Raw genomic sequence first — 111005 nt, forward strand, 5'->3', positions numbered from 1 at the left:
GATCGGCGTGGTCGTGCTCAGGCGCACGCGGCCCGACCTGCCGCGCGGTTTCCGCGCGCCGCTGGTGCCGGTGCTGCCGATCCTGTCGGTGCTGGCCTGCCTCTACCTCATGCTCAATCTGCCGGTGGAGACGTGGCTGAGGTTCCTGATCTGGATGGCCATCGGCGTCATCGTCTACTTCGTGTACGGCTACCGCCACAGCCGGACCGCGACCCCCTCGGTCAAGAGCGACGGCTGAGGGGCGGGCGCGAACCCGCCCCCCGGCGTCGTGTCAGAGGTCGAAGACCGCTCCTGTCGCGGCCTTCACCAGGCAGGCGTTGCCGAAGACCTTGCCCCAGCGCACCGGTTTGCCGTCCCATTGGCCCTTGGCCGCGACGGCGTGCGGCTCGGCCTCGCGGGTGCATACGGCGTCCGGCGAGACGTTGAGCTGCCCCGGGTCCCCGTTGACCTTCTCCAGCAGCTCACAGGCCGCCTGCGCGTCCGGGTGAGTGCCGCCGGCGGGCTCGCAGTGCAGCCGGACCTTCTTGGTCTCTCCGCCCTTCACCGCGACGACGAGCGTGAGGTGGTCCTTCGGCCGCGCGGCCACGGCAGGTGACGAGGTGCCCAGCATGACGAGGCCGCAGAGCGCGAGGGCGCCTAGTGCTCGGATCATGGTTACTCTCCGTTCGTAGGAACGTTACGCAACGCTACGACGGAGCCGGGTGAGGGTTAAGGAGGCCCGCCGGGCGAGCCCCCAAAAAGGATCAGACAGGCACCGAGGCGATGCCCGGAGCGAGGAAGCGCGGCCGGGCGATGCCCGTCCTGTCCAGGTACGGGGTGATCCCGCCCAGATGGAACGGCCAGCCCGCCCCGAGGATCATGCACAGGTCGATGTCCTGCGGCGCGGCGACCACGCCCTCGTCCAGCATGATCCGGATCTCGGCGGCCAGGGCCGCCAGCACGCGGTCGCGTACCTGCTCGGCGGTGGACGGCGACGTGCCGCCGGAGAAGATCGCCACCGCCTCCGGGTCGAGCGTGAAGTCGGGGCGGTACACGCCCGGCTTGCCCGCCGCGACCAGCTTGGCCATGTTCTCCGAGACGCCGAACCGGTCGGGGAAGGCCTCGTGCAGCGTCTCGGCCACGTGCAGCCCGACGGCCGGGCCGACCAGCTGCAGCAGCGCGAACGGTGTCATCGGCAGCCCGAGCCCGTCCAGCGCGTGCTCGGCCACCTCCAGCGGCGTGCCCTCGTCCACGGCCGACACGACCTCGCCCATGAAGCAGGTCAGCAGCCGGTTGACCACGAACGCGGGCGCGTCCTTGACCAGCACCGACGACTTCTTCAGCGACTTGCCCACCGCGAACGCCGTGGCCAGCGTGGCGTCGTCCGTCGCGGCGCCGCGGATGATCTCCAGCAGCGGCATGACGGCCACCGGGTTGAAGAAGTGGAACCCGACCAGCCGCTCAGGGTGCTCCAGATCGGCGCCCATCGCGGTCAGGGAGAGCGAGGAGGTGTTCGTGGCCAGCACGCACTCCGCCGAGACCACGGCCTCCACCTCGGCGAACACCTGCTTCTTGACCGCCAGGTCCTCGAACACGGCCTCGATCACGAAGTCGGCGTCGGCGAAGGCGTCCTTGGTCAGCGAGCCGGTCACCAGGGCCTTGAGCCGGTTGGCCTGGTCACTGGAGATACGGCCCTTGCCGAGGAGCTTGCCGACCTCGGCGTGCACGTACCCGACGCCCTTGTCGAGCCTGGCCTGGTCGAGGTCGGTCAGCACGACCGGCACCTCCAGGCGGCGTGCGAACAGCAGCGCCATCTGCGAGGCCATCAGCCCCGCGCCCACCACGCCGACCTTGGTGACCTTGCGGGCCAGCGACCGGTCGGGCGCGCCCGCGGGCCGCTTGGCGCGGCGCTGCACCAGGTCGAACGCGTAGAGCCCGGCCCGCAGCTCGTCACCCGTCAGCAGGTCGGCCAGCGCCTCGTCCTCGGCGGCGAAGCCCTCGTCACGGGAGGCCGTGCGGGCCTGGCCGATCAGGTCGAGCGCGCGGTAGGGGGCGGGGGAGGCGCCGCGCAGCTTCATGTCCACCAGGAAGCGCGCGTCGCCGACCGTCTTGTCCCAGTCCTCGTCGTCGTGGGCGGGCCGCTCCACGGCCACCTCGCCGTTGACCACGCGGGCGGCCCAGCGCAGCGACTCCTCCAGGAAGTCGGCGGGCTCGAACATCGCGTCCGCGACACCCAGCTCGTACGCCTCCTTGCCCTTGACCATGCGGTTCTGGGAGAGCGGGTTCTCGATGATCAGCTTGATCGCGTTCGCCGGGCCGATCAGGCGGGGGAGCAGCTGCGTGCCGCCCCAGCCGGGCACCAGGCCGAGGAAGCACTCCGGCAGCGCCACCGCGGGCACGCCGGAGGAGATCGTCCGGTATGTGCAGTGCAGCGCCACCTCGAGGCCGCCGCCCATCGCGGCGCCGTTCACGAACGCGAACGACGGGATCGGCAGCTCGCCCAGCCTGCGGAAGACGTAATGACCCAGCGCGCCGATGGCGAGGGCCTCCTCGCGCGTGGTCAGGGCGGCCGCGCCCTTGAGGTCGGCGCCGACGGCGAAGATGAACGGCTTGCCCGTCACGCCCACCGCGGCCAGGTCGGTGCGCTCGGCGATCTCCGACAGCGCGCCGTTGAGCGCGAACAGCCCGCGCGGGCCGAACGTGTTGGGCTTGGTGTGGTCGAAGCCGTTGTCCAGCGTGATCAGCGCCATCGTGCCCGCGCCGTAGGGCAGCTGCACGTCGCGCACCAGCGCCTTGGTGACGACTTCGTCGCCGCTGCGCTCGCTCAGCAGGCCCCGCCAGGTCTCGATGCTCCCAGGCCCGACTTCGTCGCTCCTGCGAGCAGAGTCGCTGTGCCTACTTGTTCGCTCGCTCATGCCAGGTTCTCCCAGATCACAGTGCCGCCCATGCCCATGCCGACGCACATGGTGGTGATGCCGTACCGCACGTCGGGACGCTCGCCGAACTGCCGCGCGAGCTGCGTCATCAGCCGCACGCCCGACGAGGCCAGCGGGTGGCCGTAGGCGATCGCGCCGCCGTACTGGTTCACGCGGGGGTCGTCGTCGGCGATGCCGAAGTGGTCGAGGAAGGCCAGCACCTGTACGGCGAACGCCTCGTTGATCTCGAACAGTCCGATCTCCGAGATGTCCAGGCCCGCCAGCCGGAGCGCCCGCTCCGTGGACGGGATCGGCCCCACCCCCATGACCTCGGGGTCCACGCCGGCGAACGCGTAGGAGACCAGCCGCATCTTCGCGCCCAGCCCCAGCTCGTCGGCCACCTCCTTGGCCGCCACGACGCACCCGGTGGCGCCGTCGTTGATGCCGGAGGAGTTGCCCGCCGTGACGTTGCCGTGCGGCCGGAACGGCGTCTTGAGCGCGCTCAGGCCCTCCAGCGTGGTGCCCGGCCGCGGCGCCTCGTCCTCGGCCGCCAGGCCCCAGCCCTGCTCGGCCGTCCTGATCGCGGTCGGCACCAGGTCGGGCTGGATCTTGCCGTCGGCGTACGCCTTGGCCGCCCGCTCCTGCGACAGCACCGCGTACGCGTCCGCCCGCCCCTTCGTGATCGCCGGGTAGCGGTCGTGCAGGTTCTCCGCCGTCATGCCCATGACCAGCGCGCTCGGGTCGACCAGCTTCTCCGACAGGAACCGCGGGTTCGGGTCGACGCCCTCGCCCATCGGGTGGCGGCCCATGTGCTCGACGCCGCCCGCGATGGCCACGTCGTACGCGCCGAACGCGATGCCGCCCGCGACCGTGGTGACCGCGGTCATCGCGCCCGCGCACATGCGGTCGATGGCGTAGCCGGGCACGCTCTTGGGCAGCCCGGCCAGCACCGCGGCCGCCCGGCCGATGGTCAGGCCCTGGTCGCCGATCTGCGTGGTCGCGGCGATGGCGACCTCGTCCACGCGCTCGGGTGGCAGGTGGGGGTTGCGCCTGATGAGCTCGCGGATGACGCGGACGACCAGGTCGTCGGCGCGGGTCTCCGCGTACAGTCCCTTCGGCCCCGACTTGCCGAAAGGCGTGCGCACGCCGTCGACGAACACGACGTCACGAGAGGAAGGCACGGATTCGCTCCTCGTTGGAGAGTGGGTTCCGTGCCTATGCTACTCGCCAGTAACTACTCCGCAGACGAGGGCGGCGGTCAGCAGTGCGTAAATGACGGCCGTGCCCGGCTCCCAGAGATGGGCGCGGGCTCCGACCAGGGCCGCGACCGCCACGGCCGCGCCCGTCCAGAGCGCCGCGCCCTCTCGCGGGCGCGCGCCGTGGCCGGGGTCCCATGGATCGCCAGGTGATCCGCCCGACCGCGCGGCACGCGCCAGCATCCCCACTGCGTCACGTGCCCACCAGATGACGAACAACACCCCCGCCGCGAGACTCACCACCGCCAGCGCCTCGGCGGCCCAGCGCAGGGAGTCGGCGAAGGCGTACAGGGCGGCCTCGTGGAAGAAGTGCGGCTCCGTCCAGCCGAGCAGCAACGTGACCGCCCAGCCGCAGGCCACGGCCAGCCTGCTGAGCGGCCGCGTCCGTGCCGAGGGGGTGACGGCGTAGAGCTCACGCTCTCTCAGGCGGACGAGCCGGGCGTGGGCGCCCCAGACGTACTGGGTGGCCACGAGCACGGGGACGGCCGTCATGAAGATCGCCAGTGACAGCACGGCCAGCGGCAGCGTCTGCTCGTCGGTCTGCGCCCGGTCGGCCAGCAACTGGGCGGTGGTCAGCAGCGCGATGGCGGCGGAGAGTGCGACGAAGGCCCGGCGGCGGGCGGTCCTGGCCGTGGCCCGCAGCTCGGCCAGTCTCTGAGCGCCTGGAGGGGGCGCCGTCTCGGTCAACAGCATGGATGTCATGATGACCTCACTCCGCGTAGCGACGCCTCGCATTCGCACGCTTTGGATGGAGCCCTCGCTGGCACGGAAGAGTGGCAGCGCAGTGGGTTGCCGTGGTCGGCCGGATGGCGCGACATTCCCTTGGGGGGCACGTTTTCTCAGTACACTGCGCGTCACCGGAGGGGGGCGTGTGAGGGAGAGCGCGAAAAGAGCGGGGGATGCTCCATCTCGGCGGCGGGGCCGCGGGCCGGGCCGGCGACGGCGGGTCCCCGTGCTGGGGTGGGTCGGCATCGGGCTGACGTTCGTGCTGGTGGCCGTCTCGCTCGGGGCGTACGCGTATTACCGGCGCATCGAGGGCGGGATCGACCGCGAGGTGATCGACGTCGGAGCGAGCCGCCCGCCGGAGACCGGCGCGCTCAACGTCCTGCTCGTCGGCTCCGACTCCCGCGAGGGCGACAACAAGAAGTACGGCCCGCACCTCAAGGAGATCGGCGAGCGCACCGACACGATCATGCTGCTGCACATCTCCCCCAACCGGGACAAGGCCACCATGATCAGCTTCCCGCGCGACTCCATGGTGATGATCCCCGAGTGCCGGAGCCGTACCGGCGCCGTGCTTCCCGGTAGCCTGCGGCAGATCAACGCCGCCTTCAACGAAGGCGGCATCAACTGCACGATCAAAACCCTCGAGTCGCTCACCAACATCAAGATCAACCACTTCGTGAAGGTCGACTTCACCGGCTTCAAGGGCATCATCGACGCCATCGGCGGCATTGAGATCTGCCTGCCGAAGGCCGTCAACGACCCCAAGTCCAAGCTGGTGCTCGGCCCGGGCAAGCACGTGGTCAACGGTGAGCAGGCGCTGGGCTACGTGCGCACCCGCTACGCCCTGGGCGACGGCAGCGACCTGAGCAGGATCCAGCGGCAGCAGGTCTTCCTCACCAAGGTGCTCGAGGCGGTCACCAGCGGCGGCCTGCTCACCAACCCGGTGAAACTCAACGCGTTCCTGGAGGCGGCCGCCGCGGCCGTCACCGTGGACAGCGGGCTGACGCTGGACCGGATGCTGGACATCGCCAACAGCGTCAAGGGCCTGACGGCCAAGGAGCTCAAGGGCATCACCGTGCCCACCGAGCCCTATCCGCCGGACAAGAACCGCGTCCAGTTCAGCGAGCCGGCCGCGCGCGACTTCTTCGAGAGCGTACGGAACGACGTCGAGGTCACCGCGACCCCCACGCCGGGCAAGGCCGCCGCCGTCAAGGTCGAGAACAAGCAGGTACGCGTCCAGGTGCTCAACGGCACGGGGGAGCAGGGCAAGGCGGTCCAGGTGGCCGACCAGCTGGCGGCGCAGGGGTTCGTGATCACGGAGGTCGGCAACGCCGCCGTGACCGACACCACCGTCATCCGGTACGCCAAGAAGGACACCGCGGACGGGCCCGGCTACGCGGACGCGGTGGCGGCGCGGCTGTCGAAGGAGAAGAAGACGCCGGTGGCGGGCAAGGTCCGGCCGGTCAACACGCAGCCGTACACGTCCCAGGCGGGCGTCAAGGTGCCGGATGGGCCGATCGTCCAGCTCGTCATCGGCAAGGACTGGCCCGGGGTGCGCGTGGTCTCGGCGATCCCTGACTCGCTCAAGGACAAGGTCGTCGACTCCACCACCAACCCGTGCCTGTGACGCCCGGCCCCGGGCCGGGCGGTGACGTTTCCGGTTCGTCCGGCGCCGATCCGTAGCGCTCATCCGGGCTTCTGCGCGCCTTCAGATGCAGGCCGCAGCACTGTCATAGCCCAAAGTGACGAATGTTACAGAGAGTGTTTTTAGGGAAACATGTGAAATTTCCGGACAACGTGAGGTTTAGTCTGCTAGGAAAGGGCGCGGTCCGCATTCGTACTAGAGAGGTTCCATCGTGGCGCGCGACGAGAACGACAGGCCTTACGAGGATGGGCAGGGGAGGTCGTTAAACCCTGAGATGACGGGTGACGTGCTTTCCCCACGGTGGAGCACCGAGGACACCGACGAGCAGCCCGCCATCCAGGTCGTCGGCAACGAGACCTACATCCTCCCGCTCGACAAGAGCGAGCCGCAGCTCATCGAGGGCCGCGACGTGCTCGACGACGGTCCCCACGACGTGCTCGGCGGCTCCGGCGGCTCGCACGACCTGTACGGCGGCCCCAGCGGCGCGCACGACGTGCTCGGCGACCCCCACGCGAGCGGCGCCCAGGACGTGCTCGGCGACCCCCATGCGAGCGGCACCCGCGATCTGCTCGGCGACCCTCACGCGAGCGGCACCCGCGACCTGCTGAGCGAGCCGAGCGGCTCGCACGGCGTCGAGGACAAGGACGAGAACCCGTACCTCCCGCTCGACCGGAGCTACGAGTCGGGCCTCGACGACGATCGCGACGACGACCGGCCCAAGCGCGGCTTCCTCGGCTCGGGCTGGACCGACGACTCGGACGAGGGGCGCTCGCGCGGCGGCCGTTCCGGTGGCGGCGAGGGCCGTGGCCGTTCCGGCGACGGTGAGGGCGAGGTGCGCCGCCGTACCAGGAAGCTCCTGGTGGCGGCCGCCGCGGTGGTGCTGGTCGGGGTGGGCGCGGGCTTCCTGCTCACCGGCAACTCCTCCGACGACCCCTGCAAGGCCGGCCAGTGCGCCAGCGCGGGCGAGGTGACCTCTCCGACGGAGACCGCGGCCCCCGAGGACACGGCCGCGGAGGAGGAGGACACCGCCGAGCCCACCGATTCGGACAGCCCTGAGCCGACCGACACCCAGGCCGCGCGGCCGTCCACCCCGCCGACGCAGCGGACGCGGCACACGCGCGAGCCTTCGGCCCGCCCGACGAACACGCGACAGCCCACGCAGCGGGCGAGCACCAGGCCCACCCGGGCCCCGCAGACCCAGGCGCCGGACAACGGCGACAACACCGTCTCCAACCCGGCCGGCGGCAACGACGACACGGTGGAGACCAAGGCGCCGGAGTCCAAGAACACCGAGGCTCCTCCCGCCACCCAGGCGCCCCAGACCCAGGCGCCCGCGCCCACGCCCACGAAGGAGAGCAAAGGCATCCTCGACATCCTGTTCCCCTGGGCCTGAGCACCGTAGGGTGCTCCCCGGGGGATGCGGACCCAGGTACTGGTCTGGCAGACTTGGAAACCGCTTTCCGGGGAGGTCTCGTGGTCACGCTTGAAGACGTCGCCAGGCAGGCGGGCGTCTCGCTCGCGACCGCCTCGCGGGTGCTCAACGGCAGCACCCGCCAGGTGGGCGCGGCCCTGCGGGCGCGCGTCGAGCAGGCCGCCGACGAGCTGGGCTATCGCGCCAACATCGCCGCCCAGACGCTGGCCCGCGGGGCGAGCAACGTCATCGGCATCGTCGTGCACGACCTGACCGACCCCTACTTCGCGGCCCTGGCCGACGGGGCGATGCGGGCGGCCACCACCGAGGGCCTGCTGGTCATGGTGGGCACCACGCATCGCGACCCCGAGCAGGAGATCGCCTACGTCGCCACGCTGAACGCCCAGCGCGTGCGAGCGGTGCTGCTGGTCGGCTCGCGCGTCGCCGACCCGGCCGTCACGGGGCGGCTCCGCGACGAGCTGGCCCGATACCAGGCGGGCGGCGGCCGTGCCGCCTGCGTGGGCCAGGACCTCCTCGGCGTCGACACGGTCGCGCCCGCCAACAGGCAGGGCGCGGCCGAGCTCGCCCGCGCGCTGGCAGGGCTCGGGCACACGCGGTTCGCGGTGCTGGCCGGGCCGCCGCACCTCGTCACGGCGGCCGACCGGTGCGCCGGCTTCACCGAGGCGCTGGAGGAGCTGGGGCTGCCTGCGCCGCAGGTGATCAACGGGCCGTTCGACCGCGACGGCGGCTACGCCGCGGCCCAGCAGGTCGTGGACGCGACCTGCGTGTTCGCGGTCAACGACGTGATGGCGGTCGGGGCGCTGGCGGCCTACAGGGAGCGCGGGGTGAGGGTGCCCGAGGACGTCTCGGTGGCCGGGTTCGACGACATCGTCACGCTGCGCGATCACGTGCCCGCGCTGACGACCGTGCGGCTGCCGTTGAAGGACATGGGGGCGCGGGCGCTGGAGCTGGCGCTGGGCGAGGAGGACACGGTCGTGGTCGAGCAGGTGGCCGGTGAGGTCGTGCTGCGGGAGAGCGTACGGAGGCTGGCGTGAAGCTGGCGGTCAGCACGCTGGGCATGCCCGGCGAGGGGCTCGACAGGGCCATCGAGATCGCGACCGGAGGCGGCTGCCAGGGCCTCGAGCTGCGCCTGCACCCGGACACCGGGGTGCACGGCGGTCTCGACGCCGCCGGGCGGCGCTCGGTGCGGGAGCGGGTGGAGCGGGCAGGTCTCGAAATTTCGGCGCTCGCTGGATATGTCGGCATTTGTGAGCCGGGGGAGGACGAACCGGTCGTCGAGGCGCTGATCGCCGACCTTCAGCTCGCCGCCGACCTGGGTGCGCCCGGCGTGCGGGTGTTCCCGCGCGGCGACGACCCGGCCGTCGGCGCCCGCAGGCTCAAGGCCGTCTCCGGTACGGCCTCCGCGCTCGGCACACGCGTCCTCGTCGAGACGCACGACCGCATGGCCACCGGCGCGGCGGTGGCCGGGCTGCTGGCCGAGGCGGGCTGCCCCGAGACCACCGGCGCGATCTGGGACCTGCTGCACCCGTGGCGCCACGGCGAGTCGCCGGCCGACACGCTGGCCGCGCTGGGCCCGTACCTCTCCTACGTCCAGGTGAAGGACGCCGTCTCGGCCGAGGACACCACGCCGGTGCCCATGTGGACGGGGTCGGTGCCGCTGGAGGAGTCGGGCGAGCTGCTGCGGGCGGCCGGTTACGACGGGTGGGTCTCCCTGGAGTGGGAGCGCACGTGGTATCCGCAGGTCGCACCGGTCGAGGAGATCCTGCCGGGCGCGGCTGACTGGGTGCGGCGTTTCGCCCTTTAGAAGACTTTCGCCGCTTAGATAGGGGGATGCCCCTTTCTAAGCGGAACAAGGTGCTCGTCGTCGGCATGGACGGCCTGCGGTTCGACCGGCTGCGCGCCCTGGGCGCGCCCGTGCTGGACGGGCTGATGTCCTCCGGCGCGTACGGCACCAGCAAGCTCCCCTACGGTGAGGCGGGAACGCCGCGTACGGAGTCGCCCGGCGAGGTCGTGCCCAAGAGCCCGGAGCCGGGCGGGCGGGTCATCGCGTCGCGTACCGACTCGGGTCCCGGCTGGTCGTCGATCGCCACCGGGGTCTGGCCGGACAAGCACGGCGTGGTGGACAACGCCTTCACCAACCCCAATTTCACGAAATTTCCGGACTTCCTGACTCGCGCGAAGAATGTCCGGCCGGAGCTGACCACCGCCGCGTTCTTCTCCTGGACGGCGCTCGACGAGTACGGCGCCTTCAGCCGGGCGATCGACCACCGGTTCGTCGTCGACGGGTACGGCATGGGCATCTGGGCCGCCGCCGACGAACAGGTCGCCGAGGCCGCCGAGCGGCACCTGGCCGATGCCGACGCGGACGCCGTCTTCGTGTACCTGGGCGACACCGACGAGGTGGCCCACGACCTCGGCCCCCATTGCGAGGAGTACTTCACCGCGCTCCAGACCCAGGACGCCTACCTGGGCCGCCTGCTCGACGCCGTCCGCGGCCGGTCCACGTACCCGGGCGAGCGATGGACGGTGCTGGTCACGACCGACCACGGGCACGTGGACGAGGGCGGGCACGGGGGGACGTCGGACGAGGAGCGCACGGTGTTCGTGATCGCGAACCGGTTGGGGGAGGACCTGGGCGGCCGCTCGCTCGCCGGGCCCCGGCTGGTGGACGTGGGGCCGACGGCGTTGGGCGTGCTGGGCATAGCGGCCGATCCGGCGTGGGATCTGGACGGAACGGATCTTTTCATCAACTGTTGAATTTCTGCCGGGAAAGGGTGAGACTGGGTGACAGGACGCTGAAGGGCAGAGGAGCACCCGATGAACACGGCACTGGACTTCGCCGAGATCGACGCGGGGATGCTGGCCGAGGTGGGCGGCAAGGCCGCGAACCTCGGCGAGCTGACCAGGGCCGGCCTGCCGGTCCCACCGGGGTGGGTGCTGACCACGGAGGCGTACCGGCAGGTGGCGCAGGGCCTCGAGACGAGCGGCGACGACCTCGCCGAGCGGGCCAGGCGGCACCTCCTGGAGGCGCCGGTGCCGCCGGCCGTCCACGAGGCGATCGTGAAGTCCTACGCCGAGCTGGGCGACGACGTGCCCGTCGCGGTCCGCTCCTCGGCCACGGCCGAGGACCTGCCGTTCGCCAGCTTCGCCGGCCAGCAGGACACCTTCCTCAACGTGGTCGGCGCCGAGGCCGTGGTGGACGCCGTACGTCGCTGCTGGGCCTCGCTCTGGACCGACCGAGCGGTCGCCTACCGGGAGTCCAACGGCATCGACCACGCCACGGTGCGGCTCGCGGTGGTCGTCCAGGCGATGGTGGACTCGCAGGTGGCGGGCGTGATGTTCACCGCCGACCCGGTGACGGGGCGGCGGCGTCAGGCCGTCATCGACGCGAACCCCGGGCTCGGCGAGGCCGTCGTCTCCGGCGCCGTGAACCCCGACCGCTTCGTCGTGTACGGCGGCGAGATCCTCGAACGCCACGCCGGCGACAAGCGCCTGACCATCCGCTCGCTCCCCGGCGGCGGCACCGAACGCGTCGAGACCCCCCACGAGGGGCTCTGCCTGACCGACGACCAGGTGCGCGCGCTGGCCGACCTGGGCGCCCGCGTCGAGGACCACTACGGCGCCCCTCAGGACACCGAGTGGGCCATCGACGAGCACGGCAGGATCTGGCTCACCCAGGCCAGGCCGATCACCACGCTCTATCCGCTGCCTGAGCAGAGCAGGCCCGGCCTGCGGGTGTACTTCTCGGTCAACGTCGTCCAGGGCGTCATGGGGCCCTTCACTCCGATGGGGGTGTCGGCGTTCCGGCTGCTCAGCGCCGGAGCGGCGAAGGTGTTCGGCTACGGACCCGCCGACCGGCTCGACGGCGCGGCGTTCGTCGCCGTGTCGGGCGGGCGCATGTGGCTCGACCTGACCACGGCCGTCCGCAGCCGCTTCGGCCGCGCCCTGCTGCCGCGCGTGCTCACGCTGGGCGAGGCCCGCGCGGTCCCCCTCATCGAGCAGCTCATGCAGGATCCGCGGCTCTCGCCGGAGTACACCTCACCCCGCCCGGTCCTGCGCGCCGTACGCAGGTTCGCGCGCGGCATCCACGCCCCCTCCCGGGTCCTGATCGCGCTGACCAGTCCTCGCAAGGCTCTCGAGTACACCGCCCGCCTCGGCGCGGAGCTGGACCGGCGCCTCGTGCCGCCCGCGTCCGCCACCCCCGAGCAGCGCCTGGACCACGCCGAACGCCTGCTCGCCGGCACCTTCCCGGCCATCCTCTCGATCATGCCGATCGTGATCACCGGCTACGGCCTGTTCGCCCTGGCCTCCAAGCTCTCCGGCGTGCCGCTCAACGACATGCAGGACATCCTGCGCAGCGTCCCCCACAACCCGACCACGGAGATGGACCTGGAGCTGTGGGACCTGGCCACCCGCGTCGAGCCGGAGCCGTTCAGGGAGCGGCCGGTGGCCGAGCTGGTCCGCCTCTACCAGGCCGGAGGGCTTCCTCCGGTCGCCCAGCGGGAGATCGCCGCGTTCCTGGACAAGTACGGCCACCGGGGGGTCGCGGAGATCGACATGGGCGTGCCGCGCTGGTCCGAGGAGCCCGCGCACATCCTCGGCGTGCTGGCCAACTACCTGCGGATGGAGGGCGGCGCCGACCTCGCCCCCTCCGCGCTGTTCGCCAAGGGCGCCGAGGAGGCGCGCTCGGCCATCGCCCACGTGGTGTCCGCGGCCGGGCGCAAGGCCCGGTGGCGGGCCTCGGTGGTGCGCTTCGGGCTGCGGCGTACGCGGGAGTTCGCGGGGCTGCGCGAGCTGCCCAAGTTCTACCTGGTCAAGACCCTCGCCGGGCTGCGGCGGAGCCTGCTGGTGGTCGGGGAGCGCCTGGTGGAGCTCGGCGTCCTGGACGCGGCGCGCGACGTGTTCTTCCTGACGTTGCGGGAGGCCAGGGCCGCCCTCGGCGGAGGGGACCTGCGCGCGGTCGTGGAGGAGCGGCGGGCGGCGTACGAGCAGGAGTCGCGCCGCAGGCACGTGCCCAGGATGCTGCTGTCCGACGGCACCGAGCCCGAGGCGCTCGCGTCCGCGGCCGCTGCTTCCACCACTGGCGGCGCGCTGACGGGTACGGCCGCCTCGGCGGGCACCGTCACGGGCGTGGCCAGGGTGGTGCTCGACCCCATCGGCGCCCACCTGGAGCCGGGCGAGATCCTGGTCTGCCCCTCGACGGACCCCGGCTGGACGCCGCTGTTCCTGACGGCGGGCGGCCTGGTGATGGAGATGGGCGGCGCCATGTCGCACGGCGCGGTGGTGGCCAGGGAGTACGGCATCCCGGCCGTCGTCGGCGTCCCCGACGCCACCCACCGCATCACCACGGGCCAGGAGATCGAGGTGAACGGGGCGGCGGGCACGGTGACGCCGCTGTGACGCCGCTGTGACGCCGCTGTGACCACGGGCGGCGGCGCGGATCACCTGTGCCGCCGCTCCCAGGAGGTCACGGCAGGAGCACCACGTCCTCGTACCGCGCCTTCATCGTGGCCACCACCTCGTCGGGGTCGGCGGCCCAGATGTCGGCGTTGAAGATCTCCACCTCGACGTCGCCGGCGTAGCCGGCCTCGAGGACCGCCCGCGTGATCGGCCGGAAGTCGATCACGCCGTCGCCCATCATGCCCCGCCCGAGCAGGATGTCCTGCGGCAGCGGGTGCAGGTAGTCGCACACCTGGTAGGAGGCGATCCGGCGGCCGGCCCGCGCGATGTCCTCGAACACCCGCGGGTCCCACCACACGTGGAACGTGTCGACCACCACGCCGACCTGCTCCTCCGGATACGCCAGGCTCAGATCGAGCGCCTGGCCCAGCGTGGACAGGACCGCCCGGTCGGGGCAGTAGATCGGGTGCAGCGGCTCCAGGGCCAGCTTGACCCCGCGCTCCCCGGCGTAGGGCGCCAGCTCCGCCAGCGCCTCCGCCACCCGCTCGCGCGCCCCGGCCACGTCACGCGAGAAACCGCTCGCGGGCAGGGGCTCCCCCGGCTTCACGCCGGGCAGGCCGCCGACCACCATCACCAGGCACGCCGCCGACAGCTCGGCCGCCTCGTCGACGGCCCGCCGGTTCTCGTCCAGCGCCTGCGCGAACGCACGGCGTCCCTCCTCGCCCGGCAGCCCGCCGGCCGTGAGGAAGCCGCCCCGGCACAGCGACGACACCCGCAGCCCGGCCTCGCGCACCAGCTTCACGCTCTCCGCGAGGCCCTGCTCGGCGACCTTCTCCCGCCACAGCCCGACCGCCTCCAGGCCGTGCCGTACGCACCCGTCCACGGCCTCGGCCACGGACCAGCGCCTCGTCGTCCACTGATTCAGGGAGAGGGTCATAGGACCGCCTTCGGCGGTCCTATGACCCAGCGTGCTGTGTCCATGGTTCCCTCGCTTCGCTCGCTCACAGCCCGTTCACCGCCAGCAGCGCCTTCATCCGGCGTACGGCCAGCTCCTGGTCCGCCAGCAGCCCGGCCTGGTCGGCGAGGCGGAACACCTCCGACAGGTGGAGCAGCGAGCGCGCCGACTGAGCGCCGTTCACCATGGCGAACGCGTCCTGGTGGCCGTTCAGCCAGGCCAGGAAGACGATGCCGGTCTTGTAGTTGTACGTCGGCGCCTCGAAGATCTTCCGCGACAGCGGGACGGTCGGGGCGAAGATCTCGTCATAGCGGTCCAGGTCGCCGGCGTCTAGCGCGTGCAGGGCCGCCGCCGCGGCCGGGGCGATGGCGTCGAAGATGCCCAGCAGCGCGTGCGAACCCGACTTGATCAGCGACGGGTAGTTGAAGTCGTCGCCGGTGTACAGCTTGACGCCCTCGGGGAGCGCGGCGCGCAGCCCTACCTCGTGCTCCTCGTCCAGCAACGACACCTTCACGCCGTCCACCAGCGCGGCGTGGGCGTGGATCAGCTCCAGGAACGACTCCGTCGCCGCCGCCACGTCCCGCGAACCCCAGTAGCCGGCCAGCTGCGGGTCGAACATCTCGCCCAGCCAGTGCAGGATCACGGGCCGGTCGGCCAGGCCGAACAGCTTGCCGTACACCTGGTGGTAGTCCTCCGGGCCCGTCGCCACCCTGGCGAGCTGGCGGGAGGCCATGACGATCACACCGGCGCCGGCCGACTGGACAGTCTCGATCTGCTCGGCGTACGCGGCGGTGATCGTGTTCAGGTCGGCGGCCTGGGGCGCGTGGTCGGTGCCCGCGCCGCACGCGACCAGCGTCGCCGGGTCGCCGTACGGGCGGGCCTCGGCGGCGCTGCGCCGGATGAGCTCCTTGGTCGCCGCCCAGTCCAGGCCCATGTTGCGCTGCGCGGTGTCCATGGCGTCCGCGACGCGCAGGCCGTGCGACCACAGGTGACGGCGGAAGCGCAGGGTGGCTTCCCAGTCCACGGCGGCGGGGGAGCCGGGCGTGTTGTCACCGAGCGGGTCGGCCACCACGTGGGCGGCGGCGTACACGATGCGGCCGGCGGGCGCCTTGTCCGGCACCGGCCACGTCACGGGCTCGCGCAGCTCGTAGGCGCCGATCCCCGGCAGGTCGATCGTCGTCACAGCTGCGGCACCTCGATCCTGCGGCCCTCGGCGTTCGAGCGCAGCCCCAGCTCGGCGAGCTGCACGCCGCGGGCGCCCGAGGCGAAGTCGTTGGGGAAGGGCGCGTCCTCCACCACGTGCCGGACGAACGCCTCCCACTGCACCTTGAACCCGTTGTCGAACTCGGCGTTGTCGGGCACCTCCTGCCACCCGTCGCGGAAACGGGCGGTGGCGGGCAGGTCGGGGTTCCAGACGGGCTTGGGCGTGGCGGAGCGGTGCTGCACCCGGCAGTTGCGCAGCCCGGCGACGGCGCTGCCGTGCGTGCCGTCCACCTGGAACTCGACCAGCTCGTCGCGGTTCACGCGAACCGTCCAGGACGAGTTGATCTGCGCGACGATGCCGCCTTCGAGCTCGAAGATCCCGTACGCGGCGTCGTCCGCGGTCGCCTGGTACGTGTTGCCCTGCTCGTCCACCCGCGAGGGGACGTGCGTCACGGCGCGGGCGTAGACGGACTCGACGCGGCCGAACAGGTTCTCCATCACGTAGTGCCAGTGCGGGAACATGTCGAGCACGATGCCGCCGCCGTCCTCGGCCCGGTAGTTCCACGACGGGCGCTGCGCCTCCTGCCAGTCGCCCTCGAACACCCAGTAGCCGAACTCACCGCGCACCGACAGGATCCGGCCGAAGAAGCCGCCGTCGATCAGCCGCTTGAGCTTGAGGAGGCCGGGCAGGAACAGCTTGTCCTGCACGACGCCGTTCTTCACACCCTTGGCCGTGGCCGCCTCGGCCAGCGCCATGGCCTCCTGCGTCGACTCGGCCGTGGGCTTCTCGGCGTAGATGTGCTTGCCTGCCTCGATGGCCTTCAGCACGGCCTTGACGCGGGCGCTGGTGACCTGCGCGTCGAAGTAGATCAGGTTGTCGTCGTCGGCCAGGGCGGAGTCCAGGTCTGTGGTGAAATCCGAAATCCCATGCTTCGCAACGATATCTGCCAATTTGTCGGCATTTCTTCCGACAAGTACGGGCTTGAGCTTCACCCTGTTGCCGTCCGAGAGCGTGACGCCGCCCTGCTCGTTGATGGCCAGGACGGAACGGACCAGGTGCTGGCGGTAGCCCATCCGTCCGGTGACGCCGTTCATCACGACGCCGATGGTGCGCACGCTCATTGAGGATCCCTTCAGGACATACATGGGGAAAGCGCTTTCCCGAACCGTACGGCCGCCCCGCCGACGACGTCAAGTAGCGTCTTGAATTCCCTGTAGGCCCCTGAAGGAATCAGGGAGCCCGGCAGGCGTAGCCTGGCGAATGCCCGCGCCCGCGCTCAGTCGCCCGCATGGCGGCTGCCCCCTCTGGCGGCGCGTCAGCTGGTGCCCGGCGCGAACGCGCACGGTGCCCAGCCCGGCGACGCGCTTGTTCGCGCTGCGACGCCGGGCCGGGCAGCGGCCAGAGGTTACTGGTCGCCGCCGCGGTTTTCCAGGCGGGCCAGGGCCTTGGTGATCGGGTGGGCCGTCAGGGAGAGCTGCCACTCCCGGGCGCCGAGCTCGCGCAGCCGGGCGGTGACGGTCTCCTCGGTGATCTCCGCGGGCGGCTCCCACGTGAGCCGTCGTACGGCGTCCGGCTGCAGCAGGTTCTCCGTGGGCATGTGGTGCTGCTCGGCCAGCCCCGCCACCACCGCGCGGGCGGCCGCCAGGCGTTTGGCGGCGGCCGGGTCGCGGTCGGCCCAGCGGTTGGGCGGTGGCGGCCCGTCGCCGGGGGTGCTCGGCGTGGGGAGCTGGCCGTCGGGCAGCTGGCGGGCGCGGGTCACCGCGGCGAGCCAGTCGCTCATGTGCCGGCGCGCGCTGCGCCCGGTGAATGCCGATATTTCGGTCAAGGCCTTCTTGGTACGGGGTCCCTCCAGCGCGGCCGTCACGATGGCCGCATCGGGCAGCACCCGTCCGGGCGCCAGGTCGGCCTCCCGGGCGATCCTGTCGCGCATGGTCCACAGCTCCCGCACGATCGCCAGCGCCCGCACGTTGCGCACCTTGTGGATGCCCGAGGTACGGCGCCAGGGATCGGACCGGGGGACGGGCGGCGGCGTGTTGAGCACGGCGGCGAACTCCTCGCGCGCCCACTCCAGTTTCCCGCTCTCCGCCAGCTCCTGATGGAGCGCGTCCCGCAGCTCGACCAGCACCTCCACGTCGAGCGCCGCGTACCGCAGCCAGTCTTCGGGCAGCGGCCTGGTGGACCAGTCGGCGGCCGAGTGGCCCTTCTCCAGTCGCAGCCCGAGCACGGTCTCGACCATGGTGCCAAGGCCGACCCGTTCGTAGCCGAGCAGCCGCCCCGCCAGCTCGGTGTCGAACATCGTGCGCGGCCTGAACCCCACCTCCAAGAGGCACGGCAGGTCCTGGGAGGCGGCGTGCAGGACGACCTCGGCGTCGGCCACGGCCGCGTCGAGGTCGGACAGGTCGGGACAGCCGATCGGGTCGATCAACGCGGTGCCCGCCCCGGCCCGGCGCAGCTGCACGAGGTAGGCGCGGTTGCCGTAGCGGTAGCCCGAGGCGCGCTCGGCGTCCACCGCGACGGGACCGGTGCCCGCCGCGAATCGCGAAACGATTTCAGCCAGCCCGGCCGCGTCCGCGATGACCGGCGGGATGCCCTCGCGCGGCTCGAGCAGCGGTTCGACGGTGCGTTCTTCTGTCATGAGCTCACCGACCTCATGACGCTGGTGCTGTCTTTACTGGTGCCCTCACTTCGTACGGTCACTCTCCGGATTCATCGCGGCGGCGGGGAAGGGCGGCCACGTCGGGCGGGAGCGGCGGGATCCCCGCCGCCAGGCACATGAGGTCGCACCAGGCGGCGACGTGGCCGGAGAGATCCTCCTGCGCGGGTGACCAGGACGCCCGCAACTCGAGCTCGGTCGTGACCGGGTCTTCGGCTTTGTTGCCGAACCCCTCGGACACGGCTCTTGTCACGGTACCGCCAGCGGCGGAGTAGTCGGCTTGGTGGGCGTCCAGAGCCTCGGTCAGCCAGCTCCAGGCGACCGGTCCGAGCAGCGGATCGGAGGTGATCTCCGGCTCCATGTCGGCCCTGACGTAGGCCACCAGCCGGAACGGGCCCTCCCACCCGCGCTGGCCGTCAGGGTCGTAGAGCAGGATCAGCCGGCCGACCGCGAGCTCGTCGTCGTCGCGGTAGACGGACGCGCCGATGGCGGCCGAGTAGGGGGCCAGCCGCTGCGGCGCGGGGAGGTCTTCGAGCTCGATCTCCGGCCTGACCTCGGCCTGCCGCATGCTCTCCGCGGCGCGCGTGAACACCGCTGGAGGAGGAGGCGGGTCACCGAGTGTCATAGCGGAAGCGTAGGTCGAAGACGGACGGAAGGGGACCACGGGGGTGCTCATCCTTCGTGATCAAGCCGCTGCCGTAACCAGCTGGCGATTCGGTCGGAGGGTTTCGGCCGTGCCGAAGATGATCGCGTGACCGCAGTCGACGCAGGCCCACTCGGGGCAGTGGCCGGGCTCGTGGCCGTCGAGGCACGGCGGTTGCTCGAACGGCCGCTCGCCTGCACAGGAAGGGCAGCGCTCACTGCGGCGCTCTGGGGAACTCCACAACGCGGTCATCGCACGAGTCATCGAGCCGTGGCCTTTCTTCGGGTCGTGGCTCCGACGTTGGCACGAGCTGCTGACAATTCCCCGCAACGCGCTCGGCGTGTCCCGAAAGTGGTCCCTGAATCGGTGCCGCGCGGTGGGTTGGTGAACATTTGGCCCACTCGAAACCGGCTCTCTGGCCGGACATGGGGTGTGTTCGACCCGAGTGCGGCGCCGATGCCGAGCAGACCGGTAAACCTTCATCTGGCTATCTGATCATGCTTTGGGGTGTCCAATCGAGGTTTTTCTGACACGTCGCTCCCGTGTCATGACCGACGCCCGTACATGGCACCCTTGTGGGGTGAACCTCGCCGACTCCGCTTTCCTGCGTGCGTGCCGCCGCCAGCCCGTCCCGCACACCCCGGTCTGGTACATGCGCCAGGCCGGTCGGTCGCTGCCCGAGTACCTGCGGATTCGCGAAGGCGTGCCGATGCTCACGGCCTGCTCGACGCCGGACATGATCGTCGAGATCACCATGCAGCCGGTGCGCCGATACGGCGTGGACGCGGCGATCTTCTTCAGCGACATCGTGGTGCCGCTCAAGGCCATCGGCGTCGATCTCGACATCAAGCCGGGCGTCGGTCCGGTGGTGGCCGACCCGATCCGCGACGCCAGGGGTCTTGAGGCGCTGCGGCCGATCGAGCCGGACGACGTGCCGTACGTCACCGAGGCCATCCAGGCGCTGACCGGCGAGCTGGGCGGCACGCCGCTGATCGGCTTCGCCGGGGCTCCGTTCACGCTCGGCTCGTACCTGATCGAGGGCGGCCCGTCCAAGAACCACGACCACACCAAGGCCATGATGTACGGCGAGCCGAAGCTGTGGCACGCGCTCATGGAACGGCTCTCCACGATCGTCCTCGAGCACCTGCGCATCCAGATCGCCGCCGGGGCCTCGGCCGTGCAGCTCTTCGACTCCTGGGTGGGGGCGGTGGCGCCGGCCGACTACCGGGAGTTCATCCTGCCCCACACCCGCCGCATCTTCGAGGGCCTGCCGGACGTGCCGCGCATCCACTTCGGCGTCGGCACGGGCGAGCTGCTCGGCGTGCTCGGCGAGGCGGGGGCCGACGTGGTGGGCGTCGACTGGCGGGTGCCGCTCGACGAGGCGGCCCGCCGGGTCGGCCCCGGCAAGGCGCTGCAGGGCAACCTCGACCCGGCCGTGCTGCTGGCGCCGTGGGAGGTCGTCGAGCGCAAGGCGCGCGAGGTGCTGCGCCAGGGGCGGGCGGCCGAGGGGCACGTGTTCAACCTGGGGCACGGCGTGCTGCCCTCGACCGATCCCGACCAGCTCAGGCGCCTCACCGACCTCGTGCACGAGGCCGGCCGACAGTCCTGATCACGCCGCCTCCGGCCCCGGCTCGCTGTGTCCCGGCCCCTGTGGGGGTACCGGGCCGCTGTGTCCCGGCCCCTGCGGGGGTACCGGGCCGCTGTGCACCGGCCCCTGCGGAGGTACCGGACCGCCGTGCATCGGCCCCTGCGGGGGCATGGGGGCCCGGGGGCGCCTGGAGCGGCGACGCCGTGCCAGATAGATCATCAGCGCGATCAGCGGCACCAAGACGGCCAGCCACGGCAGCACCGCGCCGAGCACCGTCACCGCGACCTTCGTGAACGACACCAGCGCGGTCCAGCCCGCCTTGAGGCCGCCGAAGAACCCCGCGGGCTCGTCGGAGGGATCCTCGACGACGGCCACCGGCCCGACCAGCCGGAGCGTCAGCGTCGCCATGGCCACCTGCGTGGCCAGCTGCTTCTGCTGCGCCTGCAGCGACTCCAGGTCGGCCTCGCGTGCGGAGATCTCCCGCTCGACCTGCAGCACCTGGCCGATGGTGCCGGCCTTCTTCAGCAGCGTACGCAGCGAGTCCAGCGACTGCTGCGCCGACTTCAGCCGGCTCTCGACGTCGGCCACCTGCATGGTGACGTCCTGGGTGCCCTGGTTCATGGACAGCTGCTTGCCCAGCTCCTTGCCGAGCCGGCCCAGCACCTCGGTGTACCTGGCCGGCGGGATCTTGAACTCCAGCGTGGCTGTGTCCTCGGTGTCGTTGGCCGAGTTGCTCTCCTCCTTGGACAGGTAGCCGCCCGCCGACGTCACGATCTGCTTGGCCTGCTGGGCGGCGGCGGTGACCTGCTTGGCCCGCACCGTCAGGTCGCCGGTGTAGATCACCTGGCGATCCTGCTGCTGGGTCAGCTTGACGTCCGAGACGAGGCCGTCCTTGCTCTGCTGCGGTCGCTGCTGCTTGGCGAGGCTCTCGGCCTGGTCGGCGGCCGGTGCGGGCGCGGTGCCCGAGCCGGCTTCGCTGGACATCGTCCTGGAGCTGCCACCGCAGCCCGTCAGGAGCAGGGCCGAACAGGCGGCCGTGAGTGCGACTCCGTACCGGATTCTCCTCATGCCCATAAGACGGTCACCGGAAAGCCCCGGTTTGGTAGGAGGAATCACGGTCCGGTCACCGTCTGACAACGCTGCCCCGCGCAGCTGAGCACTGTGCTGAGGCGGTAGCGTCAGGAGGCGTGGAAGGGAATCGGGCGCACGTGGTCGTCATCGGCGGAGGGATCTCCGGTCTCGCCGCCGCGTGGTATCTCCGCCAGAGCGCGGGCGAGCGGGTCAAGGTCACCGTGCTCGAGGGCGGGCCGCGGATCGGCGGCAAGCTGTACGCCTCCGAGGTCGCCGGGGTGAACGTGGACGCGGGCGCGGAGGCCATGCTGGCCAGGCGGCCCGAGGGCAAGGAGCTGGCCAGGGGGGTCGGGCTCGGCGACGACCTGGTCTTCCCCGGCACCACGAGCTCGGCCGTCTACAGCAGGGGCGAGCTGCGCCCGATGCCGAAGGGCCAGGTCATGGGCGTGCCCTCCGACCTGACCGAGCTGGCCAAGTCGGGCATCGTCTCGCCCGGCGGCCTGCTGCGCGTGCCGCTCGACCAGATCCTGCCGCCGACCCTCGTACGCACCGACGTGTCCGTGGCCGCCTACGTCCGCGCCAGGATGGGTGGCGAGATCGTCGAACGGCTGGTCGAGCCGCTGCTCGGCGGTGTCTACGCGGGCCGTTCCGACATGCTCTCGCTGGAGGCCACCATGCCGCGCGTGGCGGCGGTGGCCCGCTCCGAGCGCTCGCTGCTGACCGGGGCCAGGCAGCTCGTCGAGGAGGCGCCGAAGGACGCGGGCCCAGTCTTCACCTCGCTGAAGGGTGGGCTCGGCGGCCTGCCCGAGGCGGTCGCCAAGGCGTCGGGTGCGGACATCAGGACCGGCGTCACCGTACGCGAGCTGCACAGGGACGGCGACGGCTGGCGACTGGTCACCGGCCCCGTCCCCAAGCCCGAGGTCGTCCGGGCGGACGCGGTGATCGTGGCCACGCCGGGGGCCGCCGCCGGCAGGCTGCTCAAGGCCGAGGTGCCCAAGGCGGCGAGCGAGCTGGCCAAGATCGAGTACGCCAGCATGGCCATCGTCACGCTCGCCTACCCGATCGGCGCCTTCCCCCAGCCGCCCACCTCCAGCGGCTACCTGGTGCCGCCCGTCGAGGGCCGGCCGGTCAAGGCGGTCACGTTCAGCTCGATCAAGTGGCCGCACCTGACGAAGGACATGGTGATCCTGCGCTGCTCGATCGGCAGGGTCGGCGAGGAGCACCTGCTCCAGCGGGACGACGTCGAGCTGGTGTCGCTGGCCACGGCCGAGATGGCCGACGTGATGGGCGTGAGCGGCCTGCCGATCGACACCAGGGTCACGCGCTGGGGCGGGTCGCTGCCGCAGTACAACGTGGGCCACCTCGACCGGGTGGCCAGGGTGCACGCCGCCGTGGCCGTGGAGCCGGGGCTGGCCGTCTGCGGCGCCGCCTACGACGGCGTCGGCATTCCCGCCTGCGTCAGCACGGCCCGTACGGCCGCCGCCCGGATTCTGGACCACCTGTCCCAGCGAGGAGAATAGGCGCTATGACAGACGCTGCTCCGCGGCCCAAGGCCCGCGATCTCAACCAGGTGATCCGTTACACGATGTGGTCGGTCTTCCAGGTCACCGAGCCGTGTCCCGTCGAGCGCGACGGCCTGGCGGGCGAGGTCGAGGAGCTGCTCGAGCAGGCCGCCGGCAAGGGCGTCGTGACCAGGGGGGTCTACGACGTGGCCGGGTTGCGGGCCGACGCCGACTACATGTTCTGGTGGCACGCGGCCACGCCCGAGGACCTGCAGGACGTCTACGCCCGCTTCCGCCGCACCGAGCTGGGCCGGCACAGCAGGCCCGTCTGGTCGGCGATGGCGCTGCACCGGCCGGCGGAGTTCAACAAGTCGCACATCCCCGCCTTCCTCGCCGAGGAGGAGCCGCGCGCATACGTGAGCGTCTATCCGTTCGTGCGCTCCTACGAGTGGTATCTGCTGGACGACTCCGAGCGCCGGGCCATGCTGGCCGAGCACGGCCGGATGGCGCGCGACTACCCCGACGTGCGGGCCAACACGGTGGCGTGCTTCTCGCTCAACGACTACGAGTGGATGCTGGCGTTCGAGGCCGACGAGCTGCACCGGATCGTCGACCTGATGCGCACGCTGCGGGGCGCGCAGGCCCGCCGGCACACGCGTGTCGAGATCCCGTTCTACACGGGCGCGCGCAAGCCGGTGCGTGAGCTGGTGGCGTCCCTGCCTTAGGCCCTGCCCCAGCCGTACGGCACCTCGACCTGGGGACTCAGGGGAAAAGAGCCAGACCCAAGTTGGCGATCCAACGGACTTGATCTATCCCCTTTGTCACAATCAGGGAAATCCTTCGTCCGTACGGGCGTGCTTGCGGTGGCACGTTCCAGGCGGCGGGGAGGGCGGGGTGATGGGCGGATCGGGCAGGCGGGGGAGCAGGCGGAAGCCCACCGGTCGGCATGCGGCGGAGCGCTCGCCGAATGCGGCTGAGAGCTCGCCGCAGGGGGCGGGGCGTTCGCGGCATGCGCGGCGCCGCACCGGAAGGCTGCGGTGGGCTGTCGGAGCGGTGGCGCTGGCCGGAGGCGTCGCCGTGGTGCTCGGCGCGAACGGGACGTTCAGCGGGCCGCTGACCGCTGCCTCCGCCCAGCAGCCGCGCGTGGCCTCCGGGCCGCCAGGCCAGGCCGAGCGGCAGAACGGGTCCTCGGCGCTGTCCGGCAGGGCCGAGTCGGGCTCGGGGGCGAGCGCGCAGGCCAGGGTGAGCGAGCTGCCGAAGTCGCAGCCGCCCAAGGCCGCCACGAGCGCGGCGACCTCCGGCGCGGTGGAGCCTGGGCAGGTGCAGGGGAGTGTCAGCCCGCAGGACCTGTCGGCGGGCGGCCCCGACTCCGCCGACGTGGACGATTACAAGGCGGACGGGCCGTCGCGGCACACCGATCAGCAGGCGGCGGAGTACTTCCGTACGCACTGGGGGCCGGACGACGCGGCGCTGAAGCGCCTCAAGGACATCCGCACCATCGGCGGATATTTGCGCATTTATACGGATTTGCCGGAGACGGCGGGCAATTCATCCCACGCGCTGACGCTGTGCAAGCGCGGCCTGGAGTACCTGCGCTCCCTCGGGGTGGCCCGCCCGGTCGTGTTCGTCCAGGCCGAGTTCGGCGAGAACGGGAACCCCGTGCTCGCCAACATCCTCGGCCCCTCCGACACCAGCTGCCGGGTCACCCACCCCGAGCCCGATTGACCCCGTTATCGCACCCGTACCCGCGTCTTCGCGCACAGCTCGCACCGTTGCGTGACGACTCGCCCGATAGTCTCAATCGTCACCCAGCGGTGGCGAAGATGGACAAAGCGCACACGAATCTCCTACCCGAGGCAGGGGATCGGTACGCGCTGTCGTTAACCGATCACCCCTTGGGTTCAAGCCTAAGGGAGATCGAGTTGATGCAGTAACGGTCGTCGGTCGGCGTCGGGTACCCCTCGCCGTGGAAGACGTGACCCAGATGGGAGTCGCACCGCGCGCACCGCACCTCGGTGCGGACCATGCCGTGGCTGCGGTCCTCGATCAGCCGCACCGTGTCGGAGTCGGCGGGCGCGAAGAAGCTCGGCCACCCGCAGTGCGACTCGAACTTCGTGTCCGACCGGAACAGCTCGGCCCCGCAGGCGCGGCACGAGTAGACGCCCTCGGTCTTGGTGTCGACGTACTCGCCCGTGAAGGGGCGCTCGGTCCCGGCCTCCCTGAGGACGTGGAACTCCTCAGGCGAGAGCTGAACCCGCCACTCGGCCTCGCTCTTGACCACCTTTTCCATGACTCCAGCGTACGAGATCTGGCAAAAAGAGATCTCCGAAGGGTGAAGCATCCGTTCTGGGGTGAATTCGCGTCTTTGTAGGCAAGGGGGTGTCATCGCCTCCTGCCAAGGGGTGAGATCATCCGCAGATCCCGGCGAGCGGCACAGCCCACGCCCGTGCTGGAGCCGCCGGGGGTCGCAACGGCCGGCCGGGTGGCGCGCCAGCGCCCGGAACGGCGGCGGCTGATCTAGCGGTCCGTCCCGTCGAGCCCTCGGTCCCGCCACCGAGGAGGCTCCGGGACGGGCCCACCTCGCGAGGGAGCGCCGTTGCCTGGACTGAGGAGCGTCGGGAGCATAGCGACCAGAGCGACGAGGAAAGGCAACGGCTCCTCGGCGACCGAGCCCGCCTCCACGGAGTGGAGGCCATAAGCATGGCGACATCATAAGCTCGGGCTATGGCATCGCCCTTCATAGAGCTCGAGGTGGGGGAGCGGACCGTCAAGGTCACCAACCCCGACAAGGTGTACTTTCCTGGGATCGGCGCCACCAAGCGGGAGCTGGTCGAATATTACGTGAGCGTCGGCGAGGGCGCGCTGCGGGCGCTCAAGGACCGGCCCACCAACCTCAAACGCCACCCCGACGGCGTGCAGACGGAGGCGATCTACCAGAAGCGGATGCCGCCCAAGCACCCCGACTGGCTCCAGCCCGTGACGGTGACCTTCCCGAGCGGCCGTACGGCGCAGTCCCTGCGGGTCACGGAGGTGGCGGCCATCGCCTACGCCGCGAACCTCGGCACCATCGACTTCCACCCCTGGCAGGTGCGGGCCTCGGACGTCGAGCACCCCGACGAGCTCCGCGTCGACCTGGACCCGCAGCCGGGCCTGGACTTCGACGCGGCGCGCAAGGCGGCCCTGCTCACGAGGGAGGTTCTGGGCGAGTTCGGGATGACCGGGTTCGTGAAGACGTCCGGCAACCGCGGCGTCCACATCGCCGTGCGCATCGAGCCGCGCTGGGACTTCATCCAGGTACGCCACGCCGGCATCGCCCTGGCCAGGGCCGTCGAGGAACGGGATCCGGCGCTGGTGACCACGGCGTGGTGGAAGGAGGAGCGTGGCGAGCGGGTGTTCATCGACTTCAACCAGAACGCCCGGGACCGCACGGTGGCCAGCGCCTACTCCGTCAGGGCGCAGCCGCACGCCCCCGTCTCGACCCCGCTGACCTGGGACGAGCTGGCGGACGCCGACCCGCGCGACTTCGACATCCGTACGGTTCCTGCGCGGTTCGCCGAGGTGGGCGACGTGCACGCGGCCATCGACGACGCGGCGTACTCGATCGAGCCGCTGGTGGAGCTCTACGCCAAGGACGACCGGGGCGACATGCCGTACCCGCCGAACTATCCCAAGATGCCGGGCGAGCCGATGCGCGTGCAGCCGAGCCGGGCGCGGAACGCCGACTAGCGCACGAGATGGTGGGGGGCGAGCTCGCGGGTCTCGCCCCTCTTGAGGTAGACCACCCGGTCGGCCAGGCCGTTCTGCTCGATGTGGTGGCGGAAGTCGTCCAGCGGCGAGCTGAAGGCGGCGTAGTCGTCGTAGTGCACCGGCACGACCGCGTGCGGGTTCATCAGGTCCACCCACGAGGCACCCTGTTCGCCGTCCATCGTGACGAGCACGAGGCCGAGCAGCCGGGTGCCGCCCAGGTGCACCAGCGCCAGGTCGATGTCGGGGAAGCGGCGCGGGATCGCGTCGAGGCGGCGGTCGAGCAGCGTGTCGCCGCTGACGTGGATGCGCAGCTCCACGCGTTCGTCCGGGTTGCAGAACTCCAGCATCGTGCCGATCACGGGCGGCAACAGCGCCTCGGCGGGGCCCGGCGCGTGCTTGGCGGGCAGCGCGGTGATCCGTACCGAGCCGTGCGGGCCGCGGAGCTCGTGTGTGCGCCACTCCTCCAGCCCCACAGTCCGGCGGAAGCCGCGGCGGCGCAGGCGGCGGGCGGCCGCGGTGGTCGTGATGACCGGGGTGTCCCGGTCCAGGCCTTTCCTGGTGACACGGTCCCAGTGGTCACCGTGCAGGTGCGACAGCACCACCGCGTCGATCGGCGGCAGGTCCTCGATCTCCAGAGCGGGATCGGTGAGGCGGCGGGTGGACAGGCCGTAGCCCAGGTACGCCCGCTGGCCCTGATGCAGGAAGTTGGGATCGGTCAGCAGCGTGAGGCCGTTGTAGCGGATCAGCGTCGTCGCGTTGCCGACGAACTGCAGGCTCCCTTTCACTTTCGCTCACCCCGGGTACGGAGGGCGCTGGCCTGGAGGCACGCCGCCGCCCTTGCCGCCGCCCTTGCCGCCCTTGTCCATGCCATGCGGGCGGGCGGAGCGCTTGGCTCCCTGCTTGGTCTGGGGCGTGAGGTGGGCGGACTTGAACTCGGTGGGCGATTTACCTGATCTGCGAATCTCGGGTTGCTGTGGGTTGCTCATGGTATTTGTCCCCCTTTATGCCGTTATTTCCTGCCACGTTGGGGTGGGGTTAAACCCTCCGTGTCTGGACAATTTCACTTCGGTATCATTACTTGACTCGTTATCTAATAATTCGCAAAGCTCTCTTGTGCATCGGGGGCGACAAACGAGTCTGGAGCCTTCTCATGGCAAGAGCACGTCTCGCGGCGGCGGTGCCCATTTTCGTGGCCGCCTTCGCGGTCGGAGGGGTGAGCCTGGCGGCGCCCCCCGCGTACGCCTCCACCGGCCCTGACCTGCCGGTCGAGCTGCCCACCTGCCTCCTTCCGCTGCCGCTGCTCTGCGACGAGCAGCACGAGCCCGCGCCCGAGGAGTCCTGGAGCCCGCCTCCCTCGGTCGAGCCGGGACCGGAGGACACCTGGCCGGGGCCGGACGAGCGCGAGGAAGAGCCGTGGCGGCCCGCGGGCGAGGACGAGCACCGGGTGCCGAGGGGGCACCCGGAGACCGGTGGCGGCGGTCTCGCGCCGGACGACCCGGTGTGGCCGTTCGCGCTGGGCGGTGTGGCCCTGATGACGGGCGCGGGGCTGGCCGGGTTCGCGGTACGGCGCCGCAAGGGTGTCGTCTGAGCAGCGGCTGCTCCGGACCGGGGCAGCCGTCGTCTCGCTGGCGGGGTTGCTGCTGATCGGGCTCGGGATCAGCGGCATCTTCAGCGACGAGCCCGAGCCGGGTCCGGTCGCGGCCACGAACCCCGTGCCGTCGGTCCCGGGCGTGCCGTCCGGCAAGGTGGCCGCGCCCATGAGGGCCGCCAAGCCCACGGCCGTCTACATCCCGTCCATCGGCGTGGCCGCCCCGCTGATGGAGCTGGGCCTGGACGCGCAGGGCGCCATCGAGAACCCGCCGTTCGACCCGCCGAACCAGGCGGGCTGGTACCGCTACGGCCCCGTACCCGGCCAGCGCGGCGCCGCCGTGATCACCGGTCACCTGGACACCAGGAGCGGCCCCGCCGTCTTCGCCAACCTCAAGAACGTCAAGCGCGGCGACCAGGTCCAGGTGATGCGCGCCGACCGCTCGGTGGCGGTGTTCGTCGTCGACAAGGTCGAGCACGCGCCGAAGCGGAGCTTCCCGGTCAGGAAGGTCTACGCCAAGCTCACCTATCCGGGGCTGCGGCTGGTGACCTGCGGCGGGACGTTCGACCGGCAGGTGCACAGCTACGTCGACAACACGATCGTGTACGCCCACCTCGCGGCGCCGTACTACCCCAAGAGCTGATCACGGGTCGCGGGGAAGGCCGAGCGCCCGTTCGGCGATGATGTTGAGCTGGACCTCCGTGGTGCCGCCGCCGATGGTGAACGCCCGGGTGGCGAGGATCGTACGGTTCCAGCGGCGGTTCCTCGGCGCCAGGGACCAGCAGAACTCCGAGATCGCCTGGGCGTGGCGCATGCCGAGCAGCTTGCGCACGCTGGGGGCGGTCACCGGATCGGCCCCGGCCAGCTGCGAGAGCGTGATGCGCAGGCCGAGCGCGGAGATGGCCTGGCCCTCGGCCCACAGGCGGCCCGCCTGCTCGCGCTGCGACTGGCGGAGCGGCGGCAGTTCGGCGATGAACTCGGCCATGTCGGTGTGCTGCGAGCCCGGCCCCCAGGAGTCGCCGAGCGCGACGCGTTCGTGGGAGAGCGTGTCACGGGCCACCCGCCAGCCCTCGTCCACCGCACCGACGACCAGGTCGTCCGGTACGAAGACGTCGTCGAGGAAGACCTCGTTGAACACCTCGTCTCCGTTGATCTCCTTGAGCGGTCTGACGGTGACTCCCTGGGACGTCATGTCCACCAGGAAGTATGTGATGCCGTTATGTTTCGATTTTTCGGGAGAAGTCCGGGCGAGGCAGATGCCCCAATGGGCGTACTGTGCAAGAGACGTCCAGATCTTCTGCCCCGTCAGCGACCAGCCGCCCTCCACCCGCGTGGCCTTCGTCGCCAGCCCGGCCAGGTCGGAGCCCGCACCGGGCTCGCTGAACAGCTGGCACCACACGATCTCACCGGTGAACGTCTTCGGCAGGAAGCGTTCCTGCTGCTCGGGCGTGCCGTACCGGACGATGGAGGGAACCGCCCAGGCCGCGATGCCCAGGTTCGGCCGCTTCAGGTCGCGGAACTCCTGGTGAATGATCACCTGCTCCAGCGGCGACGCGGCCCTGCCCCACGGTCTGGGCAGGTACGGCATGATCCACCCGTCCGCCGCGAACCTCCTCAGCCTGGCCGCCGGCTCCTCGGCCCGCAGCGACCCGGCCTCCGCCCTGATGGCGTCCCTGACGGCGGCGGCCTCCTCGGGCAGATCCGGCTCCATCGCCCGCCGGGTCCCCGCCACCGCCAGCCTCGCCGTCTCCTCGGCCCACGGCCCCGGGTCCCCGGCCAGCATCCGGTCGGACAGGGCCCTGCGGTAGTAGCGGTGCGCGTCGTGCTCAAAGGTGTATCCGATGCCGCCGAGCACCTGGATCGCGTCCGCCGTACCTCGCACCGCCGCCTCGGGCCCCAGCACCGCGGCCACCGCCGCCGCCAGCCTGACCTCGTCGTACGACGCGGCGCCGTCCATCGCTCCGGCGCCGTCCATCGCTCTGGCGGCGTCCCACACGGCGGCGCGGGCCTGCTCGAGCGCCACGAAGGCGGCGGCCACCCGGTGCTTGACCCCCTGGAACTGCCCGATCGGCCGCCCGAACTGCTCGCGTTCCTTGGCGTACTCGGCCGCCGTCGCCACGGCCCACGCCGCCACGCCGCACGCGTCGGCGCCGAGCAGCACGGCGGCGAGCTCCCGTGCCGGCACCTCGCCCAGCACCCGGTCGGCGGGGATGTCGCGCGTGGTGACGGAGCAGAGCGCCCGGTCGAGGTCCACGCTGTCGGCGGGCTCGGCGACGACGTCGGCGCGATCGAGCACCGCCCACCGGGCGCCGTCGACGGGCACGAGAAAGAGGTCGGCGTCCGGCGCCCCCAGGGCGAGGGCACCGTCCGGATCTCCGGCCAGCACGACGGCGGCGGTCGCGGACCCGCCGGTGAGCCCGGCGATCAGCCCTTTCCTGCCGTCGGCCAGACCGGTCGAGTCTCCCGGCCAGGCGAGGACGGCCGAGGTGAGGACGGTCGGCAGGTACGGCCCGTGGACGCGCCGCTCGCCCAGCGCCTCGAGCGCGACGCACAGCTCCAGCAGCCCGTACCCCTGCCCGCCGCACTCCTCAGGCAGATGCAGCCCCAGAATCCCCTGTCCGGCGAGGGCCGCGTGGCCGGGCGCACGCCGCCCGGCAAGTCCGTGTACGGAGGCGGCCAGCGCCCGGTGCTCCTCGGTCAGCCCGATACCCATACGTCAGAACGTAGAAGATGATTCGTTCATAAACCATTGGCCGCTCGCGGCACGTGGAGCGCAGGGACGCGTTCCGCTGCGTCGGATGCGGGCTGGACGTGCCGATGGTCGCGCCGGGCACCGCCCACCGCAACCACTGCCCGCACTGCTTGACGAGCGTCTTCGGCTCTCTGTGTTTACAGGAGTAAAACGGACATCAGCGTGGCCTCGCCGCTTGCCGACCGAGGCCGGAAGCGCAGCGCGGCCAGCTGCTCCGGGTTCTGCAGCAGTGCGAAGGTGCCCAGTGCCAGCATGTTCGTGGTGGTGTCGAGTCCGGCCGCGAGCAGGGTCAGGGCGACACCCTTCAGCTCCTCGTCGGTCAGGTCACTGTCGGTCAGATCGCTGAGCACGTCGTCGGTGGGGTTGGCGCGTTTGGCGACCACCAGCTCCGCGAGGTAGTTCTGGGTCGCGGTGTAGGCCGCGATCAGGTCATCGTCGCTGGTCTCCCCGTTCATGAACTTGTCGACGTGCCCCTGGAAGGAGCCCCGCTCGTCGTACGGCACGCCCAGCAGCTCGCAGATCATGACGGCGGGGATGGGCTTGGCGAACGCGGTCACCAGGTCCGTCGGCGGCCCGGCCTTCTCCATCGCGTCCAGGTGCTCGGCGGTGACCTGCTCGACGCGCTCACTGAGCAGCCGCATCCGCCGGACGGTGAACTTGCCCACCAGCGGCTTCCGATAGCGGCTGTGCCGCGGATCGTCCATCAGCAGGAACTCGCCGGGCGCAGCCGGCGGGATCTCCATGCCGGTGACGTCGATCGTCGGGTGGCGCATGATCTCCTTGCGGGTGCTGAACCGCGGGTCGGCCAGGACCGACCTGACCAGGTCGTATCCGGTGATCGTTCGGGCGAGTCGAATGGCCGCCTCCGGGTTTCATCAAGGAGACGCCCCTGTTCACGGCGCTCGACTCGGTCGGCACGGATGCCCCTCCGAGCAAGGCGGACACCAAGAGGATCCTGGAGCCACTGCCCGAGTCGATGTACGCCCTGGCGGTGGTCGATTTCGCCAAGCCGTTGGGGGAGAGCGAGTTCTCGGCATTCGTTCAGCGGCACACTGCTGTTCCCCCGGAGGCGGCGATCTATGACGGGCGGATCGGCGGGACCCCGGTTAGCTGGCGCTTGGACACCCCGCTGCCCGACGCGCCGCAAGGCGACGTCCCGCAACTCGCCCCCGGCGAACTGCCCCGGAACGGGCTGGCCGGGTTCCGCCGCTGGGTGGGAGACCTGCGCGACCATGACGCCGCCAACCTGGACAAGTTCGGACTCGGTCTCAAGCTGCTGCGCAAGTCGGCCGCTGACGGCATGGCGTACGCCTACGTCACCCAGCACGCCCGCGTCCGCGACCTCCGGGCCCTGATCGACGACCCCCAGGTCCGCGCGATCAGGGTGGCCGACGTCGCCTACGATCTCACCGGCATGGGCTGATCTCGGAAATGCCCTGATCCTCAGTGGAAGTCGGTGATGCGGAGCACCGCCATCATGTCCTGAGCCCGGGAGCCGCCGGTCGAGAAGGAGGCTTCGGCGCCGACCCAGCCACGGAAGGCTCCCGAGTCGTCGATGATCTGCATGAGCGGCTTGACGTGGGAGTTGCCGGTGTAGCAGAACTCCTTACGCTCCATCGCCAGGCAGGTGCACCAGTGCCACAGCGTGTCGCGGCGGTCGGAGTTGGAGATCTTCGTGAGGTAGTACTGGATGGAGCTGATGTTGGCGCGCGTTCCGCCGCCGTAGTTCGGGCAGCCGCCCTCCTTCTGGCACGCGCTGTTCGAGGACGGCTGCAGGTAGGTCAGACACGTGGTGGTGGTGGAGCAGGCGCGGAAGGCGGAGAGGCCGAAGGGCTGGTTGCCGGCGGTGGTGATCTTGCCGCCCGCCCAGCTTGTCAGGTCCTGCCTGAGCGAGCCGGGGAAGGCCTTCACCGAGCTCATCGCGCGCCGGGTGCCGACCGCGGCGTTGCTGCCGTAGCCGTACCCGTGAGTGGCCAGCGTGCTGGACTTGAGGTCCAGACGGGCCAGCTTGCCGTCGGGGGAAGACCGCACGTACCACTGCTCCGTCCACGTCTGGGCGATCTTCCACCGGATGGTCAGCACGTTCCCTGACACGGTGTACGTCCCGGTGCGGCTCTCGTCAGGTGCGCCGGTGAAGCCACCGGCGGTGAGCACCTCGCACATGCGGGGGCGCGACTGGGCGCCGCCGGCCTTGGTGGTGCAGCCGGAGTCGGGGACGAGGCCGGTGCGCTGCCTGGCCACGGGGTGACGCTGCCACCACAGGTAGAGGGCGGCGCTCACCGTGCCGTTCGCGGCGAAGCGGTAGCTGCCCAGCCGTACCCAGTTCTCATTGGAGGCGGCCTTGAGATGACCCTGCGACACGACGTAGGTGGCCTTGCCGCCCGGCAGCTGCGCGGCGGCGGCTGGTCCGGAAGGCGCGACGATGATCGCGAGAACGAAGGAGAGGACTGCCACTGCAGCACGCATAGAGAGACTCCCGAGGCTTACGGGCTTGGCCGATCGTCCACGGGCCACCATATTCGGTCTGCACCGGAAACGTCACCGAAACGGCCGCCTGGCCACCATCTTCAGTCCTGAGGCGCAGGGGCGGGAGAGCGCTTCGCGGTGTCGGCCGCGCCTCCGTGCCCGGGGGCGCGGGCTGCCCAGCCATGTTCGAGCAGGTCGAAGGCCGCTCGTGCGGCCTCGCGCGGGTCGGCGTGCCGGCGGGCCAGGTCGACGGCTTCGAGAGTGAACCGGGCCAGCGCGGCGCAGGTGAGATCGTCCGCCGGGGCTCCGGTCGCCTCGGCGATGGCGTGCGCGAGGGCGGTCTCGTGGCGCAGCCACATGCGGCGGGCGTACTCGCGCAGGGCGGGGGTCTCCTCGACCAGGCGGGTGACGGCGGCGGCCCGCTCGTCCGCGTCAACCTTGCCCCTCCACTCCAGGATGTGTTCCCGCAGGGCCGCGGGGATCGACCGGCCGAGGGCGCGGTCGCGCACCGCGGCGACCAGCGCGGCCTCGAGGTCCCTTTCCGGGGACACGGTCATCGACGTGGAATCTGCGCGACACCACCTCAACGAGCGAATCCGGAGCGTCCAGACGCCCGGTTGACCTCAGGAGTCGAGCACGGCGGCGACGGCTTCGATCTCGACGAGCTGGTCGTTGTACCCGAGCACGGTGACGCCCATCAAGGTGCTCGGAACGTCATGCTCACCGAACGAGTCCCGGACCACCTTCCAGGCGGTCCCCAGGTCCTCCTGCCGGGTGGACGCGACGAGAACCCTCGTGCTGATGACATCCTGCAGCGACGCGCCGGCGGCGGCGAGAGCTTCCCGCATGTTCTCGACGGCCTTCGCCGCCTGACCCGCATAGTCGCCGATCGCGGCCGTCGACCCGTCCGCGTTCAGCGGACACGCGCCGGCGAGGAAGATGAGCCGCGACTCGGCGGGCGCCGTGGCCGCGTAGGCGTACTCGGCGACGTCGGAGAGGGAGGCGGAGCGGATCAACGTGATGGCGCGGGGCACGGTCGTTCAGGTCCTTCCGGGGTCTTTCGCAGCATGCCTGAAGCAACCATCCTGGCAGGGGCGTTCTCGTTCCCGCCTCCCCTTTTCCGCTGACCGGCTGTCAAGCTGCTGCTTCGGGGGGCGCCGTGCGCTACGCCCCCCGTCTCTCCAGCAGACGATCGAGTCTGACCGCCAAGTCGATCATGTCGCACCGCAGCGCCTCGCATCGCCTGAGCATCTTGCTCCGGGCCGAGGCGAACTGCTCGTCCGTCTGCCGCCGAAGACCGGCCAATTCGTCCCGCAGGGCCGCGAAGTCCTGGTTCAGCCCGATGTGCAGGTCGGCGACGTCGGCCCGCACCTCGGCGATGGCGACTTCCAGCGTGGTGGCGCCTTCCCCGAGGGTGCTCTCCTGCGCCGGGAAGTGACCGTAGAGCACGTTGGGAGGGGCGGAGGCCGCGTCATCGGAACGCATCACTGCTTCGAGGGCTGCCAGACGGTGTCTCAATTCGCGAATCGCCGCCTCTATATCCATCTCCCCCCGGCCTTTGCGCTAGTCGGAAGGGCCCACGTCCTGACGACCGGGTCCCACTGCCAGTGAGTACATGGTGGCAAACCGATTCAAGATCGTGGCGATCGGCGGCTTGGGTGGGGTGTGGTTTCCCTCCTCCCAGGGTGACAAAAATCGCCGCGCAGGATGAGTTTCTGCACTTCGAGGCGGTGGCCGCCGACGCGAGGACGGTGGTCAGGCCGCGATCTGTCAGTCGCGGTCGTTAGGCTCGCGGCGTGATGAAGGAGTTCGATCTCGATCTCGGCGACAGTCGTACGCTGCACGTTTACGACACCGGCCAGCAGGACGCGCCCCATCCGCTGACCGTCTTCTGGCACCACGGCACGCCGAACATCGGGACGCCGCCCGAGCCGCTCTTCCCCGTCTCAGAACCACTCGGCATCCGATGGGTGTCCTACGACCGGCCCGGTTACGGCGGCTCCACCCCCTCGACGGGGAGAAACCTGGTGTCGGCGGCCGGCTACGTGTCCCGGGTCGCCGACGCGCTGGGCATCGATCGGTTCGCGGTGATGGGCCACTCCGGCGGCGGTTCACATGCCCTGGCCTGCGGCGCCCTGCTCCAGGAGCGCGTGCTGGCCGTCGTCAGCGTGTCCGGCCTGGCCCCGTACGGTGCTGAGGGCCTTGACTGGTTCGCGGGCATGTACGCCTCCGGCCAGGCATCACTGCGCGCAGCCGTCCAGGGCCGCGCGGCCAAGGAGCGGCACGAGGCGTCGGCCGGGTACGACCCGGAGATGTTCACCTCAGCCGATCACGCCGCGCTGGGAGGCGAGTGGTCGTGGTTCGGCAGCGTCGTCGGCCCGGCGCAGGAGGGCGGCCAGGGCGGGGCGATCGACGACGACCTCGCGTACGTGAACCCGTGGGGATGCGACCCCGCGCGGATCACGGCGCCGACGCTGCTCATGCACGGCGACCAGGACCGCGTCGTGCCCAGCTCGCACGGCACGTGGCTGGCCCGGCACTGCCCTGCAGCTCAGATCAAGATGTTTCCCGACGGCCACATCTCGGTCCTCCGCTCTGGAGCAGAAGCCCTGGACTGGCTCCACGAGAACGCCCGATAGCAGGCCGGTGGAAACCACTGCCCAGGGTTCGGCCGACGTGGCCCATGTCGGCCGCTGGGTCAGCGGTGTCGCCGGTACCACAGCTCTACGATCCCGTTGGTGGAGGCGGTGCTGGAGACCAGGTCGAGCCGCATGAGCTCGACGCCGCACTTTTGCTGGCCCGGATGCCCGAGCCGATGCGGCCGGGCCGGTCGAACGCGTTACGGATGGCCTCCTCCCAGCTGCCGCACCAGCGCTTGATGGACATCGATGCGCGGATGGAGACGGCGGCCGCCCGGCCGGTGATCGTGCCGTCCGAAACCCCGCCCACCAGATCGACGCGCTGAAGGTCACCCGGCTGGACCGGCTGTCGCGCTCAGTCCTGCACCTGGTCGCCCTCGGGGCGGTCCTGCGCGAACGTGGGGGGCCTGCGCGTGATCGAGCAGGGAATCGACGTCGGCACGATAGAGGGCCGTGCGATGACCGGCATGCTGCCGGTCCCGGCCGAGCCGCGGCGCGAGCTGATCGTGGCCAACACCATGGACGGCCTGGCCTCCGCCCGTGCCCGCGGCCGGCCGAACAGGAGGTTCGCTGTCATCTCGATGGAGATGCCGGGACGGGTGTCGGGCTTGCGGGCCAGGGCTTCGGCCGCTGCGTACTGCACGGTGTAACGCGGGTCGAGGCCGTCCGGCTCGGTGCCGCAGGCGATGGACACCCTGCGCGACGAACAGCTCGCGAGCCGCCTCGACGAGCTTTTCACGGGTGCGGCGTGAGCGCTCGGCCCCCTTTTCCGGCCGCTTGACGCTGTCCATATTGCGAGTGTATCTCTAGAGAAGGTCACTAGAGTTCAACTTTAAATTCTTGGAGGAGACGATGGACCAGCCCAGCACCACCCAGACGCCGGAACCGGACCTGACCTCAACGCAGCGCGACCAGGAGGAGGAGTCCGTCCACCGCGCACTGGAGAGCTACTACCGCGCCGGCAAGCCGCCGTGGGACACCGGCGTGACGCCGCCCGAGCTGGTCGCCCTGGTAGAGGGGCACGAGGCGATGCCGCCCGGCCGCGCCCTCGAACTCGGCTGCGGCACGGGGACCAACGCCATCTACCTCGCACGGCACGGCTGGGAGGTGGCGGCCGTCGACCTGATCGACCGCGCCGTCGACCAGGCCAGAAAGAAGGCTGCGGCGGCGGGAGTGGCGGTACGGCTGCTGCACGGAGACGCCACCCGCCTCGACGAGTTGGACGTGCCGGGCCCCTTCGACCTGTTCTTCGACCTGAGCTGCTACTGCGGGGTCCCGCTGCACCGCCGCGACGCCTACGCCGCCGGGCTTACCCACCGCGCCGCTCCCGGGGCACGGTTGCTGATGTTCGGGTACGGCCCCGAGCCGCTCGGCAATCCGACCCCCGAGGTCGCGTCGTGGGCGGCGGGCGTCACTGCCGACGAGCTCCGCGCCAGGTTCCCCGGCTGGGAACTACTCGACGTCACACCGGGCACCAACTCGGTGCCGACCTTCTGGTTCACGCTGGGCCGCGACGCCTAGCAATCTCCGGTCGCGGGTTTCCGTAGGTTTGTAGCGAGTTTCGCGCCGCCCGAGCAAGTCGAGCTTGGGCGGCGTAGCGGTCGAGTGCCGTGATGGCCCTGAGCGCGGGGCTTCTGGACATCCTCGCGCTGACGTGGCCGTTCTTTTTCCTGTGGAGGTCGCGCTTCCCTTGCACGTCACTCAATGTCCTAGGCGGCCTGCTGGCCGCTGCCGCGCCGCTTGGCACGGTGCTCGGTGGCGCCCTGCCTCTCGCTCTGGAGCCTCGGCCTCGCCGTGAGGCCCTTCCATCACGGGATCGGCCGCCTTCGTCACGAGTCGCCGAACACCATGCGATGCCCGTTGGCGGTGTCCATGTACTCGCGTACCCGGTGGATCAGCCCGTCCCGCAGCTCGAAGACGAAGCAGTAGTCGTTGCGGTAGGCGTTGCCGTTGGCGAGCGTCGCCTGCATGGTCTCCTCCACCACGACCACGTCGCCGGCGGCGTGGAACCCCCGGAAATCCACCGTCACATCGGCGACGAACAGGCGCGGGAAGTCCACGGTGAGGAAGTGGACGATGGCGTCCCTGCCCACTATGTGGTGCGAGCCGCCGAGCGCCACGGCGGTCGCGTTCCCGGGCGGGGCCAGCCACTCCGCGTCCTTGGTGAAGAACATCGCGATCAAGTCCTTGTCCCGGGTCGAGAACGATCGCCATGCCTGCTTCACCAGCGTGCGGTTCTGCTCAGAAGTCATGCGGGGGAGTGTGGCATCGTCCGGAGCAGAAGACCGGCCGGATTCGGCCAAGATCGCCGGGCGGTGTACTGTACCGCCCTCATACGGACAGGAGACCGCAATGGCCGTCGGCATCGACAAGATCGCGTGGATCCATCTGGAGGATGGCAAGATCCTCAGCACCCGATCGCACGGCAAGGACGTGTACTACCTCCCCGGCGGCAAACGCGAGCCCGGTGAGAGTGACCTCGACACTCTCGTCCGGGAGATCGACGAGGAGCTGTCCGTCGCCATCGTCCCCGCCACTGCCGCCCACCTGGGGACGTATCAGGCTCAGGCGCACGGTCACCCCGTGGGTGTCGTCGTGCAGATGGCCTGTTACACCGCCGACCACCTCGGGACGCCGACGCCCAGTAACGAGATCGAAGAGATCGTCTGGCTGACCTATGCCGATCGCCACCGCGTGTCGGACGTGGACCAGATCGTCTTCGACGAACTGCACCAGACAGGCCGGCTCCACTGACTCGACGCGTGAACGGTAAGGGAGGGGCGAAAGCGTCTCAGGAAGGCGTCCGAGCGGAGCGAGGTCGAATGCGCCGCTCAGTCGCCGAATTCCAGGTGGAGGGCCTGGGTGAAGTCGGAGACCGCCTCCTCGTGGCGGTCCAGCTCCTGAAGGATCTCCCCGCGCACCCGGAACGCCCAAATGTATTCGGGGTCCAGCTCGATCGCCCGGTTCAGATCGTTCAGGGCCGCCTCGTTGTCGCCCAGCTCGCTCAGCACCGCTCCCCGGCTGCCGTAGGCGCGGTCGTTCTCCGGGTCCAGCTCCAAAGCGCGGCTGAGGTCGGTCAGCGCGTCCTCGTACCGGTCTGTCATGCGCAGCGCCTCGCCCCTCCGGCTCAGCGCGCGTACGTAGTCCGGGTTCACCTCCAGCGCCTTCGTGTAGTCGTCGATGGCCTCGGCGTAAAGGTGCATACGCTGGTACAGGTCGCCGCGGGCCGCCCAGGAATAGGGCAGCTCCTCGTTCAGGGCGATGATTTTCCCGTGCGCCTCCAGGGCCTCGTCCAGGCGGTCCAGGTCCACCAGGGCGTCGGCCTTCGCCTCCAGGATCCACAGGGAGTCGGGGGCGAGGGTGAGGGCGTGCTCGAAGTCCGCCATGGCGTCCTCCAGGCGTCCCATCGCGGCGTACGTCTGGCCGCGCGAGCCCAGGGCGTACGCGCTGTCCGGCTCCAGCCTGAGTGCCTCGTCGAAATCCACCAGCGCGGCCTCGTAGCGTTCGATGACGCGGTGGCTCTCGCCGCGCAGCCGCCAGGCCCGGGCGTTGTCGGGCACCAGTGCGATCGACTCCGTCAGATCCGCGATCGCGGCGTCGTGTCTCGACAGGGCGATGTACGACTCGGCGCGGCTGCGGAGCACCGACGCACGGGACTGGGCGGCTGCCTCCGAGACGCCCGGCTGGTCCTTGATCCCCTCGCTCATGAGGGGTAAATCTATCTGACTAAATCTGGATTATGGCTGCCTTTTCGCGGGTGTACTCGAGGACCGAATCGTGCCCGTACCCGCTGTCCTTGACGCCGCCGAACGGCAGCCCGGGCGGCATCTGGCGGAACGTGTTCACCCACACCGTGCCGCTCTGGAGATCGCGCACGAACCGGTGCGCCCGGCCCAGGTCGCGCGTCCAGACGCCCGCCGCCAGGCCGTAGCGGGAGTCGTTCGCGATCTCCAGCGCCTCCTCGTCGGAGGAGAACGGCATGGCCACGGCCACCGGGCCGAAGATCTCCTCCTGGCAGATCCGGAGCGAGTTGTCCATGGTCGTGTACAGGGTGGGGGCGACCCAGTAGCCGTCCGGGAGGCCGGGCACCACGTCGGCGCCCGTCCGGCCGCCGAAGACCAGGCTCGCCCCCTCCTTCTCCGCCAGCTCGAGGTACGACCGCACCTGCTCGTACTGCGCCGACGACACGATCGGGCCCATGGTCGTCCGCAGGTCCAGGGGGTCGTTCAGGATCAGGCCCGCGCAGACGCGCTCGATGCGGCCCAGCATCTCGTCCCAGATCGACCGGTGAATGAGGATGCGGGAGCCCGCCACGCACACCTGTCCGGCGTTGCCGGTGTAGATCGAGTTCACGGTAACGCCCTGGGTGGCCGCGTCCAGGTCGGCGTCGGGAAAGACGATGTTGGGGGACTTGCCCCCGAGCTCGAACGTCAGCGGCTTGAGCGCGTCCGCCGACGCCCGGGTGATCGTCTGGCCGGTGGCCGTCGAGCCGGTGAGGCTGATCCTGGCCACGTCGCGGTGCCGTACGAGCGCGTCCCCGACCTCCTCGCCGAGGCCGCTGACGATGTTGAGCACGCCGGGCGGGAACACCTCCGCCAGCAGCTCGCCCAGCCGCAGCACCGACGCGCTCGCCTGCTCGGCCGGTTTGACGATCACCGTGTTCCCGGCCGCCAGCGCGTACGCCGCCTTGGCGGAGAACGTCGAGATGGGGGAGTTCCACGGGATGATGCAGACCGCCACCCCGTACGGCTCCCGCCGCGTCAGCCCGAGCGTGTCGGGACCCAGGACGACCGTGTCGCCCTTGGCCGCGTCCAGGCACTGCCCGGCGGCCAGCTGCCACAGGTACGCCATCCCCGGCAGGTCCCTCTTCAGCGTGTCGCGCAGGATCCGGCCGTTGTCGCGCGTCTCCAGCCTCGCCAGCTCCTCGGCGTTCCTGGCGAACACTTCCGACACCTTGCGCAGGTAGCCCGCTCTGGCCAGGGCGGGCAGCGCCGACCAGGCGGGGAAGGCGCGGCGGGCCGCCGCCACGGCCGCCTCGGCGTCGCGCGGTCCGCAGGCCGGGATCCGCGCCCACGCCTCCCCGGTGGCCGGATTGATCGAGTCGAGGGTTCTGCCGTCGCTTGCGGGGACCAGCTCGCCGCCGATGAGATTGCGATAGTCAGGCACGTTCCCAAGCATACGCTTGCTTGCGCCTCCCGAACACCTAAGGTCACGTAAAGTACGCGAACAGGTACGCATGGCTACCAAGGCGGCCGGGGAAGACGCTTCGCATGGCACCTCGACTGTTGGGCCGGCTGGCCTATGGCTCCCGCTATGACCGCGTTCCGTGGAACCAGCGCGTCTACGTCCGCCCGGGGGAGCTGCTGGTACGCGAGGCCCAGTGGCGCTGGCTGACCAGGCGCGCTCCGGTCATGCGCCTGGCCGACTACCAGCAGCTCAGGCCGCTGAAGGCGATCGAGGAGTTCCTGAGCTGCATGATGTGCGGGGACTCCCGCCAGCAGCTGCTCTTCTCGCCCGGCGGCAACGGATGGCGCTACCACGTCGTCCGCTGCCCAGCCTGCGGCTTTCTCTACCGCAACCCGGGCATCCGTCCCGAGCGCCTCGGCGACCTGTACGCCATCGGCTACAACACCTTCCTGACCGGCAAGTACGCCGCCAACCGGCAGCGCCGCTACGAGCTGACCATGCAGGCGTTCTCGCCGGTGTTCGACGAGGGCAAGGAGCGGCGGCTGCTCGACTTCGGCTCCGGGATCGGGCTCTTCCTCGAACTGGCCGAGCAGCGTGGGTTCGACGCCTGCGGGGTGGACCTGTCGCCCGAGTCCGTCGCCCAGGCCAACGACCGGCTGAGCAGCGTGCCTACATACCTCGGCGCGCCCGAGGACGTGCCGGAGATCGCCGCGGGCGGGTTCGACGTGATCACGCTCTGGTCGGTGCTGGCGCACCTGCCCAGGCCGCTGGACGACTTCGCGGCGTTCAGGCGGCTGCTGGCGCCCGGCGGGGTGCTGCTCATCCTGACCGTGAACGCGCGATCGACGCAGCTCAAGGCGTACGGGCCGGCGTGGAACGGATTCACCAAGAACCATCTGATGTTCTACTCGTCGCAGACCGTTCGCACGCTGCTGGGCCGTACCGGCTTCGCGGGCGTCGCCTTCGCCCCCCATTACGGCGACACGGTCGAGGCGGGCACGAGCCGCCTGCCCGGCGACCTGGTGCGCAGGCTGCGCCGCAACGTGGAGCTGAGCGACGGCGGGAACATGATGCGGGTCCTCGCCTTCGCCGACGAGGAGGCCATCGGCCGCTGGGGCGGCGGCCCGCTGACGGTCCACCGCCTGAGCGCCTAGACCCGGCCGAGTACACCTAGAGCTCGGGAACGCCCAGGTCCGGGGCGGGGCCGGCGCCGACCTGCTTGCCGAGCGCGGGGTCGAGCTGCTCGATCAGCCGCTGCACCAGCGCCGCCCGCCGCACCCGCTCACGCCCCAGCTCCCGCGGCACCGCCCCGAGGTGCGAGCCGGAGGGGTAGATGTTGGGCGCGTTGCGCAGCCCCATCTTCAGGTAGACCGGCGCGGCGGCCCGGACGATCTCCACTGCCTCGTAGAACCGTACGAACCCGCCCTGGTCGTCCGGCACCTCCAGGTAGAGGTCGATCGGCAGCCTGGTAGCGGCCCGGATCTCGGCCAGGTGCGGCACGGTCAGATCGGTGCCCACGTTCACGGTGGTCGCGCCGAGCCGCTCGAAGACCGCCGCGGTCGGGCCGTTGGTGAGCGGTATCAGCACGGACGTCTTCAGCACCAGGTTGGCGGGGAGCGTGCCGTCCTCCTTCAGCGCGCGCAGCACCTCGAGCGTGCCGACGTCGCCGACGAGGAGGCTGCGGATGCCCAGCGAGCAGGCCCGCAGCGCGTCCGCCACGCACGCCGCCACCATCGCGTTGCCCCGCGCGGCCGCGCCGACGGCCTGGGTCAGCTTGGCCTGGCCGCCGGTGTCCCAGGCGGCCCGCGGCCCGAGGAACAGGTTGATCTCGATGCCCCGCTCGGCCCCGATCCGCGCCATGTCGGAGATCTCGGCGTCCGTCAGCATCATCACGCCGCTGCCCTGCGACGTCCTGGCGATCGGCACGCCCAGCCGATCGGCCTCGGCGACCACCGACTCGAGCACGGCCGGCCCTTCGACGCTGGGGATCTCGAACCGGTACGGTGCCCCGTCCGCGAACCGCGACTCCACGGCGGAGGCGGTCCCGGCCACCGGATGCCCGAGCCGGGCCATCAGGGCGTGCAGGTCGGCAAGGTTCGTCATCGGGAAGGCTCCTCATCATAGACCACTTCTGCGCGCCCGAGCGTAGTGCGCCGGAACTTCGCGGCAGGGAACCGCCCACCAAGGTGAAAGGGCGCTCAGAAGCCGGTCGAGAGAGCGATGTGCCGCCACTGGTCCAGCTCGCGCCGGACGAGATCAAGCTTGCCCTCCACACGTTCGACCGCGTCCGCGCCGAGTTGCAGGCGCAGCGGAGGCTCGGCTGCCTCCGCGACGTCCACGATGGCGGCGGCGGCCTTCGCCGGATCGCCCGGCTGACGGCCGTCGTTGGCGGCCAGCGCCGCGCGGGTCGGGCCCGCGCCGGCGTCATAATCCGAGATGGAGGCGGGCTGGACTTCCAGGCTTGCGCTATTGAGGAAGTCCGTGCGGAAGCCGCCCGGCTCGACGATGACGACCCGCACACCGAGTGGTGCCAGTTCGCCGTGCAGCGCTTCGGAAATGCCCTCGAGGGCGAACTTCGTCGCGCCGTACAGGCCCGTGCCCGGGGCCGTCGCGAACCCGGCCACCGAACCGATGTTCAGCACGCACCCGGACCGTTGGGCGCGCAGCGTGGGCAGCGTCGCGCGCAACGTGTTCAGCACGCCGAAGACGTTGACCTCGAACAGGTCGCGTACCGCCTTGTCGGACACCTCCTCGACCGCACCCACCAGCCCGTATCCGGCATTGTTCACCACGACGTCGATCCGGCCGAACTCGGCCAGTCCAGCATCGACGGCGGCCTGGAGCTGCTCCTGAGAAGTGACATCCGTGGTCACGGCCAGCAGCCCGGCAGGCTTGTCCGGATATGTCGTGAGCACCGCCTCCGCGTTCCGAGCCGTGGCAATGACACTGTGCCCCCGTGACAGCGCTTCGCGCACGATCTCCGCTCCGAGACCCCGCGACGCTCCGGTGACGAACCAGACACTCATGATCTTTCCCCAGTCCGTTCGATCGGCTACGTCTGGACGCTACAAGCTAGAGTCGGCTCTAGATCAAGCAGGGTGTGAGGGGAGTCGCTCGTGGATCTGAGCATCGGCGAGGTGTCCAAGCGGAGCGGGCTGAGTGTCCACGCGCTGCGCTTCTACGAGAAGGAGGGGTTGTTCGCCAACTCCATACGCCGCACGCCGAACGGGCGGCGGATCTACCACGAGGAAGACCTCGAGTGGCTGGCGAGCTGTGCCAGGCTGCGCTCATCGGGGATGTCGCTGGCGGCGATCCGGCAGTACGTCGAGCTGACCCGGCAGGGGGCCGGCAACGAGCACGACCGCCTGGCGTTGCTGCGCGATCATGAGCAGCAGGTCGAGGCGCAGATTCGTGAGCTGCAGGAATGCTTGGACCTGATCAGATACAAGGTCGAGGTCTACGCGGAGTATGTCGCCCGCGGCCAGGCCGACGAGCTCTGGAATCCCTCCCATCCGGACGCCGAACGGACTGTTCCCGAGCCATGCCGTGATGCGCCTCGCGCGCCGGCTGAGCTCCCGGCCACCGGCTTCCTGCCGCCCCTGCGGGAGCACGGACAGGCAGATCGGCAGGTCTAGGATCGAGCCATGCAGCTGGCCCCTGGAGTCCATGTCGCCATCACCGACCGCCACGGAGGCGTCAGCGTCCCGCCGTACGGGTCGCGCAATCTCGGCGGCCTGGTCGGGGACGACCCGGAGGCCGTGCGGGCCAACCGGGCGGGCGTGGCGGCCGAGCTGGGCGTGCGGGGCATCGTGTTCATGCGCCAGGTCCACGGCGCCGACGTCGCCTACGTGAGCGAGCCGTTCGGGGACGATCCGCCGGCGCTCGACGGGGTGTTCACCACCGAGCCGGGCCTGGCGCTGGCCTCGCTCGGCGCCGACTGCCCGGCGGTGCTGGTGGCCGATCCGGTGGCGCGCATGGTCGGCGCGGCGCACTCCGGCCGCCCGGGCACCGAGGCGGGCATCGCGAGCGCCCTGGTGGCGGCCATGGCGGCCAAGGGCGCCGAGCCGGGGCGGATGGTCGCGCTGATCGGGCCGGGCGCGTGCGGCCGCTGCTACGAGGTGCCCGCCGAGCTGCGCGAACGGGTGGCCGCCCGTGTCCCCGAGACGTGGTCCACGACGTCGTGGGACACGCCCGCGCTCGACCTGCGGGCCGGGATCGAGGCCCAGCTCCGCGCGGCCGGGTTGCCGGACGTACGCCATGACGCCCGCTGCACGATCGAGTCGGAGGAGCTGTACTCGCACCGCCGAGAGCAGCCGGGCGGCCGCTTCGCCGGGATCATCTGGCTCGCCCGCTGACGTCGGGACCTACGTGCGCGGTCTATCGGGCCAGGATGTCGTCGAGGTCGTAGCTGACGGGCCGTTCGAGCTGCTCGTACGTGCATGACTCAGGGGTGCGGTCGGGCCGCCACCGCCGCCACTGGGCGGTGTGCCGGAAGCGGTCGCCTTCCATCTGGTCGTAGGCCACCTCGATCACCAGCTCCGGCCTGAGAGGGATGAACGACAGGTCCTTCTTGGCGTTCCATCGCGACACCGCGCCCGGCACCCGCTGCCCGCCGCGCGAGGGGCCGGTGGCGGGCTGGCCGATGTTGGCCGCCGCCTGCTCGGCCCAGTGGCCCCAGGGGTGCTCGCTCAGCTCCGCGATGTACGGCCTGATCTCCTCCACCAGCTCGGCCCTGCGCGCCATGGGGAACGAGGCCGCCACCCCCACATGGTGCAGCCGGCCGTCGTCGCCGTAGAGGCCGAGCAGCAGCGACCCCACGATCGGGCCCGACTTGTGCTCGCGGTAGCCGCAGATCACCACGTCGGCCGTGCGCTCGTGCTTGACCTTGAACATGGTGCGCTTGTCGGGGACGTACGGCTGGTCGCCCGGCTTGACGATGATGCCGTCGAGCCCCGCGCCCTCGAACGTCTCGAACCACTCGGCGGCCTGCTCGTCGCTGGTCGTGACCGGGGTCAGCCGGATGGACTCCCCCTTTTCCGGAAATATCCGCTCAAGGCGCGCCCGCCGCTCCGAGAACGGCTCCTCCATCAGCGACTCGTCGCCCAACGCGAGCAGGTCGAACGCGATGAACTGGGCCGGAGTCTGCTCCGACAGCAACGTCACCCGCGAGGCGGCCGGATGGATGCGCTGCTGCAGCGCGTCGAAGTCGAGCTGCGACCCCCTGGGCAGCACGATCTCGCCGTCCACCACGCACCTGTCCGGCAGCTCGGCCCTGACCGCCTCGACCAGCTCGGGGAAGTAGCGTGTGAACGGCCGCTCGTTACGGCTGCCCAGGTAGACCTCGTCGCCGTCGCGGAACACGATGCAGCGGAAGCCGTCCCACTTCGGCTCGTAGAACAGCGTGCCGTTCTGCTTGGGCATGGCCTTGACCGGCTTGGCCAGCATGGGCGGCACGGGAGGGCGCACCGGCAGGTTGGGCACCGGCTCCGGCTCTGGTTCAACGGGCGCCGGCTCTTCGACAGGCTCGGTCTGGTCAGTCGGCTCGCTCATCGCTCTGCTCCCTCGTGTATTTGCAGAAGAGGACCCCCTCCTCTTCCAGGACCTGGCTGAGGCCCAGTGTGACCTGCGCGGGCTCACCGTTGACGATGCGCGCCGCGCCGCCGCCGACCAGCAGCGGACTGATCGACAGGCAGAGCTCGTCGACCAGGTCGTCCGCCGAGAGCTGGGCGTTGACCCTGGGGCCGCCCTCGCACAGGATCCTGGTCAGGCCGCGCTCGTGCAGCGCGGCCACGGCCCGCCGCATGTCGACGCCCTCCTCTCCGGCGACGACGACGTCGGAGCCCCTGGCCGCCGCCTTGCGCCGCTCGCCCGGGGCGGCCTCGCAGGTGATCACGATCGTCCTGCTGGGGGCGTCGGCGAACCGCTCGAGGTCGAAGTCGAGGCTGCGGCTGATGACCGCGATGGGCGGCACGTCGGCTCGGCCCGCGCGGATCGCGGCCCACGTGTCGCGCGGCTTGATCGGGCCGTAGCCCTCCTTGCGCACGGTGGCGGCCCCCGCGACGACGACGTCGGCCAGGCCGCGCAGGATCTGGAAGATCTGCTTGTCGCCGCTGCTGGACAGACCGCCCGATCGGCCCTTCAACCACGCCGCGCCGTCGGCGCTGGCCACCATGTTGAGCCGCAGCCACGGCCGGCCCTCGGGGTAGGCGTACGCCTGAACGATGTCCGGGTTGTCCTTTATGTCGGGATAGATGCGCCGCACTCCTCTACCTTGGCACACCCCACCGACAACCCACGCCCACGACCCTTCCCGGCCGGTCGGCCCCGACGGTGGGCATCATCATGCACCCGAGACGCCGAACGGGTTGTCGATCGCGTACCGCCAGCGCCCGTCCTCGCCGCGCCGGGCGACGTCGGTGGCGGTGCCCTCGATGTGGACGTGCTGGCCGTCGGCGTCCGTCCCGTCGATCGTCCAGTCCACGACCAGCAGCGCGAGGTCCCCGGTCGTGTAGACGTGCCGCGGGCGGACGCTGACCGGCACCCCGAGGCCGGCGAACGCGGCGTTGGCGGCCTGGGCCTCCGCGCCGGTCAGCGGCATGCCCGGCTCGGGCACGAACACCGCCCCGCTCTCGTACACCTCGGCCAGTGCTGCCAGGTCGCCGCTGTTGAACCGCTCGGCGAACACCGCCGGCACGTCCTCCGGCCGCTCCGCAAGCTCCCGCATTGTCCGTCCACGTCCTTCCGCAAGGTAGAAACACCTGAGACGAGGAACGCTAGGAGGCGCCATCGTGGCTCACCAAACGGTTGGTCATGCGGTCCGGCCCGGCCTGCCCGACGACCCGTCGGCCGCCGTCACCGAACCCGACCCGGCATGCCCGGTGGAGATCACCCTTGCCGTGCTGCGCGGCCGCTGGACGACCTTGGTGGTACGCGAGCTCCTGCGGGGCGAATGTACGTTCACCGAGCTCCGGGAGGCGCTGCCCGCGCTGTCGGACAAGGTCCTGTCGGACCGGCTGGCGCAGCTGACGCAGGCCGGTGTCCTCATCCGGCACCGCCGGCCCGGCTGGCCGCCGCGCACCCGCTACCAGCTGACCCCGAAGGGGCGCGGCCTCGGGCCCGTGCTGCAGGCCCTGTGGGACTGGGGGGCGGAACACCACCCACCCTCGCCGGAGCGACCCTGAAAGCACTTCCCGGCCCGGGACTCCCGAAGCTCCGGCGACACTCCTGCTGGGTCCTGTGATCTTTGGAGGTCGCCGGTGAGGGATTCCACGCCGAGGTCACTGGCCTCGCGTTTCCGCCGCCGCGCATCGGGCTTAGCGTCTTCGACTCTCTGTGTTTATTGAGTAAAACGGACATCAGCGTGGCCTCGTCGCTTGCCGGCCGAGGCCGGGCAGCGATCCGGTGGAAGCCGATGTCGCGTCCGTCCGGCGAGCCGGGCGGACCGTGGTTGAGAGCCGCGTTGTCGGGGCCTGACTTCGCATTCCTGGATGGAGTGCGGCTCTTGGGCCACCGCCCCGCCGGACACTGTCCCGTTGGTGCGGACACCAATGGGGGCGGGGACCGGGCACCAGTCAGGCACCCGGCTGTGACTGAATATTACCGTCCGCTTACCCTCGGTCGCAATGGATCGACTGAGAGAAAAACGAACAACAGTTCCACTGGCAACCACGGGCCCGCAAAGCGAGCGCCAGCAGCAGGTCATAACCTGCATGGGTGCAGCGCATCCTCGTAGTGGGTATCAGCGGGGCGGGTAAGTCGACCATGGCGCGGGCCTTGAGCAGCCGGCTCGCGGTGCCCTATCACGAGATGGACGCCCTGTACTTCGCCGGTCCTGGCTGGGCCGTGAACGAGCGGTTTCCCGCTCAGGTCGCAGAGATCGCCGGTTCGCCGGCCTGGGTCTTCGACTCGTTCGGCTATCCGGCGGTCCGTGATTTGCTGTGGGAGCGTGCTGACACCGTCGTATGGCTGGACTACCCACGGCGGGTCATCATGCCTCGGATCCTGCGGCGGTCACTGCGCAGGACACTTCTCCGCGAGTCGATCTTCAACGGGAACCGCGAGTCAGTGGCGGAATGGTTCCGGCGGGATCATCCCGCATGGTGGGCGTGGTCCCAGCACGCGGCGCGGCGAGCGGACATACAGCGGCGCGTCCATGATCCGCGCTTCGCCCCTTTGAACGTGATCCGCCTCACCGCTGTGCGATCGTCGGCGTCGTGGCTTGGTTCCGTCGGGCATCGGTGACGATCAAGCTACGGGTGCCGGCCTCGGGCGGGGCGGTCGGTCTCGGGAAGGGTGGTTTCAGGACATATAGCGCTTTTGTGTATTACGAGGACGTACGGGCGTTCATGTGCTTACCGTGACGGCAGGGATGGGGAGGGAGGCCCAGTGGGTCTGGTCACCGCTGCCGCATGGACCGTCGCCGCGCTCGCCGGGGTGTACCTGCTCTACTTCTGGCTGGCCGGAGGCGGCCTGCGCCGGGCCAAGGTGACCCGGTTCCCGGCCGCCCTCGTGTTCGCCCACCCGGCGCTGGCCGTGTCGGCGCTGGTGTGCTGGATCGCCGGGCTGGTCACGGGGAGCCGGGTGCTCGCGTGGGTGGCGTTCGGGGGATTGGCGGCGGCGGCGCTGCTGGGGTTCGCGATGTTCACGCGGTGGCTCGGGGCCGGGCGGCACAAGGTGAGCGGCCGGGGGTTCCCGGTGCTGGCGGTGGCGTTGCACGGGCTGGCGGGAGTGGCGACGTTCGCGCTGGTGCTCCTCACCGCCAGCGCGCCCCGCCTCTTCTGAGCTGGACCCGTTGTGGGACGCCGCCGCCTATCGGGCGTTGCCCGGCGTGCGGCGGGGCTGGCGGAGGACCTGGAGGGACCGGGACGTGACGGCCACCACGTCGCCCGCCTGCCAGCCCTCGTCCGCGAACGCCTCCTCCATCGTGTCGTGGCTGGTGTCGAGCACGGGCACCCAGCCCGTGCCGCACTCCTCGCCCGGCAGCGTGAACGGCATGTTCTCGTGGTGCGCGTTGATGAGCAGCAGGAACGAGTCGTCCACGATCCGCTCGCCCCTCGGCCCCGGCTCGGTGATGGCCTCGCCGTTCAGGTAGACCATGAGCGACTTGGCGTACCCGATGTGCCAGTCGCCCGCCGTCATCTCCTTGCCGCCCGGGGTGAGCCAGACCAGGTCGCGCTTGCCGTCCTCGGGATGGCGGCCGTGGAAGAAGCGGCGGCGCTGGAAGACCGGGTGCTCGCGGCGCAGCTTCGACAGCGCCCTGACGAACTCGAGCAGCTCCTGCTCGGTGCGCACCATCGACCAGTCGACCCAGGCCAGTTCGTTGTCCTGGCAGTAGGCGTTGTTGTTGCCGCGCTGGGTGCGCCCGAGCTCGTCGCCGTGGGAGAGCATGGGCACGCCCTGCGACAGGAACAGGGTGGCCAGGAAGTTGCGCCGCTGGCGGCGGCGGAGCTGGACGATCTCGGGGTCCTCGACGGGGCCCTCCGCGCCGCAATTCCAGGAGCGGTTGTCGTTGGTGCCGTCGCGGTTGTCCTCGCCGTTGGCCTCGTTGTGCTTGTGGTCGTACGAGACCAGGTCGGCGAGGGTGAACCCGTCGTGGCAGGTCACGAAGTTGATCGAGGCGACCGGGCGGCGGCCGGAGGACTCGTAGAGGTCGGCGGAGCCGGTCAGCCGGGAGGCGAACTCGGGGAGGGCGGAATGCGTGCCTCTCCAGAAATCTCGCACGATGTCGCGGTATTTCCCGTTCCACTCCGTCCACAAGGGCGGGAAATTTCCGACCTGGTAGCCGCCGGGACCCACGTCCCACGGCTCGGCGATCAGCTTGACCTGCGAGATCACCGGGTCCTGCTGGATCAGGTCGAAGAACGCGCTCAGCCGGTCGACATCGTGCAGCTCTCTGGCCAGCGCCGACGCCAGGTCGAACCGGAACCCGTCGACGTGCATGTCGAGCACCCAGTAACGCAGCGAGTCCATGATCAGCTGCAGCGCGTGCGGCGAGCGCACGTTGAGGGAGTTGCCGCAGCCGGTGTAGTCGAGGTAGTAGCGCCGGTCACCGTCGTGCAGCCGGTAGTAGGCGGCGTTGTCGATCCCCCTGAACCCCAGCGTGGGCCCCATGTGGTCGCCCTCGGCCGTGTGGTTGTAGACCACGTCGAGGATGACCTCGATGCCCGCCTCGTGCAGCGCCCGCACCATCGCCTTGAACTCCAGCACCTGCTGCCCCCGCGTCCCCGCGCTGGAGTAGCTCCCGTGGGGCGCCAGGTAGGCCATGGTGTTGTAGCCCCAGTAGTTGGTCAGCCCGCGGGCCACCAGGAAGTGCTCGGGGATGTAGTGGTGCACCGGCATCAGCTCGACCGCCGTCACCCCGAGCGACAGCAGATGCTCGATGACCGCGGGGTGCCCCATGCCCGCGTACGTGCCGCGCTGGTCGGACGGCACGTCGGGGTGGCGCATGGTGAGCCCGCGCACGTGGGCCTCGTAGATCACGGTCTGGTGGTACGGGATGCGCGGCGGCCGGTCGTTGCCCCACTCGAAGAACGGGTTGATGACCACGTTCTTCGGCATGTAGGGAGCGCTGTCCTCGGTGTTCCGCCTGGTGGGGTCGGTGAAGTAATAGGGGAACAGCGCCTGGTTCCAGGTCAGCTCGCCGTCGATGGCCTTGGCGTAGGGGTCGAGGAGCAGCTTGGCGGGGTTGCTCCGGTGACCTTGGGACGGCTCGTACGGCCCGTGGACGCGGAAGCCGTACCGCTGCCCCGGCTGGATGCCCGGCAGATAACCATGCCAGACGAACCCGTCGACCTCGGGCAGATCGACCCGCTCCTCGGTGCCGTCATCGTGAAAAAGGCACAGCTCGACCCGCTCGGCGACCTCCGAGAACACCGAAAAGCTGGTGCCCACGCCATCCCAGGTAGCGCCGAGGGGATAGGGCTCGCCCGGCCAGACCTCACGCATGTGACCGTATTGTCGCATGCGAACGTGCTCTTGGTCTCTCAATAACCCGATCGCCCTTCGTACAGGGGGGTACCCCAGCGTGCTGCAGAGGGCGCCCCCCGGCGTGTCGGCAAGCGTCGGACAATCAGAGCAGCTCAGCCTCAAGCGTGATCGTGGTGCCCGCCAGGGCCTTGCTGACCGGACAGTTGGCCTTGGCCGTCTCGGCGGCCTCCTGGAACTGCTCGGCCGAGATGCCCGGCACGTGCCCCTTCACCGTGAGCACGATGCCCGTGATGCCCTCGCCCGGCTGGAACGTCACGTCGGCGCTCGTCTCCAGCGACTCCGGCGGGGTGCCGGCGCCGGCCAGCCCGTGCGAGAGCGCCATCGAGAAGCAGGACGAGTGGGCGGCGGCGATGAGCTCCTCGGGGGAGGTCTTGCCATTGGCCTCCTGGGACCTGGACGCCCAGGTGACCTCGAACGTGCCCACGCCGGACGTGTTCAGCGAGACCGTGCCCGAGCCGTTGATCAGGGCGCCCTTCCACTCGGTGGTGGCGGTGCGGGTGGTGGCCATGCGTTTGCTCCCTCCGTGGTGGTCCTCCGACCTTATCGCGAGCGGTCAAAGTGCGGTCCGCCGGTCATCCGCCTCTACTTTTCCGGCGAATAATGACATGCTCGGGTCGCGGCGCACCCGCCGCCTTGGTCCGGATTACACGGGAGTGTGGTGCCAGTGGAGGCACCGTACGACGACCGCCTGTTGCACCGGCGGGTGGTCGGCGGCGACGAGTCCGCGCTGGGCGAGGTCTACGATCGGCTCTCCCCGCTGATCTTCGGTCTCGCCCTGCGGGTCACCAGGGACCGGGTGATCGCCGAGGACATCACTCAGGAGGTCTTTCTGGTCTTCTGGGAGCGGCCGCTCGCCTACGACCCCGAGCGTGGCACCTTACGCGCGTGGCTGGCGACGATCGCCCACCGCCGGGCGGTCGACCATGTACGCGCCGAGGAACGCCGGCGGGTGTCCGCGCTGGGGCCGAGGCTGTTCGAGCGCGAACCCGCGAGACTGGAGGACACCGTGCTCGCCGCCGACGAGGCCGAGCGGGTGCGGCAGGCGGTGACGTCACTGCCCGACGGCCTCCGGGAGGCGGTGGAGCTCGCCTATTTCGGCGGCAGGACCTACCGGCAGGTAGGAGAGGAACTGGGCGTGCCCGAGGGCACGGCCAAATCGCGCATCCGGCTGGCGCTGAGACGCCTGGCGGACGCGCTTGCGGAGGAAGAGGTGTAATGGACCCCGTCGAGCGCCTCTACCTGGACGCGATGATGGAGGACCCGGGGGTGCCGGCCCGCTCGCTGCGACCCCAGCTCCTGGCCGGGGCCAGGGCCCGGCGCAGGCCCGCGGCTCCCACCGCGCCCTGGGCGGAGCCGTACGCGGGCCGGGTGGCCGCGATGGACGCGCTGCTCGCCTCGGCCGAGGACGACGACTGGTCGCGCGTGATCGTCGAGGGCTGGACCCTCCAGGAACTGGTCGCCCACCTGGCCGCCAAGGACGGCCTGCTGGCCGCCTCCGTGGGGGCTCCCGTGCTGGGCCCGCCCATGGGGGCGACGGACTCGCTGGGACGTACGGGCGACGTGCAGGCGTACGAGCGCGCCCGCAGCCCCGAGCAGACGAGAAGGGACTGGCGGGCCCAGGCCGACGCCCTCTGCCGCCACCTGGCGGACCTGCCGCCCACGACCCCCGCGACGCTGGACGGCATGGAGGTGCCGGTACGTGACCAGATCCTGGCGAGATGCCTGGAGACCTGGATCCACACCGCCGACGCCGCACAGACCGCCCGGATCCGCCTGCCCGACCCCGTCGCGGACCACATCCGCCCGACCGCCGACCTGTGCGCCCGCCTGCTGCCCTGGACGATGCTCCTGTCGGGCCTGGACGGCTCCGGCCGTACCCTCCGCCTCACCCTGACCGGCGACGGCGGGGGCGAGTGGCAGGTGCCGCTGGGGGTCGAGGACGCCGGGCCCGGGACGCCGGACGCGCACATCACGGCGGACGTGGTCGCGTTCTGCTTCCTGCTGGGCGGCAGGGGAGACCCGGCCGAGTTCCCCGCCGAGCTGGCCGGCGACCTCTCGCTGGCCAGGGACGTCCTCACCACGGCGCCCGCGCTTTCCGGCCCCTGATTCCGATGATTTCCCGGGCGTCCGCCGGTCTGTCCTTGTGAGAATGGGAGTCGGACCGACACAGGGAGTCACGATGAGCGGTGGGCTGTCCCAGGCCGGACTCAGGCGCATGCGCAAGGCGCTCGACGGCACTGTCACGCGCGGTGAGGCGCCGGGGCTGGTGGCGCTCGTGCATCGGCACGGGGAGACGTACGTGACCGAGCACGGCACGACGGAGGTCGGCGGCAGCGCGCCCATGCGGCGGGACACCCTGTTCCGCCTCGCGTCGATGGGCAAGCCGATCACGGCCGTGGCCGCGATGATCCTCGTCGAGGAGTGCCGGCTGCGGCTGGACGACCCGGTGGACGACCTGATCCCCGAGCTGGCCGGGCGGCGCGTGCTGCGGCGGATCGACGGGCCGGTCGACGACACCGTGCCGGCCGAGCGCCCGATCACCCTGCGCGACCTGCTGACCTCCCGCCTCGGCCTGGGAGCGATCATCGCGCCTCCCGGCAGCTACCCCATCCAGCGGGCGATCGACGAGGCGGGGCTCGGGGTCGGGGTGGACGGGCCGGCGGTCGAGCCCGACGAGTGGATCAAGCGGCTCGCCACGCTGCCGCTGGTCCACCAGCCGGGAGCCGTGTGGATGTACCACACCTCGATGGACGTGCTCGGCGTGCTGATCGCGCGTGCCGCGGGGCAGCCGTTCGACGGGTTCCTGCGTGAGCGGGTCTTCGAGCCGCTCGGCATGCGGGACACCGGCTTCCACCTGCCGGCCGCCAAGCTCGGCCGGCTGGCGGGGTCCTACGCCCTCGACCCCGCCACGGGCAAGCTGGTGCGCAGGAACGGCCCCCGAGAGGGGGCCTGGGACCGCCCACCGGCCTTCCCGTCCGGCGGCGGCGCCCCGGGCCTGCTCTCGACCGCCGACGACTACCTGGCCTTCTGCCGCATGCTGCTCGACAAGGGCCGGTACGACGGCGGCCGGCTCCTGTCGCGGGCGTCGGTCGAGCTCATGACCACCGACCACCTCACGCCGGAGAACAAGGCGGGCAGCGAGATCTTCTTCGGCAGGGGCGCCGGCTGGGGGTTCGGGATCGGGACCAACGGCCACCGGGAGGACCTCGCCATCCGGCCGGGACGGTACGGCTGGGACGGCGGCCTGGGCACCTCGATGGCCGTCGATCCCACCGAGGGCGTGGTGGGCATCCTGCTCACCCAGCGGGCCCTGGGCGGGTCGCGGCTGCCGCGCGCGTTCGTGGACTTCTGGACGACGGCGTACGCGGCGCTCGACGACTGAGGGCCACGCGCGATCCGGCCGGGGGAGCCCGGCAGGACTTGACGCGTTGTTTGGCTTCGAGGAGGTAGCCGAGAATAGGCGCGTGGGTACGCCTTTGACGCCGTGACCCGGCACCACGCGTTTCGCACAGAGGAAAGGGGGTCCCCGTGGATGACGAGGCGACGGGGCTGGCGGGGTTGCTGTACGAGTTCGGGCTGCTCAAGCGCTACAAGAGGACCGGGTGGCTGGTCGCGGGCGTACGCGATCCGGAGAGCATCGCCGATCACTCCTTCCGCGCGGCCGTCATCGCCGGCATGATCGCCAAGCTCGAGGGCGGCAACCCGGAGCGGGCCGCGTTCATGAGCCTCTTCCACGACACGCAGGAGACCCGCATCACCGACATCCCCTACATCGGCAAGCGTTACCTCAAGGCGGCCCGCAACGAGGACGTCACCGCCGACCAGGTGCGGGGTGTGTCCGAAGAAGTGGCGGACATGGTGGCCGACGCGGTGGGGGAGTACGAGGAGAAGGCCAGCCTCGAAGCCGTCTGCGCCCGGGACGCCGACAAACTGGACTGCCTGCTCCAGGCGGTCGAATACCGGGAGCAGGGGCACCAGAACGTCCAGGGCTGGATCGACAGCTCGCTGGCCGCGATCACGACCCCGACCGGCAAGCGCCTCGCCGAGGAGGCCCTGCGCACGGGCACCCTGGAATGGGTGACCCGCGTGCTCAACGGCGACTGAGCCTCCGCCCGGCCGCCCTGGCCCCTCGATCGCGGGGCAGGGCGGCGGCAGGTGATGCGGTCAGTCGGTGGCCGGTTGGGTGACGAGGTCCCTGGCGTACTCGTCGTCGCTCTCCGCCAGCACCCGCTCGACCCCCCGCGAGGCCCGGTCGTCGCCTCGGGTCAGGAGCCCGCGCGTGGCCTCGGCCACGGTGCGGAGGTCCGGGTCGGCGAGCCGGGCGGCCAGCGCATCCCGGATCTGCGGCGTGTCGGCCGAGAGCCCGGCGAGACCGGCGGTGGCCCAGTCACGGACCTCGGCGTCCTCGTCCTCCGTCATCTCGATCAGCAGCGCCAGCCCCTCCTCGTGGTCCGGCGGCAGCACGTCGGCCAGCGCGATCGCGTCCGTCATCGTGCGCTTGTGCCCGGGACGCCCGATGACGTCCAGCACGTACGGCAGCGCCCTCGGGTCGCCCTGGTGGCCGAGCGCCGCCAGCACCGACCGGAGCACCTGCGGGTTGCCCTCCGTGGTGACCATCTTCTGCAGCAGCGGCAGAGTCGTCTCGAGGTACGGCTTGTCCCCCTCCGCGAACCCGAACTGGGCGATCGCGTCCACCCCGAACTCCCGCTCCCTGGCGTCCTCGCTCGCGCACAGCCGGGTCAGCGCCTCGTACGTCTCCTCGTCGGCGCGCTTGCCCAGCGTGTCGGCCACGACCCACCAGGTCTCGGCGTCCTCGTCGACGTCGCGGTGCGCCACGGCCCGTGCCACGAGCTGGTCCACCGGCGTGTACGTGCCCTCCGCCTCCTCCAGCAGGGTCGCGATGGCGGCGTGGCCGCGCTGGGCCTGCACCTGCTCGGTCTCGGAGCCGTCGGCCGAGTGCCCGGCCACCGTGACCAGCTCGGTGCCGTCCTTGGCGTACTGGCGGCCCACGACGTACTCCCAGCCCTCCTGCTGGATCTGGTCGAGCAGCGCGCTCTCCAGGTGCACGCCCACCCAGGAAGTGGCGATGTCGAGCGGCGTGTCGCCGTCGCCGTCGTACTTGCCGGCGTCGGCACCGGCCTCCAGCAGCACCTGGACCACACCCAGCGCGCCGCGCCTGGCGGCCAGCGAGAGCGGGGTGTCACCGTCGTCGTTGGCCCCGTCGACCTCGGCCCCCGCCTCGATCAGCGCCTTGGCGGTGGCCGCGTGGCCGTTGGCGGCGGCCCAGAGCAGCGCCGTCCAGCCGCCGGACTCCCGGCCGTTCACGTCGGCGCCGGCCGTCAGCAGCACGTCGGCCACCTCGACGCGGTCCCACGCGGCGGCCGCGCAGAGCGGCAGTCCCTCGTCGCTCGCACTGTTGGGATCGGCGCCGCCGGCCAGCAGCTTGCCCACGGTCTCCGAGTCGCCGTTCAACGCCGCGCGGTAGAGCTGTTCCTCATGCATGACAGGGACCCTAGCTTGGTCCGGCCGCGCCCCGGACCAAGCCAGGGCCCCGTGTCATCGGTTGGTACGCGCCAAAGCCCCGTCTGGGTTCAAACACCTACAAGGGATGACGTGTTTTCCTCCCCTGGGAGGAGCGTCAATATCTAGCAAACGCGATATGTTGCGATTATGACTGATCCCGGGGAGCTCCGCGCGTCGGACGCCGAGCGCGAGGCCGTCGTCGAGCAGCTCCGTGTCGCCTCGGTCGAGGGCAGGCTCACGCTCGCCGAGCTGACCGACCGCACGGAGGCCGCCTACTCCGCGACCACGCACGCGGAGCTGGCCCTTCTCACCCAGGACCTGCCGTCAGGAGCCATGCCGGCGCCCGCCCCCGTGCACCACGAGGGCAGGAAGCGCCGGTGGTTCGTGGGTGTCATGGGCGACGCCAAGCGCCGCGGCACCTGGCGGATCGACCAGGAGCTCGGCGCGGTGGCCGTGATGGGCGACGTGGTGCTCGACCTGCGCGAGGCGGAGGTGCGCACCGACATGGTGGACATCACCGCCGTCTCCGTCATGGGGGACGTGAAGATCATCGTGCCCGACGGCGTCAACGTGGACCTCGACGGCGTGGCCATCATGGGCGACAAGAAGGTGGACGTCCTGGAGGCGGCCCCCGGCATGAACGTCCCCGTGGTGCGCGTGCACGCGTACGCGGTGATGGGCGACGTCAAGGTGATCGGCGACTCGCGGGCGCAGCCGCTGCAGCGCGGGTTCGCGGCCTGGCGCGAGCACTGGCGGCGCCTGCACGGCGAGGACTGGCGCGCCCTCGGCAGGCAGATGCGCCAGGACGGCCGCGAGCTCGGACGGCAGCTCCGCGAGGAGCGTCGCAACCTCAGAAGGGGTTACTGAGCGGGCTCAGCCGACCAGCGACACCGGCTGCCGCAGCTGCGTCCGCTCCTGGGCCTGCTCGTAACGTTCCAGGAGCACGTCCACCAGTTCAGGCGCCGGGCCGAGCACGTCGGACACCACCGCGGCGCCCGCTTCCAGGGTGCTCCGCCGTACCTTGTCCGCGAAGTAGCCGGGCGCCAGCAGGTACGGCGCGACAGCCACCCTCGGGGCGCCCGCCCGCCTGAGCGCGGCGACCGCCTCGGCGGGGGAGGGACCGGCGGCCGAGGCGTAGGCGGCCGACACGGTCCACCAGCCGGAACGCCGCCACGCGCGCGCCAGGTCCGTGATCACCGCGTTGGCCCGGGCGTCGCTCGAACCCGCCGACACCAGCACCACCGCGGTGTCCGGATCGCCGGGCGGCACGCCGGCCTCGGCCAGGCGCCGCTCCAGCGCCGTCAGCAGCAGCGGGTGGGGCCCCAGCGTGGCGCCGTAGTGCACCCGCAGCCGTGGCTCGCGCGCCCGGACGTCGTTCAGCGCCGCCGGCAGGTCCACCCGGCTGTGGTAGGCCTCCGTGAGCAGCAGCGGCAGCACGACCGCCTCCTGCAGGCCGCTCAGGGCCTGCGCGAGCGTGGGAGCGCAGTGATCGAGGTACGCCACGCGCACGTCCAGCGGCACCTGGTCGAGCAGCGCGGCCACGGTGGCGGCGGCACGCGGATCTCGCGACCCGTGCGCCACCGCCACCAGTGGCACGCGGCCGGGGGCCCTCCCGCCTGCCAACGGGACAGGTCCCCTGCTGGGGATCACAGGTGAATGCCGCATTCGACCTTCCCCAGGCCCGCCCAGCGTCCGCTGCGCGGATCCTCGCCCTCCGCGACCTGCCGCGTGCACGGCGCGCAGCCGATCGAGGGGTAGTTGTCGTAGTGCAACGGGTTGATCAGCACCCCGTTGTCGGCGATGTAGTTGTCGACGTCCTCCTGGGTCCAGGCCGCGATCGGGTTGACCTTGACCATCTGCCGCTTGGCGTCCCACTCGACGACCTTGGAGCCGGCGCGGCTGGGCGACTCGTCGCGGCGGATGCCGGAGATCCACGCCAGGTACGGCTCCAGCGCCCGGTTGAGCGGCTCCACCTTGCGCAGGTAGCAGCACAGGTCGGGGTTGCGGCCGAACAGGCGCGGGCCGAGGTCGCGTTCCTGCTCCTCGACCGTCCGCGACGGCTTGATGTCGATCACGTTGACGTCATAGACCTGGCGCACCGCGTCACGCGTGCCGATCGTCTCGGCGAAGTGGTAACCGGTGTCGATGAACAGCACGTCCACGCCGGGCTTGACCCGGCTCACCAGGTCGATCAGCAGGGCGTCGCTCATCGAGGAGGTCAGGCACAGCCGGTCGCCGAACGTCGCCGCCGCCCAGCGGATGATCTCGCGGGCGGGCGCGCCCTCCAGGAAGGTCGCGGCGGACTCGACGATGTCCTGCAGGTCGAGGGCGCCCCGCTGCTGTTTCAGGCCGACCTCGATGTCCACCAGCGTCATATCTTCACTCCGATCCCAAGAAACTTGAGCTTGAAGGCGCGGGCGCAGGAGCGGCAGTACCAGCCGCCGTCCCCTTCATAAGGTTCGAGGTCCTCGTCGCCGCAGTAGGGGCAGTGGAAGGGGACCGCTCGCTCGCTCATTTGAGGTCCGCCTCGTCGGCCCGCTGCACCCAGTCGGCGAACGACTCGCCTTCCTTCTTCTGGGTGTCGTAGTTGCGTACGACGCGCTCCACGTAGTCGGGCAGCGCCTTGGCGGTGGTCTTGAGGCCGCGGACCTTGCGCCCGAAGCCGGCGTTGACGCCGAGGGAGCCGCCCAGGTGGATCTGGAAGCCCTCGACCTGGTCGCCGTTCTCGTCCACCACGAGCTGGCCCTTCAGGCCGATGTCGGCGACCTGGATGCGGGCGCAGGAGTTGGGGCAGCCGTTGACGTTGATGGTCAGCGGCTCGTCGAACGTGGGCAGCCGGCGCTCGAGCTCGTCGATCAGGTCGGCGGCCGCGGCCTTGGTCTCGACGATGGCCAGCTTGCAGTACTCGATGCCGGTGCAGGCCATCGTCTGGCGGCGGAACGTGGACGGCTTGACCTGCAGGTCGTTGGCCTCCAGCTCGGCCACGATCGAGTCGACCTGCTCGGGCGCGACGTCGAGGACGACCATCTTCTGCTCGACCGTCGTGCGGACCCGGCCGGAGCCGTGCCGCTCGGCGATGTCGGCGATCACGTGCAGCTTGTCGCCGTCGAGCCGGCCCACCTTGGGGGCGAAGCCGACGTAGAAGTTGCCGTCCTTCTGCGGGAAGACGCCGACGTGGTCGCGGCGGCTGCCACGCGGCTGCTCGGGGGCGGGCCCGTCGGGCAGCGCCGCCTTGAGGTACTCCTGCTCGAGAACCTCGCGGAACTTCTCGACTCCCCAGTCATTGACCAGGAACTTGATGCGGGCGCGGTGCCGCAGCCGCCGGTAGCCGTAGTCGCGGAAGATGCCGACGACGCCCTCGTAGACGTCGCCCACCTGCTCCGGCCGGACGAACACGCCGAGCCGCTTGCCCAGCATCGGGTTGGTCGACAGGCCGCCGCCGACCCACAGGTCGTAGCCGGTCTCGCCCTGCTCGTTCACCACGCCGACGAACGCCACGTCGTTGATCTCGTGCACCGTGCAGTGCGCCGGGCAGCCGCTCAGCGCCGACTTGAACTTCCTCGGCAGGTTGGAGTACGCCGGGTTGCCCACGATCCGGTCCTGCAGCTCGCGGATCGCCGGGGTCGCGTCGAGCACCTCGTCGGCGTCGATCCCGGCCAGCGGGCAGCCAAGGATGACGCGCGGGGTGTCGCCGCAGGCCTCGGTGGTGGACAGGCCCACGGCCTCCAGGCGCTCCCAGATGTCCGGCACCGACTCGATCTCGATCCAGTGCAGCTGGATGTTCTGGCGGTCGGTCAGGTCGGCGGTGCCGCGGCCGTACTCGTTGGAGATGTTCGCGATCGTGCGCAGCTGGGCGAGGTCGAGCTGGCCGCCGTCGATCCGCACGCGGAGCATGAAGTAGCGGTCGTCGAGCTCCTCCGGCTCCAGGATGGCGGTCTTGCCGCCGTCGATGCCGGGCTTGCGCTGGGTGTAGAGGCCGTACCAGCGCATGCGGCCGCGCAGGTCGGCCGGGTCGATCGAGTCGAAGCCCCGCTTGGAGTAGATGTCGATGATGCGCTGGCGGACGTTGAGGCCGTCGTCGTTCTTCTTGTTCTCTTCGTTCTTGTTGAGCGGCTCACGGTAACCGAGAGCCCACTGACCTTCGCCGCGCGGGCGTTTGTGGTGCCGGCTGGCAGGAGTGCGGCTGGCAGGGGTGCTCATTGCGCGTCCTTCGGATCTTGGGCGCGCGCAGGTTTCCTCCTGCCTCGTCATCGAGGGCAGGGGTGGAGAGGAGGGTGCGACGCGCTCAGCGGTGAAAAAGGATGGGGTTACATGCGGGCGTCGCAACAGATGGCACTGCGGACACGCTGGAGATCGACGTGGCGTCGACCGACGAGCATGGGGTCCGCTGGCATACCTATGAAGATACTCGGGCCGTCCCGTATGTCCAAGACAGGGTCCAGAGTGTGGGACTGTCCAGTACCGTGCCGCGCGTGTTTCCTGGCACGGGAACGCCGGTAGAGTGCCGGGCATGCCCGAAGCCGCGCCATCCCCCGTGACCGCCGAAGACCTCGACGAGGCCGTCCGGCTGGCCGTCGCCACCCTGCGGCAGGCGCCCGAGAGCGCCTGGGACGGCAAGGCCGGCTCACTGGAGTGGACGTGCTGGGAGACGGTCGAGCACCTCGCGGACGACCTGTTCGCCTACGCCGCCCAGCTCGGGCTCAGGACGCCGCCGCTGGACACCTACGTCCCGTTCGTTCTGGAACGCCGCAGGCCGGAGGGCCCCGGTAACACCATCCAAGCCGAGCGCGAGGCCGGCCCCACCGGGCTGCTGCAGGTGCTGGAGGCGTGCGGCGCGCTGTTGTCCGCGATGGTACGCACGACGCCGCCGCAGGTCCTCGCGCACCACGGCTTCGGCGCGGCCGACGCGGAGGGCTCGGCCGCGATGGGCATCGTGGAGACGCTCGTGCACACCTACGACCTGGCCGAGGGCCTCGGTCTCGCCTGGGCTCCACCGGCGGGCATGTGCGCGCGGGTGCTGGCCCGGCTCTTTCCCGACGCCCCGCGTGACACGGATCCGTGGACGGCCCTGCTGTGGGCCACCGGGCGAGCCGAGCTTCCCGGCCGTCCGCGCCTCACTGAATGGCGCTGGTACAGCGCGCCGCGGCCGTAGGGGTCACGGCCGCGCGCCTCAGACGATGAGGTCGTCGAACTCGCCGTCCTTGGCCCCGAGGACGAACGCGGTGATCTCCGCCTGCGTGTAGACCAGCGCGGGACCTTCGGGAAAACGTGAGTTACGCATGGCTATCTCCCCTGTGGGCAAGTTCGCGACTTCGACGCAGTTGCCGTTGGGGTTGCTCCGCTTGCTCTTGCGCCAGACGACGGGAAGGCGGCCGGCGGGCGTTCCGTTCCGGAACTCATGCATGGGGGCAGCTCCTCACGATGTTACGGATGCACGTGCATCCGCGTTTGCGAGGAGACAATACGGTAACGCGTGGATCTCCATATAGCGGATGACCAAAAATCCCTGTATGGGGTGGCTCACAGGAAACGGCAGCTCATCGGGAAAGCAGGCCTTCCAGGAAGCGCTTGGTCTCCTTCGGCTCCTCAGCCTGGATGCTGAGCCGGTCCATGACCTCCATGTAGTGGTCGGAGTCGGCGGGCTTGTCCAAGTAGAGGGCGCTGGTCAGCTGCTCCATGTAGACGACGTCGGGCAGCTCGGGCTCGGGGAAGCGCAGGATGCTGAACGGTCCGCCCGCCGCCGCGTGGCCGCCGCGGTCGAACGGCATGATCTGGACGGTGACGTTGCGCTCCGCCGTGAGGTCGAGGAGATGGGCGATCTGCTCGCGCATGATCTCGGGGCCGCCCAGCGTGCGGCGCACCACGGCCTCGTCGATCACGGCCCAGACCGTGAGCCCGCTCTCCAGCCGCCTCTGTCGCGTGGTGCGCACCGCCACGCGCCGGTCGAGCTCGGCTTTCGGGGCCCTCTCATGGGCCAGCTCGATGACCGCCCTGGCATAGGCGGGCGTCTGGAGCAGGCCGGGCACGAACTGGTTCTCGTACGTGCGCATGCTGGACGCCGCGCCCTCGAGCCCGATGTAGACCTCGAACCAGGCCGGCAGCACGTCGCCGTACTTGTGCCACCAGCCGGGGGCGTTGGCCTGCTTGGCCAGGGCGAGCAGCGGGTCGCGCTCGGCGGGATCGGTGACGCCGTACAGGGTGAGCAGGTCGGCCACGTCCCGCTGCTTGAAGCTGACCTGACCGAGCTCGAGCCGGCTGATCTTCGCGTGAGATGCGCGAATCGAGTATCCGGCGTCCTCGCGCGAGATACCCTTCTCCGTGCGGAGCCTGCGCAGTTGCGTTCCGAGCAGGATCCGCAGCACCGTCGGGCTTCCCGGCGAATGGCTGAGAAGTTTTCCCTCCGCGCGCTCTGCGCTCACCGCACCGCTCCTAGATCATCTGCACGTGCAGATGCGATCAGCATCCGTAAACGACGAAAAGTCTTGCATCGGTAAGCACTCCCCGTAAAGATGGGCATTGGATCACCAGACCGCGCTTCGGGGGCCAGAATGACGACTTTCGACGCTCGGCCGCAAGCCGCCATCGGTTCCCGGCCACCAGGTTGGCTCTTCTCCATCCTCGTGGAGGGGCGTGCCTGGGAGTGCGACGCGGTGTTTCCCTTCCATCAGCGCGTCGCGCTGGAGCCGGCCTGTGTGGCGACGGCCCGGCGGTTCGTCGATCAGACACTGGCCGCGTGGGGCGCGCTGGGGCTGGCCTTTGACGCTCAGCTCGTCGTGTCGGAGCTGGTGACCAACGCGATGCGGCACGGCGGCGGGGCGGCGCAGCTCCGGCTCCTGTCGCACGGGCCCGAGCTGGCATGCGTGGTGACCGACCACAGCCGCACGGTGCCCGTGGCCACGGCGCCTGACGTGTTCTCGGAGTTCGGGCGGGGGCTGCGGCTGGTGGACGCCCTCTGCACCGCCTGGGGCTGGCTGTCCCCGGGCGACGCCCGCAAGCTGGTCTGGGCCGTACTCGCCGGCTGACGCCGTCTCCCTCATCTGCTCGCCTTGTCCAGGAGTCCGAGTACGTCGGCGTCGCTGAGCTGGTCGAAGTGCTCGTACCACTGGCCGACCGCCCTGAAGTCGACCGGCGTGCGCAGCACGACCACCTCGTCGGCCTCCTGCCGCAGGGAGCCGACGGTCTCGCGGGCGCCCACCGGCACGGCCAGCGTCACCTTGGCGGGCTCGGCCGCGCGCACCGCCCTGAGCGCGGCCCGTGCGGTGCCGCCGGTGGCCAGGCCGTCGTCCACCACGATCACCTCTCGCCCTTCGAGCGGGGGCAGCGGCCGGTCGCCGCGGTAGGCGTGTACTCTGCGGGCCAGCTCGTGCCGCTCCCTCTCGACCACGTCTGCGACGGACTCGGGCGTCATGCCCAGGCGGCGCAGCATCGTGTGGTCGAACACCGGTTCACCGCCCTCGGCTATCGCCCCCACGCCCAGCTCAGGGGTGGGCGGATAGCCGATCTTCCTGGTCACGAGGACCTCGAGGGGGACGTCGAGCCGCCGCGCGATGGGCTCGGCCACCGCGACGCCACCGCGCGGCAGGGCGAGCACGACGGGGTCGTGCGCGTCCTTCAGCCGCTCGGCGAGCAGCTTCCCCGCCTCGGCCCGGTCTCGGAAGCGCTCCATGACCTGTGACTACCCGCTCACACGCGCTCCTCGCCTCTTCCCTCTGGCCCGGGCTTCGGGGGTGTGGCGCGGGCGCACACATGGACCACCCCACATCGCGGCACCCGCCGTCGCACCCGCCGTCGCGTCATCGGGCCGGGCGGAGGGCGTCAGGGGCGGTTGCGGCCCGAGCGGCGCATTTCCTTGGTGATGAACTTCCACCGGCTCAGCTGCTCCTTGCGCAGCCGCGCGTCCGTCCGGGAGGCCATCCACGCCGCCTCCCGCTGCAGCTTGCGCCAGCTCTCCAGCCGCCGCTCCGGCAGTTCCCCGCTCTCCAGGGCGGCCAGCACCGCGCACCCGGGCTCGCTCGAGTGCCCGCAGTCGCCGAAGTGGCACCGCGACGCCAGCGCCTCGATGTCGGAGAAGACCAGATCGACCCCGTCGCCGATGTCGTAGAGGCCGATGCGCCGGATCCCGGGCGTGTCGATGATCAGCCCGCCCGCGGGCAGCGGGATGAGCTCCCGGTGCACCGTGGTGTGCCGGCCGCGCCCGTCGGCGGCGCGTACCTGCTGGGTCTCCATGAGGGGGTCGCCGGCGAGCGCGTTGACCAGAGTGGACTTGCCGGCGCCCGACGGGCCGAGGATGACGGCCGTACGGGAGCCGCCGAGGTAGTCGGCGACCAGCGGCACCCCGTCCCCGTGCAGGGACGAGACCGCGTGCACGTCGACGCCCGGCGCGGCCACCCGGACGTCGTCGAGGAGCTCGTCGAGGCCGTTCTCGAACAGGTCGGACTTGGTGACGAGCACGACGGGCGTGCCGCCGGACTCCCAGGCCAGCGCGACGAGGCGCTCGATGCGGCCGAGGTCGGCGAAGTCCGTGGAGTGCATGGACGGCTCGGCCACGAAGACGAGGTCGACGTTCGCGGCGAGCACCTGGCCCTGGCCGTCGCCCGACAGGCCGCCCACCGAGTCGCGGCTCACGCCGCCCCGGATGAACGCGGTCGTCCGCGGCAGAACCTCGTCGAGCTCGTACCGGCCCTCGGGCAGCCATCGCAGCGCGGCCCAGTCGCCGACGCAGGGCAGCGCGACCGGGTCGGCGGCCGACGCCCTGCGGACGCGGGCGCCGTACTTGACGTGATGCTGACCGTCCGCCGCGATCACCTCGGCGGCGCCGCGGTCGACGCGGGCCACGCGGGCGGGGACGGTGTCAGCGGGCAGCTCGGCGGCGCGCAGGTCGGTCCAGCCGAGCAGAGAAAGATCGTAAGACAACGGAGTGGAACCCTTTGGTCGAGAAGGAGCCGGGCGGCTCAGCGGAGCCCCCGGAAGTGAATGGACGGCACGGTGAACAGGACAACCCGCATGGTCCTCACCTCCTCGATCAGTTCTGGCAGCGACTCTACGCACCCTGTCCGCGAGGACGCAATCGGATTAAGTATCGCGATTTGTTGAACCGCGCCAGGGCGGCTGGCCGTACCACCTGCCGACGGACGCGAGAAAGGGGAATGATGCACACCAGCACGTATCCCCCGCCCTCGGCCGAGGGAGCCGCCCCCATGGGCAAGCCGGGCTTTCGACACTGGATCCGCCGCGTGCGGCCGGATGACGGGGTGCCAAATGACGAGGCGGCAGTGTCCGCGCTCTACCGGGAATATCACAGGCCGCTCCTGGCCTTCGTGATCAGGCTGACGGCGGGCGATCGGCAGTGGGCGGAAGACGTGGTGCAGGAGACCATGATCCGGGCCTGGCGCAGTGCGGAGCAGCTCGATCCCGAGTCGGTCTCGCTGATGCCCTGGCTGGCGACGGTCGCCAGACGTATCGTGATCGATGACCGGCGGCGCCGGGACGCCCGCCCTCAGGAGTCGGGCGACGGGCCGCTGGAGAGCCTGCCCGTGCCTGACGAGATGGAGGGACTGCTGCACCAGGTGGTCGTGTCAGAGGCGCTGAAGGCGTTGTCACCGGCACATCGCGAGATCCTCAACGAGACGATCTTGCGGGACCGGTCCGTGAACGACGCCGCCGAGGCGCTCGGCATCCCGGTCGGCACCGTGAAATCCCGGGTCTACTACGCCGTTCGCGCGCTGCGGATCGCACTGGAGGAGAGGGGGGTGACGGCGTGACTTCGAGAGTCGAGCACACGGACGTGGGCGCGTACGCGCTCGGCCTGCTGGAGGAGGACGACAGGCAGGCCTTCGAGGCCCACCTCCTCGGCTGCGCGCCCTGCCGCTCCGAGCTGTCCGATCTGTCCGGCATGGCGAGCGTGCTGAGCGGGATCGGCCCGGTGGAGGAGTACGACGTGCCGTCCCCCGAGCCGGTGATCGACCTGCTCCAGCGCAAGAAGGCGGCCGACCGGCGGACGCGCAGGGGGACGTTCGTGATCGGGATGGCGGCGGCGGTCACGCTGGTGGCCGGCGGCCTGACGGTCGGCACGCAGCTCAACGGGGAGGCCGCGCCGCAGATCGCGCAGGGCCACGCCAACCATCTGGGGCCCGCCGAGCAGTTCTACGCCGACGGCGTCCCCATCGAGGGGAAGGGCGTCGACGGGGTGACCGGCGGGCTGGTGGTCGAGTCCAAGGCCTGGGGCACGCACGCGGCGCTCAAGCTGGCCGGGGTGAAAGGGCCGCTCGAGTGCGAGCTGGTCTCGGTCGGCAAGTCGGGCGAGCGGCGGGTCATGACCGGGTGGTCCGTACCTCCAGCCGGGTACGGAGTGCCGGGTTCGCCCGATCCGCTCTACATGCACGGCGGCAGCGCGACGCCGCTGAAGGACATCGACCACTTCGAGGTGGTCACCTCGACAGGTAAGAAGCTGCTCACCGTCAACGTCTGACCGACAGGCGTGCCGAGCCCTCCCGCCGCTGGTGGGAGGGCTTTTTCCTGCCTCCGCCCTTGTGTGTAAATTTACGGATTCCTGGGTTGAACCTCCGTGGGTTCCGGCCGCGTACTGCCTGCCGTACCGACCGGAATATCCAACCGTTTAAGAGGTTTAGCCATGTTCGTCCGAAAGCTCGGGATTCCTAGCACACTGCTCGCCGCCGCCCTGCTCGTCGCTCCCGCGCCTGCTCACGCCTCCGGTGACGACGTCTATCTCGCGGCCGGCCTGCGCGGCGCGAACGAGGTGGGGGTCAAGGGTGACGCCGACGGCCGCTCGACGGTCGTGCTCAGGATCAGCGGGAACGAGGTCACGTACGCGATCCGCTGGAACAAGATCGACACGCCGACCGCCGGCCACGTCCACCTGGGCGCCAAGGGTGCGAACGGCGACGTCAAGCTCGAGTTCTTCACCAAGCCGCTGCCCGCGACCGTGCTCGGCGTCACCGGCACCGTCAAGGCCGACAACGAGCTCGTCACGTCGCTCATCGACAACCCCGGCGGCTTCTATGCCAACCTGCACGACGCCGAACATCCCAAGGGCGCCGTACGCGGCCAGTTCCACCGGCTGAACAAGCCGATCGACCTCAACGGCGTCCTGCAGGGCAGCAACCAGGCCACGCTCTCCGCGCGCGCCGACGGGGCGCAGGAGGTGCCGGAGAACGACGGCAAGAAGCGCGGCGACCAGGACGGCCAGGCCGTCTGGTGGCTGCGCCCGAACGGCTCGTCCGTCGCCTACACCGCCTTCTGGTCGGGCCTCGGCCAGGTGACCAACGGCCACCTGCACAAGGGCGTGACCGGCAGGAACGGCCCCGTGGTCGCGGACCTGTTCGCGGGCGCGCTGCCCGAGAACGTGACCGGCGTCGCCGGTGAGACGCCGCTCGCCGCCGCGGTGGTCAGGCGCATCGCCGCGCACCCCGACCGCTACTACTCGAACCTGCACACGCTCGACTTCGACGGCGGCGCCGTACGCGGCCAGCTGTCCGACCGGCCGTTCACCCACCCGCGCGCGCTCACCGCCGAGGTGCTGCGCGGCGCGCAGATCTACTCCTGCACGGCACAGCCGTCGGGCGGGTACGCCTTCACCCAGCTCGGCGTGTCAGCCAGGCTGCGGCGCGGGATCGACCACTCCTTCGTGACGCCCGCCGCCGGCCCGCCGCAGTGGATCGCTCCGGACGGCAGCGCGGTGCGCGGCTCGGTCGTCACCAAGACGCCCAACGGCGACGGCAACATCCCCGAACTCGTGCTCGACGCCACCCAGGCGGGCAAGGAGAGCGGGCTGCTCGCGCACGCCACGCAGATCCTGCGCCTCAACACCACGGGCGGCGTCGCGCCGACCGGCTCCTGCTCGCCCGGCTCGGAGGCCAAGGTCCCGTACGGGGCCGACTACCTCTTCCTCGGCTGAGGCTCCCGATCCTCTGGCTTCCGGCCTCCCGAACGGGGACGATTCGGTCCCGTCCCCCCGGCAGGCCCTCCCGGGTCGGCCCCGGTCCACGTCCCCCGGGCCGCCGGCCGGCCACCGCGAGCGAGGCACTCCGGCCCGCCCCGCTCGCCCAGAACGCCCCGCCGCACCCGGAGCCCGTGCGGCGGGGCGTTCCTGTGCGCCCGGAGCCCGCGTGGCGCGGCGTTCCCCTGGCCCACCCGGCGCCGCCGTACGGGAGATTTACAGGCCCGGGGCCGGGAACTGGGCCGTGAGCTCGCTGACCTCGCGGTGGACGCGAGCGATGACGTCCTCGGCGTCGCCCTTGGCGAGGGCGCCGACGACCTCGTCCATCCAGGCGCCGATCTGCCGCATCTCCGCCTCGCCCATCCCGCGGGAGGTGACGGACGGCGTGCCGATGCGGATGCCGGACGGGTCGAAGGGCTTGCGCGGGTCGAACGGGACCGTGTTGTAGTTGGTCTCCAGACCGGCCCGGTCGAGCGCCTTGGCGGCGGGCTTGCCCGCGACCCCCTTGGAGGTCAGGTCGATGAGGATCAGGTGGTTGTCGGTGCCACCGGAGACCAGGTCGAAGCCGCGGCTGTTGAGCTCTTCGGCCAGCGCCTTGGCGTTGGCGACCACCTGGTGGGCGTAGGCCTTGAACTCCGGCTGCGCGGCCTCGTGCAGCGCGACCGCGATGGCCGCGGTGGTGTGGTTGTGCGGGCCGCCCTGCAGACCGGGGAAGACCGCCTTGTTGAGCGCGGTGGCCTTCTCGTCGTCATTGGCCATGAGCATCGCGCCGCGCGGGCCGCGCAGCGTCTTGTGCGTGGTGGTGGAGATGACGTCGGCGTGGCCGACGGGCGAGGGGTGCGCGCCGCCCGCGACCAGGCCCGCGATGTGGGCGATGTCGGCCGCCAGGATCGCGCCGACCTCGCGGGCGATCTCGGCGAAGGCCGGGAAGTCGATGGTGCGCGGGATCGCCGTGCCGCCGCAGAAGATCACCTTGGGCCGGTGCTCCAGGGCGAGCTCGCGGACCTGGTCCATGTCGACGCGGCCGGTCTCCTTGCGCACGTTGTAGGAGACGGGCTTGAACCACTTGCCGGTGATCGACACGGGCGAGCCGTGGGTCAGGTGGCCGCCGGAGGGCAGGTTCATGCCCATGAAGGTGTCGCCCGGCTGCATGAAGGCCAGGTAGATGGCGAGGTTGGCGGGCGAGCCGGAGTAGGGCTGGACGTTGGCGTGGTTGACGCCGAACAGCGACTTGGCCCGCTCGATGGCCAGGACCTCGATCTGGTCGATGACCTGCTGGCCCTCGTAGTAACGCTTGTTCGCGTAGCCTTCGGAGTACTTGTTCGTCAGGACGGTGCCGGTGGCCTCCAGCACGGCCTTGGACACGTAGTTCTCTGACGGGATGAGCTTGACGGTGTCGGCCTGACGCCGCTCCTCCGCTTTGACGAGCTCGGCGATCTGCGGGTCGACGCTAGCGAGAGAACTCATGACTCTCCTGTCATCATTGACGATGTGCGAAGACCCAGGCGCACGGCCTCCGCTCCTTTCGCTCCCTGGTGGTCGATCCCACCCAATGCGCCAGTCGCGTCACGTCCTAGACGATAGCGGATGCGCTAGCGGCTTTTTCCTCCGCTGAGCAGCCGTGTCACGACGAGGAGACGGCCACGTTCCTGACGATTTTGTCGGCGTCTGCCGATAGCGTGGTCGTGTCGTTACCCAACGTGGGAGGTGGATGTGCGCAGATCGTTCAAGTTCTTGCTGCGCCCCACCAGCAAGCAGGCCGTGGCGCTCGCCGCGTGTCTGGAGGATCACCGCCAGCTGTACAACGCCGCGCTGGAGCATCGCCGTACTGCCTACGCTAGGGCGGCCGTGACTGTCCGGTACGGCGATCAATCGGCGGAGTTAAAGGAGATCCGCGCCGAGGACTCTGACGGTCAGGGCCGATGGTCGTTTTCGTCTCAGCAAGCCACTCTGCGCCGTCTGGACAAGGCGTTCGCCGCGTTCTTCCGCCGCGTCAAGAGGGGGGATAAGCCGGGATATCCGCGTTTCAAGGGCCGGGGCTGGTTTCACACCGTGGAGTGGCCACGGGATGGCGACGGCTGCCGATGGGACTCCCAGCCTGAGCATCCCACGGCTACGTTCGTGCGTCTTCAGGGCATGGGGCACGTGCGCGTCAACCAGCATCGGCCGGTCAAGGGCCGGGTGAAGACAATCAGCGTGAAGCGGGAGGGCAACCGCTGGTACGTCGTCCTGTCGTGCGAAGATGTGCCCGCCCAGCCACTGCCCACCACCGGTGTGGTTGTCGGTCTCGATATGGGAGTGGCATCGCTGGTCGCCACCAGCGACGGCGAGTGCGTCGCCAACCCGCGCCATCTGGCTGCGACCGCCGACATGCTGGCCGCCGCACACCGGGAGCTGTCTCGGACGAAGCGCGGATCCAAGCGCCGTCGTAAGGCCGTGGTGCGGGTGGCTGCACTGCACGCCAAGGTGCGTCGCCAGCGTCTGGACAACGCGCACAAGGTCGCCCTCGCGTTGGTGCGCGCCTACGACGTCATCGTGCACGAGGACCTGCGGATCACGAACATGACCCGGCGCACAGCACCCAAGCCGGACGGCGCGGGCGGCTACCTGCCCAACGGCGCCGCGGCCAAATCCGGGCTGAACAAGTCGATTCTGGACGCGGGTTGGGGGGTGTTCCTGCAGGTCCTCGCGCACAAGGCTGAAAGCGCCGGTCGAGAGCTGATCGCAGTGGATCCCCGCAACACCTCGCGCACCTGTGCCTGCTGCGGGCACGAAGCGAAGGAGAACCGTCTCACCCAAGCCGCCTTCCGATGTACGGCCTGCGGTCATACTGCACATGCCGATGTCAATGCGGCGGTCAACATCCTCAGGGCAGGGCTTGCCCTTCGCGATGTCGCGGAAGCGGCCTAGCGAGAAGCCACTCCCTTCAGGGAGCGGAGGAGTCACATCGGGATGACTCTATTTGGTACGGCTCACACCCGGCCAGAGCCGGTCGACCTCGGCGTTCAGGATCGCCCCGATGAGCACGGCCAGCGCGGTGATGTAGAGCCAGAGCAGCAGGGCGATGGGAGCGGCCAGCGAGCCGTAGACGGAGACGGGGGAGAACCACGCGGCCAGCACGGCCCGCAGCACCGCCGCGCACGCGATCCACAGGATCAGCGCCAGGATCGCGCCGGGCAGCTCCCGGTACCACTTCGTCCGCACCGGCACGCTGACGTGGTAGAGCACGGTCAGGAACAGCACCGAGCCGATGATCACTACCGGCCAGTAGAGGATGTCGATGAGGCCGCCGTACTGGCCCGGCAGGGCGTCCTTGAGCAGGGTCGGGCCGATGACGAGGATCGGCATGACGATGACGCCGATGATCAGGCCGACGATGTAGAGGCCGAAGGACATCAGCCTGGTGCGGATGATGCCGCGCTCCTCGCCCAGCCCGTAGGCCACGGAGATGAGGTCCACGTAGACGTAGAGCGCCCTGGAGCCGGACCAGAGCGACAGCAGGAAGCCCAGCGAGATGATCGACACCTTGCCCGCGTCGTCGCTGAGCACGTCGGTGATGAGAGGGTTGATCACCTTGTTGACGGCCTCGTCGGTGAACAGCAGCCCCGCCTGCTCGATCACCCACGTCTTGACCTGCCCGACCACGGTGGAGCCCAGCCAGGTGCCGAGCTTGGCCAGCACACCGATCAGGCCCAGCACGAACGGCGGCAGCGACAGCAGCGCGAAGAACGCCGCCTCGCCGGCCAGACCGGTCACCCGGTAGGCGACGCCCGCGTTCGTGGCCGCGCGGACGATCGCCCACGACTTCGTGTCGAGCACCCAGCTCAGCCGAGCACGCGCGTTTGAGACGAGTCCCCTTTTCGGCCGGGAAGGCGCATCGGTGGACGTCATGGCACCCAACGGTATTCGCAGTGACTCTTCGGCACAGCTTACGTCGGGGAACTGCCCTAGTCGTTATCGACGATGCGCGCACCCAGCGGGAGCAGGGAGACCGGGATGAGTTTGAGGTTCGCGACGCCCATCGGGATGCCGATGATCGACAGGAACAGCGGGATCGAGGTGACGACGTGACCGATGGCCAGCCAGATGCCGGCGACCACGCACCAGATGATGTTGCCGAGCAAGGAGAACGCGCCCGCGTGCGGATCGCGCACCACGGTCCTGCCGAAGGGCCAGAGCGCGTACGCGGCGATCCTGAACGACGCGATGCCGAACGGGATCGTGACGATCAGGATGCAGCAGATGATCCCGGCCACCGCGTATCCGATGGCCAGCCAGAGCCCCGCGAAGACCAGCCAGATGACGTTCAGGATTGTGCGCATGTTCACAGCATGTCATCGGGTGCGTGGCAGGCGTCATCCGGCAACTCCCTGACTTCACCCTGACCTGGGCAGCCTGCCCTTCCCAGGGGGCCCGGCGAACGCCTGGGCGATCTCCATCCAGGCCCGCGCGGGCCCGCCCGTCAGCTCGAGCGCGGTGTCGGACAGGTGGACGCGCTGGGTGACGGCCAGGCAGAAGTCGAGGACCGGGCCGCGTACGACGCTGTCCGCATCGTCCGGCCCAGCCGTCCACAGGGTTGCGCCGGGCATGGTCAGCTCGGCGCGTACGGGGTCGGCGGGCACGGGGAGGCCGCGTACGGCGAAGCTGTAGGGGCGGGCGCGGAACCCCATCATGGCCACGTGCCGCAGCCGGGCCGTGGGCTCCCTGACGACGCCGAGCGCGTCGGCCACGTCCTGGCCGTGCGCCCACGTCTCCATCAGCCGCGCGGTCACGAACGACGCGGCCGACATCGCGGGCCCGAACCACGGCACCCGTTCGCGGGCGTCCAGCGTGGCGAAGACCTCCAGGCTCCGGGAGCGCGCCGTCCGGAACCACTCGCGCAGCTCGTCCGGCGGCATCCCGCGGGACTCGAGGGCGACGTCGTCCACGGACCGGAAGTCCTTCAGCGACGCCTCATACGCGTCGGGGTCGGTGGCCGCCAGCACGGCGGCGCCGTCGAACCAGGCCAGATGGCTCACCTGGTCGCGGATCGCCCACCCCTCGGCGGGCGTGGGCCGCTCCCAGTCCTCGTCCCGCAGGGGCTGGAGCAGTGCTTCGAAGGACGCGGTCTCGGCGCGCAGATCGTCGAGCAACTCGGCCATGAGGTCCACGCGCGCCAGCGTAACCCGAACAACGTTCTAGGAGAATAATGCAGGCGTGATCTGCGAAAGCTGCAAGGAGAAACGTCACGAGGACTGCCGTGGCGGCTCCTGGTGCGACTGCCAGCACCAGACGGACGCGCGCACAGAGCCGGACGGGGCAGAGGCAGAGGCAGCGACAGAGGTGGAGACAGAGATGCCGGAGCCGACGGTGAACTGGCTCCGGCAGGGCTAGCGCGGTTCAGCGCCGGGTGCTCAAGCGTCCTCGGCCGGGCCGCACGACCAGGACTGGTTCACCACTGTGACCACGTCGTCGCCATACGCGTCGGGGTCCCATCCGTCCCGCACGAACAGTTGCGCCACCAGGTCGGCCGCCGTCGCCCCCTCGATGTCCTCCTGTGCCTGCTCGGCGAGGAGGCGGGCCACGGCGCCGGAGTCGTTGACCCGGATGCGGTAGTGCGCCTCCACGTCCACGGTGGCGGTGTCGTACTGCTCGCCCTCGGGAGCCTCCTCCTCGAGGTCCTCCTCCAGGGCGCTGAGCGGGTTGCCCCACCCGGTCCGGTCGAGGCAGAGCGTCCCGTACTCGAGCGCTGCCGTGCGCAGGGCGTTCACCGCCTGGATCACGCGGGGGGCATCGTCAGGGGAGGTCTCCAGGACCCGGGCGTGCTCCGCGATCGCCGCGCCCAGCCTGGCGGCCTTCTCCGATAGTTCGTTCGCCACGGTTGTCGGGTCTTCCTTGCCTTGGTGGTGTGGGCTGTCATTTTTCCAGCTCTAGGGCTTCCCGTTCTTCTTGGCACCCTTCCACGAATAGTGCCGCGTGTGGCTGATCTCGCCGTCCTTGTTGTAGTAGTCGACGTGCACATGGTCGCCGCTCGAGCACTCTCCGCGGAACCTGGCGCGTCCGCCGTCCTTCGCGTCCTGTTTGGCCTCGCCGACCGCCTGCTCCCGGCTCTCCCACCTCTTGGTCCCCGAGTTCGTCTTGTTGGCGGCGTTCCCTTTCCGGAGGAAGCCCATGTGGGCGATGAGCCCGCCCTTGGGGCCGTCAGGACCGCGCAGCTGCGGGCCGCGGGGGGTGCTGAGCCGGGGGAGGTCGTCGAGGACGTCGCGGAATCTGCCGGTGGAGCCGTGGGCGAGAGCGGGTCGCAGGACGCGTCCGACACCTTCGGCCGCCTGGTGCTTGGCCTTGGTGACGAGGAGCCGGCCGCGGATCAGCTCCGCCAGGGCGGCTGGGGCGGCGGTGGGTCCGCCCATGAGCATGGCGCGGGCCATGCGGGCGGAGGTGTGGACGGCGCCGGCGGCGACGGCGACCTTGAGGCCGGTGGTGAGCCAGGCGGCGTTCTCGAGCACCTGGGGGACGTACTGGACGGCCGCGGTGGCGCGTCCCATGACTTCGCTGACTCCGGCGGGGGCGTTCCAGAGTCCTTGGAGCCGCGTGGCGGACTCGCCTCTGTAGACCTCGCCGGTGGCCTGGACGGAGGCCTGCGCGGCCTGTCCCGACGCGTGGGAGCCGGCCAGTACGGTGGCCCACGCGTCGCGGTCGGCCAGGATCTCATCCACCCGGACGTTGGGCCAGTGGACGCCCATCATCTCCAGGATGGCGTCGACCTCGGGGGGAACGGTCACGTCCATGGGCGAAGGCTCAGATCGGGTAGGCGCCGTACAGCATCGCCGACGCTTCGACGTTCGCGGCTTCGGCATCGGCCATGTGGCGGTTGACGGTGTCGAGGCCGTCACCGGTGTCGTTGATGACCTGGGACACACCGGCGAGTGCCTCGAGCCCGTAGACGCCGCACTGGCCGTATTCCGCGTGGAACGCGGCGAACAGGCCGGTGTCGTCGCCCCAGGAGAGGCAGCCGTAGCCGCGCTCTCTGAGCCGCCGGAGCGCGGCGGCGTAGTCCTCGCTGTGGGCGCGCATCATCATCGCGTGCTGGGCGACCTGCGTCTTGGAGATCTCGACCCCCGAACTCATGCCGCGTTACCTTAGCGTAACGATCAACAAAACTCACCGGAAATGGCACATTATCGATCTACCCCTTCCGTGGCTAAGCTGACCCAGCGATCAGCCCTTGACGCGTGGAGGCCGGACATGTCGATGAGACCTTCGCCACAGGACGATGTGGAGCACGCGGAGCGCATCCTGAGGCAGGGCCGTGAGACGATGCGGCGCCTGCAGGAGGCGCGCTCCGCCATCAGCGCGGTCACCGGCGTGGCACAGAGCCCCGACGGCCTGATCAGGGCCTCGGCGGACGGCCGGGGCGAGATCACGGCGCTCCGCCTCGACCCGCGCGTGATGCGGTTGGATCACGAGGCGCTGAGCAAGCGGGTGACGGCGGTGCTGCGGGAGGCTCAGACGGACGCCGAGTCTCAGGCCAAGGAGATCGTGGACGGCGCGCTCGCCGACACCGAGCAGACCATGCCGGCGCCGCTGGACGAGAACTTCATCAACGAGCGGGTCGAGCAGATCGCCCGCAACCTTCTCTAGCCGGAAGCGAGTGTGTCCGGCCGTCGCGGGCATCGGTCACGAGGCCCGCGACGAGCGGCGTGGGGACTTCCGGTTCCCCGGGGAAGTTGTGACGCCTGATCAGGCAGTTGCCCCGACCGGGTTCGCCAGAGCCTGGACATGGAGGGCCAGGCTCTGGTTCATCGGGACAACTGCTTGATCACGCGATGATGGTGACGCTGCCGGGTGTGTCAGGCGGCGGAGATGCCGGCGCTGGCCGCGCGGCGCATGCGACGACGACGCTCGGAGGCGCGCTCGTCTTCGTTGAGACCGCCCCACGTGCCGTACTTCTCGGGACGGGACAGCGCGTAGTCAAGGCACTCGTTGCGGACAGGGCACTGGGCGCAGATCGCCTTGGCCTTCCGCTCACGTACGTCACGCTCGGGCTGCCGCTCCCCGTCGGGGCCGAAGAAGAGCACGAGGTCCTCACCCCGGCACGCGGCATCATCCTGCCAACCCCAGCTGGGGCGCGGGCGGGCGAGCTGCCGACGTACCTGAGACATGAGAAAACCACCTTCGTGAGAGGTATTTCGATAATTGAGCCGCATTGGACGCTTTTGGCGTCACTGTTCCAACGCAAGGTAGGGCCGCGATGTTCCCTGTTCAGGCAAGAGCGGGCGTGGCGTACCGCACAGGCGTGAGCCTGTCCAGCGAAACCAGCCGGTAGGTGGTGATCGTCTCGGCGCAAGCCGTACCACACGGCGCTGTGAACGCCGATGGCTCAACCACAACCTGGAACCGGACGTCGCCGCAGCGCACAATGGCTTCGGTGACGTCACCGTCCGACCTGGAGGATTCCACGGCCACCGCGCCGACGGCGCACTCTCCCGTATGGGCTCGGGCGAAGTGCTCCACGGCTTGCAATGGCTCAGGGATGCCTGCGCGTCCCCGGTAGCGGTCGAGAATGATCTCGCCCGACCGGTACGCGTTAGCCGCTGCCAGTGCAGCAGCCTGAGACATGCTGCCGTAGAAAATTCCGTGTGGCAAGCACACGAGGTTGGCGGCGTAGCGATCGCCGCCAACGTGTGACGTTTCCCACACTCTGTCCGGCAGCGAATCGGCCAGCGACCGAGCGAGGGGTAGTCCAATGCGGGCGCAGCACGCATTGCGCTTGGCGTGCGTGCAGACCAGAAATACCGGCTCGACTTCAAGTATGCAGGACTCCGGGACCACTCCCGCCACGAACGAGTCCAGGTCAAGATCGTCAGGACCTGCGACGACACCGCTCGCCAACCAGGGGCGCTCTCCAGCCGCGTACGCCAATAGCACACGGATGCCCTGCTCCCCCGGGCGGGTCCGCCTCCCCGGGCGGCGGATCAGCTGGGGTCTGATACCGCGTTCGAGCGCCCGGCGGACGAGTTCGGAGATTCTTTCAGGAAGTTCGAAGCTTTCCAGGTGTGACGGCCAGGCGCCGGTGTACTCGACGAGCAGCCAGAGCCTGGCTCCCACGGTGGCGCTGGCCAAAGTGGGAAACCCTCCGGTGTGGCACCCCGTCGGATGCTCGCAGCCCCTCGCCAACGCCCGATCCCCCTCCCCGATCCGAATTAGGTAAGACTAACCTAACGGATCGGAGGGGTCAGAGGCGGCCCATTCGGTCCAGAGCCGCCCGTGCCGCTGCCAGCGCGCGGTCCCTGTCCTGCTTGACCAGGCCGATCCTGGTCCTCCTGTCCAGCAGGTCGCCCTCGTCGAGCGCGCCCTCGTGCTGGACTGACCAGATCAGCTCGCCCTCGGTGACGCCGAGCCCGGCCTCCTCCGGGTGCGCCTTGACGAGCTCGTGCACGGCCTCGGCCTCGCTGCCGTACCGCTCGGCCAGCTGGTGCGGCACCCCCGACGGCCGCGCTCCCGCCCCGACGAGCGGGATCTTCCTCGTACGGCACCGCCCGGCCGGCAGCTTCGCGGTCGAGACCGCTCGATCCACCGCGTCCTCGGCCATGCGCCGATATGTCGTCAGCTTGCCCCCCACGACCGTGACGACCCCGTCGTGCGACAGGACCGCGTGCCTACGGGAGATGTCCGCCGTGCGGCCGTCGGCCGCCAGAAGGGGCCTGAGGCCCGCGTACGCGCCCGCGACCGCCTCTCTGGTCACCCGAGTCTCAAGAACGCCGTTCAGCACCTCCAGGAGCGTTCTGACGTCCTCCTCGGGTGCTTCGGGAACGTCGGGCACGGGCCCGTCCACCGGTTCGTCCGTCAGGCCGACGTGGACGCGGCCGTCGCGCTGGGGGAGTACGAGCGCGAATCGGCTGGTCTCTCCGGGAATGGGCACGTGCATGCCGGCGATCAGCCCGGGGAGCGTGCCGGGCGCCAGCACGAGGTGGGTGCCTCTGGACGGCCGCAGCTTGACCTCGGGGTCCAGCGTGCCCGCCCACACCCCGGCCGCGTTGATCACCGTCGTGGCGCGGACGTCGAACTCCTCGCCGGTCAGCTCGTCGCGTACCAGCGCGCCCCGGTCTGTCAGCCGCAGCGCGCGGCAGCGGGTCAGCACGCGGGCGCCCTGCGCGGCGGCCGTCCGGGCGATGGCCACCACCAGGCGGGCGTCGTCGAGCAGCCGGCCGTCCCACGACAGCAGCGCGCCGCGCAGGCCGTCGTCGTCGAGCACGGGCGCCAGCGTGCGGGTGCGGGCCGCGCTCAGCCGCGTGGGCCCCGGCAGCAGCCGGCGCGGCGTGCGCGCGGCGGCCCGCAGGCTGTCGCCGAGCCGGTAGCCGCTCATCACCAGCGCCGCCTGCTGCCGCGAGACCGCCTTCGTGAGCGGCAGCAGGTACGGGTGCGCCGCGACCAGGTGCGGAGCCGTCGTGCGGAGCAGGATGCCGCGCTCGACCGCGCTCTCGTAGGCCACGTCCACCTGCCCCTTGGCCAGGTAGCGCAGGCCGCCGTGGATCATCTTGGAGCTCCACCTGGACGTCCCGAAAGCCAGGTCGTGCGCGTCGATCGCCGCTACGCTCAACCCCCGGGACGCGGCGTCGAGCGCGGCGCCCGCGCCGGTCGCGCCGAGCCCCACCACCAGCACGTCCAGCCGTTCCTCCGCGACCTGGCGGAGCTCGCGGGAGCGTCTGCGGGCGTTCAGCGAGCTGTCCAAGGTGCGCCTCCACGCGAGCTGTCCGAAGTGCCTCCACCCGGGCTACCCAAGGTAGGCCTCCAGCATGGCGGCGAGCTCGTCGTCGAGCTCGTCCAGGGTCAAGGGGTCGAGCATCGTGGGCGCCGACAGCAGGAACGACTGCGCCACCAGCAGCACCGCCCGCGCCTTGCGCGGGTCGCCGACCGCCCGCTCCAGGACGCCGAGCGCGGCCTCCTGGCTCGCGCCCCGCCGGTCGGTCAGGTACGGCATGAGCAGCTCGGGATCGGCCTCCACGATCTTGCGCCACAACGGGTGCGCGCGCAGCCCGCGGACCCCGGCGACGACCGCGCGCACCGGGTCGGCCAGGTCGAGCCCCTCGACCACCCGCACCCACTCCCTGGTCATCAGGTCCGCGACCAGCGTGCGCACGTCGGGCCAGCGGCGGTAGATCGTCATCCGCGACACCCCGGCCCTGCGTGCCACGTCCGTGAGGGTCGTCCTCCGCACCCCGTACGCCAGCACGCAGTCGCGCGCCGCGTCCAGCACGCCGTCATTGTGACGATTCGACGTCATGTGTCACAGTGTAAGGAGCGAACCCGACGCAGCGAGCGGAGTGGAGGCCTGACGGAGGAAGGACTCCGCGAAGCGAGTGAGGAGTGGTGAGCGACCAATGACACGCATGACTGGAGAGCCGATGCTGTGGTCCGGCTGGGGCGACCCCGCCAAGGCGCGCGAGCTGCCCGAGCAGGTCCGCCGGCTGTTGCGCGACTTCCTCGGCGTGCGCGCGCCGGACACTCCCGCCGTCGCCCTGGAGTCGGTGCGCCTGCCGCCGGTCGCCCTGCCCGGGCCGCTGCTCGGCGCGCTGGCCGAGGTCGTCGGCTCCGCCCACGTGCTGACCTCCCACGAGGCCCGCGTACGCCACACCCGCGGCAAGTCCACCCCCGACCTGCTGCGGATGCGCGCGGGGGACGGCTCCGACGCCCCCGACGCGGTGGTGCTGCCCGGCTCGCACGACGAGGTGGCCGAGCTGCTGCGGCTCTGCTCCGCCGAACGCGTCGCCGTGGTGCCCTTCGGCGGCGGCACCTCCGTGGTCGGCGGGCTCGCGGCGGCCCGCTCCGGCTTCGCCGGGGCGATCGCGCTCGACCTGGGGCGGCTCGACCGGCTGCGCGCCGTGGACCTGGAGTCGCTCGTGGCCACGTTCGAGCCGGGCGTACGGGCGCCCGAGGCCGAGCGGCTGCTCGCCGGACACGGGCTGACGCTGGGGCACTTCCCCCAGTCCTTCGAGTACGCCACGCTCGGCGGCTTCGCGGCGGCCCGCTCCAGCGGCCAGGCCTCGGCCGGGTACGGGCGCTTCGACGACATGGTCGTCGGCCTTACGGTGGCCACGCCGTCCGGCACCCTGGACCTCGGGCGCGCCCCCAAGTCGGCGGCCGGGCCCGATCTGCGGCAGCTCGTGCTCGGCTCCGAGGGCGCCTTCGGCGTGATCACGTCGCTCAGGCTGCGCGTGCGGCGAGCTCCGGCCGAGCGCCGGTACGAAGGATGGCGGTTCGGGACGTTCGCGGAGGGATCGGCGGCCTTGCGCGCGCTCGCCCAGGAAGGGCCGCTCCCCACCGTGCTGCGGCTGTCGGACGAGACCGAGACCATGATCGGCCTGGCCAAGCCGGACGCGATCGGCTCCGGCGGCTCGGGCTGCCTGCTGATCGCGGGCTACGAAGGCGCTTTCGTGGCGGAGTGGCGGGCGGCGGCTTCGGCCGTCCTGGAGCGGGCGGGCGGCGAGCCGCTGGGCGCGGAGCCGGGCGAGGCGTGGGAACACGGCCGCTTCTCCGCCCCGTACCTGCGTGACTCGCTGCTCGCCGCCGGGGCCACGGTCGAGACGCTGGAGACCGCCGGGTTCTGGGCGAACCTGCCGCGGCTCTACGACGCGGTCCGGCTGGCCCTGGCGGGCGCGCTCGGCTCACCGCTGGTCATGTGTCACATCTCCCACGTGTACGAGACCGGCGCGTCGCTCTACTTCACCGTCGTCACCGCGCAGGAGGGCGACCCCGTGGCGCAGTGGGAGCGGGCCAAGGTGGCGGCGAACGCGGCCATCGTCGAGGCGGGGGGCACGATCACGCACCACCACGGGGTCGGACGCGAGCACCGGGACGCCTACGCGGCCGAGCTGGGGCCCGTGGGGGTGAGCGTGCTGCAGGCGGTCAAGCACCGGCTCGACCCGGCCGGGATACTCAACCCCGGCGTCCTCGTCCCGCCGGACGGCGCCTGACGGGCACCCGCGCTCCTGCGCACTTCGGCCGTGCTCCTTTCAGGAGGTCGCGAGAGGGGCGAGGGCGCGGCAGGGCCACGGCCGCCCGCGACGGCGCGGGTTCAGGGAGCCTCGGGCGGGGAGATCCGGTCGGCCTCCGCCATCGTGGCCGCGGCCTCGCTGTAGCGGTGCAGGGCCTCGTACACCTCGGCCAGGTGCATCAGGGAGGTCACCAGCGGCGCGCCGCCCATCGCGCGGGTGAGCGCGGCCGCCTCCTGCGCCATGGGCAGCGCCTCCACGGCCTTGCCCCGCTTCAGCAGCAGCCTCGCCGTCAAGCGCAGGCTGCGGGCCAGCAGCGCCGTGTGCTCGGGGAACTCCGTGGCCAGCGCCCTGCTGCGCGCCACGGCCTGGCGGGCCCTGCGGAGCGCCGCGCCGCCCCACCGGGAGCCGGTTTGCGCATATGCCAGCAGACCTTCAATAGCCTCCGCGTCGGAGGTGCCTCTCCGGGTCGCGTCGTCCGGGCTGTTACGGGTCATGGGCGCCTCCCCTCGGCGGTCCCAACCGCTTGCTTGGGGGGTGAGGCTACACCATTGCGAACCTTCTGTGTTCCTTGCGGTACGGAGCGTTCATGGTGCGTCATCTGAAGATCGCGGTAAAGATGAGGACATGGTGGAAGTCGCGGCTGAACGTGGAAAGCACCTTTCGTCACGGGTGTCGGAGCGGGGCGCGGGGTGGGCCTGTACGCAGACGGGGACGTTCGCCCAGCTCAGACCCAATGGTCAGGGATTTACCTGGTTGAATGTGGCGACCTTGTGGCGCTCGCGCAACGACATCCTCGCCTCGTTGTTCGGGGATCCGTCGGGTGAGGTTCGGGCGCGCTGGGTGGCGGCCCAGGAAGCGCGCGGGATTGACCCGGAATTTCGCATCAAGCTATCCGTTGGGGGAAATTTCAGTTTTCTTCTGCTCGGTGATACAGGAGAGGGAGATGCGTCGCAGTATGCCGTTGTTCCGGGGATGCTGAAACTGGGGGAGGACACGGCATTCGCCGTCATAGCCAGTGATGTGATCTATCCGACCGGATCGGGAAACGAGTACTGCGACAAGTTCTTCCGTCCGTACAAGGACTACGACGCCCCGATCTACGCCGTCCCCGGCAACCACGACTGGTACGACGGGCTCGGCGGGTTCATGCGGGTCTTCTGCGACGCGCCGCCGCTCAAGCCGAAGCCCGACCGCGGGCTGCGCGGGCTGCTGTGGCGCAAGCCGGAGACGGTCGACGAGGAGCGGCTGGCCAAGGCGCGCGAGCTCAGGGGCAAGCCCGCCCAGCAGGCCACGCAGCCGGCGCCGTACTGGGCGATCGAGACCGACAGCCTGGTGATCGTCGGCGTCGACACCGGCATCAAGAACGTCATCGACAAGGGGCAGACCGCGTGGCTGCGGCGCGTCTCGCTCGATCCGCGGCCGAAGATCCTCGTGACGGGCAAGCCCATCTACGTCGGCAACGCCTACAAGCCGTCGCCGCTGGAGGAAGGCGGCACGATCGACGACATCGTGCGCGACCCGGCGCACCGGTACGTCGCGGCCATCGGCGGAGACGTGCACAACTACCAGCGCTATCCGGTCAAGGTGGGCGACCGGGTGATCCAGTACATCGTGTCCGGCGGCGGCGGCGCGTTCATGCACGCCACGCACACCATCGGCCGGGTCGACGTCGCGGGCGTGGACGAGGACGCGTTCAAGTGCTACCCGCTGCGCGGCGACTCGCTGTCCTTCTACAGCCAGCTGTACGCGCGCCGCCTGCGGATGAAGTGGATCTACCTGACGCCCTCCGAGGCCCTGTGCATCATGTCGGACCAGATCAAGAACCGGCCGGTCAGGGCCCCCGAGGGACCGGTGACGATCACCAGCAGGATGCGGTGGGCGGCGCGGCTGCTCGGGGCCTGGCCGTGGCCGTTCCGGCTGCCGGTGGACAAGGTGTTCCACCGCTACCTGTCGGAGCTCTCCGACTGGGACACACCGCCGTTCTTCAAGCAGCTCCTGCACATTTCGGTCACCCCTGAGGAGCTGACCCTGCGCTGCTTCGCCGCGACCGGGTGCCTGCCGCAGGAGCTCGATCCGCCGCTCGAGGACGAGGTGCGCATCACATTGTCGTAGGCGTTTGGCACCCTTGACCACGTGTATGTCGTGGTCGCCGGAGAGACGGTGCTTCCGGTCGGCGGCTCGGCACGCCGTACCGCCGACCTGGCGGGGGCCGTGCGCGAGCTGGAGGCGGCCGAGCACCCGCGGTGGGTGTGGGCCGATGGCCGGGAGGTCTATCCCGGGCTGCTGAGCGCGGGCGTGCGGGTCTCCCGCTGCCATGATCTCGCGCTCACCGAAGGGCTGCTGCTCGCGTACGAGGGCCGCTACGGCGAGCCCCGCTCGGCCGCGGCAGCCCACGCCAGGCTGTACGGGCTGCCGGTGCCCGAGGACCAGCCGAGCGCGCCCGACACGCTGTTCGCGCCCGAGCCGCTCTCGGCCGAGGCGGTGGCCGAGGTGCTGGCCGACCAGCTGCGGCGGATCGAGGCCCTGCCGGAGCCCGGCAGGTTCAGGCTGCTGGTGGCGGCCGAGTCGGCCGGGGCGCTCATCGCGGCCGAGATGTCGTACGACGGCATGCCCTGGCGGCGCGACGTGCACGACGCGCTGCTGACCGACCTCCTGGGCCCGCGGCCCGTGCACGGCATGCGGCCGGCCAAGCTGCAGGCACTGGCCGACGAGGTGGCCGCGGCCTTCGGCCATCCGGTCAATCCGGACTCAGTGCAGCAGCTCGTCAAGGCGTTCAAGGGGGCCGGGGTGGCGCTGAAGACCACCCGGTCGTGGGAGCTCAAGCAGATCGACCACCCCGCCGTGGCGCCGCTGCTGGCGTACAAGGAGCTGGCCCGCCTGTTCAGCTTCCACGGGTGGGTGTGGGCCGACCAGTGGGTGCGGGGCGGCCGGTTCCGCCCCGAGTACGTGGTGGGCGGCGTCGTGTCCGGGCGGTGGGCGACCAGCGGCGGCGGGGCGCTGCAGATCCCCAAGGTGATGCGGCGGGTGGTGGTGGCCGACGACGGGTGGGTGCTGATCGTCGCCGACGCCGCCCAGCTCGAGCCGCGGGTGCTGGCCGCGATGGCCGGCGACGTGGGGCTGGCCAGGGCCGCGGGGGAGATCGACCTGTATGCGGCGCTGGCGCAGTCGTTCGGGGGCGAGCGGGCCAACGCCAAGATCGCCATGCTGTCCGCCATGTACGGCGGCACCAGCGGCGACGCGCCCAAGCTGCTGGCGGTGATGCGGCAGCGCTTCCCCAAGGCGTACCAGTTCGTGGAGGACGCGGCCAAGGCGGGGGAGGAGGGGCGGCTCGTGCGCTCGTGGCTCGGGCGCACCAGCCCGCCGCCCTCGTCCCGATGGAGGGAGCTGGTGTCGGGGCCCGAGGGCAGCCGGGCGGCCCGCGACCGAGGGCGGTTCACGCGCAACTTCGTGGTGCAGGGCACCGCGGCCGAGTGGGCCCTGGCGCTGATGGCGGTGCTGCGCGGGCTGCTGCCCGAGCCGGCCCGGATGGTGTTCTTCCAGCACGACGAGGTGATGGTGCACTGCCCGATCTCGCAGGCCGAGGAGGTGATCGCCGCCGTCGCCTCGGCCGCCTCGGAGGCCACCCGGCTGCTGTTCGGGGCGACACCGGTGCGCTTCCCGATGGAGGCCGTGGCGGTCTCGTCGTACGCCGACGCCAAGTGACGAGGGCTGCGGGCGGGGCGTGCGACCCTTCGCCACGGCCCGCGTCGCCCCACAGGGTGAGGCTCTTCTCGGGCTCTTGAACGGTGTCAGGACAAGATCTCGTGCAGCCAGGCGCGTTCGGCGCGGCTGGTGGCGCGCGCGATGACGAGCATGCCGCGACGGTACGGGTCGTCCACCTCCCGGGAGCGCAGAGGACGGTCACCGTCGTAGAAGAAGCCGGCGGGCTGTTCCAGGAACCGCAGTCGGCGGCGCAGCACGGCGTGCTGGTCGGCGACGTCGGGAAGCAGGGAGAGGAAGGCCAGGACGGTGAAGTATCGGGTGCCGTCGGTGATGTCGTTCTCGGCCGGTTCCTTCAGCCGGCGCAGCAGGTCATCCCGGCCGTGGTCGGTCAGGTTGAGCACGTGGCGCTGGGCGGCGGAGGCGCCCGGCTCGGTGCGGCGTTCCAGGAGGCCGGCTTTGACCAGGCGGTTGATCGCCGGATAGAGGCTGCCGTCGCTGACCGGGCGGGTGTGTCCGGACAACGCCGCGACCCGCCGCCGCAGTTCGTATCCGTGCAGCGGCCCGTCGGCCAGGAACCCCAGGATCGCCAGCTCGAGCATGCTGCTATCGTGGCACATCGAAACGAGGTATGTCGAATCGATATAGGGAGTGGGATGTCCTACACCGAGGAATGGGTGACCGCGCGCGCCCAGGCTGCCTACGAACAAGGGCAGGCGTCGTTCACGATCCGCCCCGAACGCTCGGCACTGCTGGTCATCGACATGCAGGATGAGTTCGTCGAGCCCGGCTGGAGCCCGTATTGGGTGCCCGCCGCCACCCGCATGGCACCCCGGCTGCGCCGCCTCATCGACCACTGCCGCGACGTCGGCGTCCCGGTGATCTGGACGATCTTCGACGACACCCACCTCGGCCTGGACCGCCCGCACGCCCTGCGCTACCTGCCGAACGGCGACACCGACTGGCGCCGGCCCGGCCCCGCCACGGTCTGGAATCAGATGGGCTACCGCGACGAGGAGGTCCTGATCCGCAAACCCTCCTACGGCGCCTTCTACGACACCGCGCTCGACACCATTCTGCGCAACCTCGGCCGCGACACCGTGATCGTGTCCGGCACGCTGACCAACTACTGCTGCGGCACCACGGCGCGGCAGGCCTACGAGCGCGGGTACCGGGTCGTGTTCGGCGCCGACGTCACCGCCACCGACGACGAGTCCCGGCAGGAACCCGAACTCGCGGTCCTGCGCAAGGGCTTTGCGCTGGTGCTGGACGCCGAGGAGATCACGGACCGCCTGACCGGAGCGGATCCCGCCACCAGTGGCCGGCAGCGGCGGTGAACCCGCATCCATCCGCTGCGGCCGGCGGACAGTGAGGGCCCAGGGTGTTTGGCGGTTCAGGCGTCGGTGGTGCGCCAGATGACGGTGAGCCAGACGCCGGCGAGGGTGACCATGACCCCCACGACCAGGCCGAGCACGCCGTACCCGAGCACCCCCACGATGGCGCCCGCGACGATCGTGCCCGTGGCGCCGCAGACGTTCATCAGCAGGTCGGAAAGCCCCTGGACGGCCGGGCGGCCGTCGAGCGGGACGGACTCGGTGACCAGGGCGGAGCCCGCCACCAGGCCGCACGACCAGCCGAGCCCCAGCAGCACCAGCGCGGTCGTCACCTGCCACACCCGGTGGCCGGCCGTGCCGGCGAGGGTGGCGGCGGCCAGCAGGAGGGCCATGCCGAGCACCAGGACGGGCACCTTGCCGGCCTTGTCGGCCAGCCAGCCCACCACCGGCGACAGCACGTACATGCCCGCGATGTGCAGGCTGATCACGAGGCCGATGACGTCCAGGTTCGAGCCGTCGTGATGGAGCTTGACCGGGGTCATGGACATGACCGACACCATCGCCGTGTGGCTGACCGCGATCATGACGAGGGCGCGGCGGGCGTTCGGGGTCGTGCGGAGGGTCTGCCAGGCGGTGCGGATCGTGCCCTTGGGGGCGCGGCCGGTGCGCTGGGCGCCGGTGAGTGAGCGGGCCAGCTTGAGCGGATCGGGGCGCAGGAAGACGAAGATGACGGTCAGGGCCAGCGCGAACGCCAGCGCCGCGAACGCGAAAGGCCCCGCCTGCTGCACCAGGCCCAGTCGCATGCCGATCTGGTCGGCGGGCTTGGCGAGGTTCGGGCCGGCGACGGAGCCGATCGTGGAGGCCCAGACGACCAGGGACAGGTGCCTGGCCGAGCGGCCCTGCGGCGACAGGTCCGTGGCCGAGTAGCGCGCCGCCAGGCTGCCCGCGCTCCCGCCGCCCACCAGCACGAGCCCCGCGAGGAGCAGCGGCCACGCATGCAGGCTGATCGCCAGGACCGAGATCGCGCAGCCCGCGAGCGCCGACAGGTACGCCACCGACAGTCCCGCGCGGCGGCCACCCCGGCCCGCCGCCTTGGCGGTCGGCAGGGCCAGCAGCGCCGCGCCGAGCACGGTGGCCGTGCCCGCGAAGCCGCTGATCACCGTGGACCCCGACAGCTCGTCCACGACCACCGAGCTGAGCGCGAGCCCGACGGCGACCCCCACCCCACCCACGATCTGCGTCGCCGACAGGACAGCCAGGGTACGGCGCTGGACGCTCTGAATTCGGTCAGCGGACGAGACCGCTGGTGTTGTGGGGGCACTGGTCACGTGTGAAGTCTCGCATAACCCCCCACATCACCCAAAAGGCCGAAATGTCAGAGAATGGTGACCGAATCCCCCTGAGCAATGCGCCCCGGCGTGTCCGGGATCAGGTTGATGCCGAACCACACCTTCCCGTCCCACTTGCGATGCCGGGAGAGCGTTCGGATGGGCTCCTTCCCCTTCGTGTACGTGGCCGTGTCGATCGTCGTCAGCACGCACCGGTCGCACCCCTTGCTGACCCGGAAGTTGACCGCGCCGATGCGTACCCGCTCCCACTTGTCCTCGGCGAACGGCGTGTCCACCCCGTCGACCACCACGTTCGGCCGGAACCGGTGCATGGGCAGCGGCTCGGGCGCCTCCTCGCCGCGCTCCAGCGCGGTCTCCACGATCCAGTCGTTGAGCCGCGCGAGCGAGGCGCTGGACGTGAGCAGCAGCGGGTAGCCGTCGGCCAGGCTCACGCGGTCGCCGGGCCGTCCGTACTCGGGGTTGACCGGACGGCGGGTCGGGTCGTCGAGCCACTTGAGCCTGAGTGGCCGCCCCACCAGCCCGGACAGCCAGCGTGCCGCGTCGTCGCCGCAGTCGGTGACCTCCACGGGCGTGCGCGCCACCGTGACCGTGGACATCGACTCGGCCGGCGTGACCCGCAGCGGGTCCGCGTGCGGGCCGGTCAGCGTGAGCCCGTCGCCGTCGAGCCGGGCGACGACGGCCAGCAGGCGGGGCTCCTCACGGGCGGTGAGGACGTCGCCGCGCTCGTCGGTGACGAGGTAGCGGCGGTCGCCGGCCAGCCCCCACGGCTGGACCTCGGCCTCGCGGACCTCGTGCCCTGCGGTGGACTTGACGGGGTAAAAGTGGATGCTCGCCAGCTTCATACGCGAGAAAGTACCTCACTGGTCTCCGCGGCCGTGGAGCGGTGCAGTGCTGCCGAGAGGGCCACGGTCGCGAGCGAGAGCACGCCGATGGCGGCGCCGATCCAGGCGACGGACGGGTAGCCGAGCCCCGCCTCGATGGCCAGCCCGCCGAGCCAGGGGCCGACGGTGATGCCGACGTTGAAGGAGGAGACGTTCACCGCGGCGGCCAGCGTCGGGGCGTCCTTGGCCAGCGAGAAGACGCGGGTGTTCAGCGCGGGGTTGGTGCCGAAGCCGAACGCGCCGAGCAGGAAGATCAGCGCGATGGCCGGCACGGTGGCCGACGCGCCCAGGGCCAGCGCCACCGAGGTGACGACGAGGCCGGTCACGCCGACGTACAGGGTGGGGAACGGGCGGGCGTCGGCGATCCTGCCGCCGATGGTGATCCCGATCAGCGAGCCGACGCCGTAGAGCGCCAGGACCGCGGGCACCCAGGCCGGTGCCAGGCCCGTGGTGCCGACCAGCAGCACGCTGAGGTAGCTGAAGGAGGCCAGCAGGGCTCCCGTGGTCAGCGCGGTGGTCCCGTACGAGAGCCAGAGCCGGGGGCTCCCCATGGAGCGCAGCTCGTCGGAGACGCGCGGCGCGGCACCGGAGGGGCGGCCGCCTGGGATGGTGGCGAGCACGCCCAGACCGGCCAGGGCCGACAGCGCCGCGACGGCCCAGAAGGACGCGCGCCAGCCGAGGTGCTGGCCGATGACCGTGCCCAGGGACAGGCCGATGATGGTGGCGACCGTCAGCCCGCCGGCGAGCACGCTCATCGCCTTGCCGCGGGCGTTGGCGGGCACCAGGCCGACCGCGGTGCTCGCGGCCACGGCCCAGAACCCGGCGTACACGAAGGCGCCCACGACGCGGGTGGCGAAGACCACGCCGTAGCTGGACGTCAGGGCGCCCACGATGTGGGACAGCACGAAGACCACCATGAACGTCAGCAGCGCCGTCCGTCGGGGCCAGCGCAGCGTGGCGACGGCCAGCACCGGAGCCCCCACCAGCATCCCCAGGGCGAACGCCGAGATCAGCAGCCCGGCGCCGGGCACGGACACGTGCAGGTCCGCGGCCATCTCGGGCAGCAGCCCGGCCAGCATGAGCTCAGAGGTGCCCTGAGCGAAGATCGCCAGGCCCAGGATGTAGACGGCCAACGGCATGGTCTCACTCCTTTTTAGATTGATCAGTTCAAAACGAGGGCGCGAAAAAGTCAGAAGACGCTCAGCGCGGTTTTCGCGATCGACTCGAGCCCGTCCCGGTCCGTCCCGCCCCGGGCGGCCACGCGCAGGCCGCTGACGGTGGCGATGACGAACTGCGCCAGAGCGAGCGGGTCCTTGCCCGGGTCGATCTCGCCCCGGGCGCGGCCGGCCTCGAGCGCGGCCCGCAGCATCTCCCGCCGCCTGTCGCTGTCGCGCCGCAGCAGCTCGGCGATCTCCGGGTTGCGCGGGGCGAGCTCTGTCATCGAGTTGACCACCAGGCAGCCGGACGGCTCGCCGGGGTCTGGGTCGACGGCCCACCACAGGATGGTCCGGATCTTCTCCTTGACCGGCAGGCCGGACTCCAGCAGGTCGGCGAGCGCGGCGTTGTGCTCGTCCATGTAGTGGCGCAGCGCCTTCTCGAACAGGTCGTGCTTGCTCGCGAAGGTGTTGTAGATGCTGCTGCGGCCGAGGCCGGTGGCCGTGCACAGGTCCTGGGTCGAGGTGGCCTCGTAGCCCGCGGTCCAGAACGCGCGCATGGCCGCCTCGACGGCGCGCTTCTCCTCGAACTTCCTCGGTCGCCCCATGCTCCGCACGTTAGCACGTTTTGGAACGAACGGTGCAATACGTCAGCTCGCCTGCCGGAACGTGTCCAGGAACACCTGGCGGGCCTCCGCCTGGTCGTCCCACTTGAGCTCGGGCATGTCGAACGTGATCGTGAACGCGTCCTTGTCGTCGATCGTGACGTACCTGGTCAGCGCGTGCATGGGGACGCCGTTGGAGGTCGTGTAGGTGTACTCCCAGTCGGCGGCCCGCCGGCCGCGGTAGTCGACGGCCTGGAGCTGCACCTGGATGTAGCCGTCCACGCCGCCCTTGGCCTCCTGCTTGCCCAGCTCGGCCAGGCCGCCGTCGGGCTGCGCGGCGGCCTTCTGCACCATGATCCGGATGCCGGAGTCCTTCGGCCCGCTGAACGTGGTCACGCCGCCCGACGTCCCCGCCTTCCAGCCCTCCGGCACGGCGGCGGCGAACCCGGCCATGCCGTGCTCGCTGTAGCCGCTGGGTATCACCGAGGGCTCGCCGTCCTGGGCCGCGTCGGGCGAGGAGCTCGCCGCCTGGGTCCCGGGCGCCACCGTGGGCGTCGAACCGCCCGACAGGATGACCACCACGGCGCCGACGACCACGGCGATGCCCACCAGCACGCTGATCATGAGCGTTTTCGGGCGGCCGCCACTGCTCCAGAAGCCGTCGTCCTCTTCCGGCCTGCGCCTGCTCTTGCCCGTGCGCGGCGCCGAGCCGGGCAGCGTGGCCGGGCGGTTGTGGCTGAGGTCGCGGGACAGGTCGCGCGAGTGCTCGCGCAGGTCGTCCGCCGAGGCCAGCGGCCACGGCGTGGCGCCGGAGGAGGACGCGCGGCTGTCCGTGGTCAGCGGCAGGATCGGCGCGGGCTGCGGGCCGGAGTCGTCCTCGAGGCCCCCGGCGATCCGGTGCGGCCCGGACGGCGTGCCGCCGAACGGCCGGCCCCCCGAGGGACTGGCGAACGCGTCGAACCCGCCGGACGGCGTCGACAGCTGATCGGTCCTGTGGCTGCCCGACGGGCTCTGCAGTGCGTCGTACGGCATCGAATGGCCGCCCGACGGGCTGGTCAGCGGGTCGTACGGCACGCGTACCGGACCCGAGGGGGTCTCCACGATCCGCGAGGGCATCGGCCCCGACGGGTGGTCCAGCGGCGGCAGGTTGTCCTGCGAGGGCAGCGTCTCGGCCGGGCGAGGCCGGACCGAGCCGTGCGCGCGCAGCACCGCCTCCAGCATCTCGATGACCTGGCCGGAGGTGAGCCGCTCGGCCGGGTTCTTGCGCAGCAGCCCCTCGATCACCGGCTGCAGCGAGCCGGCCCGCTGCGGGCTGATCGGGTCCTGTGTGAGCACCGAGCCGAGCACTGCCACGGGGTCGGGCCCCTCGTACGGCGGCCGCCCCTCGACGGCGGCGTACAGCGTCGCGCCGAACGACCACAGATCGGCCGCCTGCGTGATCGCCTGCCCCGACAGGCGCTCCGGCGGGATGTACGCGGGCGACCCCATGAGCAGCCCGGTCTGCGTGATCGTCACGTCGCCCTCGATGGCCGCGATGCCGAAGTCGGTCAGCACCACCCGGTCCTGGGTCAGCAGCACGTTGCCGGGCTTGATGTCGCGGTGCAGGATCCCGGCGGCGTGCGCGTGCCTGAGCGCGTCGAGCACCCGGATGCCGATCTCGGCCGCCTGGATCACCGGCAGCGGCCCGCTCTGGCGTACGGCCTGCTCCAGCGACCACGCGCGGACCAGCTCCATCACGATCCAGGGGCGGCCGTCCTCCTCGACCACGTCGTGCACGGTCACGATGCCGGGATGGGTCAGGCGCGCGGCCGACCTGGCCTCGCGCAGCATGCGCCGGTGCGCCACCTGCATGCCCGCGCGGTCGAGCCCGTACGGGAGGATCAGCTCCTTGACCGCCACGTCCCGGTCGAGCAGGACGTCGTGGGCGTGCCACACCATGCCCATGCCGCCCCTGCCGACCGGCGACATGAGGCGGTACCGCCGGCCGATCAAGCGTCCCTGGCTTTGCGGGGCGCCGCTGGGGGCACCTCCCTCCGGGCCGGGGCCGCTGAGCAAGCGGTCGGCTGCCATCTTCCCGCCCCCATCCCGCACTGAACGTAAACAAAGTGGTTCGTTACGATATCTGCGGGCAATGCGCAAGGGAAGCTGATCAACCCTGACAAGGGTGATTACCTGCGGTTATGTCGTAATTCAACTGGCCTGTTCGGCCAGCGACAGCAGGGCGGCGGTGAACGCCTCCACGGGCGGTTTGACCAGGCCCGCCCCCACCTGTCCGGTCCCAGGGACGCGGCCCGCTATGCCGGTGTTGACCACGGGCAGCAGGCCGGTCCTGGCGACGAGCGTCACGTCGATGCCGACGGGCGTGCCGCGGAAGCCGAGCCCCGGGATCTGGTAGGCGGGGTGCTCGGCGAGCGTGATCTCGTACATGGAGCGCGTGGCCCGCACCGCGTCGGACACCTCGCCGCCCACGAACCGCACGATGGCCGGCGAGGCCGCCATCGCGAACCCGCCCAGCCCCGACGTCTCGGTGATCGTGGAGTCGCCGATGTCCGGGTTGGCGTCGTCCGGCCCGTACGTGCCCAGATAGAGCCCGTCGGGCACGCCCGCGGGACCGGTGAACCAGCGCCCGCCCAGCCCGGAGACCTGGACGCCGAAGTCGGTGCCGTTCCTGGCCATGGCCACGACCAGGGACGAGCCGGGCACGTCGCGGGCCGCGTCGGTGCCGACCTTGGCGGCCGCCATGGCGAGGTTGAGGAAGAAGTGGTCGTTGCCGTTGATGAAGCGCAGAACCTCCGCGGCGTGGCCGGGGACGGCCTCGACCACGGCGGGGGCCAGCTCGCGCAGCAGGAGCGAGGTGGCGGCGCGGTTGCGGTTGTGCAGCTCGTCGCCCATCTGCAGGGCCTGCGCGATCAGCGAGCGCAGGTCGAGGGGCCCGGTGCGCTCCAGCGTCGCCTTCAGCGCCGGGCCGAGCACCGCGTCCATCCAGCGCAGGCGCTCCAGCACCTCCGGTCCGTAGGCGCCGTACCTGAGGACCTTGCCCAGGCCCTCGTTCAGCGAGCAGTACGCGGTGCCGCCGTGCTCGTCGTCGCGTATCTCGAACAGCCACATGGACGGGCTCACCACGCCCGCCATCGGGCCCACGGCGGCGTGCTCGTGGCACGGCCGCAGCGCGATCTCGCCGGCCGCCAGCCTGCGCGCGGCGTCGTGCTCGTCGCCGGCCCGGCCCTCGAGCAGCATCGCGCCGATCAGCGCGCCGCGCATCGGGCCCGACGCGCGTTCCCAGGTGATGGGCGGGCCCGCGTGCAGGAACGTCCCCGCCTCCAGCACCTCCGACGCGCGCCGCACCCCTACCAGGTAGGGGCGCGCGGAGGTCAGCCTGCTCACGGCCAGCTCGTTCGCGGCCTGCCTGCGCGGGTCGGCGAGCACCTTCGCCAGGGCCTCGGCGGTGCCGGGCAGTGGCGGGCGCCAGCTGACGGGTACGGTCTGGACGGCCTGCGCCCTCAGTGCCTCGTCGAGCAGGCCCGCGCCGACCGTGATGACCCGGGGCGGGGTGGACAGCAGGCTCATACGAGACTCCTGGCGTGCCTGGCGGCCTGGGCGTTGGACGTGAACACGGCCGCGCCCGCCTCCCTGAAGGCGGCGGCCTGCCGGTGCAGGTCCTGCGGGTCGCCCTCGGTGCCGATGAGGGCGATCACGACGGTGGCGGGGGTGCGGGCGACGGCGTGCGCGAGCGAGGCGGCGGGGTCGGGGTCGGCGCCGTGACCGAGCACGACGTCCATGAGCACCAGATCGCTCTCGTGAGCCCGGGAGAGCGCCTCGACGCGGAGCGTCGGGTCGATCATGGGGTGCGCCCGGCCCCTGGTGTAGGCGTCGTCGCCGTAGTCGACGAAGTCGCCCCCTCTCGAACCGGCACGGCCGGCGATCAGCGCGGCTTCGGCGCTGAGCGTCCCGCCGGAGTAAACGCCCTTGATCGTCTTGGCCCGGCTCTGCTTGCCCGACCACGCGGGCCAGGACGGCCACTCGGGCACGGGCCTGCCGAGCGCGCGCAGCGTTCGCTCGGCCGCCTCCGTGAGGTCGATCTCCGGGAGCAGCGCGAGCAGCACCGGCGTGCGCAGCCGCGCCACGGAGTCCTGTACGGTCCGCGCCACCTCGGGGGACGGCGGCTTGGAGATGAGCAGGATCAGCTCAGTGGCCGGATCCTCGTCCAGCATGCGCAGGGCGCGCAGCGTGGACAGGCCGCCCACCTCGGCCGACAGGTCCCTGCCGCCCACGCCGAGCACGTGGCTGACGCCGGTGCCCGCCCAGTCGAGCAGGCACGTCACCTGCTGGGCGCCGGTGCCGGAGGCGGCCACCACGCCGACGGGGCCGGGGCCGAGCACGTTCGCGAAGCCCAGGCCGACGCCGCCGATCAGGGCGGTGCCGCAGTCGGGGCCCATCACGAGGACGTCCTGGGCCTCCGCGAGCTCCTTCAGGCGGCGCTCCTGGGCCGCGGGGACGCCGTCGCTGAAGATCATGACGGGGAGTCCGGCCTGGATGGCGTCCTGGGCCTCGGCGAAGGCGTACTCGCCGGGGGTCGAGACGAGGACCAGGTCGGCCCCGGTCCTGGCGGCCGAGCGGGTGGTGAGCGGGGGCTGGTCGGCGGGCTGGTCGGCTGGGGCGCCCTCCGGGTGACGGCCTGCGGTCAGCCGGCGGTCGGCCTCCTCGACGGCCGCCCGGGTGTCGTGCGCGCGTACGGCGATGAGGAGGTCGCCCGGGTCGGCGGCCGGGACGGTGAAGCCCAGGTCGCGGAGGATGCCGAGGTTCAGCTCGGTGGCCATGGCGACCATGGCCACCTCCACACCCGACATTTCGGTCAGCGCACGACTTATGCGCATGAGGGCAACTGAGTCGTGGTACGTGCCTTTCCGTACCAGCACCGCATCGCTGCTCATCGTGGCCCGCTCAGAGCGAGGACGGCGGACGTCCCGATGGCGATGCCCTGGGTGAGGTCCGCGCCCGAGGTGTGGCCGAGACGGTGGAGATCACGCAGGGCCGGCTCGAGCGGCTGCCCGCCGGCGATGCCGCGCAGCACGGCGGTCACCTCGGGGCTGGCCTCGCCCCTGGCGGCGCAGTGCAGGAGCGTGGCCGAGATGGGCGTGGTACGGGTGCGCGCGTCGAACGTCACGGTCGCCGCCAGCCAGTCGGCCAGCCAGACCGCCCGCTCCGCCCCGGCCGCCGCGCCCAGCCGGCGCAGCGTCACCAGCAGGCCCGCCAGCACGTCGTCGCCGCTCGGCGTGAGCCCGGGACCCAGGCCCACGAGCTGCTCGGCCGCCGTCACCGCTCCCAGGAGCCAGCCCTTCGCGCAGCTGTCCGCCAGTGACTCGACGGCCCCGTTACCCGCCAGGCCCGGTAGCGGAGGTTCCGGCGGTCGGCTCAGGCGGGTGGCGGCGTACTCGAGGCGCGCCCGATCGATCCGGCCCAGCGGCGGGGCGGGGTCCCACCAGCGGCGCACGCTCAGGCTCAGCGGGCCCAGCTCGATGACGCGCTCGCCCACCGAGGCGTCGTCACCCAGCGTGACGTGCGGCAACTGGGCGGCCAGCAGCACGGAATTGGGCAGCCGCGTGGCCGCGCCCGTGATGACGGCGATCACCGAAGGCTCCAGGTCGGTTCTGACCTCGAGATAGATCCCCGCCGGGAACACGGCGAGCACGCGGGCGGGGCGGCGCGGCGACTCCAGGAGAGGGCGCACCGCCGTGCTGGCCGCACCCGTCACATGGATGCGGGCGCGCCTCACATGAGTACTGACGGTCACCTGGCCTCCCATCCGACCCTGGACCTGACCGTAGAACGGGCGCGGAACCCTCCGTACGGAGAAATTTGCCAACAGTCAGCGGGAAGGTTGGCTCTTCCTGACAGACCGCTTCTGGAGTCACAATCTCCACATGGAACCCCCCGTCCGGCTCGCCAGCACCGGGACGATCATTCACGGTGTTTCCGTAGGAGAGGTGCTCGGTGTCTCGACTCTCGCCGACGCCAGGCTGATCGCGGGGGAGAGCGGCCTGGGCCGCATCGTGCAGCGGCTGAACGTCATGGAAGTGCCCGACATCCTGGCCTGGGTCAAGCCGCACGAGCTGCTGCTCACGACGGGCTACCCGCTGCGCAACACCCCGCAGTCACTTGGGCGGCTGGTGGCCGACCTGGACGAGCGCGGGCTGTCGGCGCTGGCGATCAAGCTCGGGCGGTACGTGGACGAGCTGCCCGACGAGATGGTCGAGCAGGCCGACCGGCTCGGCTTCCCGCTCATCCTGCTGCCGAACGACGTCGGGTTCGACGACATCCTCAACCAGGTGCTGACGGACATCCTGAACCGCCAGGCCGCCGTGCTCGCCCGCGCCGAGGAGGCGCACCGGGCGCTCGTGCAGGTCGTGCTGGCGGGCGGCGGACTCAACGAGGTGACCGCCGAGGTGGCGCAGCTGCTCGACGTGTCGGTGGCGGCCGTGGACGGCTCGGGCCGCGTCCTGGCCAGCTCGGGCGCCGCCGATCAGGTGGCGGTCCTGCGCGAGTCGATCTCCCTCGAGGGCCCGTCCCTTCCGGCCGCCGCCGGGAGGGCACGGTCTTTCGCCTCGGTGCCCGTGCTCGCCGGGGGCCACCACCACGGCAGGATCGTCGCCTACAGCCCGACGGGGGCGATCAGGGACAGCGACGTCGGCATCCTCGAACGCGCCGCCACCGTCGCCGCGCTCGTCGTGACGCGGCAGGAGGCGGTCAACGCCGTCGAGAGCAAGTACCGCGCCGACTTCCTGCGCGACGTGCTCACCGGCCGGGCGGGCACGGCGGAGCGGGTCACGGCCAGGGCGCGGGCGTTCGGCTGGGACCTGGCGCGCCCCGTGACCGTGCTGGTGGCCGAGCTGGACCCGGACGGCGACGAGCGCAGCGCGCAGGACCGGCTGGTGGCCTGCTGGACGGCGGCGATGCGGCGGCACGACCCGCGCGGGGCGGTCGCGGGGTTCTCGCACGAGGTGGTGGCCGTGGTGGACGCCTCGATCGACGCCACCCGGGTGGCCAAGGACGCGGCCTCGGCCTTCGCCGACGTGCCGCCCGCGACGTTCTCGACGGGCACCTCCCGGCCGAGCCCGGGGGCGGAGACGCTGCCCGAGGCGTACTCGCAGGCGTTGAAGGCGGCCAGGGTGGGCCGCCAGCTGCACGGCCCCGGCGCGGTCGCCCACTTCGACCAGCTCGGCGTCTACCGCCTGCTGTCCCTGGTGAACGACACGGAGGAGCTGCACGCGTTCGTCCGCGAGACGCTAGGGCCGCTGGCCACCGACGTCGACGCCGAGAACGCCGACCTCCGGCGCACCCTGCAGGTGCTCCTGGAGACCAACCTCAACGTGGCGGAGACGGCCCGGCGGCTGCACTTCCACTACAACACGCTGCGCTACCGCATCGGCAAGCTGGAACGCCTGCTCGGCAACTTCACCGACGACCCACACCTGCGCCTCAACCTCACCCTGGCCCTGCACGTGCTGCGGATGCGGGGGATCTAGGGTTGGGGCTGTGGACTTCGAACTGCGCTCCGAGTACATCCCGCTGTGTGACCTGCTGAAATACTGCGGGATCACGGAGACGGGCGGGATGGCCAAGCAGCTGATCGCCGAGGGGTTCGTGCTGGTGGACGGCGAGGTGGAGCTGCGCAAGCGCGCCAAGATCCGGTCGGGTCAGATCGTCAGTGGCGAAGGGTTCTCCATCCGGGTGGAGTAGGAGTTTGCACTGGCCCCCGGCGTAGATTTGGCAGATCATGCCCGTGTAGCACCGTCCCGGCGGGCCTAATGTGCCCGCACCGGAACGTGGCGCCAGGCTGTGATGGATCCGCCGCGCAGCGAGGACATCCAACACAGCGCTCCGAGCGCAGCTCGGCAATTAGACGCTGCCCAGTACAAGAGGGGCTCTCATGGTTTTGGGATGGACAAAGCACGGTGACGGAAAGCACCTGGCTCCCGGAGAGGTGGTCAGGCCGGACGAGCGGCTGAGCTGGCCCAGGATGGTGGGGTTCGGGGCGCAGCACGTGATCGCGATGTTCGGCGCGACCTTCGTCTTCCCCCTGGTGATGGGGCTGGATCCGAACGTCGCCGTGATGATGTCAGGCGTCGCGACGATCCTGTTCCTGCTGATCGTGAAGGGGAAAATACCTTCCTACCTCGGCACCAGCGCGTCCTTCGTGGGCGGGGTGCTCGCCATCAGGGCGGCGGCGGGCGGTGACACCGCGGGCGCGGACGCGATCGTGACCGGCGCCATCCTGGTCGCCGGGTTGGTGCTGGCGCTGGCCGGGCTGGCGATCCACTTCCTCGGCGTGCAGATCATCCACCGCATCTTCCCGCCCGTGGTCACCGGCGCGGTCGTGATGCTGATCGGGTTCGGGCTGGCGTACGTGGTGGCGGACGTCTACTGGCCGCAGGACCACTGGGTCGCGCTTGTCACGATGCTGGTCACGTTCGTGGTGATCGTGCTCTTCAAGGGGTTCGTCGGGCGGATCGGGGTGCTGGTCGGGCTGGTCTTCGGGTTCGTGCTCTCGTGGGTGCTGGACAAGACCGCCGGGCCCGTCACGTCCGTGCTGCCCGGGGCGAACCTACGGGACGCGGCCGGGGCCGCTTGCCCGGCCGAGGGGACCTACTGCGTGGCCACCGCCTTCCCGCACGACCGGGTGAACTTCAGCTCCCTGGAGAAGGCGCCGTGGTTCGGGGTGCCGGACTTCCACGCCCCCGACTTCAAGACCTCGGCCGTGCTGCTGGTGCTGCCCGCCGTCATCGCGCTCATCGCCGAGAACATCGGGCACGTCAAGGCCGTCGGCGAGATGACCGGGGCGGACGTCGACCCGTACGTGGGCCGGGCCGTGGTGGCCGACGGAGTCGGCACCATGGTCGCCAGCGCGGTCGGCGGGTCGCCCACCACCACGTACGCCGAGAACATCGGCGTCATGGCCGCCACCAAGGTCTACTCGACCGCCGCCTACTACATCGCCGCCGTCATCGCCATCTTCTTCGGCCTCTGTCCCAAGTTCGGCGCGCTCGTCGCGGCCACGCCGGGCGGCGTGCTGGGCGGCGTCACCGTCATCCTGTACGGCATGATCGGCCTGCTCGGCGCGAAGATCTGGATCGAGAACCGGGTGGACTTCGCCGATCCCGTGAACATGGTTCCGATCGGCGCGGGCATCATTCTGGCCATCGGACCCGTGAGCCACTACATCGGCGGAGACTTCACCCTGGAGGGGATCGCGCTCGGCACCATCGTGGTGCTGGGCGGCTATCACCTGCTCCGGGCCATCGCCGGCCGCCCCGCCGAGCCGGCCAGGAGCGAGGCCGGGTGAAGCCGCCGCCGTTCGAGTACCACGCCCCCCGCGACGTCGGCGAGGCGCTCAGGACGCTCGCCGAGGTGGGCGGGAAGGTGCTGGCCGGAGGGCAGAGCCTCATCCCCATGCTCAACATGCGGCTGGCGGCCCCGGCCCATCTCGTCGACATCAGCCGCCTGCGGGAGCTGCAGGTCATGGAGGCGACGGAGGACGGTGTCCGGGTGGGGGCGGCGGTCACGCACGCGCAGGCGGAGCGGTCCGAGGCGCATCCGCTGCTCAGCCGGGCGCTCAAGCTGGTCGCGCATCCCGTGATCAGGAACCGGGGGACCGTGGTGGGCAGCCTCGTGCACGCCGATCCGGCCGCCGAGCTGCCCGCGGTGCTGGCCGTGCTGGGCGGCTCCGTACGGGTGGCCCGCTGGGACGGGCCGGTACGCGACGTGGGAGCGGAGGAGTTCTTCGTCGGGCCCATGGAGTCGGCGGTCCAGCCGGGCGAGCTGGCCGTGTCGGCATTTTTCCCGGCATTGGGTCCGCGTACCGGGGCAGCATTCGAAGAGGTGGCCAGGCGGCACGGCGACTACGCGCTGGCCGGGGTCTGCGCCGTCGTGACACTCGGCGAGGACGGCCACGCCGAAGCCGCCACGCTCGCCTGCATCGGCGTCGGCCACGTGCCGGTCGTCGTGGACGTGGCCGGGAACCCCGCGGAGGCGGCGCGGGTCGTACGGGAACGGGTCGAACCGGAAGGCGACATCCACGCGTCCGCCGACTACCGCCGTCACCTCGTGGGCGTACTGGCCGAGCGGGCGCTGCGGAACGCGACCAGGGAGGCAGGGGTTCGTGGAGCATGAGATCACGCTCGTCGTGAACGGCACCGCGAGACGGGTCAGCGTGCCCGCCCGCCGCCTGCTGTCCGACTGCCTGCGCCACGACCTCGGCCTGACCGGCACCCACGTCGGCTGCGAGCACGGCGTCTGCGGCTGCTGCACCGTGCTGCTCGACGGGCAGCCGGTACGGTCGTGCCTGACGTTCGCGGTCAGTGTGGACGGCTCCGAGATCACCACCGTGGAGGGGCTGGGTCGCGACGGCTTTCAGCGACCGAGCCGCCTCCACGGAGTGGAGGCCATGAGCGCAGTCCAGCGGGGGTTCGCCGAGTGCCATGGGCTGCAGTGCGGGTTCTGCACGCCGGGGTTCCTGTGCACGGTGACCGCCATGCTGCGGGACAACCCGGCGCCCACGGACGAGGAGGTGCTCGAGGGCATCTCCGGCAACCTGTGCCGCTGCACGGGCTACCAGAACATCGTCAAGGCCGTTCACCGGGCCGCCGAGCTGCTGGCGGAGGAGACATGACGACGAGGCTGTTCGGGGAGCCCGTGCAGCGGCGGGAGGACCCGAGGCTGCTCACCGGCCGGGGCCGCTTCCTCGACGACCTCGGCGGGGACGCGCTGGCCGCCGCGTTCGTGCGCTCGCCGCACGCGCACGCCCGCATCCGCGACATCGACGTGGCCGCCGCGCTCGACGTGGAGGGGCTCGTCGCCGTCTACACCTGGGAGGACCTGCCCGAGCGGGTCGGCAGGCCGCTGCCGCTGCTGATCCCGCACCCGGCCCTCACGCACGGACGCACCGCGTACCCGCTGGCCAGGGACGTCGTCCGGCACGTCGGCGAGCCGGTGGTCATGGTCGTGGCCACCGACAGGTACGCGGCCGAGGACGCCTGCGCGCTCATCGAGGTCGACTACGAGCCGCTCAAACCGGTCGTCGGCCTGGAGGAGGCGGTGCAGGGCGCCCAGCTCGTGCACGAGGACGTGCCGGGCAACGTCGGCGCGCACCTCGTCCAGGAGGTCGCGGCGGCCGACGGGCGCGGCGCGCGGGAGGCGATCGAGACCGCGCCGCACACGCTGGCCTTCCGGCTCGACATCGAGCGCAGCGCCAGCATGCCCCTGGAGGGACGCGGCGTGTACGCCCGCTGGGACGGCCGGGACCTGCGCGTCTACTCCAGCACCCAGACCTCGACCAGCGTCCGCATGGCCGTGGCCGCCGCGCTCGAGCTGCCGCTGCCGCAGGTCGAGGTGATCGCGCCCGACGTGGGCGGCGGCTTCGGGGTGAAGATCGTGCACCCGTGGCCCGAGGAGGTGCTGGTGCCCTGGGCGGCCATGACGCTCGGGCGCGAGATCAAGTGGACGGAGGACCGCAGGGAGCACTTCATCTCGTCGGCCCACGAGCGCGGCCAGGTGCAGTACGTACGGGTCGGCTTCGACGACGACGGCCGCGTCCTCGGCCTGGACGTGACGATCCTGCACGACCACGGCGCCTACACGCCCTACGGCATCATCGTGCCGATCGTCACCTCGACGCAGCTGCTGGGCCCGTACCGGATCGGGGCCTACCGGGTCGAGTTCACCGCCGTCTACACCAACACCGTGCAGGTCACGCCCTACCGGGGAGCCGGCAGGCCGCAGGGCGTGTTCTGCATGGAGCGGACCATGGACAAGATCGCCCGCTATCTCGGCAAGGACCGGACCGAGGTGCGCGAGGCCAACTTCATCGAGCCCGACGAGTTCCCGTACGACCAGGGGATGACGTTCCAGGACGGGCGGCCGCTGATCTACGACAGCGGCGACTACCCGGAGATGCTCCGCATGCTCAAGGAGCTGATCGGCTGGGACTCCTTCGAGAGGCGCCCCGGCCGGGGCATCGGCATCGGCTGCTACGTCGAGGGCACCGGCGTGGGGCCGTACGAGGGCGGCCACGTGCAGGTGACCTCCGACGGGCGGGTGCACGTGTCCACCGGGCTCACCTCGCAGGGCCAGGGGCACGAGACGGTGTTCGCGCAGATCGCCGCCACCGAGCTGGGGGTGCCGATCGAGCGGGTGAGCGTGGTGACCGGCGACACCCGCAGGTTCGGGTACGCGGTCGGCACGTTCGCCTCGCGCGCGGCCGTCGTCAGCGGCAACGCCATCGCGCTGGCCTGCAGGAAGGTACGCGACAAGGCGCTGCGGATCGCCGCCGACGCGCTGGAGGCCGACCCGGCCGACCTGGAGATCACCGACGGGATGGTGCACGTCGCCGGCACGCCGACCGCGTCCATCCCGCTCTCCACGGTGGCGGTGCTGGCCAACCCGCTCCGGTACGCCTTCGACGACGAGACCGCGAAGGCGACCCAGTTCTCCGGCACCACCTCCCCGGACCGGCCGCCGGTCGCCGAGGGCGACGAACCGGGGCTGGAGGGGCGCGACTACTACTCGCCGATCAGGTCCACGTTCGCGTCCGGCATGCACGCGGCGATCGTCGAGACCGACCCGGAGACCGCCGAGATCAAGGTGGCGCGATACGCGGTCGTGCACGACTGCGGCCGGCTGATCAACCCCATGATCGTGGAGGGCCAGATCCACGGCGGAGTGGCGCAGGGCATCGGCGGCGCACTCTACGAGCGCATGGTGTACGACCCGCACGGCCAGCTCGTGAACGCCTCCTTCATGGACTTCCTCATGCCGTACGCCACCGAGATCCCGCACATCGAGACCGCCCACCTGGAGACGCCCTCACCGCTCAACCCGCTCGGCATCAAGGGCGCGGGCGAGGCCGGCGTGATCCCCGTCTCCGCGGTCATCGCCTCGGCCATTGAGGACGCCGAGGGCATCCCCATCGACCGCATGCCCATCTCCCCGTCCGAGCTCTTCGACCTGCGCTCCCGTATGCGATGATCTAGCGCTATGCGCGCTCCCGATGCCGGTCTGACGGCCTTTCCCGTCGTCCCCGACGATGTCCGGCTGATCGACCTGGCCTGGAACGACCTCTCCGAGGTCCCCGACCGGGTGGCCGGGCTCGGGGCGCTCGAGGAGCTCAGGCTCGACGGCAACCGCCTGCGCTCGCTGCCCGACCTCTCGGGGCTGACCGCGCTGCGCGCGCTGCACCTCGACGGCAACGAGCTGACGTCGTTCCCGCGCTGCCCGCCGTACCTGGAGGTCCTCTTCCTGTACGGCAACCGCGTCGGCGCGATCCCCGACCGGCTGAGCCCCCGCCTGCGGCACCTCGCGGTCGGCGGTAACGGGCTGACCGGCGTGCCGGCCTCCCTGTGGAAGCTGACCGGGCTGGAGTCGCTCAACCTGGCCGAGAACGCGCTCACCGAGGTCCCGGCCGCGATCGGCGGGCTGGCCCGGCTGCGCATGCTCGACCTGGGGCACAACCGGCTCGCCTCCGTCCCGCCCGAGATCGGGGACCTGGACCTCACCGACTACCTGTACCTCAGCGACAACCTGCTCACCGAGGTGCCGGAGGCGATCGGGCGGCTGGGGCGGCTCGCGTACCTCAACCTCACCGACAACCAGTTGACCCGGCTGCCCGAGTCCGTCGGGCGGATGGCCTCACTGGTGGAGCTGCGGCTGTACGGCAACCGGCTGGAGGCGCTGCCGGAGTCCGTCGGCGGGCTGCGGCGGCTGCGGGAGCTGCACGTGCAGGGCAACCGGCTGGCCCGGCTGCCCGCGTCGATCGCCGAGCTGGATGAGCTGCGCGTGCTGGACCTGCGGAACAACCGGCTGCGCGAGCTGCCGGACGCGCTGCCGCCCGGTCTGCGGCACCTCGACCTCCGTAACAACCGGCTGCGGGAGCTGCCTGCGACGCTGCCCCCGCTGGAGAAGCTCGACCTGCGCTGGAACAAGCTCGACGGCGAGCCCGAGGTGCTGCGCCGGCTGCGCGATCAGGGTTGCGTCATTCTCCGCTGAACCGGGGCGATTTTCGGTGCGTACCTCCGCACATGACGACATTTCCACGTCTGGCCGCTTTCGCGCTGCTGGCCGGGCTGGTCGCCGGCTGCTCCTCAGGGGGCTGGGGCGACTACGCCGCGGCAGGCGACACCCAGAAGGCCGCCGCCCCCCTGACCGTGGAGCAGCTGTCCGCCAAGGTCGGCTGCAAGCCGAAGATGCAGGTCAACGCCGCCGACCTGCGTACCGGCTACTGCAAGACCAAGGTCGGGCAGTTCTTCGTCAACACGTTCGCGAGCGAGAAGCTCAAGGACGAGTGGATGGACCGCGCGCCCGAGTACAACCCGCACCTGGTCGGCCCCCGGTGGACGGTGCTGGGGCCGCTCGAGGTGCTGGAGCAGCTGAAGGAGCCGCTCAGCGGCGACCTGCACCTGATGGACCACAGGGTCTCCCAGACGCCGGCGCCACCGAAGTAACCGAGCCGGTATGGGATGAACCGGGGTCGGGGGGCCTGCGTACCTCCGCACATGACGACACTTCCACGTCTGGCCGCTTTCGCGCTGCTGGCCGGACTGGTCGCCGGCTGCTCCTCAGGGAGCGGAGGCGGCTACGTCGCAGCAGGCGGACAGCTGGGCGACGCCGCCCCCCTCACCGTCGAGCAGCTCGCCGCCAAGGTCGGCTGCAAGCCGAAGATGCAGGTCAACGCCGCGGAGATCCGTACCGGCTACTGCAAGACCCCTGACGGAGAGTTCTTCGTCACGACGTTCAAGACCCAGGCGGGCAAGGACGCCTGGATGGACGCCGCCCCCGAGTACAACCCGCACCTGGTCGGCAGGCTCTGGACGGTGCTGTCCAGTCGCAAGGTGCTCGACCTGCTCAAGGAGCGGCTCGGCGGCGACCTCCACCTGACCGATCACCGGACGAAGCAGATGCGGACGATCGGCTGATCCCTGTACTCGGGCCTCGCGGCCACGGCTCCGCGAGCGATGCGTGACAGGTGACACGGCCGCCCGGCCCGGTGACACCTGTACGGGAGGTCGGAGGGCCGGACCGCGACGCTGGATCCCATGTGGGCAACGAGGGCTCGGCCGGTGGCAGTGGCCGCCGTCCGGCTCTGTCCAGTCCACAACCGTGGGCAGCTGCAGACGGTGGACGGTGGCCGCTCTGGGCTGAGCTTGAATGACCTGCTGGGTCAGGTATTCAGGAGGCGCGGCTCGAAGCCGTGCAATATCGCGGTGAGGCCGGCCTCGAAGTGGTCGCCGGGGATGGTGGCGTCGGCGGCTTCGGCGAGCAGGTTGTAGTCGGGGCTGCCGGGCTCCGGTTTGCGGCTGCGCTGGTCGGCGCCGAGTGTGGTCATGGCGATGGCGAGCGCGTGTCCGATGGTGAACTCGCGCAGGCAGCGGAAGAGGCGCAGGGCTTGTGCCGGGGGGATGCCGGCGTCGCGGAGCTTGGTGAGCATCTTCACGCCGGTGTCGATGGAGGCGGGCGAGCGTACCGGCCGGGTGGCGAATATCTGTACGGCCCGGGGGTGGCGCAGGAGGGTGTCGCGTAGCCGTAGGCAGTAGTCGCGTGCCAGCTGCTGCCAGGGGCCGCCCCAGGGCAGGGTGTCGACGTCGATCTCGGTGAACAGCGCCTCGGCGACGCCGTCGAAGAGCGCTTCCTGGTCGGTGTAGTAGCGGTAGGCGGCCATCGGGTCGAAGCCGACCGCGGTGCCGAGCTTGCGCATGGAGAACTTGCGCAGGCCGTGGGTGTCGATGAGGGCGAGTGCGGCGGCGGCGAGGTATTCGCGGGTGAGGGTAGGCCGGGTGGGCGGTTCCGGCAGCCTGCCCGGCGCGCTGTGGTCGGCTGTCATCGCCCGAAGCCCTCCAGGATCTTTGTGAGCGTCGCGGTGAATTCCTCGGGCTGCTGCAGGTACGGGACATGGCCGCCGGGGAACTCTAGGCAGGGTACGCCAAGCCGCTCGGACAGCAGGTGCGCGGTCGCGTGGTAGGGCTTGCCCGCGCTGTCACGGCCGGTGGCCAGGCACCAGAGCGCCGTGGTGGCGGCCAGCGCGGCCAGGTCGGGCTGGTAGTCGAAACAGAACGAGGGCAGTTCGCGGCGCGTTGTCAGGTCGGCGTTGCGAAGCTGGCGGATCATCACGTCCGGCTCGCGCCGGATGATCTTCTGCGCCAGGCTCCCGAACGCGAGCATGAGACGGGTGGCGGCGGCGATCACGACCTGGCCGGTCGGGGACAGGAACAGCCGTGGCGGGTCGGGCAGCGTCATCGCGCCGAACGCGGCGTAGGCCCGCATCACGTGCTTGTCCCGGGCGATTTGGCCGATGTGCTCGATCTCCCGCCGTTCCCGACTGTCCGGCGCAAGGAGCTGGACCAGTGGCGGCTCGTGCGCGACCGCGCCCAGCAGACGGCGGGGGTAGCGGGTCACCATCTCCAGGGCGATGATCGCACCGCTGCTGTTGCCGAAGACGTACGCGCGCTCGAAACCGTAGTGGTCGAGGACGGCGACCGCGTCGTCGGCCTGCCGGGGGACCGTGATCGAGGCGTCCGGCTCGGTGAACGGGCTGCGGGAGTTGCCGCGCCGATCGTAGGCGATCACCGTGAAGGTCCTGGCCAGCAGCGGGATCACGTCGGCGTACATGCCGGCGTCGCCTCCCCCGCCGGAGACCAGCAGCAGTGCAGGCCCCTCGCCGGTGCGTTCGACGTGCAGCCGCGCGCCGGGCACCACGACCATGTCACCTTCCATGACTTCCTCACTCTGTCTACGATGTAGTATCTGTCTACATTGTAGACATAGATCATGGATGCTCTACGCCGAGGAGAGGCGATGGCTAACCTGAGAAGGTCGGCGCGAGGGCGGGTCCGGGTGCTTCTGACATGCGGGTTCGCGCCACTGATGTTCTTTGTGGTGATCCTCCTGGATGGGGCACTGCAGCCTGGGTACGACGCGGTGAACCGCTGGGGCAGCGAGCTCAGCAATGGCGACTGGGGCTGGGTTCAGATCGCCAACTTCGTCGTCACCGGCCTGCTGACCATGGTGTTCGCCACCGGTGTACGCCGCGCGCTGGGCAGCGGGCCCGGTTCGACGGCGATACCGTTCCTCACCGGCGTCCTGGGGTTCAACCTGATCGTCGGCGGAGTGTTCGTCACCGATCCGAACCCTGGCTTCCCGCTCGGCGTGCAACCGCCCGCCGAACCCACCTTGCACGGCTGGATTCACAATCTGAACCTCTTCCCGGCCTGGGCGGTCCTGACGATGGCCATCCTCATGGCCGCCTACCGCGCGATCGCCCGAAAGGAGGGGGTGGCCTGGATTCTGATCACCATTGCCGCCGGGATCCTGACCCCGCTGACGCTGTACATCGCAGCTCAGAGCTTCAGCATGGACACCCTCTCAGGAGAAGGCCACGGCCTGTGGCAGCGCATCAGCCAGGCAATCGGCTTCGGCTGGTACGCCCTGTATTCGGTACGCCTGCTGCGCGACAGCTGGCACAGCTCACCTCCCGAGAGGCCGATCGGCACGGTAGGCGAAGCCGTTGGGCAGAAGCCGGAAGGCCCACGGGGGACTAACCGGCTGTAGGCGCGTGAATCGGTGAGGCATATTTGCGTGGGATGTGGGTGCGGTCCTCGATGGGATGATCAGACAGCCGCATGCATGGCGAGATCGTCGATGGCGGTCGGCGTGATAGTGGCGCAGGATGGTCGGTGTGGTGGGCAAGGTTCGGACGTGCGCAGTATGCAAGGGGAGCGGTTGCCGGCCGGATCGGCGGCGCCGCGGCGGTATTGCTTGGCGGCGTGTGGGATGCGTGCCTGTTGGGCGCGCAGGCGGACTCGTCAGCGGGAGATGCTCGCGGCGACGTTGATCTCGGCGACTTCATCGCCCCGGTGCCGAAGTCGAACGTCGCGGCGAGGAAGACCCACTGGTCGCGCGGCAGGACGGGGTCGCGGTGCTGCTGGTGGAGCAGAATGCGCTGCGGGCCCTGGAGATGGCGGACGCCGGCGGTGGCCTGGACCTCGGCCGCGTCCACATCACCGGCCCCGCCCCGGCCCTCGCCGCCGACCCCCGCCTCGGCCGCCTCTACCTCGGCGGCGCCCCGGCCACGTAGCCGATCGGGATTGCCGTGCGGACCCGCTTCCTGAAGACCCAGTACGTCCACCCCTGGTACACCAGCACGAACGGCAGCGTGATCAGTCCGATCCAGCTCAGCATCGTCAGCGTGTACGGGCCCGAGGCCGCCTCGGCCAGGGTGAGGCCGGGGAGCGGCTGCAGGCGGAGCTCCATGAAGACCGCCAGGGTGGTCAGGACGACGGCGCCCGCCGTGGCCGCGAAGGCCCAGCCCTCGCGGCGGCGCCAGATGAGCGCCGTTGCCGCGGCCAGGGACGCCATGGAGGCCAGCGCCGGGAGCGAGCCCAGGCCCGACAGCGCCGCCACGGCCACCGGGATGGCGACCCCGCTCGCGGCCAGGGCGGTGACGCGGGCGCGGCGGCGTACCGGGCCCGTGGTCTTGAGCGCCAGGAAGACGGCGCCGTGCAGGGCGCACACCGCCAGCGTGAACGCGCCCCCGAGCAGGGCGGCGGGCAGGCTGTCGTAGAGCAGGTCGGCGAAGACCGCGCCCCACAGGAACGCCGGGAGCGCGCTGCCGACCACGATGCCCAGATCGCACCAGCGCGGGTCGGCCACCTTGCCGCGCCACTCCAGGCCGACGCCGCGCACGATCAACCCCACGAGGACGAGCGTCACCGGCAGGTAGAACGTGCTGAACACGCCCGCGTACCAGGCGGGGAAGGCGGCGAACATGGCGCCGACGGCGGTGATCAGCCACACCTCGTTGCCGTCCCACACCGGGCCGATGGTCTCCAGGCTCTGCCGCCGCTCCTCGGCGTTCCTGCTCACGATCGGCGCCAGCATGCCGACGCCGAAGTCGAAGCCCTCCAGCACGAAGTAGCCCGTCCAGAGGAAGGCGATGATGACGAACCACAACTCGATCATTGTCGTATCCCCAGTAGGTCAGCTCAGTACATCAGCGACGGCTCGAGCCGCTCGGCCGCCGTCGCGGGCTCCCGCTCCTCGACGCCCTTGCGGACATGCCTGGTCAGCAGCACGCCTTCGGCCACCGCGAGCGCGCCGTACAGGAGCGTGAAGATCGTCAGCGAGGTGGCCACCTCGGCCAGGCTCACGCCGGG

The 111005-nt window shown here is 70.8% G+C and carries 116 protein-coding genes, 2 pseudogenes and 1 riboswitch (2 of these 119 cut by a window edge); of the genes and pseudogenes, 53 read left to right on the forward strand and 65 right to left on the reverse strand.

What is annotated here, in order from left to right; genetic code table 11:
* Window positions 1-238, forward strand: the 3' portion of a protein-coding gene (locus ABD830_RS48960) for an amino acid permease (RefSeq protein ID WP_345002459.1). It extends 1235 nt beyond the left edge of the window; 238 of the gene's 1473 nt are visible here — the last part of the coding sequence; its start codon lies beyond the left edge, outside the window; it ends in the stop codon at window positions 236-238.
* Window positions 239-271: 33 nt separating this feature from the next.
* Here the strand turns inward: ABD830_RS48960 and ABD830_RS48965 are convergent, their stop codons facing one another.
* From ABD830_RS48965 to ABD830_RS48980, 4 genes are all read right to left on the reverse strand, one after another.
* Window positions 272-652: an SSI family serine proteinase inhibitor gene (locus tag ABD830_RS48965; protein ID WP_345002460.1), complete on the reverse strand. Its 381-nt coding sequence runs from the start codon at window positions 650-652 to the stop codon at window positions 272-274.
* Window positions 653-743: 91 nt separating this feature from the next.
* Window positions 744-2894, reverse strand: a complete 2151-nt coding sequence (locus ABD830_RS48970; RefSeq protein WP_345002461.1) for a 3-hydroxyacyl-CoA dehydrogenase NAD-binding domain-containing protein — start codon at window positions 2892-2894, stop codon at window positions 744-746.
* Window positions 2891-4054, reverse strand: coding sequence for a thiolase family protein (locus ABD830_RS48975; protein WP_378520753.1), 1164 nt, complete (start codon window positions 4052-4054; stop codon window positions 2891-2893). The genes ABD830_RS48970 and ABD830_RS48975 overlap by 4 nt, the downstream gene beginning before the upstream one ends.
* 60 nt (window positions 4055-4114) lie before the next feature.
* The gene (locus ABD830_RS48980; RefSeq protein ID WP_345002463.1) at window positions 4115-4843 is read right to left on the reverse strand and encodes a hypothetical protein; all 729 of its coding nucleotides are present in this window, start codon (window positions 4841-4843) and stop codon (window positions 4115-4117) included.
* Between the two features lie 259 nt (window positions 4844-5102).
* Between ABD830_RS48980 and ABD830_RS48985 the strand changes: the two genes are divergently transcribed.
* From ABD830_RS48985 to ABD830_RS49010, 6 genes are all read left to right on the forward strand, one after another.
* A complete protein-coding gene (locus ABD830_RS48985; protein ID WP_345002464.1) occupies window positions 5103-6503 on the forward strand; it encodes an LCP family protein in 1401 nt (466 codons plus the stop codon).
* A 304-nt stretch (window positions 6504-6807) separates the two neighbouring features.
* Window positions 6808-7914: a hypothetical protein gene (locus tag ABD830_RS48990; RefSeq protein ID WP_345002465.1), complete on the forward strand. Its 1107-nt coding sequence runs from the start codon at window positions 6808-6810 to the stop codon at window positions 7912-7914.
* An 80-nt stretch (window positions 7915-7994) separates the two neighbouring features.
* A complete protein-coding gene (locus tag ABD830_RS48995) occupies window positions 7995-8987 on the forward strand; it encodes a LacI family DNA-binding transcriptional regulator (RefSeq protein ID WP_345002466.1) in 993 nt (330 codons plus the stop codon).
* Window positions 8984-9757 (forward strand): sugar phosphate isomerase/epimerase family protein, encoded by a 774-nt coding sequence (locus ABD830_RS49000; protein ID WP_345002467.1) that lies wholly within the window; start codon window positions 8984-8986, stop codon window positions 9755-9757. Before ABD830_RS48995 ends, ABD830_RS49000 begins: the two co-directional genes overlap by 4 nt.
* A 26-nt stretch (window positions 9758-9783) precedes the next feature.
* Window positions 9784-10710 (forward strand): alkaline phosphatase family protein, encoded by a 927-nt coding sequence (locus tag ABD830_RS49005; RefSeq protein WP_345002468.1) that lies wholly within the window; start codon window positions 9784-9786, stop codon window positions 10708-10710.
* A 60-nt stretch (window positions 10711-10770) separates the two neighbouring features.
* Entirely contained in the window at window positions 10771-13353 is a 2583-nt protein-coding gene (locus ABD830_RS49010; protein ID WP_345002469.1) for a PEP/pyruvate-binding domain-containing protein, read from the forward strand.
* 67 nt (window positions 13354-13420) lie between these two features.
* Here the strand turns inward: ABD830_RS49010 and ABD830_RS49015 are convergent, their stop codons facing one another.
* The 5 genes from ABD830_RS49015 to ABD830_RS49035 form a co-directional block, all read right to left on the reverse strand.
* Window positions 13421-14290, reverse strand: a complete 870-nt coding sequence (locus ABD830_RS49015) for a sugar phosphate isomerase/epimerase family protein (protein ID WP_345002470.1) — start codon at window positions 14288-14290, stop codon at window positions 13421-13423.
* 64 nt (window positions 14291-14354) lie between these two features.
* Window positions 14355-15491, reverse strand: coding sequence for a dihydrodipicolinate synthase family protein (locus ABD830_RS49020; RefSeq protein ID WP_378520748.1), 1137 nt, complete (start codon window positions 15489-15491; stop codon window positions 14355-14357).
* Window positions 15488-16633: a Gfo/Idh/MocA family protein gene (locus tag ABD830_RS49025; protein WP_345002471.1), complete on the reverse strand. Its 1146-nt coding sequence runs from the start codon at window positions 16631-16633 to the stop codon at window positions 15488-15490. Before ABD830_RS49025 ends, ABD830_RS49020 begins: the two co-directional genes overlap by 4 nt.
* Window positions 16634-16917: 284 nt before the next feature.
* Window positions 16918-18147: an HRDC domain-containing protein gene (locus tag ABD830_RS49030; protein ID WP_345002472.1), complete on the reverse strand. Its 1230-nt coding sequence runs from the start codon at window positions 18145-18147 to the stop codon at window positions 16918-16920.
* Between the two features lie 58 nt (window positions 18148-18205).
* Window positions 18206-18790: a DUF3000 domain-containing protein gene (locus ABD830_RS49035; protein ID WP_345002473.1), complete on the reverse strand. Its 585-nt coding sequence runs from the start codon at window positions 18788-18790 to the stop codon at window positions 18206-18208.
* A gap of 565 nt (window positions 18791-19355) precedes the next feature.
* Here ABD830_RS49035 and hemE point away from each other — a divergent pair.
* The gene (gene hemE / locus ABD830_RS49040) at window positions 19356-20417 is read left to right on the forward strand and encodes a uroporphyrinogen decarboxylase (protein WP_345002474.1); all 1062 of its coding nucleotides are present in this window, start codon (window positions 19356-19358) and stop codon (window positions 20415-20417) included.
* Here the strand turns inward: hemE and ABD830_RS49045 are convergent, their stop codons facing one another.
* Window positions 20418-21464 (reverse strand): DUF4349 domain-containing protein, encoded by a 1047-nt coding sequence (locus ABD830_RS49045; protein ID WP_345002475.1) that lies wholly within the window; start codon window positions 21462-21464, stop codon window positions 20418-20420. It lies immediately after the preceding gene.
* Window positions 21465-21583: 119 nt separating this feature from the next.
* On the opposite strand from ABD830_RS49045, the gene hemG reads away from it, so the two are divergent.
* From hemG to ABD830_RS49060, 3 genes are all read left to right on the forward strand, one after another.
* The gene (hemG, locus tag ABD830_RS49050) at window positions 21584-22987 is read left to right on the forward strand and encodes a protoporphyrinogen oxidase (RefSeq protein WP_345002476.1); all 1404 of its coding nucleotides are present in this window, start codon (window positions 21584-21586) and stop codon (window positions 22985-22987) included.
* A 5-nt stretch (window positions 22988-22992) separates the two neighbouring features.
* Window positions 22993-23694, forward strand: a complete 702-nt coding sequence (hemQ, locus tag ABD830_RS49055) for a hydrogen peroxide-dependent heme synthase (RefSeq protein ID WP_345002477.1) — start codon at window positions 22993-22995, stop codon at window positions 23692-23694.
* A 328-nt stretch (window positions 23695-24022) separates the two neighbouring features.
* Window positions 24023-24694: a hypothetical protein gene (locus ABD830_RS49060; RefSeq protein WP_345002478.1), complete on the forward strand. Its 672-nt coding sequence runs from the start codon at window positions 24023-24025 to the stop codon at window positions 24692-24694.
* Window positions 24695-24857: 163 nt separating this feature from the next.
* Here ABD830_RS49060 and msrB read toward each other — a convergent pair whose 3' ends face one another.
* Complete coding sequence (msrB, locus tag ABD830_RS49065) at window positions 24858-25259, reverse strand: peptide-methionine (R)-S-oxide reductase MsrB (protein ID WP_345002479.1); 402 nt, start codon at window positions 25257-25259, stop codon at window positions 24858-24860.
* Window positions 25260-25693: 434 nt separating this feature from the next.
* Here msrB and ligD point away from each other — a divergent pair, with 434 nt between their 5' ends.
* A complete protein-coding gene (ligD, locus tag ABD830_RS49070) occupies window positions 25694-26695 on the forward strand; it encodes a non-homologous end-joining DNA ligase (RefSeq protein ID WP_345002480.1) in 1002 nt (333 codons plus the stop codon).
* On the opposite strand, the gene ABD830_RS49075 is transcribed toward ligD, so the two are convergent.
* On the reverse strand, window positions 26692-27501 hold the full coding sequence (locus ABD830_RS49075) for an MBL fold metallo-hydrolase (RefSeq protein ID WP_345002481.1): 810 nt from the start codon (window positions 27499-27501) through the stop codon (window positions 26692-26694). The genes ligD and ABD830_RS49075 overlap by 4 nt on opposite strands.
* 6 nt (window positions 27502-27507) lie before the next feature.
* Entirely contained in the window at window positions 27508-27702 is a 195-nt protein-coding gene (locus tag ABD830_RS49080; protein ID WP_345002482.1) for a hypothetical protein, read from the reverse strand.
* A gap of 164 nt (window positions 27703-27866) precedes the next feature.
* On the opposite strand from ABD830_RS49080, the gene ABD830_RS49085 reads away from it, so the two are divergent.
* Together ABD830_RS49085 and ABD830_RS49090 are read left to right on the forward strand one after the other, a co-directional pair.
* Window positions 27867-28304, forward strand: coding sequence for a hypothetical protein (locus ABD830_RS49085; protein WP_345002483.1), 438 nt, complete (start codon window positions 27867-27869; stop codon window positions 28302-28304).
* Window positions 28294-28947: a class F sortase gene (locus ABD830_RS49090; protein ID WP_345002484.1), complete on the forward strand. Its 654-nt coding sequence runs from the start codon at window positions 28294-28296 to the stop codon at window positions 28945-28947. Before ABD830_RS49085 ends, ABD830_RS49090 begins: the two co-directional genes overlap by 11 nt.
* Here the strand turns inward: ABD830_RS49090 and ABD830_RS49095 are convergent, their stop codons facing one another.
* Window positions 28948-31017 carry an acyl-CoA dehydrogenase family protein gene (locus ABD830_RS49095; RefSeq protein WP_345002485.1) on the reverse strand — a complete coding sequence of 690 codons (2070 nt, stop codon included), beginning with the start codon at window positions 31015-31017 and terminating at the stop codon, window positions 28948-28950.
* Between the two features lie 35 nt (window positions 31018-31052).
* Here ABD830_RS49095 and ABD830_RS49100 point away from each other — a divergent pair.
* Window positions 31053-31178 (forward strand): annotated as a pseudogene (locus ABD830_RS49100) (RNHCP domain-containing protein); the annotation flags it as partial.
* A gap of 63 nt (window positions 31179-31241) precedes the next feature.
* On the opposite strand, the pseudogene ABD830_RS49105 reads toward ABD830_RS49100, so the two are convergent.
* Window positions 31242-31895 (reverse strand): annotated as a pseudogene (locus ABD830_RS49105) (cytochrome P450); the annotation flags it as partial.
* Between the two features lie 137 nt (window positions 31896-32032).
* On the opposite strand from ABD830_RS49105, the gene ABD830_RS49110 reads away from it, so the two are divergent.
* Entirely contained in the window at window positions 32033-32479 is a 447-nt protein-coding gene (locus ABD830_RS49110; protein ID WP_345002486.1) for a hypothetical protein, read from the forward strand.
* Window positions 32480-32499: 20 nt separating this feature from the next.
* On the opposite strand, the gene ABD830_RS49115 is transcribed toward ABD830_RS49110, so the two are convergent.
* The 4 genes from ABD830_RS49115 to ABD830_RS49130 form a co-directional block, all read right to left on the reverse strand.
* Window positions 32500-33522, reverse strand: a complete 1023-nt coding sequence (locus tag ABD830_RS49115) for a hypothetical protein (protein WP_345002487.1) — start codon at window positions 33520-33522, stop codon at window positions 32500-32502.
* 101 nt (window positions 33523-33623) lie between these two features.
* The gene (locus ABD830_RS49120; RefSeq protein WP_345002488.1) at window positions 33624-34079 is read right to left on the reverse strand and encodes an acyl-CoA-like ligand-binding transcription factor; all 456 of its coding nucleotides are present in this window, start codon (window positions 34077-34079) and stop codon (window positions 33624-33626) included.
* A gap of 66 nt (window positions 34080-34145) precedes the next feature.
* A complete protein-coding gene (locus ABD830_RS49125) occupies window positions 34146-34556 on the reverse strand; it encodes a RidA family protein (protein ID WP_345002489.1) in 411 nt (136 codons plus the stop codon).
* Window positions 34557-34686: 130 nt separating this feature from the next.
* Complete coding sequence (locus ABD830_RS49130) at window positions 34687-35007, reverse strand: hypothetical protein (RefSeq protein ID WP_345002490.1); 321 nt, start codon at window positions 35005-35007, stop codon at window positions 34687-34689.
* Window positions 35008-35321: 314 nt separating this feature from the next.
* Here ABD830_RS49130 and ABD830_RS49135 point away from each other — a divergent pair, with 314 nt between their 5' ends.
* Together ABD830_RS49135 and ABD830_RS49140 are read left to right on the forward strand one after the other, a co-directional pair.
* A complete protein-coding gene (locus ABD830_RS49135) occupies window positions 35322-36161 on the forward strand; it encodes an alpha/beta fold hydrolase (protein WP_345002669.1) in 840 nt (279 codons plus the stop codon).
* Window positions 36162-36325: 164 nt separating this feature from the next.
* Window positions 36326-36487, forward strand: a complete 162-nt coding sequence (locus ABD830_RS49140; RefSeq protein ID WP_345002491.1) for a hypothetical protein — start codon at window positions 36326-36328, stop codon at window positions 36485-36487.
* Window positions 36488-36516: 29 nt separating this feature from the next.
* Here the strand turns inward: ABD830_RS49140 and ABD830_RS49145 are convergent, their stop codons facing one another.
* Window positions 36517-36900, reverse strand: a complete 384-nt coding sequence (locus ABD830_RS49145) for a hypothetical protein (protein ID WP_345002492.1) — start codon at window positions 36898-36900, stop codon at window positions 36517-36519.
* Between the two features lie 113 nt (window positions 36901-37013).
* Here ABD830_RS49145 and ABD830_RS49150 point away from each other — a divergent pair, with 113 nt between their 5' ends.
* On the forward strand, window positions 37014-37682 hold the full coding sequence (locus tag ABD830_RS49150) for a class I SAM-dependent methyltransferase (protein WP_345002493.1): 669 nt from the start codon (window positions 37014-37016) through the stop codon (window positions 37680-37682).
* 308 nt (window positions 37683-37990) lie between these two features.
* Here the strand turns inward: ABD830_RS49150 and ABD830_RS49155 are convergent, their stop codons facing one another.
* Complete coding sequence (locus ABD830_RS49155) at window positions 37991-38413, reverse strand: nuclear transport factor 2 family protein (protein ID WP_345002494.1); 423 nt, start codon at window positions 38411-38413, stop codon at window positions 37991-37993.
* A 100-nt stretch (window positions 38414-38513) separates the two neighbouring features.
* Here ABD830_RS49155 and ABD830_RS49160 point away from each other — a divergent pair, with 100 nt between their 5' ends.
* Window positions 38514-38915: an NUDIX hydrolase gene (locus ABD830_RS49160; RefSeq protein WP_345002495.1), complete on the forward strand. Its 402-nt coding sequence runs from the start codon at window positions 38514-38516 to the stop codon at window positions 38913-38915.
* A gap of 77 nt (window positions 38916-38992) precedes the next feature.
* Here ABD830_RS49160 and ABD830_RS49165 read toward each other — a convergent pair whose 3' ends face one another.
* Both ABD830_RS49165 and ABD830_RS49170 read right to left on the reverse strand, forming a co-directional pair.
* Complete coding sequence (locus ABD830_RS49165; protein WP_345002496.1) at window positions 38993-39868, reverse strand: tetratricopeptide repeat protein; 876 nt, start codon at window positions 39866-39868, stop codon at window positions 38993-38995.
* Between the two features lie 19 nt (window positions 39869-39887).
* The gene (locus tag ABD830_RS49170) at window positions 39888-41327 is read right to left on the reverse strand and encodes an aldehyde dehydrogenase family protein (RefSeq protein WP_345002497.1); all 1440 of its coding nucleotides are present in this window, start codon (window positions 41325-41327) and stop codon (window positions 39888-39890) included.
* 104 nt (window positions 41328-41431) lie between these two features.
* Between ABD830_RS49170 and ABD830_RS49175 the strand changes: the two genes are divergently transcribed.
* Window positions 41432-42502 (forward strand): class I SAM-dependent methyltransferase, encoded by a 1071-nt coding sequence (locus ABD830_RS49175; RefSeq protein ID WP_345002498.1) that lies wholly within the window; start codon window positions 41432-41434, stop codon window positions 42500-42502.
* A gap of 16 nt (window positions 42503-42518) precedes the next feature.
* Here the strand turns inward: ABD830_RS49175 and ABD830_RS49180 are convergent, their stop codons facing one another.
* Both ABD830_RS49180 and ABD830_RS49185 read right to left on the reverse strand, forming a co-directional pair.
* Window positions 42519-43451 carry a hypothetical protein gene (locus ABD830_RS49180; protein ID WP_345002499.1) on the reverse strand — a complete coding sequence of 311 codons (933 nt, stop codon included), beginning with the start codon at window positions 43449-43451 and terminating at the stop codon, window positions 42519-42521.
* Window positions 43452-43546: 95 nt separating this feature from the next.
* Window positions 43547-44374, reverse strand: coding sequence for an oxidoreductase (locus ABD830_RS49185; protein ID WP_345002500.1), 828 nt, complete (start codon window positions 44372-44374; stop codon window positions 43547-43549).
* Window positions 44375-44464: 90 nt separating this feature from the next.
* Here ABD830_RS49185 and ABD830_RS49190 point away from each other — a divergent pair, with 90 nt between their 5' ends.
* Complete coding sequence (locus ABD830_RS49190) at window positions 44465-44983, forward strand: MerR family transcriptional regulator (protein ID WP_345002501.1); 519 nt, start codon at window positions 44465-44467, stop codon at window positions 44981-44983.
* Window positions 44984-44992: 9 nt separating this feature from the next.
* Window positions 44993-45703: a peptidoglycan editing factor PgeF gene (pgeF, locus tag ABD830_RS49195; RefSeq protein WP_345002502.1), complete on the forward strand. Its 711-nt coding sequence runs from the start codon at window positions 44993-44995 to the stop codon at window positions 45701-45703.
* Between the two features lie 22 nt (window positions 45704-45725).
* On the opposite strand, the gene ABD830_RS49200 is transcribed toward pgeF, so the two are convergent.
* From ABD830_RS49200 to ABD830_RS49210, 3 genes are all read right to left on the reverse strand, one after another.
* Window positions 45726-46898, reverse strand: coding sequence for an ATP-dependent DNA ligase (locus ABD830_RS49200; RefSeq protein WP_345002503.1), 1173 nt, complete (start codon window positions 46896-46898; stop codon window positions 45726-45728).
* Complete coding sequence (locus tag ABD830_RS49205) at window positions 46882-47610, reverse strand: pyrimidine reductase family protein (protein ID WP_345002504.1); 729 nt, start codon at window positions 47608-47610, stop codon at window positions 46882-46884. The genes ABD830_RS49200 and ABD830_RS49205 overlap by 17 nt, the downstream gene beginning before the upstream one ends.
* Before the next feature lie 78 nt (window positions 47611-47688).
* Entirely contained in the window at window positions 47689-48072 is a 384-nt protein-coding gene (locus tag ABD830_RS49210; RefSeq protein ID WP_345002505.1) for a YybH family protein, read from the reverse strand.
* A 64-nt stretch (window positions 48073-48136) separates the two neighbouring features.
* Between ABD830_RS49210 and ABD830_RS49215 the strand changes: the two genes are divergently transcribed.
* The 3 genes from ABD830_RS49215 to ABD830_RS49225 all read left to right on the forward strand — a co-directional run bounded on the left by ABD830_RS49215 (window position 48137) and on the right by ABD830_RS49225 (window position 50129).
* Window positions 48137-48529: a winged helix-turn-helix transcriptional regulator gene (locus ABD830_RS49215; protein WP_345002506.1), complete on the forward strand. Its 393-nt coding sequence runs from the start codon at window positions 48137-48139 to the stop codon at window positions 48527-48529.
* Between the two features lie 532 nt (window positions 48530-49061).
* A complete protein-coding gene (locus ABD830_RS49220) occupies window positions 49062-49589 on the forward strand; it encodes a P-loop NTPase family protein (RefSeq protein WP_345002507.1) in 528 nt (175 codons plus the stop codon).
* Between the two features lie 144 nt (window positions 49590-49733).
* On the forward strand, window positions 49734-50129 hold the full coding sequence (locus tag ABD830_RS49225; RefSeq protein ID WP_345002508.1) for a hypothetical protein: 396 nt from the start codon (window positions 49734-49736) through the stop codon (window positions 50127-50129).
* A gap of 27 nt (window positions 50130-50156) precedes the next feature.
* Here the strand turns inward: ABD830_RS49225 and glgX are convergent, their stop codons facing one another.
* Together glgX and ABD830_RS49235 are read right to left on the reverse strand one after the other, a co-directional pair.
* The gene (gene glgX, locus ABD830_RS49230) at window positions 50157-52292 is read right to left on the reverse strand and encodes a glycogen debranching protein GlgX (RefSeq protein WP_345002509.1); all 2136 of its coding nucleotides are present in this window, start codon (window positions 52290-52292) and stop codon (window positions 50157-50159) included.
* A 124-nt stretch (window positions 52293-52416) separates the two neighbouring features.
* On the reverse strand, window positions 52417-52842 hold the full coding sequence (locus ABD830_RS49235; RefSeq protein ID WP_345002510.1) for an OsmC family protein: 426 nt from the start codon (window positions 52840-52842) through the stop codon (window positions 52417-52419).
* A gap of 150 nt (window positions 52843-52992) precedes the next feature.
* Between ABD830_RS49235 and ABD830_RS49240 the strand changes: the two genes are divergently transcribed.
* The 4 genes from ABD830_RS49240 to ABD830_RS49255 all read left to right on the forward strand — a co-directional run bounded on the left by ABD830_RS49240 (window position 52993) and on the right by ABD830_RS49255 (window position 56438).
* Window positions 52993-53550 carry a sigma-70 family RNA polymerase sigma factor gene (locus tag ABD830_RS49240; protein ID WP_345002511.1) on the forward strand — a complete coding sequence of 186 codons (558 nt, stop codon included), beginning with the start codon at window positions 52993-52995 and terminating at the stop codon, window positions 53548-53550.
* Entirely contained in the window at window positions 53550-54440 is an 891-nt protein-coding gene (locus tag ABD830_RS49245; protein ID WP_345002512.1) for a maleylpyruvate isomerase family mycothiol-dependent enzyme, read from the forward strand. Before ABD830_RS49240 ends, ABD830_RS49245 begins: the two co-directional genes overlap by 1 nt.
* A 73-nt stretch (window positions 54441-54513) precedes the next feature.
* The gene (locus ABD830_RS49250; protein WP_345002513.1) at window positions 54514-55716 is read left to right on the forward strand and encodes a serine hydrolase domain-containing protein; all 1203 of its coding nucleotides are present in this window, start codon (window positions 54514-54516) and stop codon (window positions 55714-55716) included.
* A gap of 146 nt (window positions 55717-55862) precedes the next feature.
* Window positions 55863-56438 (forward strand): HD domain-containing protein, encoded by a 576-nt coding sequence (locus ABD830_RS49255; protein WP_345002514.1) that lies wholly within the window; start codon window positions 55863-55865, stop codon window positions 56436-56438.
* Window positions 56439-56498: 60 nt separating this feature from the next.
* Here the strand turns inward: ABD830_RS49255 and ABD830_RS49260 are convergent, their stop codons facing one another.
* Entirely contained in the window at window positions 56499-57836 is a 1338-nt protein-coding gene (locus ABD830_RS49260; RefSeq protein WP_345002515.1) for an ankyrin repeat domain-containing protein, read from the reverse strand.
* Window positions 57837-58004: 168 nt separating this feature from the next.
* Between ABD830_RS49260 and ABD830_RS49265 the strand changes: the two genes are divergently transcribed.
* The gene (locus tag ABD830_RS49265; protein ID WP_345002516.1) at window positions 58005-58724 is read left to right on the forward strand and encodes a DUF1707 SHOCT-like domain-containing protein; all 720 of its coding nucleotides are present in this window, start codon (window positions 58005-58007) and stop codon (window positions 58722-58724) included.
* A 6-nt stretch (window positions 58725-58730) separates the two neighbouring features.
* Here the strand turns inward: ABD830_RS49265 and ABD830_RS49270 are convergent, their stop codons facing one another.
* From ABD830_RS49270 to ABD830_RS54525, 5 genes are all read right to left on the reverse strand, one after another.
* The gene (locus ABD830_RS49270) at window positions 58731-59444 is read right to left on the reverse strand and encodes a sirohydrochlorin chelatase (protein ID WP_345002670.1); all 714 of its coding nucleotides are present in this window, start codon (window positions 59442-59444) and stop codon (window positions 58731-58733) included.
* Window positions 59445-59503: 59 nt separating this feature from the next.
* Window positions 59504-60232 (reverse strand): phosphoadenylyl-sulfate reductase, encoded by a 729-nt coding sequence (locus tag ABD830_RS49275; protein WP_345002517.1) that lies wholly within the window; start codon window positions 60230-60232, stop codon window positions 59504-59506.
* Entirely contained in the window at window positions 60229-60372 is a 144-nt protein-coding gene (locus ABD830_RS49280; protein ID WP_020540751.1) for a hypothetical protein, read from the reverse strand. The genes ABD830_RS49275 and ABD830_RS49280 overlap by 4 nt, the downstream gene beginning before the upstream one ends.
* On the reverse strand, window positions 60369-62057 hold the full coding sequence (locus ABD830_RS49285; protein ID WP_345002518.1) for a nitrite/sulfite reductase: 1689 nt from the start codon (window positions 62055-62057) through the stop codon (window positions 60369-60371). The genes ABD830_RS49280 and ABD830_RS49285 overlap by 4 nt, the downstream gene beginning before the upstream one ends.
* Window positions 62058-62164: 107 nt before the next feature.
* Window positions 62165-62386 carry a putative leader peptide gene (locus ABD830_RS54525; RefSeq protein WP_425567265.1) on the reverse strand — a complete coding sequence of 74 codons (222 nt, stop codon included), beginning with the start codon at window positions 62384-62386 and terminating at the stop codon, window positions 62165-62167.
* Here ABD830_RS54525 and ABD830_RS49290 point away from each other — a divergent pair.
* Window positions 62368-63009: a maleylpyruvate isomerase N-terminal domain-containing protein gene (locus tag ABD830_RS49290; RefSeq protein WP_345002519.1), complete on the forward strand. Its 642-nt coding sequence runs from the start codon at window positions 62368-62370 to the stop codon at window positions 63007-63009. The genes ABD830_RS54525 and ABD830_RS49290 overlap by 19 nt on opposite strands.
* A gap of 18 nt (window positions 63010-63027) precedes the next feature.
* On the opposite strand, the gene ABD830_RS49295 is transcribed toward ABD830_RS49290, so the two are convergent.
* Both ABD830_RS49295 and ABD830_RS49300 read right to left on the reverse strand, forming a co-directional pair.
* Complete coding sequence (locus ABD830_RS49295) at window positions 63028-63261, reverse strand: DUF397 domain-containing protein (protein WP_127935054.1); 234 nt, start codon at window positions 63259-63261, stop codon at window positions 63028-63030.
* 133 nt (window positions 63262-63394) lie between these two features.
* On the reverse strand, window positions 63395-64276 hold the full coding sequence (locus ABD830_RS49300; RefSeq protein ID WP_345002520.1) for a helix-turn-helix domain-containing protein: 882 nt from the start codon (window positions 64274-64276) through the stop codon (window positions 63395-63397).
* A 129-nt stretch (window positions 64277-64405) separates the two neighbouring features.
* On the opposite strand from ABD830_RS49300, the gene ABD830_RS49305 reads away from it, so the two are divergent.
* Window positions 64406-64879, forward strand: a complete 474-nt coding sequence (locus tag ABD830_RS49305; protein WP_345002521.1) for an ATP-binding protein — start codon at window positions 64406-64408, stop codon at window positions 64877-64879.
* Between the two features lie 11 nt (window positions 64880-64890).
* Here ABD830_RS49305 and ABD830_RS49310 read toward each other — a convergent pair whose 3' ends face one another.
* Together ABD830_RS49310 and rsgA are read right to left on the reverse strand one after the other, a co-directional pair.
* The gene (locus ABD830_RS49310) at window positions 64891-65523 is read right to left on the reverse strand and encodes a phosphoribosyltransferase (RefSeq protein WP_345002522.1); all 633 of its coding nucleotides are present in this window, start codon (window positions 65521-65523) and stop codon (window positions 64891-64893) included.
* 149 nt (window positions 65524-65672) lie between these two features.
* The gene (gene rsgA / locus ABD830_RS49315; RefSeq protein WP_345002523.1) at window positions 65673-66770 is read right to left on the reverse strand and encodes a ribosome small subunit-dependent GTPase A; all 1098 of its coding nucleotides are present in this window, start codon (window positions 66768-66770) and stop codon (window positions 65673-65675) included.
* A 236-nt stretch (window positions 66771-67006) separates the two neighbouring features.
* On the opposite strand from rsgA, the gene ABD830_RS49320 reads away from it, so the two are divergent.
* From ABD830_RS49320 to ABD830_RS49330, 3 genes are all read left to right on the forward strand, one after another.
* Window positions 67007-67618, forward strand: coding sequence for a sigma-70 family RNA polymerase sigma factor (locus ABD830_RS49320; protein WP_425567268.1), 612 nt, complete (start codon window positions 67007-67009; stop codon window positions 67616-67618).
* Entirely contained in the window at window positions 67615-68325 is a 711-nt protein-coding gene (locus ABD830_RS49325) for an anti-sigma factor family protein (RefSeq protein ID WP_345002524.1), read from the forward strand. The genes ABD830_RS49320 and ABD830_RS49325 overlap by 4 nt, the downstream gene beginning before the upstream one ends.
* Before the next feature lie 162 nt (window positions 68326-68487).
* Entirely contained in the window at window positions 68488-69771 is a 1284-nt protein-coding gene (locus tag ABD830_RS49330; RefSeq protein WP_345002525.1) for a CHRD domain-containing protein, read from the forward strand.
* Between the two features lie 258 nt (window positions 69772-70029).
* Here ABD830_RS49330 and glyA read toward each other — a convergent pair whose 3' ends face one another.
* Window positions 70030-71304: a serine hydroxymethyltransferase gene (glyA, locus tag ABD830_RS49335; RefSeq protein WP_425567269.1), complete on the reverse strand. Its 1275-nt coding sequence runs from the start codon at window positions 71302-71304 to the stop codon at window positions 70030-70032.
* 1 nt (window position 71305) lies between these two features.
* Window positions 71306-71388, reverse strand: a riboswitch (ZMP/ZTP riboswitch).
* Window positions 71389-71526: 138 nt separating this feature from the next.
* On the opposite strand from glyA, the gene ABD830_RS49340 reads away from it, so the two are divergent.
* Window positions 71527-72723 (forward strand): RNA-guided endonuclease InsQ/TnpB family protein, encoded by a 1197-nt coding sequence (locus ABD830_RS49340; RefSeq protein WP_345002527.1) that lies wholly within the window; start codon window positions 71527-71529, stop codon window positions 72721-72723.
* 48 nt (window positions 72724-72771) lie between these two features.
* Here ABD830_RS49340 and ABD830_RS49345 read toward each other — a convergent pair whose 3' ends face one another.
* The 6 genes from ABD830_RS49345 to ABD830_RS49370 all read right to left on the reverse strand — a co-directional run bounded on the left by ABD830_RS49345 (window position 72772) and on the right by ABD830_RS49370 (window position 76920).
* Window positions 72772-73632 carry a YihY/virulence factor BrkB family protein gene (locus ABD830_RS49345; protein ID WP_345002528.1) on the reverse strand — a complete coding sequence of 287 codons (861 nt, stop codon included), beginning with the start codon at window positions 73630-73632 and terminating at the stop codon, window positions 72772-72774.
* Between the two features lie 128 nt (window positions 73633-73760).
* Window positions 73761-74135 carry a YccF domain-containing protein gene (locus ABD830_RS49350; protein ID WP_345002529.1) on the reverse strand — a complete coding sequence of 125 codons (375 nt, stop codon included), beginning with the start codon at window positions 74133-74135 and terminating at the stop codon, window positions 73761-73763.
* A 54-nt stretch (window positions 74136-74189) separates the two neighbouring features.
* A complete protein-coding gene (locus ABD830_RS49355) occupies window positions 74190-74954 on the reverse strand; it encodes a TIGR03084 family metal-binding protein (RefSeq protein WP_345002672.1) in 765 nt (254 codons plus the stop codon).
* A 252-nt stretch (window positions 74955-75206) separates the two neighbouring features.
* A complete protein-coding gene (locus tag ABD830_RS49360) occupies window positions 75207-75671 on the reverse strand; it encodes a hypothetical protein (protein ID WP_345002530.1) in 465 nt (154 codons plus the stop codon).
* Between the two features lie 51 nt (window positions 75672-75722).
* A complete protein-coding gene (locus ABD830_RS49365; protein WP_345002531.1) occupies window positions 75723-76580 on the reverse strand; it encodes a hypothetical protein in 858 nt (285 codons plus the stop codon).
* Between the two features lie 10 nt (window positions 76581-76590).
* On the reverse strand, window positions 76591-76920 hold the full coding sequence (locus ABD830_RS49370) for a hypothetical protein (RefSeq protein ID WP_345002532.1): 330 nt from the start codon (window positions 76918-76920) through the stop codon (window positions 76591-76593).
* Window positions 76921-77037: 117 nt separating this feature from the next.
* On the opposite strand from ABD830_RS49370, the gene ABD830_RS49375 reads away from it, so the two are divergent.
* On the forward strand, window positions 77038-77433 hold the full coding sequence (locus tag ABD830_RS49375) for a YbaB/EbfC family nucleoid-associated protein (protein ID WP_345002533.1): 396 nt from the start codon (window positions 77038-77040) through the stop codon (window positions 77431-77433).
* 209 nt (window positions 77434-77642) lie between these two features.
* On the opposite strand, the gene ABD830_RS49380 is transcribed toward ABD830_RS49375, so the two are convergent.
* The 4 genes from ABD830_RS49380 to ABD830_RS49395 all read right to left on the reverse strand — a co-directional run bounded on the left by ABD830_RS49380 (window position 77643) and on the right by ABD830_RS49395 (window position 81076).
* On the reverse strand, window positions 77643-77954 hold the full coding sequence (locus tag ABD830_RS49380) for a WhiB family transcriptional regulator (RefSeq protein ID WP_080036407.1): 312 nt from the start codon (window positions 77952-77954) through the stop codon (window positions 77643-77645).
* 100 nt (window positions 77955-78054) lie between these two features.
* Window positions 78055-78915, reverse strand: coding sequence for a sucrase ferredoxin (locus ABD830_RS49385; protein ID WP_345002534.1), 861 nt, complete (start codon window positions 78913-78915; stop codon window positions 78055-78057).
* Between the two features lie 112 nt (window positions 78916-79027).
* Window positions 79028-80524: a glycerol-3-phosphate dehydrogenase/oxidase gene (locus tag ABD830_RS49390; protein ID WP_345002535.1), complete on the reverse strand. Its 1497-nt coding sequence runs from the start codon at window positions 80522-80524 to the stop codon at window positions 79028-79030.
* Between the two features lie 42 nt (window positions 80525-80566).
* Window positions 80567-81076 (reverse strand): TetR/AcrR family transcriptional regulator, encoded by a 510-nt coding sequence (locus tag ABD830_RS49395; protein WP_345002536.1) that lies wholly within the window; start codon window positions 81074-81076, stop codon window positions 80567-80569.
* A gap of 121 nt (window positions 81077-81197) precedes the next feature.
* Here ABD830_RS49395 and ABD830_RS49400 point away from each other — a divergent pair, with 121 nt between their 5' ends.
* Complete coding sequence (locus ABD830_RS49400) at window positions 81198-82766, forward strand: FAD-binding oxidoreductase (protein WP_345002673.1); 1569 nt, start codon at window positions 81198-81200, stop codon at window positions 82764-82766.
* A 101-nt stretch (window positions 82767-82867) separates the two neighbouring features.
* Here ABD830_RS49400 and ABD830_RS49405 read toward each other — a convergent pair whose 3' ends face one another.
* Window positions 82868-83281 (reverse strand): hypothetical protein, encoded by a 414-nt coding sequence (locus ABD830_RS49405; protein ID WP_345002537.1) that lies wholly within the window; start codon window positions 83279-83281, stop codon window positions 82868-82870.
* 346 nt (window positions 83282-83627) lie between these two features.
* On the opposite strand from ABD830_RS49405, the gene ABD830_RS49410 reads away from it, so the two are divergent.
* Both ABD830_RS49410 and ABD830_RS49415 read left to right on the forward strand, forming a co-directional pair.
* Window positions 83628-84899 (forward strand): metallophosphoesterase family protein, encoded by a 1272-nt coding sequence (locus ABD830_RS49410; RefSeq protein WP_345002674.1) that lies wholly within the window; start codon window positions 83628-83630, stop codon window positions 84897-84899.
* A gap of 21 nt (window positions 84900-84920) precedes the next feature.
* Window positions 84921-86489: a bifunctional 3'-5' exonuclease/DNA polymerase gene (locus ABD830_RS49415; RefSeq protein WP_345002538.1), complete on the forward strand. Its 1569-nt coding sequence runs from the start codon at window positions 84921-84923 to the stop codon at window positions 86487-86489.
* Between the two features lie 86 nt (window positions 86490-86575).
* Here ABD830_RS49415 and ABD830_RS49420 read toward each other — a convergent pair whose 3' ends face one another.
* Entirely contained in the window at window positions 86576-87088 is a 513-nt protein-coding gene (locus tag ABD830_RS49420) for a PadR family transcriptional regulator (protein ID WP_345002539.1), read from the reverse strand.
* Between the two features lie 54 nt (window positions 87089-87142).
* Between ABD830_RS49420 and ABD830_RS49425 the strand changes: the two genes are divergently transcribed.
* Window positions 87143-87823 (forward strand): cysteine hydrolase family protein, encoded by a 681-nt coding sequence (locus ABD830_RS49425; protein ID WP_345002540.1) that lies wholly within the window; start codon window positions 87143-87145, stop codon window positions 87821-87823.
* Window positions 87824-87879: 56 nt separating this feature from the next.
* Here ABD830_RS49425 and ABD830_RS49430 read toward each other — a convergent pair whose 3' ends face one another.
* The 8 genes from ABD830_RS49430 to ABD830_RS49465 form a co-directional block, all read right to left on the reverse strand.
* Window positions 87880-89148: an MFS transporter gene (locus ABD830_RS49430; protein ID WP_345002541.1), complete on the reverse strand. Its 1269-nt coding sequence runs from the start codon at window positions 89146-89148 to the stop codon at window positions 87880-87882.
* A 47-nt stretch (window positions 89149-89195) separates the two neighbouring features.
* On the reverse strand, window positions 89196-90011 hold the full coding sequence (locus tag ABD830_RS49435) for an MOSC domain-containing protein (RefSeq protein WP_345002542.1): 816 nt from the start codon (window positions 90009-90011) through the stop codon (window positions 89196-89198).
* Window positions 90008-91189, reverse strand: a complete 1182-nt coding sequence (locus ABD830_RS49440; RefSeq protein WP_345002543.1) for a Cmx/CmrA family chloramphenicol efflux MFS transporter — start codon at window positions 91187-91189, stop codon at window positions 90008-90010. Before ABD830_RS49440 ends, ABD830_RS49435 begins: the two co-directional genes overlap by 4 nt.
* A 50-nt stretch (window positions 91190-91239) precedes the next feature.
* The gene (locus ABD830_RS49445) at window positions 91240-91812 is read right to left on the reverse strand and encodes a TetR/AcrR family transcriptional regulator (RefSeq protein WP_345002544.1); all 573 of its coding nucleotides are present in this window, start codon (window positions 91810-91812) and stop codon (window positions 91240-91242) included.
* Between the two features lie 42 nt (window positions 91813-91854).
* Complete coding sequence (locus tag ABD830_RS49450; protein WP_345002545.1) at window positions 91855-93801, reverse strand: serine/threonine-protein kinase; 1947 nt, start codon at window positions 93799-93801, stop codon at window positions 91855-91857.
* A 198-nt stretch (window positions 93802-93999) separates the two neighbouring features.
* Entirely contained in the window at window positions 94000-95376 is a 1377-nt protein-coding gene (locus ABD830_RS49455; protein ID WP_345002546.1) for a YlbE family protein, read from the reverse strand.
* Window positions 95373-96740, reverse strand: coding sequence for an AllF/FdrA family protein (locus ABD830_RS49460; RefSeq protein ID WP_345002547.1), 1368 nt, complete (start codon window positions 96738-96740; stop codon window positions 95373-95375). The genes ABD830_RS49455 and ABD830_RS49460 overlap by 4 nt, the downstream gene beginning before the upstream one ends.
* Window positions 96737-97600, reverse strand: coding sequence for an oxamate carbamoyltransferase subunit AllH family protein (locus ABD830_RS49465; RefSeq protein WP_345002548.1), 864 nt, complete (start codon window positions 97598-97600; stop codon window positions 96737-96739). The genes ABD830_RS49460 and ABD830_RS49465 overlap by 4 nt, the downstream gene beginning before the upstream one ends.
* 130 nt (window positions 97601-97730) lie before the next feature.
* On the opposite strand from ABD830_RS49465, the gene ABD830_RS49470 reads away from it, so the two are divergent.
* The 9 genes from ABD830_RS49470 (at window position 97731) to ABD830_RS49510 (ending at window position 106772) form a co-directional block, all read left to right on the forward strand.
* Window positions 97731-99332 (forward strand): PucR family transcriptional regulator ligand-binding domain-containing protein, encoded by a 1602-nt coding sequence (locus ABD830_RS49470; RefSeq protein WP_345002549.1) that lies wholly within the window; start codon window positions 97731-97733, stop codon window positions 99330-99332.
* A gap of 10 nt (window positions 99333-99342) precedes the next feature.
* On the forward strand, window positions 99343-99546 hold the full coding sequence (locus ABD830_RS49475) for an RNA-binding S4 domain-containing protein (protein ID WP_345002550.1): 204 nt from the start codon (window positions 99343-99345) through the stop codon (window positions 99544-99546).
* Between the two features lie 190 nt (window positions 99547-99736).
* On the forward strand, window positions 99737-101149 hold the full coding sequence (locus tag ABD830_RS49480) for a uracil-xanthine permease family protein (RefSeq protein WP_345002551.1): 1413 nt from the start codon (window positions 99737-99739) through the stop codon (window positions 101147-101149).
* Window positions 101146-101976 carry an FAD binding domain-containing protein gene (locus ABD830_RS49485; RefSeq protein ID WP_345002552.1) on the forward strand — a complete coding sequence of 277 codons (831 nt, stop codon included), beginning with the start codon at window positions 101146-101148 and terminating at the stop codon, window positions 101974-101976. Before ABD830_RS49480 ends, ABD830_RS49485 begins: the two co-directional genes overlap by 4 nt.
* Complete coding sequence (locus ABD830_RS49490; protein ID WP_345002553.1) at window positions 101966-102475, forward strand: (2Fe-2S)-binding protein; 510 nt, start codon at window positions 101966-101968, stop codon at window positions 102473-102475. Before ABD830_RS49485 ends, ABD830_RS49490 begins: the two co-directional genes overlap by 11 nt.
* The gene (cutA, locus tag ABD830_RS49495; protein ID WP_345002554.1) at window positions 102472-104829 is read left to right on the forward strand and encodes an aerobic carbon-monoxide dehydrogenase large subunit; all 2358 of its coding nucleotides are present in this window, start codon (window positions 102472-102474) and stop codon (window positions 104827-104829) included. The genes ABD830_RS49490 and cutA overlap by 4 nt, the downstream gene beginning before the upstream one ends.
* 9 nt (window positions 104830-104838) lie before the next feature.
* A complete protein-coding gene (locus ABD830_RS49500) occupies window positions 104839-105846 on the forward strand; it encodes a leucine-rich repeat domain-containing protein (protein ID WP_345002555.1) in 1008 nt (335 codons plus the stop codon).
* Between the two features lie 32 nt (window positions 105847-105878).
* Window positions 105879-106301 (forward strand): hypothetical protein, encoded by a 423-nt coding sequence (locus tag ABD830_RS49505; protein WP_345002556.1) that lies wholly within the window; start codon window positions 105879-105881, stop codon window positions 106299-106301.
* 51 nt (window positions 106302-106352) lie between these two features.
* The gene (locus ABD830_RS49510) at window positions 106353-106772 is read left to right on the forward strand and encodes a hypothetical protein (protein ID WP_345002557.1); all 420 of its coding nucleotides are present in this window, start codon (window positions 106353-106355) and stop codon (window positions 106770-106772) included.
* Between the two features lie 245 nt (window positions 106773-107017).
* Here ABD830_RS49510 and ABD830_RS49515 read toward each other — a convergent pair whose 3' ends face one another.
* Together ABD830_RS49515 and ABD830_RS49520 are read right to left on the reverse strand one after the other, a co-directional pair.
* A complete protein-coding gene (locus ABD830_RS49515; RefSeq protein WP_345002558.1) occupies window positions 107018-107677 on the reverse strand; it encodes a TetR/AcrR family transcriptional regulator in 660 nt (219 codons plus the stop codon).
* Window positions 107674-108567, reverse strand: coding sequence for an alpha/beta fold hydrolase (locus ABD830_RS49520; protein ID WP_345002559.1), 894 nt, complete (start codon window positions 108565-108567; stop codon window positions 107674-107676). Before ABD830_RS49520 ends, ABD830_RS49515 begins: the two co-directional genes overlap by 4 nt.
* A 150-nt stretch (window positions 108568-108717) precedes the next feature.
* Between ABD830_RS49520 and ABD830_RS49525 the strand changes: the two genes are divergently transcribed.
* Together ABD830_RS49525 and ABD830_RS49530 are read left to right on the forward strand one after the other, a co-directional pair.
* A complete protein-coding gene (locus ABD830_RS49525; protein ID WP_345002560.1) occupies window positions 108718-109401 on the forward strand; it encodes a DUF998 domain-containing protein in 684 nt (227 codons plus the stop codon).
* Between the two features lie 367 nt (window positions 109402-109768).
* Entirely contained in the window at window positions 109769-109927 is a 159-nt protein-coding gene (locus ABD830_RS49530) for an ATP-binding cassette domain-containing protein (RefSeq protein WP_345002561.1), read from the forward strand.
* Here the strand turns inward: ABD830_RS49530 and cydB are convergent.
* Together cydB and ABD830_RS49540 are read right to left on the reverse strand one after the other, a co-directional pair.
* Window positions 109900-110811, reverse strand: a complete 912-nt coding sequence (gene cydB / locus ABD830_RS49535; RefSeq protein ID WP_345002562.1) for a cytochrome d ubiquinol oxidase subunit II — start codon at window positions 110809-110811, stop codon at window positions 109900-109902. The two genes, ABD830_RS49530 and cydB, sit on opposite strands and share 28 nt — an antisense overlap.
* A gap of 23 nt (window positions 110812-110834) precedes the next feature.
* Window positions 110835-111005, reverse strand: the final stretch of a protein-coding gene (locus ABD830_RS49540) for a cytochrome ubiquinol oxidase subunit I (RefSeq protein WP_345002675.1). It continues 1173 nt past the right edge of the window; the window shows 171 of its 1344 coding nt (coding positions 1174-1344); its start codon lies beyond the right edge, outside the window; its stop codon occupies window positions 110835-110837.

Source organism: Nonomuraea helvata (genome assembly GCF_039535785.1).
Lineage (GTDB): Bacteria > Actinomycetota > Actinomycetes > Streptosporangiales > Streptosporangiaceae > Nonomuraea > Nonomuraea helvata.

Bases quoted from the DNA above. Each gene is read 5' to 3' on its own strand.
- ABD830_RS48965 (WP_345002460.1), bottom strand. From the start codon at position 652: ATGATCCGAGCACTAGGCGCCCTCGCGCTCTGCGGCCTCGTCATGCTG.
- ABD830_RS48970 (WP_345002461.1), bottom strand. From the start codon at position 2,894: ATGAGCGAGCGAACAAGTAGGCACAGCGACTCTGCTCGCAGGAGCGAC.
- ABD830_RS48980 (WP_345002463.1), bottom strand. From the start codon at position 4,843: ATGCTGTTGACCGAGACGGCGCCCCCTCCAGGCGCTCAGAGACTGGCC.
- ABD830_RS49005 (WP_345002468.1), top strand. From the start codon at position 9,784: ATGCCCCTTTCTAAGCGGAACAAGGTGCTCGTCGTCGGCATGGACGGC.
- ABD830_RS49010 (WP_345002469.1), top strand. From the start codon at position 10,771: ATGAACACGGCACTGGACTTCGCCGAGATCGACGCGGGGATGCTGGCC.
- ABD830_RS49015 (WP_345002470.1), bottom strand. From the start codon at position 14,290: ATGACCCTCTCCCTGAATCAGTGGACGACGAGGCGCTGGTCCGTGGCC.
- ABD830_RS49025 (WP_345002471.1), bottom strand. From the start codon at position 16,633: ATGAGCGTGCGCACCATCGGCGTCGTGATGAACGGCGTCACCGGACGG.
- ABD830_RS49030 (WP_345002472.1), bottom strand. From the start codon at position 18,147: ATGACAGAAGAACGCACCGTCGAACCGCTGCTCGAGCCGCGCGAGGGC.
- ABD830_RS49035 (WP_345002473.1), bottom strand. From the start codon at position 18,790: ATGACACTCGGTGACCCGCCTCCTCCTCCAGCGGTGTTCACGCGCGCC.
- hemE (WP_345002474.1), top strand. From the start codon at position 19,356: ATGACCGACGCCCGTACATGGCACCCTTGTGGGGTGAACCTCGCCGAC.
- ABD830_RS49045 (WP_345002475.1), bottom strand. From the start codon at position 21,464: ATGAGGAGAATCCGGTACGGAGTCGCACTCACGGCCGCCTGTTCGGCC.
- hemQ (WP_345002477.1), top strand. From the start codon at position 22,993: ATGACAGACGCTGCTCCGCGGCCCAAGGCCCGCGATCTCAACCAGGTG.
- msrB (WP_345002479.1), bottom strand. From the start codon at position 25,259: ATGGAAAAGGTGGTCAAGAGCGAGGCCGAGTGGCGGGTTCAGCTCTCG.
- ligD (WP_345002480.1), top strand. From the start codon at position 25,694: ATGGCATCGCCCTTCATAGAGCTCGAGGTGGGGGAGCGGACCGTCAAG.
- ABD830_RS49080 (WP_345002482.1), bottom strand. From the start codon at position 27,702: ATGAGCAACCCACAGCAACCCGAGATTCGCAGATCAGGTAAATCGCCC.
- ABD830_RS49085 (WP_345002483.1), top strand. From the start codon at position 27,867: ATGGCAAGAGCACGTCTCGCGGCGGCGGTGCCCATTTTCGTGGCCGCC.
- ABD830_RS49095 (WP_345002485.1), bottom strand. From the start codon at position 31,017: ATGGGTATCGGGCTGACCGAGGAGCACCGGGCGCTGGCCGCCTCCGTA.
- ABD830_RS49110 (WP_345002486.1), top strand. From the start codon at position 32,033: ATGTACGCCCTGGCGGTGGTCGATTTCGCCAAGCCGTTGGGGGAGAGC.
- ABD830_RS49115 (WP_345002487.1), bottom strand. From the start codon at position 33,522: ATGCGTGCTGCAGTGGCAGTCCTCTCCTTCGTTCTCGCGATCATCGTC.
- ABD830_RS49120 (WP_345002488.1), bottom strand. From the start codon at position 34,079: ATGACCGTGTCCCCGGAAAGGGACCTCGAGGCCGCGCTGGTCGCCGCG.
- ABD830_RS49130 (WP_345002490.1), bottom strand. From the start codon at position 35,007: ATGCGTTCCGATGACGCGGCCTCCGCCCCTCCCAACGTGCTCTACGGT.
- ABD830_RS49135 (WP_345002669.1), top strand. From the start codon at position 35,322: ATGAAGGAGTTCGATCTCGATCTCGGCGACAGTCGTACGCTGCACGTT.
- ABD830_RS49140 (WP_345002491.1), top strand. From the start codon at position 36,326: ATGCCCGAGCCGATGCGGCCGGGCCGGTCGAACGCGTTACGGATGGCC.
- ABD830_RS49150 (WP_345002493.1), top strand. From the start codon at position 37,014: ATGGACCAGCCCAGCACCACCCAGACGCCGGAACCGGACCTGACCTCA.
- ABD830_RS49155 (WP_345002494.1), bottom strand. From the start codon at position 38,413: ATGACTTCTGAGCAGAACCGCACGCTGGTGAAGCAGGCATGGCGATCG.
- ABD830_RS49160 (WP_345002495.1), top strand. From the start codon at position 38,514: ATGGCCGTCGGCATCGACAAGATCGCGTGGATCCATCTGGAGGATGGC.
- ABD830_RS49165 (WP_345002496.1), bottom strand. From the start codon at position 39,868: ATGAGCGAGGGGATCAAGGACCAGCCGGGCGTCTCGGAGGCAGCCGCC.
- ABD830_RS49175 (WP_345002498.1), top strand. From the start codon at position 41,432: ATGGCACCTCGACTGTTGGGCCGGCTGGCCTATGGCTCCCGCTATGAC.
- ABD830_RS49180 (WP_345002499.1), bottom strand. From the start codon at position 43,451: ATGACGAACCTTGCCGACCTGCACGCCCTGATGGCCCGGCTCGGGCAT.
- ABD830_RS49185 (WP_345002500.1), bottom strand. From the start codon at position 44,374: ATGAGTGTCTGGTTCGTCACCGGAGCGTCGCGGGGTCTCGGAGCGGAG.
- pgeF (WP_345002502.1), top strand. From the start codon at position 44,993: ATGCAGCTGGCCCCTGGAGTCCATGTCGCCATCACCGACCGCCACGGA.
- ABD830_RS49200 (WP_345002503.1), bottom strand. From the start codon at position 46,898: ATGAGCGAGCCGACTGACCAGACCGAGCCTGTCGAAGAGCCGGCGCCC.
- ABD830_RS49210 (WP_345002505.1), bottom strand. From the start codon at position 48,072: ATGCGGGAGCTTGCGGAGCGGCCGGAGGACGTGCCGGCGGTGTTCGCC.
- glgX (WP_345002509.1), bottom strand. From the start codon at position 52,292: ATGCGTGAGGTCTGGCCGGGCGAGCCCTATCCCCTCGGCGCTACCTGG.
- ABD830_RS49235 (WP_345002510.1), bottom strand. From the start codon at position 52,842: ATGGCCACCACCCGCACCGCCACCACCGAGTGGAAGGGCGCCCTGATC.
- ABD830_RS49245 (WP_345002512.1), top strand. From the start codon at position 53,550: ATGGACCCCGTCGAGCGCCTCTACCTGGACGCGATGATGGAGGACCCG.
- ABD830_RS49250 (WP_345002513.1), top strand. From the start codon at position 54,514: ATGAGCGGTGGGCTGTCCCAGGCCGGACTCAGGCGCATGCGCAAGGCG.
- ABD830_RS49260 (WP_345002515.1), bottom strand. From the start codon at position 57,836: ATGCATGAGGAACAGCTCTACCGCGCGGCGTTGAACGGCGACTCGGAG.
- ABD830_RS49265 (WP_345002516.1), top strand. From the start codon at position 58,005: ATGACTGATCCCGGGGAGCTCCGCGCGTCGGACGCCGAGCGCGAGGCC.
- ABD830_RS49275 (WP_345002517.1), bottom strand. From the start codon at position 60,232: ATGACGCTGGTGGACATCGAGGTCGGCCTGAAACAGCAGCGGGGCGCC.
- ABD830_RS49280 (WP_020540751.1), bottom strand. From the start codon at position 60,372: ATGAGCGAGCGAGCGGTCCCCTTCCACTGCCCCTACTGCGGCGACGAG.
- ABD830_RS49285 (WP_345002518.1), bottom strand. From the start codon at position 62,057: ATGAGCACCCCTGCCAGCCGCACTCCTGCCAGCCGGCACCACAAACGC.
- ABD830_RS49290 (WP_345002519.1), top strand. From the start codon at position 62,368: ATGCCCGAAGCCGCGCCATCCCCCGTGACCGCCGAAGACCTCGACGAG.
- ABD830_RS54525 (WP_425567265.1), bottom strand. From the start codon at position 62,386: ATGGCGCGGCTTCGGGCATGCCCGGCACTCTACCGGCGTTCCCGTGCC.
- ABD830_RS49295 (WP_127935054.1), bottom strand. From the start codon at position 63,261: ATGCATGAGTTCCGGAACGGAACGCCCGCCGGCCGCCTTCCCGTCGTC.
- ABD830_RS49305 (WP_345002521.1), top strand. From the start codon at position 64,406: ATGACGACTTTCGACGCTCGGCCGCAAGCCGCCATCGGTTCCCGGCCA.
- ABD830_RS49310 (WP_345002522.1), bottom strand. From the start codon at position 65,523: ATGGAGCGCTTCCGAGACCGGGCCGAGGCGGGGAAGCTGCTCGCCGAG.
- ABD830_RS49320 (WP_425567268.1), top strand. From the start codon at position 67,007: ATGCACACCAGCACGTATCCCCCGCCCTCGGCCGAGGGAGCCGCCCCC.
- ABD830_RS49330 (WP_345002525.1), top strand. From the start codon at position 68,488: ATGTTCGTCCGAAAGCTCGGGATTCCTAGCACACTGCTCGCCGCCGCC.
- ABD830_RS49350 (WP_345002529.1), bottom strand. From the start codon at position 74,135: ATGCGCACAATCCTGAACGTCATCTGGCTGGTCTTCGCGGGGCTCTGG.
- ABD830_RS49355 (WP_345002672.1), bottom strand. From the start codon at position 74,954: ATGGCCGAGTTGCTCGACGATCTGCGCGCCGAGACCGCGTCCTTCGAA.
- ABD830_RS49365 (WP_345002531.1), bottom strand. From the start codon at position 76,580: ATGGACGTGACCGTTCCCCCCGAGGTCGACGCCATCCTGGAGATGATG.
- ABD830_RS49370 (WP_345002532.1), bottom strand. From the start codon at position 76,920: ATGAGTTCGGGGGTCGAGATCTCCAAGACGCAGGTCGCCCAGCACGCG.
- ABD830_RS49375 (WP_345002533.1), top strand. From the start codon at position 77,038: ATGTCGATGAGACCTTCGCCACAGGACGATGTGGAGCACGCGGAGCGC.
- ABD830_RS49380 (WP_080036407.1), bottom strand. From the start codon at position 77,954: ATGTCTCAGGTACGTCGGCAGCTCGCCCGCCCGCGCCCCAGCTGGGGT.
- ABD830_RS49395 (WP_345002536.1), bottom strand. From the start codon at position 81,076: ATGACGTCGAATCGTCACAATGACGGCGTGCTGGACGCGGCGCGCGAC.
- ABD830_RS49400 (WP_345002673.1), top strand. From the start codon at position 81,198: ATGCTGTGGTCCGGCTGGGGCGACCCCGCCAAGGCGCGCGAGCTGCCC.
- ABD830_RS49405 (WP_345002537.1), bottom strand. From the start codon at position 83,281: ATGACCCGTAACAGCCCGGACGACGCGACCCGGAGAGGCACCTCCGAC.
- ABD830_RS49420 (WP_345002539.1), bottom strand. From the start codon at position 87,088: ATGCTCGAGCTGGCGATCCTGGGGTTCCTGGCCGACGGGCCGCTGCAC.
- ABD830_RS49425 (WP_345002540.1), top strand. From the start codon at position 87,143: ATGTCCTACACCGAGGAATGGGTGACCGCGCGCGCCCAGGCTGCCTAC.
- ABD830_RS49435 (WP_345002542.1), bottom strand. From the start codon at position 90,011: ATGAAGCTGGCGAGCATCCACTTTTACCCCGTCAAGTCCACCGCAGGG.
- ABD830_RS49440 (WP_345002543.1), bottom strand. From the start codon at position 91,189: ATGCCGTTGGCCGTCTACATCCTGGGCCTGGCGATCTTCGCTCAGGGC.
- ABD830_RS49445 (WP_345002544.1), bottom strand. From the start codon at position 91,812: ATGGGGCGACCGAGGAAGTTCGAGGAGAAGCGCGCCGTCGAGGCGGCC.
- ABD830_RS49455 (WP_345002546.1), bottom strand. From the start codon at position 95,376: ATGAGCCTGCTGTCCACCCCGCCCCGGGTCATCACGGTCGGCGCGGGC.
- ABD830_RS49460 (WP_345002547.1), bottom strand. From the start codon at position 96,740: ATGAGCAGCGATGCGGTGCTGGTACGGAAAGGCACGTACCACGACTCA.
- ABD830_RS49470 (WP_345002549.1), top strand. From the start codon at position 97,731: ATGGAACCCCCCGTCCGGCTCGCCAGCACCGGGACGATCATTCACGGT.
- ABD830_RS49480 (WP_345002551.1), top strand. From the start codon at position 99,737: ATGGTTTTGGGATGGACAAAGCACGGTGACGGAAAGCACCTGGCTCCC.
- cutA (WP_345002554.1), top strand. From the start codon at position 102,472: ATGACGACGAGGCTGTTCGGGGAGCCCGTGCAGCGGCGGGAGGACCCG.
- ABD830_RS49500 (WP_345002555.1), top strand. From the start codon at position 104,839: ATGCGCGCTCCCGATGCCGGTCTGACGGCCTTTCCCGTCGTCCCCGAC.
- ABD830_RS49505 (WP_345002556.1), top strand. From the start codon at position 105,879: ATGACGACATTTCCACGTCTGGCCGCTTTCGCGCTGCTGGCCGGGCTG.
- ABD830_RS49510 (WP_345002557.1), top strand. From the start codon at position 106,353: ATGACGACACTTCCACGTCTGGCCGCTTTCGCGCTGCTGGCCGGACTG.
- ABD830_RS49515 (WP_345002558.1), bottom strand. From the start codon at position 107,677: ATGACAGCCGACCACAGCGCGCCGGGCAGGCTGCCGGAACCGCCCACC.
- ABD830_RS49520 (WP_345002559.1), bottom strand. From the start codon at position 108,567: ATGGAAGGTGACATGGTCGTGGTGCCCGGCGCGCGGCTGCACGTCGAA.
- ABD830_RS49525 (WP_345002560.1), top strand. From the start codon at position 108,718: ATGTTCTTTGTGGTGATCCTCCTGGATGGGGCACTGCAGCCTGGGTAC.
- cydB (WP_345002562.1), bottom strand. From the start codon at position 110,811: ATGATCGAGTTGTGGTTCGTCATCATCGCCTTCCTCTGGACGGGCTAC.